Here is a 108,560-nt window from a genome sequence, read left to right on the forward strand (position 1 = left end):
CCGGTCATCCTCCGACGAAAAGATCACGTGGAAATTCGCAGCGCCGTCACTCAGCGCAATGTCATGCCCGGTGATCCGCGACAGCCGCGCCGCATAGGCTTCCACAGCCGGCCCGTCGGCCGCCTTCATCTCGTCGGAAACCGACTTGCCGTATTCCACCGACATCCGCACCGGCGAGACCCACTTGCGCAGCACGTCCGGCCCGTCGCGAGACGCCTGCAAGCCACCCCCGCGCACATACTCGTCGTAAAACGCGATCCGCTCGAAATTGCGCGCGACATCCCGCTCGGTATAGGGCGTATCCACCCCACCGCCGCCGGTCCTGAGCAGCCCCTGCGCCAGCAAGTGCGACTGCAGCCGCGCATAATGCCGGGCCAGCGCCGCGCTCCGGGCCGAGGGCTCATACGGTTTCTCGGTCACCAACCCGTCTGGCCGGGCATGCGGCTTGCTGGTCGGCACCGGCGCCCTGTCACAGGCCGACAGCACCAACAGGCCCGCAAGCGCGCCACTCCACAGCGGCCTGAGCCGCCCTATTCCGCCAGGTCTGCTCACATGTCGCCTCAGCTCTTGGGCACGGCCGTGCCGGCATTGTCGCCCACGCCATCCCGGCGGGCCTTGGCCGAGGCCAACGTGTCGCGAAGATCCTTCTCCATCTTCTTCAGGTCCTCCTCGGCCGCCGCCCGCTTCGCCTTGCCCTCGTCGGCAATCTGCAGGCTCTCCTGGATCGTCCCGATCAGGTCGGCATTGGCCTTCTTGACGGCCTCGATATCGAACACGCCGCGCTCCATCTCCTGCCGGATCATCTTGTTGCTCTCGCGCAGGTTCTCGGCATTCGCGGTCAGCAAGTCATTGGTCAGGTCATTTGCATCCCTGACCGCCGAGGCCGCCTCGGCCGAGCGCTGCATCGTCACCGCCTGCGCCAGCTGCGTCTCCCACAGCGGCACGGTGTTCACCAGCGTCGAGTTGATCTTGGTGACAAGGCTCTTGTCGTTCTCCTGCACCAGCCGGATCGACGGCAGCGACTGCATCGTCACCTGCCGGGTGAGCTTCAGGTCATGCACCCGCCGTTCAAGGTCGTCCCTGGCCGCCCGCAGGTCGCGCAATTCCTGCGCCTTCATCACCTGGTCCTTCTCGGGCGCGGCCTGAACTTCCTTGTCCTTGGCCGGAATGACCTTCTCGTCCAGCTCCTTCAGCTTCTCCTCGCCCGCCGCGATATACAGCGCCAGCTCGTCGTAGAAGCTCAGCGTCTTCTCATAGAGCAGGTCGAGCGACTTGATATCCTTCAACAGAACATGCTCATGCCCCAGCAGATCGTCGGTGATCCGGTCGATCTGCCCCTGCACATCCTCGAACCGCGCGGTGAACTTGGCAAAGGGCGCGGCCCGGCCCAGCAGCTTCTCCCACCACGTCCGCTCGCGCCGCACATCCAGCTCCGAGACGGAAAACCCCCGGATCGTCGTCACGATATTCCGCAGGCTATCCCCCGCCGGGCCCACATCCTTGTTGCGCACCCCCGACAGCATGGATTGCGAAATCTCCTGCAGCTCCGCCTGCGCGCCCGACCCGAAAGACACGATGGAATTCGTGTCGCTCATGTCGATCTCGTCCATCCGCTTGCGGATCTCGGCCCCCTGCGCCGGGTCGGCCTTCTCCAGCGGCACCACGGCATTGGCCTCCACCGGCTCAGGCAGGATCACCCGGCTGACTTCCTCGATCTCGGCCAGCTCGGCCTCGGCTTTCTCACGACTCTTCTCAGACATGGGTCACAGGTCCTTATCCGTTGGGGGTGGCCGGGCGGATGCCCTCGCGTTCTAACCGGTCGCGCAACACCTCGATCTCGATCTCGAGATCGGCGGAATCGTCGCTCAAAAGCGCCCGGGTCTTGGCATTGAAATTCTGTTCGAGGTCGCTCAGCAGGCCGAAATAATCCTCCCGCGCCTTGGCATCGCGTGACCGCGCATAGACATCGGCGAACTTCACCGTCGCGTCCCGCGCGCCCATCAGGTAAACGGTCAGATACTTCCGCGCCCCGGTCAGGTCGCGCGGGTCGTTCTCGATCGTCCGCAGCATCTCCCGCACACTGACCTGAAACCGTTCGACACGGGCCTCCGCCTGCCGGTCGCCGGCGCGCGTCACGGCGTCCCACATCTCCTTCAGGTACGCCTCAGCCTTGTCCACGGCCCGCGCCACCCGGTCGGTCTGGAACTGGTCGACGCCCTCCATGCCCTTGTTCTTCATCGGGTCGATCCCGAAGGAAAACACGTGCAGCGCCGTCGTCACCACGCCAAAGATCACCGGCGCCACCACGCCCGGCTCGGCCTTGTAGGCGGCAATCGCAATCCCCGCCCCCGCCAGAACGGAAGAAAACAGCTTGCGCGGAATACCGGGGCTGCGCGCCACCTTCCGCGCGTTATACGCGGCCTCGGCCCTGAGCCCGTTGCGCAGCATCCACGCCGACAGCGCCAGCACGCCCGCCGACGCCACGCCCAGCGCCAGCCCGGCCGCGCCCGACATCAGCGAGGTGAACAGCACCAGCGCCGCAGGCAGGAACATCAGGTTCGCCCGCGCCCCCGCCGGGTCGACCTGCGCCCCGCGATACAGCACCGCGTCGGTCTGGTCCGGGCCCTGCGCATCGCTGCTGTCCGGGCTGAATTTGCCGCCGTATTTCCGCGCCATGCCCGTCACAGCCCTCCGAGCAGGCCGCTCGTGACACCGAGCATCAGGATGAACAGGGCCGCATAGGCGATTTTCTGCACACTCGTTCCCCTTGTCGTCAGTACCATCTCCCGCCCCATCGACGTGGCGTCGCGGGCGGCCCGGGTCATGGCGGACACGGCGAAACCGGCCAGCGCAACCAGCGCCAGTGCCAGAATAACGAGCATTAACAGGCGCGCCATGCCGGGCCGTCTCCCGCTGTCGGTGGCAATTCACTCAACCGAAACTTAGGTGATGGCGTCAGGCGTTGCTAGGGTAAACATCGCCTTAACACCTGTCCCGGCCCGTTAACCACCTCAGTGGCGCGAGGCCGTCCGCCGCTGCGCGTTCAGCTTCCGCGTATAGCCCGACTGGATCACCTCGACCGCCACCAGCACGATGACCGAGAAGTAGAAGGTCGTCTTCGACATCGGCACCACCTCGTAGCCGAAGAACCGAAGCGCCAGCGCCTCGTCATGCACCGCATGCGCCGCCGCCTGCCCCGCCTCGCCAAGCAATACCACGCCGACGATCAGCAGGATGAACAGGCCCAGCACCTCGTACATCCGGTTCTTCTCCAGGAATTTCGTCACCCCGTCCGCCAGCAGCAGCATCGCCAACCCCGACAGGATGATCGCCGTCGCCAGGATCACGAACACATCCGTGATCGCCAGCGCCGACAGCACCGAGTCGAAGGAAAAGATCAGGTTCATCATCACGATCATGATCACCACCTGCGTGGCCGACTTGCCCGGCTTGTCGCTCATATCCGTGTCGAGATGCTCGATGGTCAACATGTGGCTGATCTCCTTCACCGCCGTGTAGATGATGAAGATCCCGCCGATGATGAACACGCAGGTCGCGAAATTCACGCCCCCCGTCAGAACGCCCTCCCAGTCGAACACGTAGAACGGCTCGGCCATGGCATCGATCAGCCGGATCATCACGAAAAGCAGCACCACCCGCAGCGCCACGGCAATGATGATGCCCCAGTACCGCACCGATTTCTGCTGCGCCACCGGCGCCCGCTGGGATTCGATCGAGATATAGAGAAGGTTGTCAAAGCCCAGCACCGCCTGAAGAAAGCACAGCATCAGCAGGTTGCCGAGGTTTTCGATGGTCAGAAGATCGGCCATTGGAAAAGCCCCTCGCGTTGGAAATACACGAAGGGGCTTAGCCCAGACAGCCCGGTATAGGAATCAAAACCTCGCTCAGGCCGCCTTGTCGAACGGCGCCGGCAGGTCGCCCTTCGCCCGCGCCGCGTCGATCGCCGCCTGCCAGTCCTCCTCCAACGTCGCCGCCAGCTGCGCGAAATCGTCGATGGCAAAATAGACCGGCTGCACGATGTCGATCCGGTAGGGCATCCGCAGCACCCTTGACAGGTCAAACGGCTCGATCACCGCCTCACCCCCCGTCGCATGCGCCGCCTCCGCCGGCGACGACACGATCCCCGCGCCAAACGCCCGGTACCCGTCCCCGTGACGGATCATCCCGAACTCCACGGTAAACCAGAACAGCCGGAACAAGTGCCAGCTATACCCCTTCCCCAGCGCCTTCGCCTTCTTGCCCACGCCCTCGATGAACGCCACGTAATCCGGGTTGGTCAGCAGCGGGCAATGGCCGAACACCTCGTGAAACAGGTCCGGCTCCTCGATATACTCCATCTGCTCCCGCCGCCGCAGGAAGGTCGCCACCGGAAACTTCCGCTGGCTCAGCAGATCGAAAAACCGGCTCGGCGGAATGATCGCCGGCACGCCCTCGACCCCCGCGCCCGTCAACTCCACCAGCCGCGCGTCGATCTCCTTGACCTGCGGCACCTTGCCGGCCTTCAGGCCCAGCAACTCGACCCCCGCGAAATACTCCGGCGTCGCCTTGCCTTGCAGATACGCCATCTGGGCCTCGAACAACTCGCCCCAGACGGCATCCTCCTCCGCCGAATAGCTGTAAAATCCCTCCGCATCCGGCGTCTTCGATGTATAACTGGCATCCTTGCTCATGATCTCTCTCCTTTGACGCCACCCTACTCCACGCGCCTTGAAGAGTTTTCCCGAACACCTCCCGATTTCCGTGGAAATCAAGAAATCCTTTCGCTAATATTTGATTCATGAAATTTTCTGACCAGGAAAAAGCCCTTCTCCGGGAAATCCAGCAAGACAGCGCCGCCTCCCTCGCCGCGCTGGCCGACCGCGTCGGCATGGCCCAAAGCACCCTCTGGCGCAAATTGCAGGAGTTCGACGCCGCCGGCATCGTCACCGCCCGCGTGGCCCTCCTCGACCCCGCCAAAGTCGGCGCCAAGCTCTGCGTCTTCGCCACCGTCTCGCTGCAGGACCACTCCGAAGCCTCCCTCGCCGCCTTCTCCCGCCTCGTCGACCGGCACCCCGAAATCCTCGAATGCCACGCCATCACCGGCACCGCCGACTACATGCTGAAGATCCACACGGCCGACGTCGAAAGCTACGAACATTTCATGACCCACGCCCTTCTGCGCAGCGACGTGGTCCAGGCCGTCCACTCCAGCTTCTCCCTGAAGGCGCTCAAACGGACAACGTCCCTCCCGGTCTGACTGTCGGAATTTGAGTATTTTCAGAACAATGAAAGAGCAGACGCCCTGCTTCTTCTTGGTGGCAAATATCCCGGGGGGAGCGTTGAAATCCCAAAGGATTTCAACGTGGGGGGCAGCGCCCCCAAAAACCTCACTCACCCCGCAACACAGCCCCCGGGTTCATGATCCCCACCGGGTCCAGCGCCGCCTTGATCGCCCGCATCGCCGACAGTTTCACCGGGTCGCCATAGCGCTCCAGGTCATCGACCTTCAGCCGCCCGACCCCATGCTCGGCACTCACCGACCCGCCCAGCGCGTGCACCAGGTCATGCACCGCCCGCTTGATCTCGTCCCTTTGCCCGGCAAACGCCTCCTTCTGCTCCCCCTTGGGAGGGAAGACGTTGTAATGCAGGTTCCCGTCACCCACATGCCCGAAGCAATTCACCCGGAACGCCCCCAGCGCGGCAATCGCCTCGTTGCCCCGCGCAATGAACTCCGGCAACTCCCCCAGCGGCACGGAAATATCGTGAGAACTGACCGACCCGATCCGCCGATTGGCCTCGGGGATCGTCTCCCGCACCTCCCAGAACTCGGCCCGCTGCGCCTCCGACTGCGCCACCATCCCGTCGCTCACCAGCCCGCCCTCGAACGCCTCGGCAAAAAGCGCCTCCAACGCCCCCGCCGGCTCCAGCCCCTTGGCCAGCCCGATATCGATCAGCACCAGCCACTCCGGCGGTTCAGCAAACGGCAGCCTCACATCCGGCATCGTCTCCGCCAGGAACTCGAGCCCCGCCCGGTGCATCAGCTCGAAGGCCGACACCCCTTCGGCCAGATGCTCCCGCGCCAGCGCCAGCAACTTCAACGCCGCGACCGGATCAGGCACGGCCATCAACGCCGTCCCTTCCCCCGACGGCTTCGGATGCAGCACCAGCACCGCCGCCGTGATCACCCCCAGCGTCCCTTCCGAGCCGATCAGCAGGTCGCGCAGGTCGTACCCCATGTTATCCTTCCGAAGCCGCCGCAGCCCGTGCCAGACCTGCCCGTCCGGCAGCACCGCCTCCAGCCCCAGGCACAGGTCGCGCGCATTGCCATAGCGCAGCACGTTCACCCCGCCCGCATTGGTGGCCAGCATCCCCCCGATCCGCGCACTTCCCTTGGCGGCGATCGACAGCGGAAACAGCCGGTCCTCGGCCTCGGCCGCCGCGTGGATATCCGACAGGATCGCCCCCGCCTCGACCTCCATCACGTTCTCCTCGGGCCAGATACCTCGCACCTTCCGCATCCGTTCGAGGCTCAGCAGCACGGGCGCCGGCCCCTCCGCCGCGATCTGCCCGCCGACCAACCCCGTGCCGCCGCCATAGGGCACCACCGGCACCTTCGCCTCCGCCGCCAAGCGCACACAGGCCGCCACATCCTCCACGCAATCCGGCGTCACCAGCACCCCGGCCTGGCCGGCCCAGCGCCCGCGCGGCTCCTCCAGGTAGGCCGGCGTCACCTCGCGAAATGCCGCCGCGGGCAGCACCTCGCGCAGCCGCGCAACAAACGCCTCGTCCACGGAATTCAACGCCATATCAACCCCTTGCGCCCCGATCCTTCAGCTCACTCGAAAAGCTTCAGAAGCCCTTTCGTGGCCTCCTCCTCAAGCTTGCGCTTCAGCGCATCCTCGACCGACTCGTTCTCTTCCAGCTCGACGCCCAGCTCCTTCTCGACGGCGCGCCGCACCTCCTCCTCGGCCTTGTCCTCCAACTCGTCCTTCTCGTCCCGGAAGTTCCGGTCGATCGCCGCTTCCATGTCCGGCAGGATCTCCGGATCGCTCCACGCCCCGCGGATCCGAACCGGAATGGCCAGCCCCTTGGTGCTTTCCCCCTCCAGCAGGATCGGGGTGAACAGGTAATCGATCCGCCGCTTGCCAAGCGAGACGACACCCTCCCCCTCGGCCTTCGCCAGCGGAAGCTGCAACAGCAGGTCGTCGTTCCGGGCAAACCCGTTCTCCATGGTAAATGTCGCGCCCATCGTGTCGAAAATCGTCGTCCCGCCACTCGCCACGCCCGACCGCATCAGCTTGTCCAGGTCGATGCCGGAGATCACCCCGCGCCCCGTCTGGAAAGCGCCCTTGCCGCTCAGCGACTCCATGATCGCCTGCTGCGAGGCCCCCACGCCGAGGAAGCTCAGGCTCGCATCCGCCTCGCCCGAAAACCGCGTGATCCCGGCGGCATCGGTCAGGAAGCTCTCCATGTCGATCCCGGCCGCCTTCAGGTCACCGCCGACCGAAAGGCCCGAGCGATTGTTCACCACGAAATTCCCGGTAATCAAGGCCTTGTAGGCCCGAACTTCACGCAGATCGAACACCAGCCGTGACCGGTCGAGCGTGATCATCGAGCGCACATTGCCCACCTTCAGATCGCCGAGATCGACGCTCTCGGCCGTCAACGCGATCTCGCCATTGGCCAGGGCCAGCGCCGAGGCATCGATCGGCTCGGTCGACCACCCCTGGTCCGCCGCCACCGTCGCCCGGCCGGTGCTCTCGCCCGACCCGCTCTCGCCGCCCATCCGCGTCAGGTCAAGCTGGCCCGCGTTGATCTGCGCCGACACGTCCGGCCGCTCGCCGCCCAGCGCCACGTCGACCGCCCCGGCGATCCGGTTGCCGTCCAGTTGCAACGCCACCTCGCGCAGCGACAGCCGCTGATCGGCGCTGTATGTCACCAGCGTCTCGCCATTCACGCTCCGCCCCAGCCCCGCCGGGATCTCCGCCGCCGGCAGCCCCAGCGCCGCCATGAAGGCGCCCGTATCCGCCACGGCCATCGTCAGCCGCCCCTGCGCCTCGGGCGCCGCACTCGCCCGGCCCAGGAAGGTCACCTCGCCGCCCTCGGTGCTGACCGTCGCCTTCACGTCGCTCACCGCCCCGTCGATGAAATCGCCCACGCGGTCCAGATACCCTTCGATCCGCACCGCCTCGGCTGCGGGGCGCAGCGTCATGTCGAAGGTCGCCCGCCCCTCGTATTCCGGCCAGCGCAGGTCGAACGCCATGCCCGCCATCTCGGTCCGCTCGCCGGTGCCGTGATCGGTGTAAATCAGCGTCGCATCCTCGATCAGCGCCCGGTCAAGCGTCAGCGCCAGCCGGTCCGACCGCGCCGGCGCCGTGCCCTCACCGGCCTGCCCCGACGGCGCCACGCCCTCGACGCCCAGCTCCCAGTTCACCCGGCCATCCGACGCCTTCTCGAGGTTGATCACCGGCCCCTCGGCCTCCAGCCCCGTGATCCGGATATCCCCGCCCCACAGCGCCTGCATCTCCACCCCGATCTTCAGGCTCTCGGCCCGGAACATCGGCGTCCCGTCGGTCCAGTCGGCATTGGCCACCGTGACCTGCCCGGTGCTCACGCCGAGAATGGGATAGAAGCTCAGCGTCGTGTCGCCCGACATCGTCACCTCGCGCCCCGTCCAGCTCGACAACTGGCCCGCCGCCACCTTGGCGATCTTGTCGCCCGGCAGCAAAAGGAACACCCCGGCCACCAGCACCACCGCCAGCAGCAAAAGCCCGAACGCCCGCACGATCCACCGCATACCGCTCACCCTCCACGTCTTTTCCCGAAGGTTAGGCCTGCCGGCGCCGCCCAACAACCGTGTTTTCACTTTCGCGGTCCCGCCCGAGCCACTATATCGCGCCACATGAGCACCAATCCCCCCGACCTGCGCCCCGATCTCGCGCGCTCCACCATTTCCGAAGCCAGCCGCCCCGGCCAGCCGGTCATCGGCATGGTCTCGCTGGGCTGCCCCAAGGCGCTGGTCGACAGCGAACGCATCCTCACGCGGCTCAGGGCCGAGGGCTACGGCATCTCCCCCGATTACAGCGGGGCCGACGCGGTCATCGTCAACACCTGCGGCTTCCTCGACAGCGCCAAGGCCGAAAGCCTCGAAGCCATCGGTGAAGCGCTGCAGGAAAACGGTCGCGTCATCGTCACCGGCTGCCTCGGCGCCGAGCCGGAATACATCACCGGCACCCACCCCAAGGTGCTCGCGGTCACCGGGCCCCACCAGTACGAACAGGTGCTCGACGCGGTCCATTCCGCCGTTCCCCCCAGCCCCGATCCCTTTGTCGACCTGCTCCCCTCCTCGGGCGTGAAACTCACTCCCCGGCATTACAGTTACCTCAAGATTTCAGAGGGTTGTAACCACAAGTGCAAGTTCTGCATCATCCCCGACATGCGCGGCCGCCTCGCGTCGCGCCCGGCCCATGCGGTGCTGCGCGAAGCCGAGAAGCTGGTCGAGAACGGGGTCAAGGAACTGCTCGTCATCAGCCAGGACACCTCCGCCTACGGGGTCGATACCAAGCACGCCGAAACCGGCGGCCACCGCGCCCATATCACCGACCTCGCCCGTGACTTGGGCGACCTCGGGGCGTGGGTCCGCCTGCATTACGTCTACCCCTATCCGCATGTGCGCGACCTCATCCCGCTGATGGCCGAGGGCCGCATACTGCCCTACCTCGACATCCCCTTCCAGCACGCCCATCCCGACACGCTCAAACGCATGGCCCGGCCGGCGGCGGCGGCAAAGACCCTCGACGAAATCAACGCCTGGCGAGCGATCTGCCCCGATATCGCCCTGCGCTCGACCTTCATCGTCGGCTACCCGGGCGAAACCGAGGAAGAATTCCAGACCCTCCTCGACTGGCTCGATGAGGCCCGGCTCGACCGCGTCGGCTGCTTCAAATACGAGAACGTCGAAGGCGCCCGCTCCAACGACCTCCCCGACCACGTGCCCGAACCGGTCAAGCAAGAGCGCTGGGAGCGGTTTATGGAAAAGGCACAGGCCATTTCCGAGGAAAAACTGGCCGCCAAGGTCGGATCTGTGCAAGACGTGATCGTCGACGATATCGACGAAGACGGCATCGCCACCTGCCGCACCAAGGCCGACGCCCCCGAAATCGACGGCTGCCTCTTCATCGACGAGGGCACCGAAACCCTCTCGGTCGGCGACATCGTCTCGGTCGAGGTGGACGAGGCGGGGGAGTACGATCTGTGGGGGCAGTTTCGCCCCTGAAGGCGTTGACATATCATCGGTTTTTCCGCTCCCGCCAAATGGCAGGCCCGGTCACACAGGTGACATCGAAAGCCTCTATCTGATCGGAGAGCAGGCCCGCGCCCGGATGACATCTCGACCAAAAGGACCGCCCCATGCCCCTCGAACAGATAGACGCAAACATCTGGCTGGCCGAGGGCGAGATCGTCAGTTTCCACGGCTTTCCCTACCCGACCCGCGCGATCATCATCCGCCTGCCCGACGGCGCCCTCTGGGTCTGGTCCCCCATCGCCCTGACCGACGAGCTCCAAGCTGAAATCGACGCGCTCGGCCCCGTCGCCCACCTCATCAGCCCCAACGCCATCCACCACCTCTACATGGGCGACTGGAAGGAAGCCTACCCCAAGGCCGCCCTCTGGGGCCCGCCCGCGACCATCGCCAAGCGCACCGACCTCACCTTCACCAGCACGCTCGACGACACCGCGCCGCCCGCCTGGGCCGGCACCATCGACCAGTGGAACCTCCAGATCGGCCGGAAATTCAGCGAGGTGATCTTCCTCCACCGCCCCTCCCGAACGGCCATCCTCACCGACACGATCGAGGCCTTCGACACGGGCTTCCTGCAACGCCACTGGAGCGTCTGGCAACGCTGGGTCGCGCATATCCTCGGCATCACCAACGACCCGGGCTGCGCACCCCTCGACCTGCGCCTGCTGACCCTGCCCCGCCGCGGCCCCATCCGCGCCCGCGTGCAGCAACTGATCGACAGCAAACCGGCCCGCGTCATCATGGCCCACGGTGTCTGGCAGCGCGACAACGGTGCCGCCTGGCTCGCCCGCGCCTTCCGCTGGCTGCGCGTAAACCCGCCCAGCTAGGCCCGGCGCCCAGGGAACCTTTCCCGCCCCCGCCGCTTGACCTTTTGCATGACGTCGCGTCGGGCCCTGTTTCCTTACCGGCAGAAACAAACCACAATTCGGTGCGTTTGCCGACATCAAGATGTCGTGGATCTATGCCCCAATAGGCGCGGAGGAGAAACGCGCACATGTCGTATCCGAACTACACCCGGGCCGAACGCTGGGCCGACGGTATCGTCCACGTCATCGGCGTCACGGCGGCGCTGGCCGGCGTCGCCACCATCTTCTTCATGTGGTACCAGCACATGCCGTGGTCGACCTTCGTCGCCACCTCCGTCTATGCCGCCGGGCTGATCCTCATGCTGTCGGCCTCGGCCGCCTATCACCTCGGCGCCTATACCGCCGCCCGCCCGATCCTGCGCCGCCTCGACCACGCGGCCATCTACCTCAAGATCGCCGGCACCTTCACGCCCCTCAGCGTGCTGCTCGGCACCGCCTTCGGCTACATCATCCTCGGGGTGGTCTGGCTTCTGGCGCTGGTGGGCGCCGGGGCGAAACTCATGGCCGCCCGCGGCGCAATGAGCACCGGCTGGTGGCCACAGGTCGCCCTCGGCTGGATCGGCGTCGCCCTCATCATCCCGCTCTGGACATTGCTGCCCCCGCAAAGTCTCTGGCTCATCCTCACCGGCGGCATCATCTACTCCGTCGCGGTGATCTTCTACTGCTGGGAGACCCTGCGCTTTTCAAACGCCATCTGGCACGCCTTCGTGCTGGTGGCCACCGGCTGCTTCTTCATGGGCATCTCGGCGGCGCTCGCCAAGGCGGTTCAGATCCCGCTCTAGCTTACGCCCGCGCCGGTTTCGGCTGCCGGATCAACGCGTTCAGAACGCCCGCGTTGGCGCAATGGCCCGGCACCTCGGCCGCCCCGGCGCCGTTCTCCGCCAGCCACTGCTCGCAGGCCCCGGCATGGGCGCACATCCGGCACCGCGTCACCATCGCCGCATAGTCGGCAGCACACAAATCCTCGCGATACATCGCCTCCGACAGGTTCACGCCCACCGACCGGGCCACGGACCTTGTCAGCCAGAACGCCCGGTTCGGATCGCCCAGATAGCGCAAAACAGCCGTCATCCCGCCAACTCCTCTTCCAGTCGCACCATCGCCAGCCGGGCCCTGTTGCAGCAGGGCTTCGGCGCCACCGCGGCCCCCTGGCCCCCGTCGAGCCACGCCTCGCAGCCCTTGGTCCACTGGCACCCCCGGCAGGCCCGCACCATCTCGGCCCACTCGTCCTGGTCCAGCCGCCCGGCCGCATAGGCCCCCTCCACATCCGTGTCGGTCGCCTTGGCCATGCCCTTGACCAGCAGGAAATGCCGCCGAAGATCGCCCAGGGGTGTCATGATCAGACGTGCTTGCCCTGTTTGAGAAGTTCGAACAGGTCCACGTTCCGGCACATCCCCGGTGCCTCGGGCGCCACCCCCTCGACCGTCGCCAGCCAGCCCTCGCAGGCCGTCGGGTCGGTGCAGCCCGTACACCGCAGCACCGCGTCCCCCAGCGTGTCGATCTCCAGCTTGCCCTCCATGATCTTCTCTTCCAGATCGAGGCCAAGGGCATTCGCCATCCGGTCGACCAGATCGGCATGGCGCTTGTAAGTGAGGTTTGCAGGCATTGGTTCGTCTCCCTGTCGCGATGTCAGCGCATGGGAAGAACCCTACCGGGAGGGGCGAAACCCGTCCTTGACCTGAGTCAACCGGTGCTTTCCTCCAGCCACGCCCGCACGCAGGTCTGCACATGGCGGAACCGGTCGCCACCCAGGTGCTTGCCGCCATACCAGCGCGTCACCACCACGATCCGGTCGCTCACGCCCTCGCGTTCCAGCATCCGCAAGATCACGTTCCCGGCCCCCGATTCGCCGTCATCGCCCTTCAGGGGCGTGCCGTCCGACAGGATCACGGCCCAGGTGTTGTGGGTGGCCTTGGCGAATTTCTTGTCGCGCTTCAGCTCGGCCAGGAAGGCATCCGCCTCCTCCCGGCTGGTGACCTTGCCGCCGGAAACGGCATATTTCGACCCCCGGTCGCGAACAACGTCAGGCAGTTGAAGCATGGCGCCCCGTCAGAGGCCGGCGGCCACGCGGCGCACCGTCTCGATCCGCTGCGCGTTGCGCGGGTGCGTGCCCAGGAAACTGTCGCCCGGGTCGGCGATCCGCATGAAATACTCGGCCCCCAGCACCGGGTCATAGCCCGACTCGTGGGCGATCACGGTGCCGATCGCATCCGCCTCAAGCTCGAAATCCTTGGAATAGCGCCGCGCGCCCACGCCCGCGCCCATGTTCACGGCCGCTTCGATCCCGGCGGAATTCGCCCCCGAAAGCGAGGCCAGCCCGCCCATCAGGATCGCCCCCGCCATGGCGTTCTGCTGCTGGCGCGGAATGTGCCCGGCAATATGGTGCGCCGCCTCGTGGCTCATGACGAAGGCCAGCTGATCGGCATTCTGCACATCCGCCAGAAGCGACCGCGTGAAGGCCAGGATCGGCCGCCCGTTCTTGTCGAGCGTCTGGTAGGCGTTGGGCTGCAGCCCCTCGCGGTCGTCCAGAACGATGTGGAAATCGCAGTTCGGCGCGCTCGACCTCGTCCGGCAGATCCGCTCGGCCACGGGCTCCACCCGGCTGACCACACCCCGGAACCGGTTAATATCGCTTGCCCCGGGCGCTTGCGGCGCCCTCGCCACGGCATTGGGCCCGGGGGCCGGCGCGGTGGAAACGCACCCCGCCAGACCGATCATCACACTCAGAAGTAGCCAGCGCATCGATATCCTCAATCGTCTTTCCCTAGGTTGTAGCAGGGTTTGGCCCGATCTCCAGCCCCCATCCGACAACGGACAACCCCGCTTGCAATGACCCGCCAAGCGAATAAGGTAACCCCATGTTTTCCATCGAACACGAGTTTGACTCGACCGTCATCACCCTCGTCGACGAAGGCCGCCAGCGGCTCGAAGAAGACGTGATCATCAACGCGTTCGAGGAATGCGTCACGATCGAGCAATACGACCCCCGCACCGACCGGGTCGAGAAAATCACCCTCTCGCCCACCCAGCTGCGCGATCTCGGCGCGGCGCTCAACCTGCCCGAAGGGGTCTATTCTCTGAACGGCAAGACGCTCAACTCACGCTGAAGACCTTGTCGCGCGCCGTCGCGCCCCGGATCAGCTCGAGCCGCGATTTCGGCACGCCCATCGCCTTGGCCAGCAGCTTCTGAACGGCCGAATTGGCCTTGCCGCCCTCGGGAACCACCGTCACGTTCATCCGGATCTGCCCGTCGCGCAGCACGATCCCGTTCGCCGAGGCCTTCGGCGTCACGCGCACCGTCACGGTCGCGCCGGGGATGGCAAGATGGCTCAGATCGGGCAGGCTCATGGAGGCGTCCCATAGCGCGATTGGCCCGCCTGCGGAAGATGCAGGGTTGACCCTCGCGCCCCGGCACCCGACATGTAACCCCGCAACAGGACAGGAAAACGTGCATGCCCGATCCCAACCCGGCCGCGATGGAGTTTCTGCTCAACCGCCGCTCGCGCCCCGCCAAGACGCTGACCACCCCGGTGCCCGACCGCGCGGCGCTCATGCCCATCCTGACCGCCGCGGCCCGCAGCCCCGATCACGGCAAGCTGGAACCCTGGCGCTTCATGGTGCTGGAACGGAACGCGCTCCTGCGGCTGGCCACGCTGATCGACGAATGCGGCGACCGTCTCGGCAAACCGCCCGAAGACATCGCCAAGGCCCGTGCTCAATATGCCGACGCCCATCTCGCCGTCGCCGTGATCGAGGTCCAGATCCCGTCGGGAAAGATCCCTCTCCTCGAACAAACCTATTCGGCCGGTGCCGTCTGCCTTGCGCTCCTGAACGCCGCGCTTGCCTCGGGCTGGGGCGCCAACTGGCTGAGCGGCTGGGCCAGCCATGACCGCGGCTTCGTCGAAGCCGGCTTTGGCCTTGCCGACAACGAACGCATCGCGGGCCTCATACATATCGGCACCGAAACCTCGGCCCCGCCCGAACGCCCCCGCCCTGACCTCGACGCCATCACCACATGGGTGACCGAATGATCTTCTCGAGCTTCTTCAAGGCCCTCGGCCAGTTGGGCGACCCGCGCTTCCGCAAGGTCCTGTTCCTCGGCATCGGCCTGACCTTCGTTCTGCTGATCGCCGCCTATGCCGGGCTGCTCGGCGTCATCGAATGGCTCACGGGCGAGACCACGTCCCTCCCCATCGTGGGCGAGGTGACCTGGGTCGGCGACCTTCTCAGCTTCGGCTCCCTTTTCCTGATGCTGTTCCTGTCGGCCTTCCTGATGGTGCCGGTGGCCTCGGCCATCACCTCCATGTTCCTCGACGAGGTGGCGCAGGCCGTCGAAGACCGCCATTACCCGCGCCTGCCCCCGGCCCGCCGCACGCCCATGGGCGAAGCGATAAAGGACACGCTCAACTTCCTCGGCATCATCATCGGGGCCAACCTCCTGGCCTTCGTGCTCTACGTCTTCTTCACGCCCGCCGCGCCCTTCATCTTCTACGCGCTGAACGGCTACCTGCTGGGCATGGAGTATTTCACCCTCGTCGCCATCCGCCGCGTCGGCCGGCAGGAGGCCAAGAAACAGCGCCGCCGCCACCTGACGACGATCTGGCTGGCCGGCATCCTGATGGCCCTGCCGCTCTCCATCCCGCTCATCAACCTCATCATCCCGATCCTCGGCGCGGCGACCTTCACCCACATCTATCACCGGCTGGCGGGCAACGCCTGAGCCGCACCCTGACCGGAAAATCTGAAAATAGCGTTAAGGCCGGGCCGGTGCGCAACGCGCCTTGTGTTAACGCTCTCGCCGCACAGACAGTGCACCGACGTGATACCGACAGAATACCGACGTTGGACTCCCTGCAAAACAACGGCGTTAACCACCGAGTCGTCAGGCCAGCGACGTCACCCACAAGATCGTGGCATCCTCGTCGCTCACCGACACCACGTTATGGCCCATCGTCGCGTCGTAATAGGCGCTGTCGCCCCGGCGCATCTCGATCGGCTCGTAGAACTCGGTGAACAGCCGCACGACCCCGGTCAGCACATACAGGAACTCCTCCCCGTCATGCCGCACCCAGCCGTCGAACTCCTCGACCGACCGTGCCCTGATCCGCGCCCGATAAGGCAACATCCGCTTCTTCGACAGCGCCTCGCCCAGCAATTCATGCTCATAGGTCGTGGTCGCATGCTGCGTCCCGTCCCCGGCCTTGGTCACCGCCAGCCGCCCGCTGATCTGGTCCCGCTGCGGCGGGGTGAACAGCTGCGGCACGGAAATCTGCAACCCCACGGCCAGCTTCTTCAACGCTTCGTAGGTCGGCGACATCTGCCCGTTCTCGATCTTCGACAGGGTCGACCGCGCCAGCCCGGCCTGCGTCGCCGCCTGCTCCAGCGTCCAGCCGCGCGCCTTCCGAAGCTCCCGCACCCGCTCACCAAGGTTGAGCGGCTCGGCCTGCTCTTCCGCACCATCCTGGCGCGAGATCCTGATAAGGTTTCCGGGCAGCGTTTCCTTCATGTCAAACGCTATACGCCCGGCCTGAACGACTTGCAACTGAGCCCGCCTATGCCTAGAGCAATGCCATGTTGTCAGAGACCAATTCACCGGCCTTCGCGCCCTGCCCCGCGCCCTTCAACCTCGCGGCGCACGTGCTGCGCCACGCAGACGAAACACCCGACAAGGTGGCGCTCGCCGTGCTGGGCCTCTCCGGCGCCGAACGCTGGAGCTACGCCAGGCTGAAAGCGGCCGTGCTCGGCACCGGTGCGGGCCTCCTGCAGGCAGGCCTCACCCCCGGCGACCGCGTGCTCATGCGCCTCGGCAACACGGTCGAATTCCCCATCGCCTATCTCGGCGCCATCGCCGTCGGCCTCGTCCCCGTGCCAACCTCCTCGCAGCTCACCGAGCGCGAGGTCGCGGGCATCATCGACACCGTCAGCCCCGGCGTCATCCTGCGCGACCCCGCCATCGCCTGCCCCGCGACCGAGATCCCCGTCATCGGCCCCGACGCGCTCGACGCCATGCGCAGCCTGCCGCCCGCCGATTTTGACATGGGCGACCCCGAGCGCATGGCCTACATCATCTACACCTCCGGCACCTCCGGCACGCCCCGCGCGGTGATGCACGCCCACCGCGCCATCTGGGCCCGGCAGATGATGGTCGACGGCTGGTACGGCCTGCGCGCCTCCGACCGCGTCTGCCACGCCGGCGCCTTCAACTGGACCTACACGCTCGGCACCGGGCTGATGGACCCGTGGGCCGCCGGCGCCACCGCCCTGATCCCCGAACCCGGCACCGACGCCTCGCGCCTGCCACTTCTCCTGAAACGCCACGACGCGACGATGTTCGCCGCCGCCCCGGGCGTTTACCGCAAGTTCCTCAAGGACGGCACCCCGCTCGACCTGCCGAAACTCCGCCACGGCCTCTCCGCCGGCGAAAAGCTGGCCGACACCATCCGCGACGCCTGGGCCACCGCCACCGGCACCGAGATCCTCGAGGCCTACGGCATGTCGGAATGTTCCACCTTCATCTCCGCCGCCCCCGGCCACCAGGCGCCCCGGGGCACGCTGGGCTACCCCCAGCCCGGCCGCCGCGTCGCCATCATCGGCACCGATGGCCCCGTCCCGCTGGGCGAGGAGGGCACCATCGCCATCCACCGCTCCGACCCCGGCCTGATGCTCGGCTATCTCGGCGCCCCCGAGGCCACGGCGGCCAAGTTCCAGGGCGACTGGTACCTCACCGGCGACCAGGGCGCGATGGACGACACCGGCGCCATTGCCTATCTCGGCCGCGCCGACGACATGATGAACGCCGGCGGCTTCCGCGTCTCGCCGATGGAGGTCGAGGCCGTGCTCAACCAGCACCCCGGCATCCTGCAGGCCGCCGTCACCGATATCGAGGTCAAGGCCGACGCCCGTCTGATCATGGCCTTCTACACCGGTCCCGAGGCCCTGCCCGACGAAGATCTGCACGCATTTGCGAAGGAGCGGCTGGCAGGCTACAAATGTCCCCGCGGTTTCTTCCACCTCGACGCCCTGCCCACCGGGGCGAACGGCAAAATCCTGCGCCGCGAATTGCGGCCGATCTACAAGGCACGTCATGGTCAAGCTTGACATCATCTCCGACCCGATCTGCCCCTGGTGCTATATCGGCAAGACCCAGCTCGACATGGCGCTGGCCGAACGTCCCGACCACCCGTTCGAGATCGAATGGCACCCGTTCCAGCTCAACCCCGACATGCCGCCCGAGGGCATGGACCGCCACACTTACCTCGAAAGGAAATTCGGCGGACAGGAAGGCGCGGCGCGCGCCTATGCCCCCATCGTCGAGGCGGCCGAGGCCGTGGGGCTCGACCTGAACCTCGCGGGCATCCAGCGCACACCCAACACCATCGACGCCCATCGCCTGATCCACTGGGCCGGCATCGAGGGCAAGCAGATGGCCGTCGCCATGGCCCTCTTCCGCGCCTATTTCCACGAGGGCCGCGATATCGCCGATCACGACACGCTGGGCGACATCGCCGACGGGGTCGAAATGGATGCCGCCGTCGTGCAGAAATTGCTCAAATCCGATGCCGACATCGAAGGTATCCACAAGAAAGACGCCGGATTTCGTGAAATGGGGATCACCGGCGTGCCGACCTTCATCGTCGCCGGCAAGCATGCCGTACCCGGCGCCCAGCCGCCCGATCTCTGGATCAAGGTGATCGACGAGATCAACGGCCAGGTCGAACAGGCCGGCGAGGGCTGAAGAAAAGGGCTGGGAACGGAGACCGAAGATGAACATCCGCCGGGTCATCGCCTTCTTTTCCACCCTGCCGGCCATCATCATCGGGGGTACGGTCTTCTTCCACCACATCGAAGGCTGGTCGTGGATCGACAGCTACTTCTTCACCGTCGTCACCCTCTCGACCGTGGGCTATGGCGAGCTTGTGCCCGCCACGGTGGTCGGCAAGATCGGCACCACCGTCTTCATCTTCGTGGGCCTCGGCATTTTCGCCGTTGCCATCCAACAGTTCGGTGCCTTCGCAATGCGGAAACGCGAAGAGCATACCGAGTGGCTCATCGGCAAGGTCCGCCACGCACCGCATGTCCACGAGGACAACCAGGATCACGCCGCCAATATCGACACGCAGCCGGATCACACGAAATAACTCCGGCGTTTACAAAGCGTTAACCCTTCTCCCTCCACTCCCCGCCCAAACCGGCCGTTGCCAGCCCTGTCGGTTTCGAATACGACCGACACGTTACGATATAACGTAACGAATCACTCCGGGCCGCGCGCCGCGATCCCAACCCGGCGCCCGCCCGGTCACGACAACACGAACCCGAAAGGGAAAACAGAACATGCACTCGGTCACCCCCAAACACGCCACCGCCCTCGCCACCGCCGCGCTTCTGGCGCTCGCCGCCCCCGCTTTCGCCGCCGGCTCCGAAGACCACGACCACAGCCATGCGCATGACCACGCGCAACAGGACGAGCAGCAAAAGCAGATCTACAAAGGCTATTTCGAAGACAGCCAGATCGCCCCCCGCCCCCTCTCCGACTGGGAAGGCGACTGGCAGTCCGTCTACCCCTACCTGATGGACGGCAGCCTTGCCCCGGTGATGGAGCACAAGGCCGAGCATGGCGACAAGACCGCCGCCGAATACCGCGCCTATTACGAGATCGGCTATGAAACCGACGTGGACCGCATCGAGATCTCGGGCGACCAGGTCACCTTCCACGAAGGCGACACCTCTGTTCAAGGCACCTATGCCGATGACGGCTACGAGGTCCTGACCTACAAGAAGGGCAACCGCGGCGTCCGCTTCATCTTCCGCAAGACCGAAGGCGACGAGGCGGCGCCCGACTACATCCAGTTCAGCGATCACCGCATCGCGCCGGCCAAGGCCGACCATTACCACCTCTACTGGGGCGACGACCGCGCCGCCCTGCTCGACGAAGTGACCAACTGGCCCACCTACTACCCGGCCTCCCTCACCGTCGACCAGATCGTCACCGAGATGACCGCCCACTGACCCCGCCCCCCGTCGCGCCCCGCCGCTGTTGCGGGGCGCGCGCGCCGCCTGCGTCCGGCGGATTAACCGGCGCGAAAGGTTCCCGCCTGCATATGTGCATGAACGGCCTCAGGAATGTGCGCAGGCTTTCTATGGCGCATATCCGCACAGCATGATAGCGCCCAAGGATGAGCGTATCCGAACATCCCCAGCCCGAAGACGCCCCGATCGGGCGCTTCGAATTCGTCGCCCTGATGGCGATGCTCGTGGCCACCGTCGCGTTTTCCATCGACGCGATGCTGCCCGCCCTGCCCCGCATCGGCGCCGAACTCACGCCCGACGCGGTCAACCGGGCCCAGCTCGTGGTGGCCTCCTTCCTCCTGGGGATGGGCGCCGGAACATTCTTCACCGGCCCGCTCTCCGACAGCTACGGGCGCAAGCCGGTCATCCTCGTGGGGGCGGCCATCTACATCCTCGGCGCGCTCACGGCCATGATCGCACCGTCGCTCGAACTGATGGTCGCGGCTCGAATCCTTCAGGGCGTCGGCGCCGCCGCCGCCCGGATCGTGGCGCTCGCCATCATCCGTGACCTCTATTCCGGCCGCGAAATGGCCCGGCTGATCTCCTTCGTGATGATGGTCTTCACCCTCGTCCCGGCCGTCGCGCCCCTCGCCGGCAGCGGCGTCATCGCGCTGACCGGCTGGCGCGGCATCTTCGGCATCTTCATCCTCTTCACCATCTGCACGACGCTCTGGATGTTCCTGCGCCTGAAAGAGCCCCTACCCGTGCAGCGCCGCCGCCCCTTCCGGCCCGGCGCGCTCTGGGGCGCGGTGAAAGAGGTGCTCTCCTTCCGCACCGTGCGCCTGTCGATCGCGGTGCAGATCCTCTGCTTCACCACGCTTTTCTCGTCGATCAGCTCGATCCAGCAGATCTTCGGCGTCACCTTCGACCGGGCCGAAAGCTTCCCCTACTGGTTCTTCGTCATCGCCCTGATGGCCGGCACCGGCAGCTTCGTCAACGCGGCCCTCGTCATGCGTCTGGGCATGCGCCGCCTGATCAGCTTCGCGCTCGTGGTGCAGATCGGCCTGACAGCGGTGGTGCTGGCGCTCTTCCTGATCGGCCTGCCGCCGGGCATCGACTTCGCGGTCTACGTCGCGTGGCAGACCACCGTCTTCTTCCAGGCGGCGCTGACGCTCGGCAATCTCAACGCGCTGGCGATGGAGCCGCTGGGCCACGTCGCCGGCATGGCGGCCAGCGTCGTCGCCAGCATCGGCACCGTTGGCTCGGTCATCCTGACCGTGCCGGTGGGCCTGTCCTTCGGCGGCACGCCGATCCCGCTTTTCACGGGCGTTCTCGTCTGCGTGGTGGCCGGGACCCTGCTGATGCGGCGGCTTCAGAAGATCGAGCATTACGACAGCTGACCCCTCGCCCCGCTTCGGTGCGCGGCCAGCCGCCGCCCTGCGACAATTTTTTCAGTATACTGTCGCATACCGTCTTTCCAGACGGCCCGCTTTACGCTATGACGCGGCCAACCGCCTGCCTGCGCCCGCCCATGCGCGGCGCCGAACTCTTCACACAGCGATCGAGAGGGATCACCGATGGCCGACAACTCCAATCCCGATATTGTCTACACCAAGGTCGACGAGGCACCCGAACTTGCCAGCGCCTCGCTTCTGCCGATCATCCAGCGCTTCGCCGCCGCCGCGGGCGTGTCGGTGGGCACCAAGGACATCTCGCTGGCGGGCCGCATCCTCGCCACCTTCCCCGACAAGCTGAAAGACGACCAGCGCGTCACCGACGACCTCGCCGAGCTGGGACAGCTGGTCAAGACGCCCGACGCCAACGTGATCAAGCTGCCCAACATCTCGGCCTCGGTGCCCCAGCTCGTCGCCGCCGTGCGCGAGCTTCAAGGCCAGGGGTTCGACATTCCCGACTACCCCGACGACCCCCAGACCGACGAGGAAAAAGAGGTTCGCGCCCGCTACGATTCGATCAAGGGCTCGGCGGTGAACCCGGTCCTGCGCGAAGGCAACTCCGACCGCCGCGCCGCGGCCCCGGTCAAGAAATTCGCCCAGAACAACCCCCACCGGATGGGTGACTGGTCTTCCGACAGCAAGACCCGCGTCGCCGCCATGTCGGGCAACGACTTCTTTTCCAACGAGAAATCCACAACGCTCGACAAGGCCGCGACGGCGAAGATCGTGCTGGAAACCGCGGGAGGCGAGACCGTCCTGAAAGACAGCGTCAGCTACCCCGAAGGCACCGTCGTCGATGCCACCTACATGAGCGCCAAGGCCCTCGACGCCTTCCTCGCCGAGGAAATCGAGAAGACCAAGGAAGAGGGCGTGCTGTTCTCGATCCACATGAAAGCCACGATGATGAAGGTCTCCGACCCGATCATCTTCGGCCACGCGGTCAAGGAATGGCTGAAGCCGGTCTTCGAGAAATACGGCGACGAAATGAAAGCCGCCGGCGTCGACCCGGCCTCCGGCCTCGGCGACCTGCTGGAGCGCGTCAAGGACAAGCCCGAGATCCTCAAGGCCATCGAAGACGTCCGCGACACCCGCCCGCCCATGTACATGGTCGACAGCGACCGTGGCATCACCAACCTTCACGTCCCCTCCGACGTGATCATCGACGCCTCGATGCCGGCCCTCATCCGCTCGGGCGGCAAGGGTTGGGGCCCGGACAACAAGGAGCATGACGCGGTCTGCGTGATCCCCGACAACTCCTACGCGCCGGTCTATGACGAGACGATCAAGTTCTTCAAAGCCAACGGAAAACTGGATCCGGCGACCGCCGGCACGGTGCAGAACCTTGGCCTGATGGCCCAGAAGGCCGAGGAGTACGGCTCGCACCCGACCACCTTCGAGATCCCGGAAGACGGCACCGTGAAGATGGTGCTGGACGACGGTACCGTGCTGCACGAGCACAAGGTCGAGAAGGGCGATATCTGGCGCTCGGCCTCGGCCCGCAAGGCGCCGATCGAGGACTGGGTGAACCTGGCCATCGAACGGCAGAAGGCCACCGGTTATCGCGCGATCTTCTGGCTGGATGAAAAGCGCGCCCATGATGCCGAGCTGATCAGCTTCGTGAAGCCGATCCTCGAGGCGAAAGGCGTGGCCGACAAGTTCGAGATCATGGCCCCGCGCGAAGCGACCCGCGCCAGCCTCGAGACCATCACCAAGGGCGAGAACACCATCGCCATCACCGGCAACGTGCTGCGCGACTACCTGACCGACCTGTTCCCGATCCTCGAGCTGGCGACCTCGGCCAAGATGCTGTCGATCGTCAAGCTGATGAATGGCGGCGGGTTGTTCGAAACCGGCGCCGGTGGCTCGGCGCCGAAGCACGTGCAGCAGCTGCAGTCGGAAAACCACCTGCGCTGGGACAGCCTAGGCGAGTTCTGTGCGCTGGGAGAAAGCTTCAAATTCCTGGGCGATTCCAAGAACAACGCCCGCGCCCGGGTGCTGGGTGAAACCGTCGAGACGGCCACACAGGGCATTCTCGATCACGGCCGGTCGCCCAGCCGCAAGGTGGGCGAGCCCGACAACCGCGACAGCCATTACTGGTTCGCCCGCTACTGGGCCGAGGCGCTGGCTGCGCAGTCGGACGATGCCGCGCTGGCCGAGGAGTTCGGGCCGATTGCCAAGGCATTGGCGGAAAACGAGGAAAAGATCACCGGCGAACTGGCCGCGGTTCAGGGCAAGCCGGCCGATATCGGTGGCTACTACCACCCCGATGACGACAAGCTCGCCTCGGTCATGCGGCCGAGCGCGACGCTGAACGGGATCATGGGCTAACCACACCCATTTCAATTCATGGCGGGCCGTCCCGGGTATTCCCGGGGCGGCCCATTTTCGTTTCTGCCGGGCCCGATGCCACTGGCCGGGCCTTATCGGATATCGCTTACCGCAATGAGATTGCGAGGAAAAACCGATCAAAACCTGACCAAACCGCCGGTCGTCTGGGCACCTGGCAGCGGCGGTGGCAGGAAGTCCTCAGGCCGCGTGTCACCATGCGCGGGGTCGCTTGACCCTGCCGCGGAACCGCTGCGATATGGGCGCGGTTTCCATCGCTTCCGATACAAGGTGCATGTCCCATGCTGAAGATCTACCTCATCCTGCTTCTGGCCGTTCTTTGCGAGGGCGTGGGCTCGACCTGTCTTCAGGCGTCGCAACAGTTCACGCGGTTCTGGCCGTCGGTCGGCGTGGTGGCCGGCTTCGGCTCGGCCTTCTACCTGATGATGATCGTGCTGAAATACATGCCGCTGGGCATCACCTACGCGATCTGGTCGGGTCTGGGAATCTGCCTGACCGCCTTCCTCGGCTGGCTGATCTTCAAACAGGGGGTCGACCTGGCCGCGCTGATCGGCATGACGCTCATCATCGTGGGGATCGTGATCATCAACATCTTCTCCAAGACCGCCACCCACTGAGGCGGTCAGCCCCCGCGGTTATGGGTTTTCGCATACATCTCGGCGATCATCCGGCTGGCGGTTTTCTCGAACAGGCAGGGAATGAGCGCGTGCACAAACGCGCAGAGCCCGGCCGCGAAAAGTTTGACGCCGAACGTTCCGGCGAACCGGGCGTGTTCGAGGTAGGTTTCATCCACACTGCGGGGATGGTCGAGAAAGGCCTTGGTGATCATCGCGGGCTCCTGTCTGCACGTGTTTCCTTTCGATATATTTAACGCGGCGCGCCGTGGCGCATTTCCCAAATGCGCGAAGGTTCCGATTGATTTCGGGAGAATATCCCAACTATCCTGAAAACCATGAGCGAAATTGACGATATCGACCGCCGGATCCTGACCGAACTGCAACGCGCCGCCGACCTGCCGCTCGACCAGCTGGGCGAGCGGGTGGGCCTGTCGCGCAATGCCTGCTGGCGGCGGGTGAAGTCGATGGAGGCGTCGGGCGTGATCCGGCAGCGGGTGGCGTTGCTGGATGCGGAAAAGCTGGGGCTGGGCCTGACGGTCTTCATGCAGATCAAGGCGGCCCGGCACGATGCCGAGTGGCTGGAGCGCTTTGCCCGGGCCACGAGGACGATGCCGGAGGTGCAGGGGGTTTACCGGATGACCGGCGAGCTCGACTACCTGATCCGGGCCAGAGTGGCGGATATGAAGGGCTATGACCGGCTATATCAACGGCTGGTGGCGAAGGTGCCGATGGGGGATGTGTCGGCGTCGTTCGTGATGGAGGAGATCAAGGAAACGACTGCATTGCCGCTGTGAGCGCCGAAACCGGGGCGAATCGGGGTTAACGCCCTGAAATGGCGGGAAAAGCGGGTTTCGGTATCGCGTCGGTATAACGTCGGTATTACGTCGGTATTTTTTGCCGACGCCTGGCGGCCCGCCCCGTGGTTAACGGGCCGGGCGTTGCGCCGGGGCCTGTCAGGACGCCTCTTCCGACGAGGGCCCCATCCGGTCGAACATGTCGATATCCCGAACCGTGATCGTGCCAGTGAGGATGATCGTGGCGATGATCGCCCAGATCACCGCCGAGATGCCCGTGACGATCCAGGCTTTCTTCTTCAGATGATGCTTTTCGGGCGAGCCGGCATGGGTGCCGGGCACGACCTCGCCCGCCTCGCCCTGTGTCTGGATGCGGATCGGCAGCACGACCAGGAAGGTCATGAACCAGATCACCATGAAGAGAACGATGCCCGAGGCGATGCCCATCAGACCTGCTCCAGCTCCACGAGGCAGCCGTTGAAGTCTTTCGGGTGCAGGAACAGCACCGGCTTGCCATGGGCGCCGATCTTGGGCTCGCCCGAGCCAAGAACGCGGGCGCCGGATTCCTTCAGGTGATCGCGGGCGGCGAGGATGTCGTCGACCTCGTAGCAGACATGGTGGATGCCCCCCGAGGGGTTCTTTTCGAGAAAGCCGTTGATCGGGCTGTCCTCGCCCAGCGGGTAGAGCAGCTCGATCTTGGTGTTGGGCAGCTCGATGAAGATGACGGTGACGCCGTGGTCGGGCTCGTCCTGCGGCTCGCCCACATTGGCGCCGAGCGCGGTGCGGTACTGATCCGCCGCGGCCTCGAGGTCGGGCACGGCGATGGCGACATGGTTCAGGCGTCCGATCATGGGGGCATCCTTCGGTCAGTTGGCTGGGCCCGTTATGCCGGGGTGCCGGCCCGCGTGCAAGCGGCAGGAGCGCGCACCCCCGCCGGGGCGGCGCCACCGGGCTTAACGGTTCATTAGGCGTGCCCGCGTAGCGTGAGTCGGGCAATCAACCGGCAAGGGAGCCTTCCGATGGACACCCAAGACACGCTTCAGCCGCAGGTGCGGCCCACCGCCAGCCGCCCGCTTCTGGGCATGACCATCCTGGTGGTCGAGGATAGCCGCTTTACCTGCGAAACGCTCCGCCTGATGTGCCTGAGGAGCGGGGCGCGCATCAGGCGGGCCGACTGCCTGGCCTCGGCCCGGCGGCACCTGCAGGTGTACCGGCCCTCGGCGGCGGTGATCGACATGGGGCTGCCTGATGGCTCGGGGCTCGACCTGATCGCCGAGCTGTCCCGCGCGACGCCCCGGGTGGGTGTCATCATCGGGCTGAGCGGCGACGACCGGGCCGAGACCGAGGCGCTGGCAGCGGGGGCGGACGGGTTCCTGGGAAAACCGCTCGACAGCCTTGCGCAGTTCCAGGAAACGGTCCTGTCGGCCCTGCCCCCTGCGGCGGTGCCCGCCGGGCCACGGTCGCTGACGGAAGAGGCGGTGAGCCCCGACCGCGTGGCGTTCCGCGATGACATGTCCCACGTGGCGGCCCTGCTGGAGCAGCGGCAGGACGGCGCGACGATCGATTACGTGGTGCAGTTTCTTGGCGGCGTGGCCCGCTCGGCGCGGGATTACACGCTGGAACGGGCCGCGAGCGACCTCGCCCGCAGCCGGTGCCAGGGCAAAACCCGGCACGAGAAGGTGGCACGGCTGATGCAGATGGTACATGCGCGGATCGAAAGCCGGGCGGCGATCTGAGCCCGAACGGGCGGCACGGCGCGGCCCGGTGACCTTCGGGCGGCCGGGCTATTTCAGCGACGGATCGGAGCCGCTGCGAACAAGGCGGGTCAGGTCGCTCAACCGTTCCTGCTGCCGGCCCTCGGCATCGAAATTCGAAGGCGACAGCCAGGCGCGGAAGGCCTCTTCAAGTGCGGGCCACTCGCTGTCGATGACGGCGAACCACGCGGTGTCGCGGTTGCGGCCCTTGACCACCGTGGCCTGGCGGAAGACGCCCTCGTAGGTGAAGCCCAGCCGCTGGGCGGCCCGGCGCGAGGGGCGGTTCAGGGCGTCGCATTTCCATTCGTAGCGGCGATAGCCCGCCTCGAAGGCCCATTTCATCATCAGGTACATCGCGTCGGTCGCGGCGCGGGTGCGCTGAAGCTGGGGGGCCATGGCGATGAAGCCTACCTCGATCGAGCCCGCGGCGGGCTGCATCCGCAGGTAGGAGGCGAAGCCGCCATAGGTGCCGGTCACCCTGTCGCGGATGGCGAGGAACAGGATGTCGTCGCGCTGGGTGGCGCCGCGCATCCAGCGATGGAACTGCGCAGCCGAGGCGAAGGGGCCGTCGGGCATGTAATCCCAGACCTCGTCGTGCCCGTCGAACGCCTTGTAGAGAAGCGCCGCGTGACGGTCTGCGTCGAGCTTTTCAAGCTCGGCATAGCGCCCCGCCATGGGCTCGCCCGCCGGCAGGGGCGGCGGCGTCCAGTTCGGAACGACCGGGCCCAGTGGCCGCGCATCTTTCATGGGTTTTACCCCCTTCTTGCCTGCATTTCGGCGCAGGATATGCCCGCCACGCGGAAATTGGAAAGGAAAACGCTACAGGATCAGCTTCGGGTCGGGGCCGAGCTCGACGCCCGGGAAAACCGTCCGTTCGATCAGCCCCGCCTCGAGTCCGAAGAGCTGGCGCATCATCCAGCCGGCGTGGGCGCGCACGTCGCGCGTGGGCATGAGGTCGCGCCTGTCGTAAAGGTCGGCCTCGGCCAGCCCCGGCCAGTCGCGCACCACCTGCCCACCGCGCAGCGCGCCGCCGGCGAAGAGCATCGCACCGCCGGTGCCGTGATCGGTGCCCTTCGTGCCGTTGGCGCGGGCGGTGCGGCCGAACTCGGTCATGGCGACCACGGCGGTCTTGCCCCAGACCGGGCCCAGCGCCTCGCGCAGGGCGAGTATGTTGTCGGAGAGGTCCGCCAGCGTGCGGGGCAGTTGCCGGGCCTGGTTGGAATGGGTGTCGAAGCCGTTGATCGACCACGCCGCGATCCGGGTATCGGCGCGCAGCCGGTCGGCGGCGAAGCGGGCAATCTCGGTCAGGCCGCCCTTGCCGGGGGCCTCGGCCATGCTGTCCTGCATGGCGTCCATCATGCCGCCGGTGTCGAGAACAGTGTCGCCGGTCTGTGCCCCGCGCGCGGCCAGGCCGATCTGTGACAGGCCGATGGCCTCGGTGGTGGCCTCGCGGAAGAGCGGGTCGTCATGCATCACCATGTCGAGCAGCTTTTCCGCCTGCGGGCTGAGCGGCAGGGCGGCGTCGGGCGACCAGTTGGCCACGTCGGCCGCGCCCCGCGCCAGCAGCATGTCAGCCCGGCCGATGGCATAGGCGGTCTCGGCCTCGGCACCCGGCAGGCCCTGCAGCAGACGGTTGAGCCAGCCGTCGCGCCCCTCGGCCCGGTCGGTTGCCCCGGTGCCGGCTTCGAGGATGTCCTGCCCGTCGAAGTGGCTGCGCTTGTCGCGATAGGGTGTCGAGACGGCATGGGCAAAGCCCAGCTCGCCCAGCCGCCAGAGCGGCATCAGCGGCCCGAGCGCCGGGTTCAGGGCGAAGAAGCCGTCGAGGTCATGCTCGCCCGGCACGGCCCCGTCGAGCAGCGCCCCGCGGTAGCTGTCGAATTCGGGGGCGCCATAGGGCCGCACCGCGTCGAGCCCGTCGAGCCCGCCGCGCAGGATGATGACGACGAGCCGGTTCTCGCCCGGCGCGCTGGCCATGGTGACCGGCGTCACCAGCGGGCTTGCCGCCAGCGAACAGCCAAGGGCCATCGACCGGGTCAGGAAAAGGCGGCGGGACAGGTTCGGGCGGGTCATGCTTGGTCCTCGCTACATGCGCTGGAAGGCGGGAGAGGCCAGCACGATGCCGATGCCTTCTGCCCGGGTTTCGGCGGCGCGGGCGGCAAAGCGCACCTCTTCGGGCGCGCGGGCGCCAAGGGCGGTTTCGACGAAGTCGCGCGGGTCGGGCAGCACGCGGCGCAGCTGGAACGGCACGGTCATGCCCCAGATCAGCCGCGCGGCCAGGCGCTGGGGCGTGATCCATGCGTCGTCTGCCTCCTCCCAGCCGTCGGGGCCGAGGGGTTGCCCCCAGGCCTGGCCCATCAGCTCGAGCGGTATGTAGAACATCCGGCGCATCTGACCGTTCTTGTCGGCGGGCATGTGCCGGGGCACGATATCGAGCGCGCGCAGGCTGGAGCCGATGAAATCCATCGGCTGCTTGACGTTGCCCGGGGCGTCGGCCCACGCGGCAGGGTGCGAGAGCATCTCGGCATAGACCTCGGGCAGTTGGCCGTCGGTGGCGGTGTAGCGCGCGGTCATGGCCTCGACGAGCCCCTCGTCGGGCGTGTCGGACACGAAATGCACCGCCAGCTTGCGGGCGATGTGCCGGGCCGTCGCCGGGTGGCGGGCGAGATCGTCGAGCGCGGCGTAGATGTCCTCGAGACGGGCCTGCCCGGTGCCGCCATATTCCACCGACAGCACCGATTCCGGCCCCGGTTCGGCCAGGTCGGGCCGGAAGATGAAGCCCTTGCGCATGCCGTAGCTGAGGCCGGTCAGCAATTCGGCCAGCTGCCGCACATCCGCCTGCGTGTAGGGCCCGTTGACGCCCAGCGTGTGCAGCTCGAGCATTTCGCGGGCGAGGTTCTCGTTCAGGCCGCCAAATCTTTCCTTCTTCGCCGCCGCCGCGCTGTTGGGCCCCGAGGATTCGCCCTGGTCGAGGAAATTCAGCATCAGCGGATGGGTGGCCGCCGCGCGCAGCATGTCCGAAAAGCGCCCCGCCACGTGCGGCCGGATCGCCTCGTCGGCATAGAGCACGTGCCCGTAGCGCATCGGCCCGCCCCGGTGAAGCGCGGTGAAGTGATCGGCCCAGAAGGCGGTCAGCCGCTCTCGAAACGCGTCCTCGCTCAGGGCACGGCGCAGCATGACATTGGCAAACCAATGACCGGCTTCGCGATGGAACCCCTGGCGCACCTGCCGGATGGCCTTGTTGGCCTTGTTCCTCTCTGCGTCGGTCTTGGCCCTGCGCTTGGCCTTGCGGGCATCGCGCAGGTCGAAATGATGCGCGACCGAGGTCTGGTAATCCGGTACGGGAAACGCCTTGGCCGCATGGTCAGGGCCGGACAGTCGCGAAAGCATGTCCTCGACCGAGGTCGGGGGCGCAATGCGGGGCGACAGACCACATCCGAACCGGATGGCTGCGCGTTCGGGATCAAAGCTCATGGGCCGGTCTCACAGGGGGCGCATCTTTCCGTTGAACATAGCATCGAACGGGGCGGATTTCACCTTCCGTCGCGGCAATGTGACGCCCGCGCCGGGCGCGCGCGGAACTCCGCCAAGGCTTCCTGCGTTATGACGTTTTGCCGTCAACCAAGGAACCCGAGACATGACGTCGATCTACGATGCTATCCAGGAAGACCACCAGACCCATCGCACCTTGCTGAACCAGATCGCCGAAACGTCGGGCGACAGCGAGGAGCGGCGCAAGGCGTGGAAGGCGTTTTACGAGGACGTGAAATCGCACGCCGCCGCCGAGGAAGAAACGTTCTATTCCAAGCTGATGAACAAGACGTGGGGGCAGGACGCGGCCCGCCATTCGGTGCATGAGCATCAGCAGATGGACGACATCATGGAAGAGCTGAACGAGATGGACATGTCCTCGCCCGGGTGGCTGCAGCGGTTCGAGACGCTGAAGCACGATTACGAGCATCACATGGACGAGGAAGAGGAAGACGTCTTTTCCCGCGCCAAGGAGGTGTTCGAAGAGGGCGAGAACGAGGCGTTCGGCGACCGCTTCCTCAAGCGCAAGAAAGAGGAGCGCGGGCTGATCGAGGAGAAGCGCGAGGACAGCCTGGAAGACTGACCCCGCGGTCGCGATCTATTCCTGCGGGATCACCCGCAGGCCCAGCTCCATCAGCTGATCGCTGGTCGGCTCTGACGGTGCGTTCATCATCAGGTCCTCGGCGCGCTGGTTCATCGGGAACATGATGACCTCGCGGATGTTCGAGGTGCCGGCCAGCAGCATGACGATGCGGTCGATGCCCGCCGCGCAGCCGCCGTGCGGGGGTGCGCCGTACTGGAAGGCGTTGACGAGGGCGCCGAAGCGTTTGCGCACCTCGGCCTCGTCATAGCCGGCCAGTTCGAAGGCCTTGAACATGATTTCCGGCTTGTGGTTCCGGATGGCGCCCGAGACGATCTCGTAGCCGTTGCAGGCGAGGTCGTACTGGTAGCCCTTGACGGCGAGCGGGTCGCCCTCGAGCGCCTCCATCCCGCCCTGCGGCATCGAAAAGGGGTTGTGCTCGAAGTCGATGGCGCCGTTCTCCTCGTCCTTCTCGTAGATCGGGAAGTCGACGATCCAGGCAAAGGCGAAGCGGTTCTGTTCGGTGAGGTTCAGTTCCTCGCCGATGACGTCACGGGCCTTGCCTGCCACGCGTTCGAAGGCGGAAGGCTTGCCGCCGAGGAAGAAGGCCGCGTCGCCCACGCCGAGGCCTAGCTGTTCGCGGATCGCCTCGGTGCGCTCGGGCCCGATATTCTTGGCCAGCGGGCCGGCCGCTTCCATCCCCTCGCCCTGGTCGCGCCAGAAGATATAGCCCATCCCCGGCAGGCCCTCTTTCTGGGCGAAGCTGTTCATCCGGTCGCAGAACTTGCGGCTGCCGCCCGTGGGCGCCGGGATGGCGCGGATCTCGGTGCCGTCCTGTTCCAAGAGCTTGGCGAAGATCGCGAAGCCCGAGCCGCGGAAATGTTCGGAGACGTCCTGCATCTCGATCGGGTTGCGCAGGTCGGGTTTGTCGGTGCCGTATTTGAGCGCCGCTTCCTTGTAGGGGATCTGCGGCCAGCTTGCCGGGTCGTCGACCTTGGCGCCTTGCCCATGTTCCTCGAATACGCCCGCGATGACGGGCGAGATGGTGTCGAAAATGTCCTGCTGGGTGACGAAGCTCATTTCCATGTCGAGCTGGTAGAAGTCGGTCGGCGAGCGGTCGGCGCGCGGGTCTTCGTCGCGGAAGCAGGGGGCGATCTGGAAGTACTTGTCGAAGCCCGACATCATGATCAGCTGCTTGAATTGCTGCGGGGCCTGCGGCAGGGCGTAGAATTTCCCCGGGTGCAGGCGCGAGGGCACCAGGAAGTCGCGCGCGCCCTCGGGCGAGGACGCGGTGATGATCGGCGTCTGGAACTCGCGGAAATTCTTATCCCACATGCGGCGGCGGAAGGAGGCCACCACGTCGGAGCGGAGCGTCATGTTGCGCTGCATCGCCTCGCGGCGCAGGTCGAGGTAGCGATAGCGCAGGCGGGTTTCCTCGGGGTATTCCTGGTCGCCGAAGACGATGAGCGGCAGTTCGGCCGAGGCGCCCAGCACCTCGATATCGCGGATGTAGACCTCGATCTCGCCGGTGGTGATGCGGGGGTTGATCAGGCTCTCGTCGCGCGCCTTCACCTCGCCGTCGATGCGGATGCACCATTCCGAGCGGACCTTCTCGACCTGCGAGAACACCGCGCTGTCGGGGTCGCACAGCACCTGCGTCATGCCGTAATGGTCGCGCAGGTCGATGAACAGAACGCCGCCATGGTCGCGGATGCGGTTCACCCAGCCCGACAGGCGGACGGTCTCGCCCACGTTCGACTTGGTCAGTTCTGCGCAGGTGTGGCTGCGATATGCGTGCATGATACCCTCTCACCGGGCCCGGGCGGCCCCTCTCTCGGTCCGCGCCGATACACATGGCCGGGACGGCAAAGTCAAGGGGCGGCGCCTTGCCAGCCGCCACGGAAAGGTTGCAAAATCGTTTACAGGTGCATGATTTTCGGCAAAAATACCGGCTAGCGAGCAGAAAGCCGGGGGAACCGGATATAATTTGGCGGGTTTTGCTACATCACTTTAAGGGCGCCGTGGGTGGGCGCAGAGCGTAACGATGGGGTGAAACATGTGGGACAAGATTTTCGATGGGTTTTTGACCCATCTCATGCATGTCGGCGATTTCCGACTTACTTTTCCGGACGGAACAACGCGGCGCTACGGTGACGGCTCAGGCGACCCGATCGGGGTCACGCTGCACGACCCGACCCTGCCCCGCAAGATCATCATGTCCCCCGACATGGCCGTGGGCGAGGCCTATATGGACGAGCGGCTGACCATCGAGAATGACGACCTTTCGGGCTTTCTCGAACTGGCGATCCGCAATGTCGCCCTTCAGGGCGACCCGTGGTTCCGCAAGCCGCTGGCGCTGGGGCGGCATATGATGCGGTATCTGCAACAGTTCAACCCCGTTGGGCGGTCTCGCGCCAACGTCGCGCATCACTATGACCTCTCGGGCGAGCTCTACGATCTCTTCCTCGACGAAGACCGGCAATACTCCTGCGCCTATTTCCGCCGGCCCGACATGACGCTGGAGGAGGCACAGGAGGCGAAGAAACAGCATATCGCTGGCAAGCTGCTGATCGAGCCGGGGATGAAGGTGCTGGATATCGGCTGTGGCTGGGGCGGCATGGGCCTGACGCTGGCCCGCGACTTTGGCGCCGAGGTGACGGGCGTGACGCTCTCGACCGAGCAGTACAACATGGCCAACAGGCGCGCCGAGGAGGCGGGGCTTTCCGACCGCTGCAAGTTCGAGCTGATGGATTACCGGAACGTGCAGGGGCAGTTCGACCGGATCGTCTCGGTCGGCATGTTCGAGCATGTGGGCGTGCCGCATTACGAGGAATATTTCCGCACGGTGAAGAAGCTGCTGAAGGATGACGGTGTCGCGCTCATCCACACGATCGGCCGGTCTGACCCGCCGGGCACGACGAGCCCGTGGATCCTGAAATACATCTTCCCGGGCGGCTATTGCCCGGCGCTGTCCGAAGCGATGAAGCCCATCGAGAACCAGGACCTGTTCGCGACCGATGTCGAGGTGTGGCGCCTGCATTACGCGATGACGCTGCGCCATTGGCATGACCGGTTCATGGCCAATATCGACAAGGCGCGCGCGCTTTACGACGAGCGGTTCTGCCGGATGTGGCGGTATTACCTGATCGCCTGCGAGATGACGTTCCGGCACAATCAGCAGGTGGTGTTCCAGTTCCAGTTGACCAAGCAGCAGGACGCGGTGCCGCTGACGCGGGATTACCTCTATTGCCCGGACGACAAGGACGGCCTCCGGCACGCGGCGGAGTAGCGCCGCTCGTCGCGCCCTTGCAGGCGCGCCTCGCGAGGCCGTCCGTCAGGACGGAAGAGCCGCCCGGATCAGGCCGCGCAGGGCGTTGCCGACGTGGATTTGCTTGGCCGATTGCAGATCGGCACGCGTGAGGATGGCCTCGCGCGCTTGCCCCGCTTCCAGCAATTCGGCGCGCAGGATACCGGGCAGCAAGCCGGAGGACAGCGGCGGGGTCAGCAGGCCGGCTTCGGATTCCACGAAGATATTGGTGATGGTCCCTTCGCAAAGCTCGCCGCGGTCGTTGAGGAAAAGCAGCTCGTCGATACCGTCCGGCATTGCGGCGCGGGCGCGGTCGTAGAGACCGCGCTCTGTGGTCTTTACCTGTCGCCACGGGTCTTGGGCCGGCACGCGCTCCTCGGCAAAGACCACACGCCAAATCGTGCCCTCTGGCAGCAGGGTAAAGGCGTGGGCCGTGACCTCCGCCTGTCCCTCCACATCCACCGTCAGCCGCACCCGCAAGGGCCCCTGCCCGTTCACCGCGTCGAGCGCCGCCTCGACATCCCTCGGTACGATGCCGAGCCGATCCGCCGTGGCGTACAGGCGAGCCAGGTGACGGGCGCGTCGGTGAATACCGCCCTCCGGCGTCCAGAGGCAGGTTTCGATCAGGCGAAAGCCGGGGTCAGCCGGCGGGCGAAGCGGGCTTTCCATAGCGCCTCCTCGTATTCGGATGGGGCGGTGCTGTCGTAGACGACGCCGCCGCCCACGTTGAGCACGGCGCGCGGGCCTTCGAGCATCAGCGTGCGGATGGCCACGTTGAATTCCGACCGCCCGTCGGGCGCGGCCCAGCCTAACGTGCCGCAATAGATCTCGCGCGCCGCCGGTTCGAGCCCTGCGAGGATTTCCATCGCCCGCAGCTTCGGCGCCCCGGTGATCGAGCCGCAGGGGAAGAGGGCGTGGAAAATGTCCGAAAGGCCCGTGCCGCCTTGCATCTGGCCGGTGACGAGGGAGGTCATCTGATGAACCGTCTCGTAGCTTTCCACGGCGAAAAGCTCGGGCACGCGGACGGAACCCGGGGTGCAGACCCGGGAGATATCGTTGCGCAGCAGGTCGACGATCATCAGGTTCTCGGCGCGGTTCTTTTCATCCGTCGCGAGGAAATCGCGGCGGCGTGCGTCCTCGGCCGCATCATCGCTGCGCGGCTGGGTGCCTTTCATGGGGCGGGTCTCGATCCGGCCGTCGGCATCGGTGCGGAAGAACAGCTCGGGCGAGCGCGACAGGATGTCGGGGCCGTCATGGCCGGTGACGAGTGCACCGTGGCAGACGGGCTGGATGGCGCTGAGCGCGGCGTAGAGCGCCCCTGGCGTGCCGTGGGCGGCCATGTTGGCGGGGAAGGTCAGGTTGGCCTGGTAGATGTCACCGGCGCCGATAAGGGCGTGTACGCGGTCGAAGGCGGCGTTGTAGGCCGCCTCGGACCACGCCGGGCGGAAGGCGTCGAGCGACGCCGGGCCGGGGCGCAGGGGCGGGGCCGCCCCGGGCGTGTCGTAAACGCCGAAGCACAGGAGCGGCAGGCGGCGCGTCTCGGGCATCAAAGGCGCAAGCCGCGGCTCCAGCGCATAACCCAGCTCGTAGCTGGCGAACCCCGCGAGCCACGCGCCGGCCGCGCGGGCCTCATCCAGCGCGGCAAGCGCGCCGGGCACCTCCGCCGGCGCATCGGCCGTGATCAGCCGGAGGGGAGCGCCGAAGACAGCGGCCCCGCCGCCGGGGCCATGATCGAAGCGAATCTGCATCGCACCGCATCCTTCTTTCGCCTCCCCTCGCCCTCCTACGCCGTCGGGCCGGGCCATACACCCCCAAAAACGGCATTGGGACACGCCTTTGCGATCCCCCTTGCACAGAGGCGCGTGATGGATATAACCGCCAACAATTTGCGCTCACCCGGGGAACGACCATGCCGAAGAGAACCGATATCTCGTCCATCATGATCATCGGTGCCGGCCCCATCATCATCGGGCAGGCCTGCGAGTTCGACTATTCCGGCGCACAGGCCTGCAAGGCCCTGCGCGAGGAAGGCTACCGGGTGATCCTGGTCAACTCGAACCCCGCCACGATCATGACCGACCCCGGCCTCGCCGACGCCACCTATATCGAACCGATCACGCCCGAGGTGGTGGCCCGCATCATCGAGAAGGAACGCCCCGACGCGCTGTTGCCGACGATGGGCGGGCAGACCGGGCTGAACACGGCCCTGGCCGTTGCCGATATGGGCGTTCTGGACAAGTTCGGGGTGGAACTCATCGGCGCCAACCGCGAGGCCATCGAGATGGCCGAGGACAGGAAACTCTTCCGCGAGGCGATGGATCGCCTCGGTATCGAGAACCCCGCCGCGACGATTGCCAACAATTTCGACGAGGCGATGGCGGCGCTCGATACGGTGGGCCTGCCTGCGATCATCCGCCCCGCCTATACGCTGGGCGGCACCGGCGGGGGCGTGGCCTATAACCGCGACGACTACGAGTATTACTGCAAGTCGGGGCTCGACGCCTCTCCCGTCAGCCAGATCCTGATCGACGAATCGCTTCTGGGCTGGAAGGAGTACGAGATGGAGGTTGTTCGCGACAAGGCGGACAACGCGATCATCGTCTGCTCGATCGAGAACGTCGACCCGATGGGCGTGCACACGGGCGATTCGATCACCGTGGCGCCGGCGCTGACCCTGACCGACAAGGAATACCAGATCATGCGCAACGGCAGTATTGCCGTGCTGCGCGAGATCGGGGTCGAGACCGGCGGGTCGAACGTGCAATGGGCGATCAACCCCGATGACGGCCGGATGGTCGTGATCGAGATGAACCCGCGGGTGTCGCGCTCCTCGGCGCTGGCGTCGAAGGCGACCGGCTTCCCCATCGCCAAGATCGCCGCCAAGCTGGCCGTGGGCTACACGCTGGACGAGCTCGACAACGACATCACCAAGGTCACGCCCGCCAGCTTCGAGCCCACCATCGACTATGTCGTCACCAAGATCCCGAAATTCGCCTTCGAGAAATTCCCCGGCTCGCAACCGCTGCTGACCACCGCGATGAAATCGGTGGGCGAGGCGATGGCGATTGGCCGGACGATCCACGAATCGCTGCAAAAGGCGCTGGCCTCGATGGAATCGGGCCTGTCGGGCTTTGACGAGGTCGAGATCGAGGGCGCGCCGGAAGAGGCCGCCGTGATCAAGGCGCTCAGCCTGCAGACGCCGGACCGGCTGCGCACCATCGCCCAGGCGATGCGGCACGGGCTCTCGGATGACGCGATCTTCCAGGCGACCAAGTACGACCCCTGGTTCCTGGCCCGCATCCGCGAGATCGTCGAGGCCGAGGAGCGCGTCCGCAAGGAGGGCCTGCCGGTCGACGAGGATGGCTTGCGCGCGCTCAAGATGCTGGGCTTCACCGATGCGCGGTTGGCCGCGCTGACCGGCCGGACCGAGGGCCAGGTGCGCCGCGCCCGCCACGAGCTGAACGTCACCGCCGTCTTCAAGCGGATCGACACCTGCGCCGCCGAGTTCGAGGCGCAGACGCCCTACATGTATTCCACCTACGAGGCCCCGATGATGGGCGAGGTGGAATGCGAGGCGCGCCCCTCGGGCCGCAAGAAGGTGGTCATCCTCGGCGGCGGCCCGAACCGGATCGGGCAAGGGATCGAGTTCGATTACTGCTGCTGTCACGCCTGTTTCGCGCTGACCGACGCGGGCTACGAAACCATCATGATCAACTGCAACCCCGAGACCGTGTCGACCGACTACGACACCTCGGACCGGCTGTATTTCGAGCCGCTGACCTTCGAGCACGTGATGGAGATCCTGCGGGTCGAGCAGGACAACGGCACGCTGCACGGGGTGATCGTGCAGTTCGGCGGTCAGACGCCGCTGAAGCTGGCCAATGACCTCGAGGCCGAGGGCATTCCAATCCTCGGCACCTCGCCCGACGCCATCGACCTTGCCGAAGACCGCGAGCGGTTCCAGGCGCTGGTCAACAAGCTGGGGCTGAAACAGCCGAAGAACGGCATTGCCTCGAGCGACACGCAGGCGCTGGAGATTGCCGAGAGCATCGGCTTCCCGCTGGTGATCCGCCCCTCCTACGTGCTGGGCGGCCGGGCGATGGAGATCGTCCGCGACATGGCCCATCTCGAACGCTACATCAAGGAAGCGGTCGTGGTGTCGGGCAAGAGCCCGGTGCTGCTCGATGGCTACCTGTCGGGCGCCATCGAATGCGACGTCGACGCGCTCTGCGACGGCACGCGTGTGCACGTGGCCGGCATCATGCAGCATATCGAGGAGGCCGGCGTGCACTCGGGCGACAGTGCCTGCTCGCTGCCCCCCTATTCGCTGGCGCAGGACACCATCGACGAGATCAAGCGCCAGACCGAGGCGCTGGCGCTGGAGCTGGGCGTGCGCGGGCTGATGAACGTGCAGTTCGCGGTCAAGGATGGCGAGATCTACCTCATCGAGGTGAACCCCCGCGCCAGCCGCACCGTACCGTTCGTCGCCAAGGCCACCGACAGCGCCATTGCCTCCATCGCCGCGCGGCTGATGGCGGGCGAGACGCTCGACGCCTTCCCGTTCCGCGGCCCCTACCCGCGCGACACCAAGCCCGGCAGCCTGCCGATGGCCGACCAGATGACGCTGGCCGACCCGGCGATGCCGTGGTTCTCGGTCAAGGAGGCGGTGATGCCCTTTGCCCGGTTCCCCGGTGTCGACACCATCCTGGGCCCCGAGATGCGCTCGACCGGCGAGGTGATGGGCTGGGACGTGTCCTTCCCCCGCGCCTTCCTGAAGGCGCAGATGGGCGCCGGCACCACCCTGCCCGAGGGCGGCAAGGTGTTCTTCTCGATCAAGGATGCCGACAAGACGCCGCTGCTGGTGGAGACCGCGCAGACGCTCGTCGACATGGGCTTCGAGATCGTCGCCACCCGTGGCACCGCGGCCTTCCTCGAAGGGCACGAGATCGCCTGCGAGGTGGTCAACAAGGTCTATGAAGGGCGGCCCGACGTGGTCGACATGCTGAAGGACGGGCAGATCGCGCTGGTGATGAACACCACCGAAGGCGCGCAGGCCGTCGAGGACAGCCGCGAGATCCGGTCGGTTGCGCTCTACGACAAGATCCCGTATTACACGACCGCAGCCGCCGCCCATGCCGCCGCATTGGCCATGAAAGCGCGCGACGAGGGGGACATTGTGGTCATGGCGCTACAGGGTCCGGGGCAAACCGCCGCCTGAGGGGTTTGCGGTATGACCGCAAACCTATGAAAAATTTAGACGTTTTTTAGTTATCCACAGCCATGTCTGCCGGTCTGTGCAGGTATGCTCAATTTGCATAGATTTTGATCTTTATTTCTATTGCGCGCGGCAGTCTCCTCCTTATATGCGGGCTATGAGGCGCAGCGAAAGCACGACTCACACCGCAACACACGAGACCCAGGAGGCCGATCATGACCCGCGACGAACTGAACCGCGAACTGCGTATGCATAGTGCCACCTGGCAGTCGGTTGTGCTGCTCTATGGTGTGCTTGTCGGTACGCTGGTGCTCTCGGCCATGGCCATCACCGCATAAAAGGCAGGACGGGCGCTTTCCACGCGCCCGGCACCACGCTCTTCACAACCGAAAATGCGCCGGGCGGTATCTACCGCGCGGCGTTTGTAGTTTGACACCCCGGACGGCATCGTGCTGTCCCCCGTTCCGGGAAGGAAGCTGAGAATGACACGTGACGAACTGAACCGCGAACTGCGCATGCACAGCGCAACCTGGCAATCGGTCGTGATCGTCTATGGCCTCATCGTCGCGTCGATGGTGGGCTCGGCCATGTGGATCGTCGGCTGACATTGAAAATCTGGTATTGAATGCAAAACGGCGGAGGAGTGCCCCTCCGCCGTTTTTCTTTTGTCACGAGATGTCAGCCTCAGCTGCTTTTCTCGGTTTTGCTGTCGGTATCCGTTCCCTCGACCTTCTCGTCGCCCGGGTCGATCTTGGCCGAGGCCGCATCGCCCACGTTGTCGACGCCACGCTCTTCGAGAAGCGTGGTGAGCCAGTCGGGATCCATCTCGGGAACCGAGCTGAGCAGCAGGTCGGTATAGGGGTGGTGCGGGGGCGTGAACATTTCGTCCTTGGGCCCCTGCTCGACCACCTTGCCGTGCTGCATCACCACCACCTCGTCGGCGATCGACCGCACGGTGGCAAGGTCGTGGGTGATGAACATATAGGCCAGGTTCAGCTCGTTCTGCAGCCGGTCGAGCAGCTTCAGGATGCCTTCCGCCACCAGCTGATCGAGCGCCGAAGTCACCTCGTCGCAGACGATGAAGGTGGGCTCGGCCGCCAGCGCCCGGGCGATGCCGATCCGCTGTTTCTGCCCGCCCGACAGCTCGGGCGGATACCGGTTGTAGAATTTCGACGGTTCAAGCTCGATCAGGTCGAGCAATTCGTCGATCCGGTTCTTGAGCGCCGCGCCCGAGAGGCCCGAGTAGAACTGCGCCGGGCGGCCAATGATCTCGGCGATGCGCACCTTGGGGTTCAGCGCCGTATCGGCCATCTGGTAGATCATCTGGCACTGCCGAAGCTGGTCGCGGGTGCGGTCCTTGTAGTTGGGCGGGAACGGCTCGCCCTTGAACATCACCTGCCCCTTCGACGGCGGCAAAAGCCCGGTGATCACCCGCGCCGTGGTGGACTTGCCCGAACCGGATTCGCCCACGACAGCCACGGTCATGCCCTCGTAGATATCGAAGGACACGTCGTCGAGCACCTTCGCCCCGCCGGTATAGGAGGCATCCACGTTCTGCACCGAAATCAGCGGCGTACCGTCCTTTGGACGGTGTTTCTGGGGCCGTTTGAAGCTTCGAACGGCCCAGAGCGACTTGGTATAGTCTTCCTTCGGGCTTTCCAGCATCTCCTTGGTGGGCGCTTCCTCGACCTCCTCGCCCTTCAGCAGCACCTTGATCGTGTCGGCCATCTGCGCCACGACCGCCAAGTCGTGGGTGATGTAGATCGCGGCGGTGTTGAACTGGTCGACGATGTCGCGGATGGCCGCGAGCACCTCGATCTGGGTGGTCACGTCAAGCGCGGTGGTCGGCTCGTCGAAGATGATCAGGTCGGGCCGGCAGGACATGGCCATCGCCGTCATCGCCCGCTGAAGCTGACCGCCCGACACCTGGTGCGGATAGCGGAAGCCGATCTCCTCGGGGTTGGGAAGGCGCAGACGGCGGTAGAGCTCCACCGCGTCTTCCTGCGCCTCCATCCGTTTCTTGATGCGGTATTGCACCGGCGCCTCGGTGTGCTGATCGATCAGCTTGTGCGCCGGGTTGAACGAGGCCGCCGCCGATTGCGCCACGTAGGCGATCCGCGAGCCCCGAAGGGCGCGCTTCTCGCTTTCGCTGGCGGTGGTCAGCTCCATCCCGTCGAACTCGATCGAGCCGTCCGAGATGCGCGTGCCGTCACGGGCATAGCCCATGGCGGCCGCCCCGATGGTGGATTTGCCGGCACCGGATTCCCCGATCAGGCCCATCACCTCGCCGCGGTGGAGGGTCAGGTCGACCCCCTTGATGATGTCGACCCATGTTTCGTCGGTGTAGCCCTGGATCTTCAGGTCCCGAACCTTGAGAAGGACATCGCTTTCCTTGAACTTGGTTACCATTGTTATCTCTCCTTCAGGCCGGAGGACCGGAACAGCATCCAGTCGACCACGAAGTTGACCGACACCGTCAGCAGCGCGATGGCGGCCGCCGGTATGAGCGGGGTTATATCTCCGAACGAGATCAGGGTGGCGTTCTCACGCACCATCGACCCCCAGTCCGCCGTGGGCGGCTGGATGCCGAGGCCGAGGAACGACAGGCCCGCCACCAGCAGGAAGACGAAGCAGAATTCCAGCCCGAATTCGGCCACCAGCGGGGCGGTCGAGTTGGGCAGGATTTCCCTGCGGATGAGGTACCATGTGCCCTCGCCCCGCAGCTTTGCCGCCTCGATATAGTCCATCACCACGACGTTGCCCGCCACCGCCCGTGTCAGGCGGAAGACGCGCGGCGCGTAGATGATGGCCACGGCGACGATGATCACGATGATCTGCGGCCCGAAGATCGACAGCATCAGCAGCGCGAAGATCAGCGACGGGATCGACATGATCACGTCGGCCAGCCGGCCCATGAACTGGTCGAACCAGCCGCCCTTGGTCGCCGCCAGAAGCCCGGCCAGCGCGCCGAAGAAGAACGCCGCCAGCGTCGCCGACAGGGCCAGCCCCACCGAGTTGCGCGTGCCATAGACGATCCGGCTGAACATGTCGCGGCCCAGCTGGTCGGCGCCGAGCAGCATGTTCGAATCCGCCGGGGCGAAGGCCGAGGCGATCACCTCTGCCTCGCCATGCGGCGCGATCAGGGGGGCGAAGATGCCCATCACCGCGTAGGTGAAGATGATGAACATCCCGAAGGCGGCCGTCAGCGGTGCGGTGCGCAGCTCTTTCGCCATCTCTTCCGACGCCAGCGCGATCAGGAACTCGCGGAACGCGTAGGAGACCATCGCCGCCAGCGTCAGCACACCCGCGCAGACTGCGATCGCCTTGAGCGCGCCCGTCCCGCCGACGATGCCCAGAACGAAGGACACCAGGGTCAGCGAGAAGAGCAGCAGGAAGGCCGATCTCTTGTTGAAGTAAGCTGCAAGGCAGGAACCGCCCAGAAGCAGCGTGTAATATCCGATTACAAACCAGCTCATGTGACTGCCTCCTTACTTCGGATGCCGCAGACGCGGGTTGGTGAGAATGGCGCCCACATCGGCTGCGAGATTGAGCAGGATGAAGGTTGCCGCGAAGATCAGGCAGCAGGCCTGAACGACCGGGAAGTCACGCTTCGACACCGCGTCGACAAGCGCCTGCCCGATGCCGGGGTAGACATAGACCACCTCGACCAGGACCACGCCGGTGATCAGGTAGGCGAGGTTCAGCGCGACCACGTTGATGATCGGCGCCCAGGCGTTCGGCAGGGCGTGCTTGACGATCACGCGCCACGGCGGCGTGCCCTTGAGCTTGGCCATCTCGATATAGGGCGAGGCCAGCAGGTTGATGATGGCCGCCCGCGTCATCCGCATCATGTGCGCCATGACCACCAAAACCAGCGTCAGCGCCGGCAGGAAGGTGCGTTCCAGAAGCTGCAGGAAGCTCATTCCCTCGCTCAGGCTCGAGATCGCCGGGAACATGCCCCAGGTGACCGCGAAGTAGAGGATCAGGATGTAGCCCAGGAAGAATTCCGGCGACGAGATGAACGACAGCGACACCACGTTGGCGACGCGGTCGAAGATCGAGTTGCGCAGCAGCGCGACGATCACGCCGAGCACGATCGAGACCGGCACGGCGATGACGGCGGCATAGGCCGCAAGGAACAGCGTGTTCATGAACCGGTCGCTGATCGTGTTGGCGACGGATTCGCCGGTGACGATCGAGTTGCCGAAATCGAACACGACGGCCCCGCGAAGCCAGTCGAGATACCGCACGATGGCCGGTTGATCGAGGCCCATCTCTCGGCGCAATGCCCGAAGGTTTTCTTCCGTTGCCCCCTGGCCGAGAACGGCCTGGGCAATGTCGCCCGGCAGCAATTCGACCATGAAGAAAATGATGACCGAGATGACCAGTAGAATGATCAGTCCCAGCCCGAGCCGTCTTCCAACGAGCCCTAGTATGTCTCCCATCTGTCCCTCCTGCTGTTGACCAGTGGTCCCGCGCGCTCAAGGCTGTCCGGGCAACCAGGTATACAGATATTTTTGGCCTCTGCGGGCTGGGTATGACTGTTTGGATTACCCGCTTCGGCGATGGGTCCGGAGTTCGGTTCTTTGCCGCGTCCCGGACGGTGATGCCCCGGCGCCTGGGCGCCGGGGCAGATTTTCAAGGCTTAGCCTTCGAACCACCAGCGGCTACAGGCGCGGGCGCCGTCCATCTGCCAGCTTGGGGCAAGGTTCTCGCCATGCTTGACGTTCTTGCGGCGGGCATAGACGAAATCCGGGAAGAACGGGATGACGGTGCCGCCATCGTCCTTCGCCAGAACCGCCATCTCGTGGTACATCTCGGCGCGCTTGGCGTCGTCGATCTCCGATTTGGCCATCCGCAGCAGCTCGTTGAAGCGCTCGTTCTGCCAGTGGCTTTCGTTCCAGGCCGCGTCGTCCTTGTAGGCCAGCGAGTACATCACGTCCGGTGTCGGACGGGCGCCCCACTGCACACAGCACCACGGTTTCTTGAGCCAGACGTCGGAATAGTACCCGTCATTCGGCTCGCGCTTGACCTTGATGTCGATCCCGGCGGCCTTGGCGTGTTCGGCATAAAGCACGCACATGTCGACCGAGCCCGAGAAGACCGAGTCGGCGACGCTGATCTCGACCGACAGGTCTTCCATGCCGGCCTTTTTCAGCAACGACTTGGCCTGATCCGGGTCATATTCGCGCTGTTCGATGTCTTCGGGCCAGTACGGCATCGCGGGCGAATGGTGGAAATCGTTGCCCATCGTGGCCGTGCCGAAGGCGATCTTGTCGATGATCTCCTGACGGTTGATCGACAGTTTCAGCGCGTTGCGGACGTCGACATTGTCGAACGGCGCGACGTCGCAGAACATCGGCATGGTGATCGCCGCCGCCGACGAGACCTGGTCGATCTCGAGGTTCGGGTCGCGCTGCAACAGGGCGAGCGTTTTCAGCTCGATCTGCGTGACCGCGTCCACGTCGCCGGTGACAAGGGCGGTCTGGCGCGCGTTGGGGTCGTTCAGAACGGTGACGGTCACGCTGTCGAAATAGGCGCCGTCGAGGTGCCAGTCGTCATGGCGCTCGAACTCGTAGCTGACGCCGAACTCGGCATTGGTCAGCTTGTAAGGGCCGCAGCCGTCGCCCGATTTCCAGTCGATCGAGCCGTCCTCGTTCGCCGGGCAGATGGCCAGGTGATAGTCGGTCATCAGCCAGGGCAGGTCGGCGTTGCCGGTGGACAGAACGAAAGTGACCGAGCCGTCGCCGTTGTCGGTGATGTCTTCCACGTCCTTCAGAAGCGCGGTGGCCGCCGAGGTGCTGTCTTCGCCGCGGTGGTGGTTCATCGACGCGATCACGTCGTTCGCCGTCACCTTGCGGCCCGAGTGGAAGGTGGCATTCTCGTTGAGCTTGAAGGTCCATTCCTTCGCGTCCTCGGTCGCCGACCACTCGGTCGCGACGTCCGGCCCGTTCGACCCGTCGGGTTCGATCAGGGTCAGGTAGCTGCGGAAGGTGTGGGCGACCTGGATCATCGAGAACGACAGGTAAGTGCCCGGGTCGTGCGTGTCGGACGTGTTGCCGTCATGGGCGCCGAGGCGGAAATGGCCGCCGCTTTGCGGCTCGGCCTTGGCGGCGGTGGTCCACAGCCCCGTGGCGGCCGAGGCGGTCATGCCCGCGGCCATCGAATAATGCATGAACGAGCGGCGGGAAATCTTGCCTTCGCGTGCCGCGTCGGCGAGCCGGTCGATCATTAGCTGATCGCTGTTCTTAGTCATGTCTTCTCCCTGGTGTATCGTCTTGTTGGATTTTGTCCGGTCGTTGCCGGGTTCTTTGTTCTGCTTGTTATCCGATTCCGTCCCCTGTGCCCGTCCGGCGCTCGCCAGCTGGCATTTGAAGTCCGGATGCGTCGATCGTCTAGGTGGTCGTCAGTCTCCCCTGTTCTTCTTTCGTTTTGGGCCGCCGGCGCGGCCAAGTGACCGGGCCCGGCGCATGCAGCGCCGGGCCCGGAAGTGTCGTCAGCTTTCGAACCACCAGCGGCTCGGGGCGCGGGCGCCGTCAAGCTCCCAGCTGGCCGCTAGGTTGTCGCCGTGCATCACGTTCGCACGACGCGCATAGACGAAGTTGTTGAACATCGGGATGATCGTGCCGCCGTCGTCCTTCGCCAGGATCGCCATGTCGTGGTACATCTCGGCGCGCAGGCTGTCGTCGAGCTCGGACTTGGCTTGCAGCAGAAGCTCGTTGAACTCCTCGTTCTGCCAATGGCTCTCGTTCCAGTCCGCGTCGGCCTTGTAGGCCAGCGTGTACATCACGTCGGGCGTGGGGCGCGCGCCCCAGGACACCGCGCAGAACGGCTTTTTCAGCCAGACGTCGGAATAGTAGCCGTCGTTCGGCTCGCGCACGACCTTGACGTTGATGCCGGCGGCCTTGGCCTGCTCGGCATAGAGCACGCACATGTCGACCGCGCCCGAGAACAGGCTGTCGGCGGTCGAGATGCTGACCGTCAGGTCCTCGGCGCCCGCCTTCTTCAGAAGCGACTTGGCCTGGTCGGGGTCATACTCGCGCTGTTCGACATTCTCGGGCCAATAGGGCTGGGCCGGGGAATGGTGGAAGTCGTTGCCGATGGTGGCCGCGCCGAACGCGATCTTCTCGATGATTTCGTTGCGGTCGATCGACAGTTTCAGCGCGTTGCGCACGTTGACGTCGTCGAACGGCGCCTGGTCGCAGAACATCGGCATGGTGATCGCCGCCGCCGAGGGCACGTTTTCCACCTTGATGTTCGGGTCACGCTGCAGCAGCGCCGAGGTCTTGATGTCGATCAGCGACACCGCGTCGACATCGCCGGTGACCAGAGCGGTCTGGCGGGCGTTCGGGTCGTTCAGCACCAGCATCTCGAGATTGTCGAAATAGGCGCCTTCCAGGTGCCAGCCGTCATGACGGCTCAGCTTCCAGCTGACGCCCCATTCCCCCTGGTCGATCTTGTAGGGGCCCGAGCCGTCACCCGACTGCCAGTCGATGCTGCCGTCTTCGTTGCCGGGGCAGACCGCAAGGTGATAGTCGGTCATCAGCCACGGCAGGTCGGCAATCCCGCTTTCCAGCGAGACGACGACCGTGTGATCGCCATCGGCCTGCACGTCGGTCACCGACGACAGCAGCGATTTCGCCGCCGAGGTACTGTCTTCACCGCGGTGGTGGTTCAGCGAGGCGACCACGTCGGAGGCCATAACCGGCTTGCCGCTGTGGAACGACGCGTCCGGGTTGATCTCGAAAGTCCAGACCGAGGCATCCTCGTTCGCCGACCAGTCGCTCGCAAGGTCCGGACCGAGCGAGCCATCGGGCTCGATCAGGGTCAGGTAGCTGCGGTACTGGTGCGCCAGGTAGATCTGCTGGCGCGAAACGTACTGGCCGGGGTCGTGCGTGTCCGACGAGTTGCCGTCGTGCATCCCCACCTTGAACGTGCCGCCCTTCTTGGGCTGGGCGTTCGCCTTGGTGGTCCAGAGGCCGGTTGCAGCGGTTGCGGACATACCCGCAGCCATGGAATAATGCATGAAAGACCGGCGCGAAATCTTCCCTTCGCGGGCGGCTTCGGCGAGCCGATCAATCATCAATTGATCTGTTCTCTTTGTCATATTTTCTCCCAGGAGTTCTTCATAATGTCGGACGGTCCGCGATCATGCGGCATCACCGTCAAAGCTTCTCTCCCCTGTCATTTTTCGGGCGGCTCAAATGCGACATATTGATAGCAAAACACGAAATCGGCGAGTCTTCCAGCCTCGAGTTTGCCTTTCCACGATTTTTTGAAGTAGTTCGCATGGATAGAGCCCGCTTTGAAAGCGGTCCGGCCGCCGGACGAGTCGCCGCGCGCCGGATGAGTCGCGGAGACCTATTCAAAAAACGACATATCTTGACGTCGCGGCACCTTTGGTCGGCGCCGCGCCTCACTCGTTCCGCTTGATCCGAAGCTTCGAGAAATAGTCGACCCGCTTCTTCAACTCCCGTTCGAATCCGCGCTCGACCGGCTGGTACAGCACCGGGCGTTTCATGTCCTCGGGGAAGTAATCCTGCCCCGAAAACCCGTCTTCGGCATCGTGGTCATAGGCATAGCCCTTGCCATAGCCCTGCTCCTTCATCAGCTTGGTGGGCGCGTTCAGAATATGCTTGGGCGGCGAGAGGCTACCGGTTTTCTGCGCCTGCCGGCGGGCTTCCTTGTAGGCATTGTAGGCGGCGTTCGACTTGGGCGCGAGCGCCAGGTAGGTCAGCGCCTGCGCGATGGCCAGCTCCCCCTCGGGGCTGCCCAGCCGCTCGTACACCTCCCAGGCGTGCAGGCAGTGGGTCTGCGCCTGCGGATCGGCAAGGCCAATGTCCTCGACCGCCATCCGGGTGATCCGCCGGGCCAGGTAACGGGGGTCCTCTCCCCCTTCCAGCATCCGGGCGAACCAGTATAGCGCCGCGTCGGGGTCGGAGCCGCGCACGGATTTGTGAAGCGCCGAGATCAGGTTGTAGTGCTCGTCCCCGCTCTTGTCGTATTTCGCCGCCCGCCGCATCAGCCGCGAGGTCAGGCCCTTCACGTCGAGCTTGCCGCCGGTCTTCCACGCCGCCACCTGCTCGATCAGGTTCAGCAACGCCCGCCCGTCGCCATCGGCCATTTCCAAAAGCGCCTCGCGCGCCGGGCCATCCAGCGGCAGCGGCTTGCCGATCTCGACCTCGGCCCGCTGGGTCAGCAACTCGAGGTCGGCCAGCGACAGCCGTTCCAGCACGAACACCTGTGCCCGGCTCAGAAGCGCGGCGTTCAGCTCGAAGCTGGGATTCTCGGTCGTGGCACCGACGAGAAGGATGGTACCATCCTCCATATGCGGCAGGAAACTGTCCTGCTGGGCCTTGTTGAAGCGGTGGATCTCGTCGACGAACAGAAGCGTGCCCTGCCCGTTCGCGCGGCGGTGCTTGGCCTCGTCGAAGACACGGCGCAGATCCGGCACACCGGTGAAGATCGCGCTGATCTGCACGAAATGCAGGTCGGTCTCATCCGCCAGAAGCCTTGCAATCGTGGTCTTGCCCACCCCGGGCGGGCCCCAGAACACCAGCGACCCAAGGCTGTTCGACGCCAGCATCACGCCCAGCGGCCCTTCCGGCCCCAGAACCTGCTGCTGCCCGATCACGTCGGACAGCTTGCGCGGCCGCAGCCGGTCGGCCAGCGGGCGCGGCGCGGTGTCGGGCAGCGCCTCGGGTTGGGTGTCGAACAGGTCGCTCATGGGGTCACAGCCGGAAACGCATGGTCAGCCGCTGGGTTCCGCGCTGCACATCGAGGAAAAGGTGGCGCTGCGCCTCTTCCAGCGCGGCCTCGGCATCGGCGGAGGTTTCGACCACGATATCATTGATCCCGCGCAGAATATCCCCGGCCCGGAGCCCCGCGCGCAGCCCGATCTGGCCCGGATCGTCGACCACCACGCCGCGCGAGGTAAGCGGCAGGGCATACTCGCTGATCACCGCAGGGTTCACGGTCGACAGCGCCATGCCGGGAATGGCCGCGTTGCGCCCGGTGGTCAGCTGTGCCCGCGGGGGCGTGTCGGGGGCGGCGATCAGGCGCACATCGGTTTCGCTTTCCTCGCCATTCCTGACATGGGCGATGCTGGCCTCGGTGCCGATCCCGGTGACGGACATGCGGAAGATCATCTCGGCCGGGGTATTCACGGCGTGGCCATCGACCGCGGTTATCACGTCGCCGGGCTGAAAGCCCGCGTCGAGGAAGCTGCTTTGGGGGTGCAGTTGCGAGATGACGACGCCACCGGGGGCCGCAAGCCCCAACCCTTCGGCCATGTCCGCCGTCACCGGTTGGCCATCCATGCCGGCCCAGGGGCGCTCGAACGTGCTCTTCCCCTCCCGCGCTTGGGTGACGAATTGCGACACCAGCCGCGAGGGGATGGCGAAGCCGATCCCGTTCGACCCGCCCGAGCGGCTGAGGATAGCAGTGTTGATGCCGATGAGATGGCCGTTCACATCCACCAGCGCCCCGCCCGAGTTGCCCGGGTTGATCGGCGCGTCGGTCTGGATGAAGTAGCCGCGCGCGTTGCCCGTTGCCGTGCCCGACCGCGCCAACCCCGAAACGATGCCGCTCGAAACCGTCTGCCCCACCCCGAACGGGTTGCCCACGGCCAGCACGAGTTCCCCCACCTGCACCGTGTCACTGTCGCGCAGGGTGAGAGAGGGCATGTCATGGGCGTCATCCATCTGCAGGATGGCAAGGTCGCTCTCCTCGTCGGCCAGCAACACCCGCGCCGAAAACTCCCGCCGGTCATTGAGCACGACGCGAATATCCGTCGCCTCGCCCACCACGTGGTAGTTCGAGACAACGATCCCGTCTTCGCCGAGGATCACGCCCGAGCCCAGCGAGTTCTGCACCCGCTGCCGCTGCGTGCCGAAATCACGGAACAGGTCCTGGAAGAAGGGATCGTTGGAAAACGGGCTCTGCACGTTCACCACGCGGCGGGCGTAGATGTTCACCACCGCCGGGGCGACCTGTTTCACCACCGGGACAAAGCCCATCTGGATGTCCACCTGGCTCGACGGCACCTGCATCTCGGCCCGGGCGGGCAGGCCGGCGAGGGCGAGACAGATCACCAGTACCCAACGCATCATCGCCCCTCCGCTTTGTCGGCTGCTTCCCTGATATGCTGGGCTCGCGGGCGGAATGCAAGCTGTCAGAGGGTCGCCGGGCCCCTGTGCAGGGCCCGGCCCGAGGCGGCGTCAGCCCGCCTTGCGGGCCAGCCGGCCCCGCCGCATCCGCACGGCGTCGGCCAGGCCGTGCAGCGCGGTTTCCGTCTCGGCCCAGCCGAGGCAGCCATCGGTGATCGACTGGCCATAGACCAGCGACCCCTGCCCCGTCTTCTGTGCCCCGCCGACAAGGTGGCTTTCCACCATGACGCCGGTGATCCGGTGATCGCCCGCCGCCACCTGCGCGCCGATCTCCTGCAGCACCTTCGGTTGCTTCTCGGGATCCTTGCCGCTGTTGGCATGGCTCGCGTCGATCATCACCTGCGGCCGCAGCCCGTCTTTCGCGATCTTCGAACACGCCACCTCGACAGACCCGGCATCGTAATTCGTGCCGCCCCCACCGCGCAGGATGACGTGACAGTCAGAATTCCCACCGGTGCCGACGATGGCCGCCTGCCCCTCTTCGGTCAGCCCCATGAAATGGTGCGGCTGCGCGGCCGAGCGCACGGCGTCGATGGCGATCTGCACATTGCCGCGGGTGCCGTTCTTGAACCCCACCGGGCAGGAAAGGCCCGAGGCCATCTCGCGGTGGATCTGGCTTTCGGTCGTCCGCGCCCCGATGGCGCCCCAGGCCACGAGATCGGCAATGTATTGCGGCACGGTGGTGTCGAGGAACTCGGTCCCCACCGGCAGCCCCATCTCGGCCAGCTGCAACAAGAGCGTGCGCGCCGTCTCGATTCCCTCGTTGATGCGGAACGAGCCGTCGATGCCCGGATCGTTGATCAGGCCCTTCCAGCCGCCGATCGTACGGGGCTTCTCGAAATAGGCGCGCATGACGATTTCCAGCTCACCCGACAGCTCGTCGCGCAAGCTGCGCAGCCGCCCGGCATATTCCACCGCCGCGACGGGGTCGTGAATCGAGCAGGGCCCGACCACCGCGATAATCCTGTCGTCGCGGTGGTCGAGAATGGCGCGGATGGCCTCGCGGCCGTCCTGCACGGTCTGGGCCGCCAGGTCGCTGACGGGGTGCCGCTTGCGCACTGTCGCCGGGGAGAGAAGTTCGTGCATCCTGGTGATGCGGGTGTTCTGGGTCGTGATCGCCATGGGGTTTGTCCTTCGGGCTGGCCCCCGGCGGAGACATAAAAAAAACCGCCGGTGAGGGCGGTTCGGTTTGGTGTTTCACTGTCAACGTTGTGTCAGAACGCGCAGACCCTTTCCGCCGCCATATGGCTCGGAGCATAAAAATACCAGAATGCGGCAAAGGTGCGTGTCATGGAGGGCACGCTAGCGGGGCCTTGCTGCCATGTCACGCGGAAAATCCGGCACCCCGCCAAAAAACCACCTGACACAAACAGCCTGCGAAACGGGCATTGGCTGGCAAGCCTGCCGGTTCCGCAGCACCTCGCGATTTCGTGTAGACGGCCGGGCCGGGCCGGCGCTCGGCCCGTCTTGCCGCACGGCAAAGGCCGCGCATTACAGTTTTGCAACGGATTTATGACAGTCCGGCCACGGGCGCCCTGCGCCCTCCCCCAAAGCACTGGTTTTACGTATGAATAAGAGCCTCGTCTGGTTGGCCTCATTCCCGAAATCCGGGAACACGTGGCTACGCATTTTCCTCTCGAACTACCTTGTCAACGACGCCGCCCCGGTCTCGCTGAACGACATCACCCGCATCGCCCATGGCGATTCCAACGCCGCGCTCTACCGGCGCATCCTGCCCGATCTCGAACGCCGCTCCGAGATCGAGATCCTGCGGGCGCGCGGGGCGCTGCTGGCAACGATCGCGGGCAACGGCGCCGGCATCAACCTGATCAAGACGCATAACGTGAATGGCAGGCACCTGGGCATGCCGCTGATCCCGCAGCACCTGACGAAATCCGCGATCTACATCGTGCGCAACCCGCTGGATGTCACCCTGTCCTATGCCCGCCATTTCGGCATCGACCCCGAACAGGCCGCCCGGTCGATGGCGTCGGCCGGCAACCGGACGAAAGCCGACAGCGACTCGGTGCCGCAATATCTCGGCTCCTGGGCCGAGAATGTCAGAAGCTGGGCGTGCCATCCGCCCTTTCCCGTCTGCGTGCTGAAATACGAGGACATGCTTCTCGACCCCGAAGCCAGCTTTGCCACCGCGCTGACGCATCTCGGCGTGCCGGTCGACAATGAACGGCTGGTGCGGGCGATCGAGCATTCGCGGTTCGAGCGGGTGGCGCAGCAGGAGGCGGAACAGGGCTTCCTCGAGCGCCCGCGCCGGGCCGAACGGTTCTTCGCCGTCGGCAAATCCCGACAGTGGGACGGGGTCCTGCCCGGCAAGCTGGTGGATACCATCCGCCGCCACCATGCCGAGGTGATGGGCGCGCTGGGATACTGAGACAGGCCTGTCGCGGGACAAAAGAAAACCCCCGCCGGCGGCACCGGCGGGGGCTGAAACGGCCCGGACAGGGCGGCGTTTCTTATTCTTCTTCGGCATCCTCGAGCGCGACGCGCTCCTTGTCGGCCTTGCCCTTGGCGTCGAGGTCGCGGTCGACCAGCTCGATGATCGCCATCGGCGCCATGTCACCATAGCGGAAGCCGGCTTTCAGAACGCGGGCATAGCCGCCCGAGCGTTCCTTGTAGCGCGGGCCCAGCACGTCGAAAAGCTTGGCGACGTGGATGTCCTGCTTGAGCTGTGCGGCGGCCTGGCGGCGCGCATGCACGTCACCGCGCTTGCCCAGCGTGATGAGCTTGTCGATCACCCGCTTCAGCTCTTTCGCCTTGGGCAGGGTGGTCTTGATCTGTTCGTGTTCGATGAGCGAGCCGGCCATGTTCGCCCACAGCGCCTTGCGGTGCTCGTGGGTGCGGTTCAGGCGGCGATAGCCTCGTGCGTGACGCATGTTTCTTACTCCTATGTGCCCTCTACGGGCGGTTTTGCTTTGTCTGGCCGGCGATGCGTGTCACCGGCTCTCCTTGGGGCTCGAGGCCCGGGGTGCGGTGGGTTGGCACCCACCCTACGATCTCCCGTAGGGTGGGTGAAACCCACCATGGTCTTAAAACTGATCTTCGAATTTCTTCGCCAGATCCTCGATGTTGTCCGGCGGCCAGTCCTCGACATCCATGCCGAGGTGCAGACCCATGCCGGAAAGCACTTCCTTGATCTCGTTCAGCGACTTGCGGCCGAAGTTCGGGGTGCGCAGCATCTCGGCTTCGGTTTTCTGGATCAGGTCGCCGATATAGACGATGTTGTCGTTCTTCAGGCAGTTCGCCGAGCGCACCGAAAGCTCCAACTCGTCGACCTTCTTGAGAAGCAGCGGGTTGAACTCCAGCCCGTCGTCCTCGTCCTGGCGGCCGGCGGATTCGGGCTCTTCGAAGTTGACGAAGATCGACAGCTGGTCCTGCAGGATGCGGGCGGCATAGGCCACCGCGTCGTCCGGCGTGACGGAGCCGTCGGTGTCGACCTTCATGGTCAGCTTGTCATAGTCCAGCACCTGGCCTTCGCGGGTCGGCTGCACGTCGTAGCTGACCTTGACGACCGGCGAATAGATCGCGTCGACCGGGATCAGGCCGATCGGCGCATCTTCCGGCTTGTTCTTGTCGGCGGCGACATAGCCCTTGCCCTGGTTCACGGTCAGTTCCATGAACAGGTCGGCGCCCTCGTCGAGGTGGCAGATCACGTGATCCTTGTTCAGGATCTCGATGCCCGCGCTGTCGGTGATGTCACCGGCAGTGACGACGCCCGGCCCCTTGGCCGAGATCGACAGGCGCTTGGGCCCTTCCACTTCCATCCGCAGGGCAACGCCCTTGAGGTTCAGGACGATGTCTGTCACGTCTTCGCGCACACCGGCAACCGACGAGAACTCGTGCAGCACGTTGTCGATCTGCACCGAGGTGATCGCGGCGCCCTGAAGCGACGACAGCAGCACGCGGCGCAGCGCGTTGCCGAGGGTCAGACCGAAGCCGCGTTCCAGCGGTTCGGCCACGACGGTGGCCTGACGCAGCGGGTCGTTGCCCGGCTTCACATCCAGCTGCGTCGGCTTGATCAGTTCTGCCCAGTTCTTGTGGATCATGCGTTCCCTCCATTCCTGTTCTCGGCCCCATGTCCGAAGGCCAAGAACGCCCGAGGTTTAAAATGACGGAATGGGGCCGTGAACAAACACGCGGCCCCACCGATAGACGGTAAGATCAGACCCGGCGGCGTTTCGGCGGGCGGCAGCCGTTGTGGGCGATCGGGGTGACATCACGGATCGAGGTGATGTTGAAGCCGATCGCGGCCAGCGCACGCAGGGCACTTTCACGGCCCGAACCGGGGCCCTGAACCTCGACGTCGAGGGTTTTCATGCCATGTTCCTGCGCCTTGCGGCCCGCATCTTCGGCAGCCATCTGGGCGGCGTAGGGGGTCGATTTGCGCGAACCTTTGAAGCCCATGGTGCCGGCCGACGACCAGGCAATCGCGTTGCCCTGCACGTCGGAGATCAGGATCTTGGTGTTGTTGAAGGAGCTGTTCACATGCGCCACGCCGGTGGCGATGTTCTTCGAGACCTTTTTCTTGCCGCGTTGAGCGCGGCGGGTATCACGTGCCATATCTGCTGCCCTCCCTTACTTCTTTTTGCCGGCGATGGGTTTCGCCGGGCCCTTGCGGGTGCGGGCGTTGGTGTGGGTACGCTGACCGCGAACCGGCAGGTTCCGGCGGTGGCGCAGACCACGGTAGCAGCCGAGGTCCATGAGCCGCTTGATGTTCATCTGAACATCCCGGCGAAGGTCGCCTTCGACGGTGTAGTTGGCGTCGATATGCTCGCGCACGGCAAGCACTTCGGAGTCGCTCAACTCGTTCACCCGGCGGGTGAGGTCGATGTTGACGGCTTCGCAGATGGCCTTGGCCGAGGAATGGCCGATACCAGTGATATAAGTCAGGGCGATCGGGACCCGTTTGTGGGTCGGGATGTTAACGCCGGCGATACGTGCCAAGTGTCGTGTCCTCTTGTGTTGCGGTTCCGTAGTGCCAGAACCTTTTTTCACAACGTAGGCCCGAGACGGTTCCGTCCGGGCCGCAGCTGATACAGGTGGTCGATTCGATCTCGGGTGCGACCCGAAAGGGAATCATTTTCTCTCATGAGATGGTGGTGCTTAGGAGCAAATGCCAAGAGCGTCAAGCCCCCGGCAGAACTTGTCAGGCACCGCAGAGAAAATAGGTCTGCGGGGCGCCTGTTTCGTCCTCGTATACATATAGAACACCCGGCTCCGATTGAAAAGTGCGCAGCACGAATACCTTCGGGAAAAGCGCGCCGGGCTCCTCGCAATAACCGGGGCGGATATGGGTTTCGTCGCTGGTCCAGTCGGGGCGCGGAATGGGCTCGGACAGCTCGCAGTAATATTCGATCTCCGAGAACCATTTGCCGTCGAAACTCATGCCCTTCTCATGCCGCTCGATCATCTCCAGTCCGCACAGCGCCCGGTCGGTCACGAAATCCATTTCCGCCCGAAGCGGCGTGGCCACCACGCACAGCGCAAGCGCAACCGCCCCCCTCATGGCCGGTCACACGCGACGAAGGGCACCGTCTGGTCGAACCCGCTGATATTCAGCGTCGCGTTATCGGCATCCGAATAGGTCAGCGTGAAATCCCCCTCCCGCGTCTCGCCATTGGCATTGGTGCAACTCCCCGACTGCGCCTCGGTCTTGCCCGGTGCGCCGATCAGGCTGAACTCTCCGTCGAACTGACAGGAAATCACCGTGCCCTCCAACGCCCCGTGATCGAGGATCAGGTGCGCGTCGTCCAGCGCATGAAAGGCCGCGCCATCCCCGCCCAGACCGTCGAAGAACGCACAGCCCTTGGGCCCGAAGATGTGAAGACGCGGCTGGTCTGCGGCACTCGCGGCGGTGGCGATCAAGGCGGCAAGGGCCGCCGGGGCAATGACACGCATGAAAAAACCTCCGGCCAATCAGGCCGGAGGTTACAATCAATTCGCGACTGCGCCAAGCGTCAGGAAAGCGCGCCCTCGATGGCGGCCGAGACGTCGTCGATCTCGCCCAGCCCGTCGACCGTCTTCAGCTGGCCCTTGGCATAGTAATAGCCAATCAGCGGCGAGGTCTTCTTGTAGTATTCCATCAGCCGCTGCTTGAGGCTGTCGGCATTGTCGTCGGCCCGGCGCTTGACCTCGGTCGAGCCGCAATTGGCGCATTTGCCATCCTCGGGCCAGGGCTTGGTGATGTCGTTGTAGACAGCACCACAACCGCCACAGGTCGAGCGGGCGGTGATGCGCTCGACCAGCGCGTCGTCATCCACCTGCATCTCGACGACGGCATCGAGGCCCTGCCCCTGCTCCTGCAGCAGCTCGGCCAGCGCGTCGGCCTGGGCCAGCGTGCGCGGGAAGCCGTCGAAGATGAACCCGCCGCCATTGTCCCCTTGGATCTTCTCGCGGATCAGGCCGATGACGATCTCGTCGGTGACCAGGTCACCGCGTGCCATCACTTCGGCCACGACCTTGCCCATCTCGGTGCCGCTGTCCTTTGCTTCCCGCAGCATGTCGCCCGTGGAAAGCTGGATCATGCCCCGTTTCTCGACAAGGATGTGCGCCTGTGTGCCTTTGCCCGCGCCGGGCGGTCCAAGAAGAATAATGTTCATCGGCGAGCCGTTCCTTTCCGGCGGGCGCGCTTGCGGCCCTTGCCACTCAATTGCGATTTTTCAATGAGGCCCTCGTACTGGTGCGCCAGGAGATGCGACTGCACCTGCTGGATCGTGTCCATGACAACCGACACCACGATGAGAACCGACGTCCCGCCAAAATAGAAGGGGATGGCGAATTGGCTACGCAGAATTTCCGGAAGGAGACAAACTGCCGCAAGGTAAGCCGAACCAAGCACAAGGATGCGCGAGACCACGTATTCGAGATACTCCGCCGTCCGCTTGCCGGGGCGGATGCCCGGGACGAAGCCGTTCTGGTTCTTCAGGTTGTCGGCCACCTCATCGGGCTTGAACGCCACGTTGTAGGTGTAGAAATACGCGAAGAACACGATCATGCCGGCGAAGAACACCAGGTACAGCGGCTGCCCGGGCCCGAAATAGGCCAGGATGGTCGACATGACCGGGCCGGAATTCTGCCCCGAGAAGGTCGACAGCGTCACCGGCAGAAGCAGCAGCGACGAGGCGAAGATCGCCGGGATCACGCCCGCCGGGTTCACCTTCACGGGCAGGTGGCTCGACCCGCCGTCATAGACCTTCATCCCCACCTGGCGGCGCGGATACTGGATATGGATCTTGCGCAGCGAGCGTTCCATGAACACCACGAAGGCGATCACGGCCACCACCATCAGCAGCACGCCCACGATCACCGCCGGGCTGATCGCGCCGCTGCGGCCGCTTGCGAAGAACTGTGCCAGCGCCGCCGGGATCTCGGCGATGATGCCCACGAAGATGATCAGCGAGATACCGTTGCCCACGCCCCGCGCGGTGATCTGCTCGCCCAGCCACATCAGGAACATCGTGCCGCCGACCAGCGTGATCATGCAGGCCGCCACGAAGAACGGCGTCGGCAGGTCGGGCTGCACCAGCCCGCCCGAGACAAGGCTCATGGCCAGGCCGTAGGATTGCAGCGTCGCAAGGCCAACCGTCCCGTACCGGGTATACTGGTTGATCTTCTTGCGCCCCTGCTCGCCCTCTTTCTTCAGCTGCTCCAGCGCCGGCACCATGGCCGTCATCAGCTGGACGATGATCGAGGCCGAGATGTAGGGCATGATGCCCAGGGCAAAGATCCCCATCCGCCCCAGCGCCCCGCCGGTGAACATCGACAGCATCCCGCCGATCCCCTGGCTGGCATCCTCCATGAACTGGCGAAGCTCGGCCCCGTCGATCCCGGGCACCGGGATATAGGTGCCGAGGCGATAGACGATAAGCAGGGCGATGGTGAAAAGGATGCGCTTGCGAAGATCGGTGGCCTTGCCGAGGGCGGACCAACTGGTGTTGGCGGCCATTTGTTCTGCTGCAGATACCATGCGCGGTCTCTTCTTTTCAAAAACGAACGCCGCCAGAGCCGTTTTCCGGCTTAGGCGGCGTCCTAAGGAAAACTAGGGGGTATGTAAGCGGCTCGCACGCCGCTCACAACCTCTTATTCGGCCGCCTGCGCGGTTGTGACATTCAGAGAGCCACCCGCTTTTTCGACGGCTTCGACCGCCGATTTCGACGCGCCGGTCACCTCGAGCGTCAGCTTGCCGCTGATTTCACCCTTGGCGAGAACCCGGATACCGTCGAGCTTGCGGCGCACGAGGCCGCTTTCGACAAGCACGTCCTCGGTGATCGGCTGGCCGGCGTCGATCTTCTTGGCGTCGACGAATTTCTGGATCAGGCCAAGGTTCACGACCGCGTATTTCTTGCGGTTCGGCTTGTTGAAGCCACGCTTGGGCAGACGTTGATAGAGCGGCATCTGGCCGCCTTCATAACCCTTGATGGCCACACCCGAACGGGATTTCTGACCCTTGATACCGCGGCCGGCGGTTTTGCCCATGCCCGAGCCCGGGCCACGGCCAACACGTTTGCGGGGTTTGGTCGCGCCCGCGTTATCGCGCAGTTCGTTCAGTTTCATATCGCTTCTCCTGAGCCGGATGTGCCCCCCGAAGCGGGTGAGGACAACCTCGGCATGTCTTGGTTTACGAGTCGGGCCCATCCCGGGCCACCGGGCGCGTATAGACGGGTTGCGCAGGCGGATCAAGGGGCGTGTGCGGGGCCGCTGACGTCACGGGGCAGACCCGCGGCGCAGACCCTTTGTCAATGCAATACAAGCCGGTCTTGCTCTCCCGCCGTTGAGGAGCCGCGCATCGACGGGCCGTGGCGCGGCGAACCGACGGTGATAGCTGCCAGTTTATGCCTGCCAAGTACATCCAACTTTCGAGCGTGGCACTCCAATTGCCAAATCGCCGTGCCGTCGGGACGGCCCGTCGATGCGCGGCGGGCTTCGCCCTTTGTTCCGCGCAGGGCCATCCAGAACCGAAATCTCGCGGCGCGCGGTCCCAGCCGAATCCGCCCCCCACCAAACCCGATTGATTTCTCGCCCTCCGCGTTATCTCCTTCCCCCATGACCCTCCGCGCCGCCCTCCTCGCCTCGGCCCTCGCCCTATCGGCCAGCCCCGCCGCCCCAAGCTGCGCCGCCGATGCCATGCTGGTCTTCGACGGCTCCGCCTCCATGGCCGAGATCGGCGCCGACGCCACCGCCCCCACCCGCATCGCCGAGGCCCGCACCGCGCTCCACCGCGCCATGCCCCAGATCGCCCCCTTTCGCCGCGTGGGCCTCCTCGTCTACGGCCCCGGCGGCACCGAAAGCTGCACCGGCATCGACCTGCGCTTCCCACCCATCCCCGACGCCGCCGACGCGGTGACAGGCGCCATCGACACCCTGGCGCCGCAGGGCCTCACGCCGCTCGCCGCCTCCGTTCTCGCCGCCGCCGAAACGCTGGACTACCGCGGCACCCCTGGCATCGTGGTGCTGGTCACCGACGGCAACGAAACCTGCGGCGGCCGCCCCTGCGCCCTCGGCGCGACACTGGCGGCGGAAGGCTATGACCTCACCGTCCACGTCATCGGCTTCCGCGTGGTCTACGACCCGTTCAGCTGGAACAGCCCCGAGGCCGAGGGCTATGACGGCATGACCGTCGCCAAATGCCTCGCCGACCGGACGGGCGGCATGTACGTCTCCACCGAAACCGTCGACGAACTGGCGGCCGCCCTGCGCGAGACGCTGGGCTGTGCGCTGATCGGTCGGGCCCGCCCCGGCCCCCGCGCCGGCTGACCGTGGGGTGGGTAAAACCCACTGCTGCCCTACCCCGCGCCTGACCGTGGGGTGGGTAAAACCCACCGCTGCGCTACCCCGCCCCGGCGAGGTTCAGCACACCGACAACCTCCAGCCCGTTCAGCACCGAATCCACCGCCACCGTCGCCAGGATCATCCCCATCACCCGGCTGATCACGTTGGCGCCGACGCTGCCGATCACCCGCTTCAGCGGGCCTGCCATCAGCAGAAGCAGCAGGGTGATCAGCAGGACCAGCATCAACAAGCCGGCCGTAACCGCCTGATCCGGAATGGAATTCCGGTTGTTATCGGTCAGGATGACAATCGCCAGCATCGCCCCCGGCGAGGCGATCGACGGCATCGCCAGCGGGAACACCGCGCCGCTCATGTGGTCTTTCTCGGCCGCCTCGATCTCGCGCTCGGCCTTGGGGTCGCCAAAGATCATCTGCAACGCGAAGATGAACAGGATCAGCCCGCCCGCGATCTGGAACGACCCGAGCCTGAGCCCGATCGCCTCGAGCACGATCTGCCCCAGCACGAGGAACGCCATCAGCACGATCGCGGCCACAACCACGCCCCGCACGGCCAGCTTCCAATGCAGCTTCTCCGGCACACCCGCAGCGGCGAAATAGAACACCGGCAGCGTGCCGATCGGGTCGATCACGACGAAGAGCGTGATGAACTCACGGATCAGGGTTTCAAGGTCAATGGCGGGCAATTCGGCGGGTCTCCGGGGGGCTTTTCCCCTTGTGGCAGAAGGTCCGCGCCGGAGCAACGGGAGGAATGCCGCAGCCCCCCGGGCCGGCCCCCGAGCCGGGACCTCGCGCGGCGCCTTCGGCGCTATTCGGGCGGGCACCGTCACACAACCCCAAAAGAAAAACGCCCCGGCCATCACTGACCGGGGCGTCTATCCGTAGGGTGGGTGTCAACCCACCTCACCCAAACTCAACCGCGCTCTTCGACGATTTCCACCAGGTGCGGGATCTTGTTGATCATGCCGCGCACCGAGGGGGTGTCTTCCAGCTCACGGGTCTTGTGCATCTTGTTCAGCCCCAGGCCAACGAGCGTGGCGCGCTGTTCCTTGGGGCGGCGGATGGGAGAGCCCACCTGCTTGACGACGATGGTTTTGGCCATGTCCCTGTCTCCTTACGCTTCCGCGGCCGTGTCGGCCGGGTGTTCGCCCTTCGGACCTTCATCCCGTTTCAGGATGTCGGCGACCTTCTTGCCGCGGCGCTGTGCCACGTGACGCGGGCTTGCCTGGAACTGCAGCGCGTCCAGCGTGGCACGGATCATGTTGTAGGGGTTCTGCGTGCCGACCGACTTGGCCACCACGTCCTGAACACCCAGCATCTCGAACACGGCACGCATCGGACCACCGGCGATGATACCGGTACCTTGCGGGGCGGTGCGCATGATCACCTTGCCGGCGCCGTGACGGCCGTAACCGTCATGGTGCAGCGTGCGGCCTTCGCGCAGCGGCACGCGGATCATGCCGCGCTTGGCTTGCTCGGTGGCCTTGCGGATCGCCTCGGGCACCTCTTTGGCCTTGCCCTTGCCGAAACCCACGCGGCCCTTCTGGTCGCCCACGACGACGAGAGCTGCAAACCCGAAGCGCTTGCCGCCCTTCACGGTTTTCGAAACACGGTTGATCGCGACAAGGCGATCGGCGAATTCCGGCGCTTCGTCGCGATCGCGACCTCCGCGGCGGTTGTCATCTCTTGCCATCTGGCATCCTTTCCTGGCGCCCTCACGGGCCTAGAATTTGTCCAATCCAGGTGTCGAAAGGCCTCGTGCCCCCGACCCGGATCATCGAGGCGCCCCGGTAGACCGGAGCGCCTGCGCCTTAGATTTTCAGGCCGCCTTCGCGCGCGGCATCCGCCAGCGCCTTGATCCGGCCGTGAAACAGGAACCCGCCGCGGTCGAACTGGGCTTCGGTGATGCCCGCCGCCTTGGCACGTTCTGCGATGGTGGCGCCGATCTTCTTCGCCGCATCCATCGTGTTCTTGCCGACGAAGCCGAGATCCTTCTCGAGCGTCGAGGCCGAAGCCAGGGTGACGCCGTTCACATCGTCGATGATCTGCACGCTCATGTTTTTCGACGAGCGGTGCACGCTCAGGCGCGGACGCCCGGCATTGACCTTGCGAAGTTTGCTCCGAACGCGCAGGCGGCGTTTCTGGAACAGTTGTCTTTTGCTGTTTGCCATCTGTCGCGTCCTTACTTCTTCTTGCCTTCCTTCTGGAAGATATACTCGCCCTTGTAGCGGATGCCCTTGCCCTTGTAGGGCTCCGGGCGCCGCCAGTCGCGGATATTGGCCGCGACTTCACCGACGAGCTGCTTGTCATGGCCCTCGACCACCAGTTCGGTGGGCTTCGCGGCCGTAACAGTGATACCTTCCGGGATCGGGAAATCGACGTCGTGCGACAGGCCGAGGTTCAGTTTCAGGATGTTGCCCTGAACCTGTGCCCGGTAACCGACGCCCTGGATTTCGAGCTCTTTCTTGAAGGGCTCTTTCGATCCGTGAACCAGGTTGGCGATGATCGTGCGGCTCATGCCCCACTGCTGACGCGCGCGCTTGGATTTGCCGCGCGGCGCAACGGTGATCTGGCCGTCCTCGATCGCGATGGTGACGTCATCGGTGAAGGTGAAGCTTTTCGTCTGCTTCGGGCCTTTCACCTCGATCGTCTGGCCGCTGAGCGAGGCAGTGACGCCATCGGGCAGGGCCACGGGTTGTTTACCGATACGAGACATAATCAGGCCTCCTTAGAATACGGTGCAAAGCACTTCGCCGCCAACGTTGGCCGCCCGTGCGTTTGCATCCGACATCACACCCTGCGGGGTCGAGACAATCGACACGCCGAGGCCCTGACGGACCGACGGAATGTCCTTGACGCCCATGTAAACCCGGCGGCCGGGCTTCGAGACCCGCTTCATCTCGCGGATGGCGGGGGCGCCTTCGAAATACTTCAGGCTGACCTCGATCGCGGGGTGGCCGCGGCTGTCGGTGGCATCTTCGAAGCCACGGATATAGCCCTCGTCCGCCAGCACGTTCAGCACGCGCACGCGCATCTTCGAGGCCGGCACCATGACGGTGGACTTGCCGCGCATGCCCGCGTTGCGGATACGGGTCAGCATATCGCCGATAGGATCGTTCATCTCATGTCCCTCCTTACCAGCTCGACTTGACCACGCCCGGCATCTGACCGGCCGAGCCCAGGTCGCGCAGGGCGATCCGGCTGACTTTCAGCTTCCGGTAGTAGGCATGCGGCCGGCCGGTGAGCTGGCAGCGGTTATGCAGGCGGGTGGCCGAGCTGTTGCGCGGCAGTTCCGCCAGCTTGAGCGAGGCACGGAAGCGTTCTTCCATCGGCTTCGACTCGTCGCTGATGATTTCCTTCAGAGCGGCACGCTTGGCGGCGTATTGCTTCACCAGGCGCTGACGCTTCTTCTCGCGTTCGATCATTGCTTTTTTAGCCATGTCAAATTCCTCCCGGCTCAGCTGGTGAAGGGCATGTTGAAATGCTTCAACAGCGCCTTGGCTTCAGCGTCGGTCTTCGCCGTGGTTCCGATGATGATGTCCAGGCCCCAAACCTCGTCGACCTTGTCGAAGTTGATCTCGGGGAAGACGATGTGCTCCTTCAGGCCCAGGGCATAGTTGCCGCGGCCGTCGAAGGATTTGCCCGACACGCCGCGGAAGTCGCGGATCCGGGGCATCGCGATGGTGATCAGGCGATCGAGGAATTCGTACATCCGGTCGCCGCGCAGGGTCACTTTCGCACCCAGCGGCATGTCTTCACGAACGCGGAAGCCGGCGATCGACTTCTTCGCCTTGGTGACGACGGCCTTCTGACCGGCGATCAGCGTCAGGTCTTCCTGGGCCGACTTGGCCTTCTTGGAATCCTTCACCGCCTCGGCGCCGCAGCCGATGTTCAGAACGATCTTGTCCAGCCGCGGGATCATCATGTCGTTCGTGTAACCGAACTCTTCCTTCATCGCGGGGCGGATCGTCTCGCGGAACTGCTGGCGCAGGCGCGGGGTGTAATTCTCGGTATCAAGCATCGATCACGTCCCCCGTGGTCTTGGCGAAACGCACCTTCTTGTCGCCGTCCATCTTGAAACCGACGCGGGTGGGTTTGCCGTTCTTGTCGAGCATCGCCAGGTTGCTCAGGTCAATCGGCATCGCCTTGGGAAGGCGGCCGCCCTGGCTCTGCTGGCTCTGGCGGGTGTGGCGGATGGCCATGTTCACGCCGTCGACGACGGCCTTGCCGGCTTTCGGGTCGACGGAAGTGATCGTGCCTTCCTTGCCCTTGTCCTTGCCGGAGATCACGACGACCTTGTCGCCCTTCTTGAGTTTAGCAGCCATCTTACAGCACCTCCGGGGCGAGCGAGATGATTTTCATGTAGTTCTTCGCGCGCAGCTCGCGGACGACCGGCCCGAAGATACGGGTGCCGATCGGGTCACCTGCGTTGTTCAGGATGACGGCGGCATTGCGGTCGAAGCGGATTGCGGTGCCGTCTTCACGACGGATTTCCTTGGCGGTGCGCACGACGACGGCCTTGCGGACATCGCCTTTCTTCACGCGGCCGCGCGGGATGGCTTCCTTCACCGAGACGACGATCACGTCGCCGACGGAGGCATACTTGCGTTTGGAACCACCCAGGACCTTGATGCACTGAACTTTCCGGGCACCGGAATTGTCAGCCACATCCAGATTGGTCTGCATCTGGATCATTTGGTTTCTCCCGACCTTTAGGGTAACGACCCCAGGGTTTCGCTCAAACCGGGTGTGCGAGAGCCTTTAGGCTTCCAGCACCTCCCAGCGTTTCGTTTTCGACTTGGGCGCGCATTCGATGATGCGCACGCTGTCGCCCACCTTGTAGGTGTTCTTCTCGTCGTGAGCCCGGTACTTCTTGGACTTACGAATGGTTTTTTGCAGCACGGGGTGCTTGAAGCGGCGCTCGACCGAAACGGTGACGGTTTGCGCGTTCGCGTCGGAGGTCACGACGCCTTGCAGGATACGCTTGGGCATGGGTGGCCTCCTTATTCCGCAGCCGCGGAAGCGGCTTTTTCGTTGAGCACGGTCAGCACGCGCGCGACGTTGCGGCGCACCGATTTCATGCGGGCGGGGTTCTCAAGCTGACCGGTCGCGGCCTGAAAGCGCAGGTTGAACTGCTCTTTCTTGAGGTTGACCAGCTCTTCACGCAGCTGGTCGGGCGTTTTGTCACGCAGCTCTGCAGCGTTCATGTCGCCATCGTCCTTCTCTCAAAACACCGGTCGGCCCCTGACGATTGGCTCAGGGTCACCTGCAAACCCGGTGGATGAATTGCAAACAAGCGAATCCCGGGGTCACCCCGGGCTCGCGGATTTGGGCTCTATAAGGGAGGTGCGGGCTCGGGGCAAGGGGGAAGTTCCGATTTCCGTAGGGTGGGTGCGAACCCACCTTGCGGCCGGACGAGAAGCCGCGCATCGGCGGGCCGCGGTGCGGCGAACCAACGGCGGTGGACGCCACTTTATCCTGGCCAAACACATCCACCCTCACGACGTCGCGCCGACCTCACCAAATCGCCGTGCCGTCGGGGCGGCCCGTCGATGCGCGGCGGGCTTCGCCCTCGATTCCGCGCGGGGAAAAAACCGAACCGTGTACTTGCCTACCCCCACCCGTAATTGAAGCTCACCGAGATCCGGTCATCCTCGGCCATGTTCGCCGGCACCTCGTGCCTGAGCCAGCTTTCCCACAGCAGAACGTCCCCCACCTTCGGCGCCTCGTAGATGAACGTCCGCAGCTCCCGCCTTGCCCCCTTCACCCGTGCCGGCGCCGCCATCATCCGGGCCGAGCGTGGGTCTTCCAGCTTCAGCGCGCTCGCCCCGTCGGGCATCGCCACGTAGGTCGTGCCGGAAATCACCGAATGGGGGTGGATATGGCTGCCATGGCTGCCCCCCTCCGGCAGGATGTTGATCCAGATATCCTCGAGCTTCAGCTCCCGCCCGTCGAGGTCGAACTCCAGGTCCTCGGCGAACGCCGCCACATGCGCATCGAGCGCCTTGACCACATCCGCAAAGATCGGAAACCGCCACGGCAGGTCGGTCAGCGACGCATAGGAGGTATAGCCCGGATACCCGTTCTCCTCGCACCAGTCCTGCCCCGCCTCGTCATCCTCGGCGATGGAATAACACGACGCTTCCAGCTCATCGGCATTGATGGAAGGCCCGTGCTCGCTGAGCGCAGCACGGTAGAGGCGGGTGACGAAAAGCGAGTCGATCTGTGGCATGCCCCTCTCCTAGCCCACCCCGCGCCCCGGTGCGAGAGGCCAATCGCCGCCGTTGAGATTTGCGCCCCCATGCGGGATAGTCCGCTCAGCCACACGAGGGAGACACCACATGGCCGGATGGATCAGCCGCCTCCGCGCCCGCCGCAAGGCGCGGGCCCTGACGCTCTACCGCTCGGCCATCTCCGACATCGACCTCGCATTGCAGCAAGAGGCCACCCGCACCACTGCCGCCTATGTCCGGCAAAACATGTACACCGTGCAATCCGTCAACCGCTGGCGCGCGGTGCATGACGTGGCCATCTCCCATGTCACGCTCGACGGGCTCGTCCTCGAATTCGGCGTCTACAAGGCCCGCACCACCCGCTACATCGCCGGAAAACGCGACTGGCACCTGCACGGCTTCGACAGTTTCGACGGCCTCCCCGAACCCTGGCGCGACGGCTTCCCCGAGGCCAAGTTCTCCCGCCCCTCCCTGCCCGACGTGCCGGAAAACGTCACCCTCCATGTCGGCCTCTTCGACCAGACCCTGCCGGCCTTCCTCGCCGCCCTGCCCTCTGCCGACCCCCCCGTGGCCTTTCTCCACATCGACAGCGACCTCTACAGCTCCGCCAGGACCATCTTCGACGCGCTCGGCCCCCGCATCGTCACCGGCACGGTCATCGTCTTCGACGAGTATTTCAACTACAGCGGCTGGGAAGATGGCGAATACAAAGCCTTCCAGGAGTTCGTGGCGGCCCGCGGCCTCACCTACAACTACCTCACCTACAACCACGAACACCAACAGGTGGCGGTGAGGATTACGTAGGGTGGGTGCCAACCCACCGTGGTCCCCCACGAACACCGGTCCCGGCCCCGAGCCGGGACCTTTTGCCAGGCAGAGGCCCCCGGGTCAAAACCGTGGCGGGCAGACCACGCAACATTCCAAAGGGTGGGTACCAACCGACTACCCTACCAAATCGATAGCACCGACCCTGTGAATATCAAACTGAACGCGGTAAGAAGTCGCTCTTGCCGGATTTGCAGATGGTTATCGGCTACTGCCACCGATGCGCATAGCCGTCGATTTCGTGCAAAAAAGGATTCAAGTTCTTCCCCATACACGCCTAAGCGGGCAGCTTTCGTCAGTTGGGGTTGAGGGAACCTTGTTGTGGCTCTTGGAACTTCGTTTTCAAAATGACACTATTCACAAGCACGCACGCTGCAGGCCAATGTGCAATAAGATCATACTTTTTATCCCGACGATTTAAGGAGGAAGAATGTCTGAAACCGAGCGATTGAATGATGAAATCAAAGAGCTGAAAAGAATAGTAACCCGCCATGATCGAGTCATCTTTCTGGCGTACGCAATTTTTGCATTGGCAATCGGTGGGGGGTTGTTCGGCGCCCACGTCTTCAACTCGTATAAACAGGCCCTGGAAGACCGCAAGACAGAATACGAGACAGCCGCTTCCGAAAGCCTTGCGCGCATTCAAGAAGTGCAAAACAAAGCGATGGCCGGTTTGGAGACTACTCCCTTGCTTTCCAAAGAGTATGTCATGGAGCAAATCAACGCCATGGGCATTGCCGACGAAATTACAAACAAGACACAAGAGAAACTCACGGCAATCGAGAAGCGCGTCGACGCACTTTCTTCGACCTTGGCGGATTTGCCTCTATCGGAACGCCCCCAGGTGGCCGGGAAGAATCCATCTTACGACAGAATAAGAACCCGCAACCTGATTATCGAAGATCCGGAAGGCAACGCTCTCATTGAGATGACAAGCTGGGATGGGATTCCGAAATTAGTATTTCAGAACTCTCAACGCCAAAAACTAATTGAATTTATTGGCAAAGATGGCCAGCCCAGAGTTTTTCTCTTCAAACCATCGGGCGCCGTAGAGGGTTCGGAAGAGGACGATGTTCGAATGGAACTCGGATACTCCACCAGCATGGGCACAACCGATATCGCAGGTCCATACATCTACATGTTTGATGATAATAACGACAAAATTCTAGGCCTATGGGCCACCGCGGATTCCAGTGCTCTTGCACATTACGAAGACGGTCAGATCGTACTTCAGCACAGAGCGGAATACGTTGACGGCAAGTTCGTGGGAAACAACCATTGGGAAAAAGAACTGGAAGAAAACGAGTAATCTAAACAAAGCCTCCAACAAACCAAAACCCCCGCCGATCTCTCGACGGGGGTTCCGAATTCTCTCGGGCGAGGCGGCCCGCAGATTTCTTCGAAATCCGCACCACCGCCTGCGCCATTCGCAAGCGAAAGACCTTACCAGTCTTCCTTGACCACGATGCGGGTCTTGATCGGCAGCTTCATCGCGGCAAGGCGCAGGGCCTCTTTCGCGATGGCGTCGGAAACGCCGTCGATCTCGAACATCACCCGGCCGGGCTTGACCTTGCAGGCCCAGAAATCGACCGAGCCCTTACCCTTACCCATCCGCACTTCGGTGGGCTTCGAGGTCACCGGGGTATCCGGGAAGATCCGGATCCAGACCCGGCCCTGACGCTTCATGTGACGCGTCATGGCCCGGCGGGCGGCCTCGATCTGGCGCGCGGTGACGCGCTCGGGCTGGGTTGCCTTGAGCCCATAGGTGCCGAAGTTCAGGTCGGAGCCGCCTTTGGCTTCGCCCTTGATCCGGCCCTTGAACTGCTTGCGGAATTTAGTGCGCTTCGGTTGCAGCATCTCTTATCCCTCCTCAGCGGCGGCCACCGGCGCCACGGGGCGCGGGACCATCCTGAAGTTCCTGGGCCTTGCGATCACGGGCCGACGGGTCGTGCTCCATGATCTCGCCTTTGAAGATCCAGACCTTGATGCCGATGATGCCGTAAGGCGTGGACGCCTCGGAATGGGCATAATCGATATCGGCACGCAGGGTGTGGAGCGGCACGCGGCCCTCGCGGTACCACTCGGTGCGGGCGATCTCGGCGCCGCCAAGGCGGCCTGCCACGTTCACCCGGATACCCAGCGCACCCATGCGCATGGCGTTCTGCACGGCCCGTTTCATCGCACGGCGGAAGCTGACCCGGCGCTCGAGCTGCTGGGCGATGCTTTCGCCAACCAGCGCGGCGTCAAGCTCGGGCTTGCGCACTTCGACGATGTTGAGGTGCAGTTCGCTGTCGGTCATCTTCGCCAGCTTCTTGCGCAGGCTCTCGATATCGGCGCCTTTCTTGCCGATGATCACGCCCGGGCGCGCGGTGTGCACCGTGACGCGGCACTTCTTGTGCGGACGCTCGATGATCACGCGGCTGACGCCGGCCTGCTTGCACTCTTCCTTGATGAACTCACGGATCTTGACGTCTTCCAGAAGAAGATTGCCGTAATCCTTCGTATCGGCATACCAGCGACTGTCCCAGGTGCGGTTCACCTGCAGGCGCATGCCAATCGGATTGACTTTGTTACCCATTAGGCTTGCTCCTCGACTTCACGCACCTTGATTGTCAGCTCCGAGAACGGCTTCATGATCCGCCCGAACCGGCCGCGTGCCCGCGGACGACCGCGTTTCATGACCAGGTTCTTGCCCACATAGGCCTCGGCGACGATCAGCTCGTCGACGTCCAGGTTGTGGTTGTTCTCGGCATTCGCGATGGCGGACTGAAGGCATTTCTTCACGTCCAGCGCGATCCGCTTCTTCGAGAAGGTCAGGTCGCTCAGCGCCTTGTCGACCTTCTTGCCCCGGATCATCGCGGCAACCAGGTTGAGTTTCTGCGGGCTGGTGCGCAGCATGCGCAGCTTCGCCATCGCTTCGTTGTCCGCCACGCGGCGGGGATTTTTCTCCTTGCCCATGGCTTACTTCCTCTTGGCTTTCTTGTCAGCCGCGTGCCCGTAATAGGTCCGCGTCGGTGCGTATTCCCCGAATTTCTGGCCGATCATGTCTTCGTTGACCAGAACCGGAACGTGTTTCTGACCGTTATAGACGCCAAACGTCAGGCCCACGAACTGGGGCAGGATCGTCGAGCGGCGCGACCAGATCTTGATGACTTCCTTGCGCCCGCTTTCGCGCGTTGCCTCGGCCTTTTTCAGGACGTAGGCATCGACAAAGGGGCCTTTCCATACAGAACGTGCCATGTCTTAGCGGCCCTTCTTCCGTGCGTGACGCGAGCGCAGGATAAGCTTCTGCGACGCCTTGTTGGTGTTGCGGGTGCGCTTGCCCTTGGTGGGCTTGCCCCACGGCGTGACCGGGTGGCGGCCACCCGAGGTGCGGCCCTCACCACCACCGTGCGGGTGGTCGATCGGGTTCATCACGACACCGCGGACAGAGGGGCGGATGCCCTTGTGGCGCATGCGGCCGGCCTTGCCGTAATCCTGGTTGCTGTTGTCGGGGTTCGACACGGCACCCACGGTGGCCTTGCACTCCTGGCGCACCATCCGCAGCTCGCCCGAGCTCAGGCGGATCTGCGCATAGCCGCCGTCACGACCGACGAACTGGGCATAGGTGCCCGCGGCGCGTGCGATCTGGCCGCCCTTGCCGGGCTTCAGCTCGATGTTGTGAACGATCGTCCCGATCGGCATGCCGGAAAACGGCATCGCGTTGCCCGGCTTGATGTCGGCGCGTTCCGACGAGACGACGCTGTCGCCGATCGCCAGCCGCTGCGGGGCCAGGATATAGGACTGTTCGCCATCCTCGTAGCGGATGAGCGCGATGAAGGCCGTCCGGTTCGGGTCGTATTCGATCCGTTCGACGGTGGCGGCCACATCGAATTTGTTGCGTTTGAAATCGACGATCCGGTAGAGCCGTTTGGCCCCGCCACCGCGGCGGCGTGCAGTGATACGTCCGGTGTTGTTCCGGCCGCCCGACTTGGTCAGACCCTCGGTGAGGGCCTTGACGGGGCGTCCTTTGTACAGCTCCGAACGGTCGATCAGCACCAGCCCGCGCTGGCCCGGCGTCGTCGGTTTATACGACTTGAGTGCCATGCTTTCTGTCTTCCGTTAGCTAACGGCGGATCGGGATCCGCCTATGTGATAAGCCCCCCGAAGGTGGCCAGGTATGTAGGGCCCCGAAGGTCCCCGGTTCGTGATGTTCTTGCGAACAATAAAAACACAGCCCCAGACGAATCCGGGGCGGCGCAGATGGGTCCGTTTAAGCGAGAGACCCGAGCGGGTCAAGCGATTAAGGGCAGAAATGCGCCGCCGGCCGCCGTGCGCCGTAGGGTGGGTGCAAACCCACCTTTGCCCCGGCCGCAAAGCCGCGCGATCGCCAGGCCGCGGGATGGCGAACCGACGCTCGTGTTGGGCACTTTATCCCTCCAAACCGAAAAACCTCCGACCGTCGCGCTGCCCTCTCCCAATCGCCAGCCCGTCGGGGCGGCCTGGCGATCGCGCGGCGGGCTGAAGCCCTTGATTCCGCGCGTGTTGCGCCCGTTGGGCAGGTGCCAACTCACCAAACCCACCCAAATGAAAAAACCCCGGCCACGTCACGCGGCCGGGGTTCTATCTCTCACAAGGCCGGGCCAACCCCCGACCAACGTCACCCGATCAAAGACCGGTGGTCACGTCGATCGTGTTGCCTTCCTCAAGCGTCACATACGCCTTCTTGACGTCCTTCCGCGTGCCCTTGATGCCGCGGAAGCGCTTGTTCTTGCCCTTGGTGATCGTGGTGTTCACAGCCTTCACCTTCACACCGAAGAGCGCCTCGATGGCCTCCTTGATCTGCGGCTTGGAGCTGTCGATATCCACCTCGAAGACCACCGCGCCGGCTTCCGACGCCATGGTGGATTTCTCGGTGATCACCGGCTTGCGGATCACGTCGTAATGTTCCGGTTTCGCGCTCATTTCAGTCGAGCCTCCAGTGCTTCGACACCCGCCTTCGTGATCACCAGCGTGTCACGCTTGAGGATGTCATAGACATTCGCGCCCATGCTCGGCAGCACATCGAGACCCTCGATGTTGGCCGCCGCGCGGGCGAATTCCTGGTTCACCTCGGCCCCGTCGATGATCAGCGCGCGCTTCCAGCCCAGATCCTTGACCTGCTTGGCCAGTTCCTTGGTCTTGGAAATGCCGTCCGCCGACTCGATCACCACCAGCTCGCCGGCTTTCGCCTTGGCGCTCAGGGCATGCTTGAGCCCCAGCTTGCGCACCTTCTTGGGCAGTTCATGCGCATGGCTGCGCGGAACCGGGCCCTTGTAGATGCCGCCCTTGCGGAAGATCGGCGCGTTGCGGTCGCCGTGGCGGGCGCCACCGGTGCCCTTCTGGCGATAGATCTTCTTGGTCGAGTAGCTGGTCTCGGACCGGGTCTTGGCCTTGTGCGTCCCCTGCTGCGCCTTGTTGCGCTGCCAGCGGACGACGCGGTGAAGAATGTCGGCGCGGGGGTCCAGGCCGAAGATCTCTTCGCCCAGATCGACCGAGCCGGCTTTCCCGCCGTCCAGTTTGATCACGTCGAGTTTCATTCCTCGCCTTCCTTCTTCTCACCGTCATCGTCGCCCTTGTCGGCTTCGATGTCGGCCTCGGCTTCCTTCAGCGCCTCGGCTTCGGCCGCGGCCTGCTCTTCGGCAAGGCGCTTGGCTTCGGCTTCGGCCTCGGCAGCGGCGGCGGCAGCGGCTTCCTCGGCGGCCTTGGCGGCAGCTTCGGCTTCCGATTTCAGGGCCGCGGGCAGGATCGCGCTTTCCGGGAACGGTTTCTTGACCGCGTCCTTGATCGTGACCCAGCCACCTTTCGAGCCCGGAACCGCGCCCTTGACCATGATCAGGCCACGGTCGGCGTCGGTCTTGACGACCTGAAGGTTCTGCGTGGTCACGCGGGCAGCGCCCATGTGGCCGGCCATCTTCTTGCCCTTGAACACCTTGCCCGGGTCCTGACACTGACCGGTCGAGCCGTGGGCCCGGTGGCTGATCGACACACCGTGGCTGGCGCGCAGGCCGCCGAAGTTGTGCCGCTTCATGCCGCCCTGGAAGCCCTTACCGATCGAGGTGCCCGACACGTCGACGAACTGACCTTCGAAGTAATGGTTCGCGGTGATTTCCTCACCCACGTCGATCATGTTCTCGGGCGCCACGCGGAATTCCGCGATCTTGCGCTTGGGCTCGACCTTGGCGGCGGCGAAATGGCCACGCATGGCCTTCGTGGTCCGCTTGACCTTGGCGGTGCCGGCACCCAGCTGAACAGCCGAATAGCCATGGCTCTCGGCGGTGCGCTGAGCGACCACCTGAAGCTTGTCCAGTTGAAGAACGGTCACGGGGATCTGCTTCCCGTCCTCCATGAAAAGCCGGGTCATGCCGACTTTCTTTGCGATTACGCCAGAGCGCAACATATCGTTACCCTCCCTTAAACCGAAATCTGAACGTCCACGCCCGCGGCGAGGTCGAGCTTCATCAGCGCGTCCACGGTCTGCGGGGTGGGGTCGACGATGTCGAGAAGACGCTTGTGCGTGCGGATCTCGAACTGGTCGCGGGATTTCTTGTTCACGTGCGGGCCACGCAGAACGGTGAATTTCTCGATCTTGTTCGGCAGCGGGATCGGCCCACGTACCTCGGCACCGGTCCGTTTGGCGGTGTTGACGATCTCCTGCGTGCTGGCATCCAGTACGCGGTAGTCAAATGCCTTCAGCCGAATGCGAATGTTTTGGCTTTGCATTGGGGTAGCCTTTCGCGGCGTTGGAGTTGATAGGAGGAAGGCCGGACCACCCGGCCTCCCTCGTCGAACCCTTTGGGTATTCTTACTCGATGATCTTCGAGACGACGCCCGAGCCGACGGTGCGGCCGCCTTCGCGGATGGCGAAGCGGAGACCGTCTTCCATGGCGATCGGCGCGATCAGCTCGACCGAGAACTTCAGGTTGTCGCCGGGCATGACCATCTCGGTGCCCTCGGGCAGGGTCACGGTGCCGGTCACGTCCGTCGTCCGGAAGTAGAACTGCGGGCGGTAGTTGGCGAAGAACGGCGTGTGACGGCCGCCTTCATCCTTCGTCAGGATGTAGACCTCGCACTCGAACTTGGTGTGCGGCGTGACCGATTTCGGCTTGCACAGCACCTGGCCGCGCTGGATATCGTCACGGTCGACACCGCGCAGCAGCGCGCCGATGTTGTCGCCGGCCTCACCGCGGTCGAGCAGCTTGCGGAACATCTCGACGCCCGTGCAGGTCGTCTTCTTGGTGTCCTTGATGCCGACGATCTCGATCTCGTCACCGACGTTGATCACGCCACGCTCGACACGGCCGGTCACAACCGTCCCGCGGCCGGAAATCGAGAACACGTCCTCGATCGGCATCAGGAACGGCTGGTCGACGGCACGCTCGGGGGTGGGGATGTACTCGTCGACGGCGGCCATCAGCTCGGCGATCTTGTCCTTGCCGATGTTGTCGTCGCGGTCTTCCAGCGCGGCCAGGGCCGAGCCTGCCACGATCGGAATGTCGTCGCCCGGGAAGTCGTACTCGCTGAGCAGTTCGCGCACTTCCATTTCCACCAGCTCGAGCAGCTCCTCGTCGTCGACCTGGTCGACCTTGTTGAGGAACACCACCAGCGCGGGCACGCCGACCTGGCGGGCCAGCAGGATGTGCTCGCGGGTCTGCGGCATCGGGCCGTCAGCGGCGTTCACCACCAGGATCGCGCCGTCCATCTGGGCGGCACCGGTGATCATGTTCTTCACGTAGTCGGCGTGGCCGGGGCAGTCGACGTGGGCGTAGTGGCGCGCCTCGGTCTCGTACTCCACGTGCGCCGTCGAGATGGTGATCCCGCGGGCTTTCTCTTCCGGCGCCGCGTCGATCTGGTCGTACGCGCGGAACTCGCCGTATTGCTTCGTGATCGCCGCGGTCAGCGTCGTCTTGCCGTGGTCAACGTGCCCAATCGTGCCGATGTTCACGTGCGGTTTCGAACGGTCAAACTTTTCCTTTGCCATGATGGCCTCCTTGTCTTTTCGGGTGCCGGGCTGAAGCCCGGCCTACGGTGGGTGGGTAGGCCGGGCTTCAGCCCGGCATCCCGTTAAGCGTATTTCGCCTGGATCTCGTCCGAGATGTTCTGCGGGACGGGATCGTAATGCGAGAACTGCATCGTGAACTGCGCGCGGCCCGAAGACATCGAACGCAGCGTGTTGATATAGCCGAACATGTTGGCCAGCGGCACGTTCGCGTTGATCGCGATGGCGTTGCCGCGGGGCTCCTGCCCCGACACCTGGCCGCGCCGCGACGTAAGGTCACCGATGACGTTGCCGGTATATTCCTCCGGCGAGATCACCTCGACCTTCATGACGGGCTCGAGCAGCTTGGCGCCGGCCTTGCGAAGGCCTTCCCGCATGCACATCCGGGCGGCGATCTCGAAGGCCATGACCGACGAGTCGACGTCGTGGTACTTGCCGTCGATCAGCGCGACCTTGAAGTCGATCACCGGGAAGCCGGCCAGCGGGCCGCTGTCCATGACGCTCTCGATGCCCTTCTCGACGCCGGGGATGTATTCCTTCGGCACCGAGCCACCGACGATGCGGCTCTCGAAGCTGTAGCCTTCGCCCGCCTCGGTGGGGCTGATGATCATCTTCACCTCGGCGAACTGACCCGAACCACCCGACTGTTTCTTGTGGGTGTAGGTGTGTTCGATCTCGTGACCGATGGTCTCGCGATAGGCCACCTGCGGCGCGCCGATATTGGCGTCCACCTTGAACTCGCGCTTCAGACGGTCGACGAGGATGTCGAGGTGAAGTTCGCCCATGCCCTTCATGATGGTCTGGCCCGACTCGAGGTCGGTCTCGACGCGGAAGGACGGGTCTTCGGCGGCAAGCCGCGCCAGGCCCTGGCTCATCTTCTCCTGGTCGCCTTTCGTCTTCGGCTCCACGGCGATCTCGATCACCGGGTCCGGGAAGGTCATGGTTTCCAGAACGACCTGCGCTTTCGGATCGCACAGCGTGTCACCGGTGGTGGTGTCCTTCAGACCCGCCAGCGCGATGATGTCGCCCGCGAACGCTTCCTCGATCTCCTCGCGGTTGTTCGAGTGCATCATCATCATCCGGCCAATGCGCTCTTTCTTGCCCTTGGTCGAGTTCTGGATGTTGTCGCCTTTCTTCAGAACGCCCGAATAGATCCGGGTGAAGGTCAGCGAGCCCACGAACGGGTCGTTCATGATCTTGAACGCGAGGCCCGAGAACGGCATCGTGTCATCGGCGCGGCGCGCGATGTTGCGGGTCTCGGTTTCGTCATCCGGCGCGAAGCCCATGTAATCGACCACGTCCATCGGGCTGGGCAGATAGTCGACCACGGCGTTCAGCAGCGGCTGGACACCCTTGTTCTTGAAGGCCGAGCCGCCAAGAACCGGAACGAAGCTCAGCGACAGGCAGCCCTGGCGGATCAGTTTCCGCAGGGTCGGCACGTCGGGTTCGTTGCCTTCCAGGTATTCCATCATCGCGTCGTCGTCCATTTCGACGGCGTTCTCGACCAGCTTGGCGCGCCATTCGTCGGCCTGATCCTTGAGCTCGTCACGGATCGGCTGACGGTACCAGGTCGCACCCAGGTCTTCCCCGCGCCACACCCATTCTTCCATGGTGACGAGGTCGATGATGCCTTCCAGCTCGTTCTCGGCACCGATCGGCATGGCGATCGGCACGGCGCGTGCGCCGGTGCGGCTTTCGATCATCTCGACGCAGTTGAAGAAGTCGGCGCCGATCTTGTCCATCTTGTTGACGAAGACGATGCGCGGAACCTTGTAGCGGTCGGCCTGGCGCCACACCGTCTCGGTCTGGGGTTCGACACCGGCGTTGGCGTCAAGCACGCAGATCGCGCCGTCGAGAACGGCCAGCGAGCGCTCGACCTCGATGGTGAAGTCGACGTGGCCGGGCGTGTCGATGATGTTCATGCGGTACTTGGTGTCCGACATGCCTTCGTTGGTGGGGTCTTCCTGCCACTGCCAGAAGGTCGTCGTCGCGGCCGACGTGATGGTGATGCCGCGTTCCTGTTCCTGCTCCATCCAGTCCATGGTCGCGGCGCCGTCATGCACCTCGCCCAGGGCGTGGGATTTGCCGGTGTAGAACAGGATGCGTTCAGAACACGTGGTCTTGCCGGCATCGATGTGGGCCATGATGCCGAAGTTGCGGTAGCGTTCCAGCGGATAATCGCGTGCCATGTCTCAAATGCCTCTAGGTGTTACCAGCGGTAGTGGCTGAAGGCCTTGTTGGCTTCGGCCATCTTGTGGGTGTCTTCGCGCTTCTTCACGGCCGAACCGCGGCTGTTCACAGCATCCAGCAGCTCGCCGGCGAGGCGTTCTTCCATGGTGTTCTCGTTGCGGGCGCGCGATGCGTTGATCAGCCAGCGGATGGCCAGGGCCTCGCGGCGTTCCGGGCGAACCTCGACCGGCACCTGGTAGGTGGCGCCACCAACCCGGCGCGAGCGAACCTCGACCGACGGCTTGATGTTGTCGAGCGCCTCGTGGAAGATCTCGACGGGCGCGCGCTTGACCTTGTCCTCGACGCGGTCGAGCGCATTGTAGACAATCTGTTCAGCGACGGATTTCTTGCCGTCGATCATCAGGTTGTTCATGAATTTCGTCAGAACCCGGTCGCCGAACTTGGCGTCGGGAAGGATTTCGCGTTTTTCAGCAGCGTGACGGCGGGACATCTTCTCTTCCTCTTACTTCGGACGCTTGGCGCCGTATTTCGAGCGGCGCTGCTTACGATCCTTGACGCCTTGCGTGTCGAGCACGCCGCGCAGGATGTGGTAACGGACACCCGGAAGGTCTTTCACCCGGCCGCCGCGGATCAGGACGACAGAGTGCTCCTGAAGGTTGTGGCTTTCACCGGGGATGTAGCTGATGACCTCGTAGCCGTTGGTCAGGCGCACCTTGGCAACCTTCCGCATGGCCGAGTTCGGCTTCTTCGGCGTCGTGGTGTAGACGCGCGTGCAAACGCCACGCTTCTGCGGGCAGCCCTGCAGATGCATGGATTTGGTGGCTCTTGTTTTCGGCTGCCGCGGCTTGCGGATCAGCTGTTGGATCGTTGGCATTGGGTCTCTTTCCCCGTCTCTCAACACATGTGTCTGCACGGGCATCCCCGTGCGGGTTTCATCAAAATGCGCGCCTTGCGCGTCCGCAAAACACGACGACCGCACTCGTACCCTGCAACCTGCTGGTACGACGCGGTGGGATTCCAGAGGATCGGGGCGCTCACCGCCCGGATCATGACCACTACAGTTCTGATATCGGCCCACGGGGAAGACCCCTTTGGCCGGGATGGAGCGGCGTATAGGCGGAGTCGGATTCGTTGTCAACAGCCTCGCGCGCAGTCTTGCGCGCGGGGGCGGGCCGCTGCCACATCGCCCCGGCCGCGCATTCCCGGTTGCCCGGCCAGCCCGCTCGTGCGATGTCTCGAACGATTTTGCAACTCAGTGATTTCGAGGCCGCGTGCGTATCATAGGCGTCTGTCGATTCTCCTACCCCGGCGTCGGGGGTGGCTTCAAGCGCGACCACGAAACCGCGGCCGATCGCGCCGCGCTGCTCTACGCGCCGGACCGGATGGAAGACCGGTTCCGGCATTTCGAGGCGCTCACCCTGCCCTCTCTCGCGGCCCAGCACGACGACGACTTCACCTTCCTGATCGTCATCGGCACCAGCCTGCCCGCGCGCTGGCGCGACCGGTTGCACGACCTCACCGCCCCGGTGCCCCAGGTCAAGGTCGTCGCGAAGGAGGATGACGCCTATCACCAGATCAGGGCGCTGCGCTCGGCGGTCCATCAGGAGGTTGCCCCGAACCCTGTCGAGACCGTCCAGTTCCGGCTCGACGACGACGACGCCGTCGCGCTTGGCTTCACCGCCCGGCTGAGACAGATCTGGACCGACACGGCGCCCTTGCGCGCGGCGCACCCCTCGCTCGCGGTCGATTTCAACATGGGCCGCATCGCGCGGCTGTCGGCGCAGGGCATCGCCACGCGGCAGGTCGTGCCGCCCTTCTGGTCCTGCGGGATGGCGGGGATGTTCCGGGCGGGCGCGACGGATGCGCTGATCCAGTATCCGCATCACCGCATCCACACCTTCATGCCCACGCTCGTCTACCCGGGCGAGGAGATGTTCCTGCGCGGCGTCCACGACGACAACGATTCCACCTCCGACAAGGCGCCCGACAACCGCCCGCTCTTCCAGAACCTCCAGCCGCTCGACGACGACGGGCGCCGCCACTTCCGCGACACGTTCAATGTCGACGAAGCGCTTGTACGGCGTATTTTCTCCGCGCCTGCCGGGACTCCCGGTACAGCGTGAAAAGCCCGCTGCCCGACACGATCGCGGCCCCGACAAGCGTGATCGTCTCGGGCCAGTCTCCGAAGGCCAGCCAGCCAAGCACCAGCGCCCAGATCAGCCCGGTATAGCGGAACGGCGCGGTGAAGCCGATCTCGCCAACCCGCATCACCATGATCGAGAACAGGTAGCCCCCAATGATCATGACTGACGCCCCGACCGTCAGGCCCAGCGCCCGGCCATCCATCTGCGCCCACTCGCCGGCCAGGCTGCCCAGGCCGAAAAACACCATGATCGCGGCCGAGGTGATCAGCGTCACCAGCATCGACGGCGTCTCCTTCGACAGCCTGCGCGTCGACAGGTCCCTCAGCGTCACGAAACCCACCGCGGTCAGGGCGTAGAGCGAGAAGACGTTGAAATCCGACGCACCGGGCCGCACGATCAGCAGCACGCCCCCGAACCCCACCACGATCGCCGCCAGCCGTTTCCACCCCACCGGCTCGCGCAGGAAGACGGCGGCCGCCAGCGTGATCGTCAGCGGCAGCGCCGCCAGGATCGAGGTCACGTTGGCCAATGGCATGTTGAAGAGCGCGGTCAGGAAGAAATAGGCCGCCCCCGTCTCGCCCACGGTGCGCCACAGGATGATCCACCAATCGCGCCGCGGCACCCGCGCCCCGAAGGCGCCCATCCGCCACGCGATCACCGCCACCGCGGCGGTGGTGAACACGCCGCGCAGGAACAGCAACTGGAACAGGGGAACATCCCCGGCCATCAGCTTCATCATGGTGTCGTTCAGCGTGAAACACGCCATCGACGCCATCATCAGAAGCGCACCGGTCAGGTTGTCGGATCGGGCCATGTTTCGGGGGTTCCCGGTGGTCTTGAAAGGCATCGGATCGCCCTGCGGGCGATCCGACCGAAGCGGGGGCCAGCCCCCGCACCCCCGGGATATTTCCACCAAGAAGAAAAGGCAATCGCGTTCGCGCCGCAAACCGGGCGCACGCTCAGATGTAGGGCGTCAGGTCGGCCTGCGGCGTGTTCCGCCCGTCGAAGAAATTGGGAGCCTTCGAAAAGGCGGTGGTCGCATTCGCGTTGACAAGCTGCTGGAACAGCTGGAAATCCGGGCCGCCCTTGCGGATGCGCGACAGCTGCACGGGCGAGGTGATCTCGGTGAACTGCAATTCCACCTGCACGCCCGGGCTGGCCTGGCAGGCGCCCTTGTAGGTCATGAAATCCTGCGTGATATCGACCTCGCGCAGCACGATCGCGCCGTAGTCGTAAAACCCGCCCGCGCCATTGTCGACCAGGTAGCACAGGTAGCTGCAGGTGATCGCCTTGTAGGTCTGGCCCGCCCCGTGCGCGGCAAAGACAAGCTGGCCCATCGCCTCGAGCCAAGTGCCGAAATCCGTGCCGATCTTCGCCCCCGGCGCCACCTTGGCCTTGGCCAGCATCTGCAGGAAGGTGCCGGCCAGGTCGGTGCCCGCCACCGTGTTCGAATACTGCTTCCTCACCGTCGGGCCGACGGCGAGGTCAGGCAGGTGGCCGACCACGGTGTTCCAGAGGTTGATATCCAGAAGCTGGCTGTCCACCGTCGGATAGTTCGCCGTCATGTACCCGTGGATCAGCCCGCCCATCCCCATCAGGTTGTCGGCATTCTCCTGCATCATCGCGGCATACTGGCTGCCGGTCGGGGTCTCGGCGATGACATGATACTGCACCATCCCCTTGTCCGTGGCGATGGCGCTGTCGGGCGTGGCGGTAGGCGCGGCCGCCACGGCCAGCGCCTGTGTCGCGGCGGCATAGCGCGCGGCGCTGTGCTCCGCCTCGAAACCCGCGATATCGAAGTCCGGTCGGTCTGTCATGGGTGTCATCCTCGCTGAAAAAGCCCCCGCGAGGCAGCCCGTAAGGGCTGACGAGCCCCGCCCCCTGCAATCCGATCAATCAAAGATTGCAGACAGGATGAACCAATAACCCCAGATTGTATAGCCCCTTCAGATCACCAGCGCCCCGGTGATCGCCCCGTGCAGCGCCGGGTTGGCCGCCACCACGCCGTTGACCTGCGGGTGGGGGTTGTTGAAGACCAGCCGCTCCCCCGCCCGGTCCGAGGTCGCCGCCCCCGCCTCGCGCAGGATCACGTCGCCGGCGGCCACGTCCCATTCCCATGTCGGGCGCAGGGTAAACATCGCATCGGCCCGGCCCTCGGCCACCACGCTCAGCCGATAGGCCAGCGACGGGCGGTAGATCCGCTTCACCTCCGGCACCGCCCCGCGCCAGTGCTGCGGCGCATAGACGGGCTTGGCGGCCAGCACCGACGCCCCGGTCAGCTCGCGCCGGTCCGACACATGCATCGCCACGCCGTTCAGCGTCGCCCCCTGCCCCGCGGCCGCGGCATACAGCTTGTCGCGCATCGGCAGGAACACCACCCCCGCCGTCACCACGCCATCCTCGACCACCGCCAACGAATGCGCCCAGGTGCCCGAGCCCTCGATGAAGCTCCGCGTCCCGTCGATCGGGTCGATGATGAAGGTGCGCCGGCAGCCCAGCCGCTCGGCCCCGTCCTCGCTCTCCTCCGACAGCCAGCCATACTCCGGCCGGGCCCCCCGCAGCACGGCCTCCAGCAGGTCGTTCACCGCAAGGTCGGCCTCCGTCACCGGGCCCAGGCCCCCGGGCTTGTCCCAGCGCTTGGCGGTCTCGGCGGCGAACCCCGCCGCAACCTCGCCCGCCTTGCGCGCCGCCTCGATCAGAAGGGACAGGTCACTCGCCGGCAAGCGTCAGCCCCTCGACCAGAACCGACGGCACCACGCGGCTCAGCCACGGCCGCGCATCATTGGCGGGCACCATGTTCAAGAGCATCTCCGGCAGATGCCCCGCGATGGTGCATTCGTTCACCGGATAGGCGATCTCGCCATTCTCCACCCAGAACCCCGAGGCCCCACGCGAATAGTCTCCCGTATTGGGGTTGATCGTCGCCCCGATCATCGAGGTCACCAGAAGCCCGGTGCCCATCTCCCGCATCAGTTCCTCTCGGCTCTGCGTGCCCTGGGTCATCTCGATATTCCACGCCCCCGGGCTCGGCGGCGCCGAGGTGCCGCGCTTGGCGTTGGCGGTGCTTTCCATCCCCAGCTTGCGGGCGGTCGAGAGGTCCAGGATCCACCCCGTCAGAACCCCCTTGTCGACCAACGCCCGCTTCCGCGTCGGCAGCCCCTCGGCATCGAACGGGCGCGAGCCCGGCACGCGCGGGCGGTGCGGATCCTCGATCAGGCTCAGCCCCCCGGGCAGCACCTGCTCGCCCAGCTTCCCGCGCAGCCACGACTGGCCGCGGGCCACGGCACTGCCATTCACGGCCCCCAGCAGGTGACCGATCAGCGACGACGCGATCCGCTCGTCGAACAGCACCGGGTAGGCGCCCGTCTTCGGCCGCTTCGCGCCCAGCAGCATGGCAGCGCGTTCACCCGCCACCCGGCCGATATCCTCGGCCCCGCGCAGGTCGGCGCGGAAGATGCGGCTGTCGCCGTCGCCGTCGCGCTGCATCCCCGTGCCGGTGCCGGCGATGGCCGAGCAATAGATCCCGCTATCGGTGCGCTCATAGCCTCCCGCGAAGCCGTTCGAGGCGGCCATATGCACCTCGCGCCGCGACCACGCGGCGGTCGACGACTGCACCTGGCTCACCCCCTCAACGCCCAGCGCCGCGGCCTCGGCCGCCAGCGCCTCCTGCTGCAGAACCTCCGGCGACGGCTCCTCCGCCGGATCGGCCAGCTGCAACCCCTCGGCGTCGCAGCCGAACCCCAGCTGATCCGCCTCCGCGAGGCCCGCATAGGGGTCTTCCGGCGCTTCCTTCGCCATCGCCACGGCCCGCTCGGCCAGCGTCGAAATCGTCTCCGCCCGCGTGTCCGAGGCCGAAACGCAAGCCTGCCGCCGCCCCACCAGCACCCGCAGGCCCATATCGGTGCCCTCCGACCGCTCGGCCTGCTCCAGCGCGCCCACGCGCACGTCGATCGTCACGGCACTGCCCTTCAGAGCGATGGCGTCGGCGGCATCCGCCCCCGCCTTGCGCGCCGCGTCGATCAAAGCCCCGGTGATGGTCTCCAGCGTGTCGGTCATGCCCTGCCTTTCCTGATTGCGCTGAACAGGTAGACCGCCGGGCCCGCCCGTGCAAGCCCGCGCCGGATGCAAGAAAGGCCGCGAGGCACCCCCCGCGGCCCTGTCCGGCCTGCCGGAATGGCAACCCCTAGCGCACGCGCTGCCCGTTGGCCTCGATCACGCCGCCCGGCTTCATTTCGATGGTCGAGGTCAGGGTATCCTCCCCCTCCCCCTTGACGGCGAAGAGGCCCATCATCATCCGCACCCCGCCGGCCTGGTCCTCGGGCAGCAACCGTGCGTCGACCAGCCGGTCGAGCAGCGCGTTGCCCCCCTCCAGCACCAGGTTGACCACACCCTCGGGCGCGGGGAACCCGTCAAAGGTCACCCAGTCGTCGTTGTCGAACGCGACATCCGCATCGCCCGTAAGCCGCGCCCCGGCGGCTTTCACAAGCAGGTTGCGCAGGTCGAGCCCCTGCAGCCGAACCGGAACGTCGCCGCTCTGCTCCAACGCCACCAGCGCCTCGATGTCCAGCAGGTCGACCAGCACGTCCAGCGCGACCGTCGCGTCAAACGCCAGCGCGGCGGGCTCCCGCGGCAACGCGCCGCCCGGGTCCAGCGTCGCCCAGATCCCTTCGCCAAGCTCCAGCCCGTCCAGCGTCAGCGCCAGCTCAGCCACGGAGGTTTCATCCGTGCGATTGACCGGGGCGGCAAGCCGGCCCTCCATCCCCGCAAGCCCGAACATCATGGGCACCGGCAGCATCTTCCCCGTCATCGCGAAATCCAGCCCGTCGAACGCCCCGTCCAGAACCAGCCCCGCTTCGTCGAACCGCAGATCGAACGCCTGCGCGCCAAGCTCATACGACTGCGTGCCGATCGCCTCGCCGTTGACGGTGATGTTGGTCTCCGCACGGGTGCTCTCGCTGCTCGAGGTCAGCGCCAGGCGCAGCCCGTCGCGCAGCCCCTCCGACAGGTTCGCAATCGACAGCCCGCGTGCGGGCAGCGCCGCCTCGATGGTCGTCCGCACCCCGGTTATCCGCTGCACCGAGTCCTGCGTCGTGGTTACAAGGCTCTCCCCATCGACAACCGGCGACTGGCCCTCCGATACCTGGCTGATCGTCATCTCCGGGTAATCGAACTCGGCCGTGAGCCCGAGCAGCTCGCCCTCGGTCAGGCGATAGGTGCCGGTCCCGCCGGCCATCGCGATATCCGCGTCGATGGTGGCCCCGCCAAGCTCCTCCGGAAAGGTGATCCGGACATCCTGCACAAGCTCGTCGAAAACCAGGTCGTAGCTCACGTCCCCCGGCGCGCCGCTGGCGGTCAGGGTCAGCCCCGTCCCCTCCTGGCTCAGCGTCCCGTCAAGCGCCTCGACCGATCCGTCCTCCTGCAGGAACTCCATCCGGGCGATGGCCTCCGACACGTCCGGATAAAGAACCGAAACCGTCCCGTCGCCGTTCTCCTCAAGCGTCACCCCGTTCGTCGTCAGCAACAGCCGGCCCCGCCCCTCGGCAAAGCTGAACCGGATCCCGAGCTCTTCGACGATCAGCCGGTCGCCCTCGCGCACGGGCTCCGCCGCGACCTCGGCGTTCAGCGCCTCGTAGGGCGCCATCATGTTCGCCCAGACATCCTCGGCACTGACATCCGCCGCCGCCGGCAACCCCGCCAGCCCGGCCGCCGCCACGGCCACGAAAAAACGCGTCATATTGATCTCTCCCTGCTCACCTTGCCCCTCCCGACGCCAGCCGCAAAAGACAGGGTCTGCCGCTATATCCTGTATGTTCTCCAGCCTCTAGCACGCGCTCGACCCCAAGTCTGCACGCTGGAAACAAATTGGCGCGGTTCCTGACTAGTCGCAATGCCTGCCGGGTATCGAATCCTCAGCTCCCGGCTCGATCACCCGGCTCCCGTCATACCAGACCAGGTTGCCCACCCGGTCCGCCCACGCCCCCTCCGTCGGCACGAGAACGGCCATCCCCGCCACCGGGTCATCACCGAGATACCGCAACCCCCTAGCCTCGATCTCGGGCACCCGCGTCATCCCGGCCCCGCGGATCTGGTAGAACCGGTAGGATCGCCAGCCCGTCAGCCAGTGCTCGGCCGTCCACCCCCCGTAGAACTGAAGCCCCAGCGCCTCGCTCCTCCGGACATGCCTCACTGAATCACCCTTGCCGTCTTGCGAGCTATCATACAGACGCGGGCGAAGCGTTCCGCCCTCGCCGAACACCCATGTTCCGGAACTCTGATAGACCTCGATCCAGCCGACCTTGAAATACGCCCAGAGGTAGAGCCGCCGGGAAACCGGGTCATACGGGCCCACCGCGAAGGTGAAATCACCGGTCGGAGACAGGGCCCGCTCGCCGTCTTCCCGGCCCGGCGCCGGCACGAGTTCCAGAAACCCTTCCACGGGGATCCGAACCCGGGGCAAAAGGCCCGGAACCGCCACGGGGTCGCCGTGGTTATGAAGCCACGCCAAGGCGCTCGGGCGCTCGAAGCAATCTGCCCCCGTGTCCGAGGTCTCGGCCCGTAACGGAGATACCGGATTGAGGATCAGCGCGAGCAAGGCGAGGTAAAACGCAGAAAGTCTCATCATGTCACGACCCTTCCAAGGAGTGGCCCGCGTGCCGATCCCGCACCGTTTCCGCGACCGACCCAAAGGAAAAGGCTGCAACCGTCCGATCGCAGCCTTCCCCCAAAACGTCGCGACAGGCGCGTTACTTGATGCGCTGCCCGTTGGCCAGCACCTGGCCGTCGCCCGTCACCTCGATGGTCGAGGTCAGCGTGTCCTCGCCCTCGCCGCGCACGGCGAAGAGGCCCATCATCATCCGGGCGCCCTGGGCCTGCTCCTCGGGCACGAAACCCATCGCCACCAGCTTGTCGAGCAGCGCGTTGCCGCCCACCAGCATCAGGTTCAGCGACCCGGTCGGCGCCGGCATCCCGTCGAACGTCTCCATGTCGGTGTTGTCGAAGGTAAAGCTGCCGTCGCCGGTCAGCTCGGCGCCCGCGGCACTCACCGTCACGCTGTTGATGTCGAGCGAGTTGACCTCGCCCGGCACGGTCTCGCCATCCTCGACCTTCACCATGGCCTCTGCGTCGAGCAGGTCGACGAACAGCTTGCCGGTCCCGGTCAGGTCGAAGGCCACCGTCGCCGGATCACGCGGCAGCTGCCCGCCCGGGTCGAAGATCCCCCAGATCATGTCGGACATGGTGAAATCGGTCAGGTTCATGCCGAACGCGAAATCCTGTTCCGCGTCCCCCGACATGACCGGCATCGACAGGTTGAAGCCGGTCTTGGCCATCGCCAGCTCGATCGGGAAGGGAATTTCGCCGCCCGCCATAGAGATGGCGATATCGGTGCCCTCGCCGGCATAGGTCAGCCCCTCTTCGCCCATGGCGAATTGCAGGCTGCCGGTGGCCGAGCTGCTCGAGCCCTGGACGACCTCGCCCTCTTCCTGGAAGTTGAAATCGGTCTTGCCGTTGGTGAACGAGAACGTGCCGTCAAAGGCGAACCCGTTGGCCACCATCTGCGCCATCATGTTCGGGTCCATGTCCTGCGGCAGCGCGGCCTCGCCCTCGAAGGTCAGCCCCTCGGCCTGCCCGCGCATCACGAAACGGCCCTCGCCGCCCTCGGGCTCGCTGATATCCACCACGTAGCTGACGGCGCCGCTGGTGATCTTCTGCACCGATTCGCGCAGATCGCCCACCGACATCTGGGTCGAGCCCTCGACATCGGACATCTCGAACGAGGCCTGCCCCAGCTCGCTCATCGGAAGCTCTTCGCCCTCGACGACAAGGCTCTCCAGCGTCAGCGCCACGCGCGAGGCCGTGTAGTCGTAGCTCATGTTGTCCGGGTCGCCCGAGACGTCGATCGACAGGCCCTCGGTCGCGTAGTTCAGGCCGATCTCGACATCCTCGTCATCCTCGGCCTCCACCATGATATCCAGCGGCAGGTTCGGCGGAACGGTGATCGAGACGGTGCCGTCGCCATTGTCGACAAAGCCCATGTCGCCCATCGACATGGTGATCGACATGTCCTCTTCGGGAACGTCGAAGGTCATGGTCACGCCGGTCACGTTCAGGGTGTCGCCCGAACGGGTCTCGGTCGCCTCCAGCGTATAGCCGGCATCGGTCATGTAATCGCGCCAGTCCGCCCAGACCTGCTCCGCCGTGACATCGGCAAAGGCCGCGTTGGCGCCCGTGAAAATGCAAAGCGCGGCCGCTGAAACGGCAGTTCTCCTCCAGGATGTCATCATCAACCCTTCCGTTTTTAAAATTCGAGTATAGCTTCTGCCCAAGCACCGGCCGGGTCAAGGGATAGTTGGCCGCCGGGTCGGCCATGAGATTAGCGGTAATGAATGCAGGGAGGTACGAAAATGAGTGTGACAGAGGCGGTCGTCGGCAAGACGGTGCTCATCACCGGGGCCAGCCGGGGCATCGGCGCGGCGGCGGCGCGGATATTCGCGGACGCCGGCGCCAACGTGGCGCTGGCCGCGCGCAACGGCGACGCCATCGCCGAGATCGCCGGCGAGATCGGCAACCAGGCCGTCGCCATCCCCTGCGACGTCTCCCGCTACTGGGAGGTCGAGGCGGCCGTGTCGGCCTGCCAGAAGGCCTTCGGCGGGCTCGACATCCTGATCGGCAACGCCGGCGTCATCGAACCCATCAGCCATCTCGACGCCATCGACCCCGAGGAATGGGGCAAGGTCATCGACATCAACCTCAAGGGCGTCTTCAACGGCATGCGCGCCGCCATCCCGGTGATGAAGGAGGCGGGCTCCGGCACCATCATCACCGTCTCCTCCGGCGCGGCCCATGCGCCGCTGGAAGGCTGGAGCCACTACTGCACCTCCAAGGCGGGCGCGGCCATGCTGACAAGCTGCGCCGATCTCGAGAACCGCGACGCGGGCCTGCGCATCATGGGGCTCTCGCCCGGCACCGTCGCCACCCAGATGCAGCGCGAGATCAAGTCGAGCGGCATCAACCCGGTCTCCGAGCTCGACTGGGAAGATCACATTCCCCCCGAATGGCCGGCGAAAACCCTGCTCTGGATGTGCACCCCCGACGCCGACCCCTATATCGGCCAGGAGGTCAGCCTCCGCCAGGACGACATCCGCCGCAAGGCAGGCCTCGCATGATCCGGCTCGACAAGACAGACGGGCTCTGGACCGTCACCATCGACCGTCCCGACAAGGCCAATTCCCTCACCGAGGAGATGCTGACCGAGCTCGCCGACATCGCCGAAAGCGCCACCGACGCCCGCGCGCTCATCCTGACCGGCGAAGGCAAGGTCTTCTCCGCCGGCGCCGATCTCGAGGCGGCGAAGGCGGGGCTGGCCACCAGCTCCGCCTGGGAACGGCTCTCCTCGGCCATCACCGGCATGCGCGGCATCACCATCGCGGCGCTCAACGGCACGGTGGCGGGCGGCGCGATGGGCATGGTGCTCGCCTGCGACCTGCGCGTCGCGGTGCCCAAGGCCAAGGCCTTCTACCCGGTGATGAAGCTGGGCTTATTGCCCCAGCCCTCCGACCCGGGCCGCCTGATCCGGCTGGTGGGGCCGTCGCGCGCCAAGATGATCCTGATGGCCGGCCAGAAGATCGACGCCGAAACCGCCCTCGCCTGGGGCCTCTTCGACCGCATCGCCGAGCCGGACGCGCTCATGTCCACCGTCCACGAGCTCGCCGCCGACACCGTCGGCGCCGACCCGGTGCATGCCGCCACGATCAAGGGAATGTGCCGGGTGTGAGGGCTCGCCCCCTCCCGGCCGGCGTAGGGTGGGTGCCAACCCACCGCCCCCTGCCGCCGCTTCGCCCCCTCGAGCTGCCCCCGACCATGCCCTCCTGCCCCCCGCCTCCCCCGGAAAGGACCCAGCCCATGCGCCCGCTTGACTGCAAGACCGCCATCGTCACCGGCGCCTCGGCCCCGCACGGCATCGGCCGGGAAACCGCCCTCCGGCTGGCGCAGGACGGCGCCCGCCTCGTCGTCGCCGATCTCGACGATACCGTCACCCTGAACGGCCAGACCCACCGCCGCACCGACCTTCTGGGCGACCTCGTCTCCGAGATCGCCGCCACCGGCGGGGAGGCCATCGCCGTCACGCTCGACGTCACCTCCGAGGAGAGCGTCGCCGCCTGCATCGCGAAAACCCTCGACGCCTTCGGCCGCATCGACATCCTCGTCAACAACGCCGCCACCCTTGCGGGCTCCGACAACTTCCTCTCCACCACCCCGGCCCAATGGGACATAAGCTTCCGCGTCAATCTCCTCGGCCCGATGATGATGGCGCAGGCGGTCATCCCCGAAATGCGAAAGGCCGGCGGCGGCCGGATCATCAACATGGGCTCCACCGGCAGCCTCGGGGCCGAGCCCGGCTTCGGCGCCTACACGGCGATGAAACACGGGCTCACCGGCCTGTCGAAAACCATCGCCGCCGAGTTCGGCGTCGACGGCATCCTGTGCAACACCGTCTGCCCCGGCTATATCGCGACCGACATGCACATGGCGGCCAACACCCGCCTCGCGGCCGAGAACGACATCCCCCTCGAAGACATGAAAGCCCGCCGCTACGCCGCCGTCGCCCTGCGCGACGCGGGCCGGCCGGCCGACGTGGCCAACGCCGTGGCCTACCTCGCCGGCCCGCAGGCCGCCTACGTCACCGGCATCAACCTGCCCGTGACCGGCGGCGTCCCGGCCGGCATCTGAGACATGAGGCCCGAAGCGCCCCGCTCCCTTGGAACGCGCGTCAGCGCACCGCCGATCGCCTCACATCTTCCGCAGATACGTTTCCGACACGTAGCCCCGCGTGCCCGGATCCCGGTCCAGCGCGGCCTCGCACCACACCGTGCCGCCCAGCCGCTGGCATTCGCCGGTGCGCATCAGCGTCCCGTTCGGCAGGCCCACGATGATCTCGTAGCCCAGCCCGGGCCCGGCCCGAAGCTTGAGCATGTCGCCCTCTTCCACGCCCGACACCTCGGCGCGCCCCGTCAGCCCGATGGCCGGCGCCCGCGGCGAGGCATAGCACCCCGCCAGCAGCCCCATCACCAATACGCTCGCAATCATCCTGCCCATTTTGCCCTCCTTCTGTTTTCTCCTTATTGGCGCAAACGCCCCGCCGAAGAAAGGCCTCAGATCCTGCGCCCCCGCGACAGGATGTAACGGGCTCGCGGTCTCAGCCCTCCTCGAAGAGCGGAAACCGCAGCACGCATTCGAACGCCCCCTCCGTCACGCGCCGCGTGATCGTGCCGTCAAGCTGGTCCTCGACCGCCAGCGTCAGAAGCTGCGTCCCGAACCCCGAGGTCGCGGGCGCCGCCGCCTCGGCCACGCTGGCGCTGCGCTCCCGCCAGACAAGGGTCAGCACCCCGCCCGGCCCGGTATCCCAGCCGACATCGAGCGCACCGCCCTCCCCGGCCAGCGCCCCGTATTTCACCGCGTTCGTCGTCAGCTCGTGCAGCGCCATCGCCACCGGCTGCACCATCGCCGAGGCCAGCACCACCTTCGGGCCCCGCAGCGTCACCCGCCGGTCCTCGCCGCCCTCGGCCATGAACGGCGCCAGCTCGCTTTCCAGCACGTTCTGCAGGTTCGCCCCGCTCCACTTGGCGTCCGACAGGATCCCCAGCGTCTTGCCCAGCGCGCTCAGCCTGTCCAGCAGCGATTCCTTGTAGCTCGCCACATCCGTCGCCCGGGTCAGCCGCACCAGCGCCTGCGAGATCCCCAGCAGGTTCCGCGCCCGGTGGTCGATCTCGTGCATCATCGCCTTTTCCCGCGCCAGCATCCGCTCGCGCTCGATGGTCTGCGTGGCCAGCCCGAAGACCTGCGTCGCGGTCGCCACCTCCTCGTCGGTCCAGGCATGCGGCTCGGCCTTGTGCACGAACAGCACCGCGCTGAGGCTGGCCGACTTGAACGACGGCAACGCCAGGCCCGACGCCGCGCCCAGCCGGGCGGCGATCTCCCGCGCCTTGCGGTTCTCCAGCGCCTCCGTCCGGTCGACCCGCACGGCCCGCCCGGCTTCCAGCACCTCGCGCATCGTGCCCAGCGCAGACCAGCGCACCGCCTGCCCCGCCGGGCCCCAGCCCTCGGCGGCCCATTCCACCGACACCGGAAACTGCTCGGCCGAGGTGTCGCGCTCGCGAATGCCCACCCGGACCGCGCCAAGGTACTCGCCCAGCATCCGGCAGACCGCCGTCATGATCTCCTCCGACCCGGCCAGCTCGCGCACCGCCTCGCCCGCCTCCAGCAGGAAGGCGGTCTGCCGCTGCCGCAGCACCTTGTCGGTGGTCTCCTGGCCCGAGTTGAAGATGCCGGTGATCGAACCGTCCTCGCCCCGGATCGGCGTGAAACTATACGACCAGTAGGTCTCCTCCTCGATCCCGTAGCGCCGCATCGGCAGCATCTGGTCATCGACGAAGAGGCCCGCACCCCGCTCGATCACCTCCGCGAATTGCGGCTCGATCACATGCCAGATATCCGACCACACCTCCGCCGCCGGCTCCCCCAGGCAGGCCGGGTGCCGCGGCCCCGGAATGGTCGACCAGGCGTCGTTGTACAGCAGCCGAAGCTCCGGCCCCCAGTAGATCGCCGTTGGAAAGGCCGAGTTCAGACAGATCCCCAGCGCCGAGCGCAGCGATTGCGGCCACGTCTCCGGCGGCCCGAACGGGTGCGTTGCCCAATCGAACTCACGTATTCGCCGCGCCATCTCTCCCTCGCCGGAAAGAAAGCTCATCGGCGTCGTGTCAGACCTCTGCCGCTTCAGCACCTGACCATGATTCCCCTGACCGCTACACCATGGTGATATACCTAGGAAGATCGGCCGCAAAGACAAAGCCTTATCCGTCGCGGGTGGCCTTGGGGCGACGATCCCGCCACCGCGCGGCAGGCCCCCGTGGGGTGGCGGCCAACCCACCATCCTCACCGGGAAAACCGTCACAGGACCGGCCCCCGTCCGCCGTCCCCCGTCACGCGGGCCGCCCGCCTCGCCACCGTGTTGCGCGCGTCACCGACCCATCCCACCCGGCCGAAGCCCGCACGCACCACCGGCACCGTCCCGTCCGCTCACGGATTTCCGGCATCACCACGCCCGAAGACCGCCCCGTTGCGCCACGCCCCACATCTCGTGGCGCCACGCAGCGTACGCCACATTAACCCGCCCCGGCACCGCCGCGCGCACCGACAAAATACCGACGTTATACCGACGCGATACCGACAAGGGGTTTTCCCGCATTTTCAGGCCGTTAACCCCGATTCGCGGGCTCAGCTGCCCCGATAGGTGGAATACCCGTAAGGCGACACCAGCAGCGGCACGTGGTAATGCACCGCCTCCGCCATCCCGAACCGGATCGGCACCTCGTCCAGGAACCGCGGGCTCTCGGGCGGCGAAAACCGCGCATCGATATAGTCCCCGGCATGGAAAACCAGCTCATACGTGCCGGTCTCGAACTCCGCTTCCGGCAAGATCGGCTGGTCCGTCCGCCCGTCGGCATTGGTCTGTAACGCCCTGACAAGGCTGCGGGTTTCGCCCTCGATCCGGTACAGCTCCACCGTCATCCCGGCCGCCGGGCGGCCCTTCGCGGTGTCAAGCACATGGGTTGTCAGATATCCGGCCATGAATCTCGCCTCCTGTCGCCACCCTGCCGCGCCCCGGCGCCCGGGTCACGCAGGAAATGACTGTAAGTCCTTCAGGATTTATCGGAAAGTACCCCCGGCGCCCCTCCCCTAGAGTGCCCACGAACCGACCCGACCGGAGACAGCCATGCCCCCCCGCTACATCCGCGACATGCGCGGCCACGGCCCCACCCCGCCCCATCCCCACTGGCCCGACGACGCCAGGATCGCCGTGCAATTCGTGCTGAACTACGAGGAAGGCGGGGAAAATTGCCTTCTCCACGGCGACGCCGCCTCCGAGGCGTTCCTGTCGGAAATCCCCGGCGCCCAGCCCTGGCCCGGCCAGCGCCACTGGAACATGGAATCGGTCTACGAATACGGCGCCCGCGCCGGTTTCTGGCGCCTCCACCGGCTCTTCACCTCGCGTGACATGCCCCTCACCGTCTACGGCGTCGCCACGGCGCTCGCGCGCTCCCCCGAACAGGTGAAGGCCATGCAAGAGGCCAACTGGGAAATCGCCAGCCACGGCCTCAAATGGATCGACTACAAGGACCACACGCCAGACGCCGAGCGCGCCGACATGCTCGAAGCCATCCGCCTGCACACGGAAGTCACCGGCGAAAGACCCCAAGGCTGGTACACCGGCCGCTGCTCGGTCAACACCGTCCCCCTCGCCGCCGAGACGGGCGAATTCGACTACATCTCCGACACTTACGCCGACGACCTCCCCTACTGGGTCACCCTCGCCGGCCGCGATCAGCTCATCATCCCCTACACGCTCGACTGCAACGACATGCGCTTCGCCACGCCGCAGGGCTTCAACTCCGGCGACCAGTTCTTCGCCTATCTCCGCGACAGCTTCGACGCGCTCTACGCGGAAGGAGAAGCCGGCGCGCCCAAGATGCTCTCCATCGGCCTCCACTGCCGGCTGATCGGCCGCCCGGGCCGCGTCATGGCCCTGCAACGCTTCCTCGACCACGTCGAAGCCCATGAGGACGTCTGGGTCGCCCGCCGCATCGACATCGCCCGCCACTGGGCCGCAACCCACCCGCCCGAGCGCTTCGACCGCCCCTCCGAGATGGACCGCGCCACCTTCACCGCCCGCTTCGGCGGCATCTACGAACACTCCCCCTGGGTCGCCGACCAGGCCTTCGAACTCGAACTCGGCCCCGCCCATGACAGCGCCGCGGGCCTCGCCTCGGCCATGGCCCGCGCCTTCCGCAATGCGCCCCACGACGCTCGCCTGCAGGTGCTCAAGGCCCACCCCGACCTCGCCGGCAAACTCGCCGCCGCCGGCCGCCTGACCTCCGAGTCCACCGCCGAACAGGCCTCCGCCGGGCTCGACCTGCTCACCGACGAGGAACGCGAAACCTTCACCCGCCTCAACGACGCCTATGTCGCCAAGCACGGCCACCCCTTCATCATCGCCGTCCGCGACCACGACAAACAAGGCATCCTCGCCGCCTTCGAAACCCGCCTCGCCAATGACAGCGCCACCGAATTCGCCACCGCCTGCGCCCAGGTCGAGCGCATCGCCGAGCTGCGCCTGCAGGACCTCCTGCCATGACCACCATCACCGCCAAACCCCTGACGCCGCAGGCCTTCGCCCCCTTCGGCACTGTCATCGCCCGCCGCCCCGAGCCGGACGTGATGATCAACCAGGGGCTCTGCGGCCGCCATCACGCGCTCGCGCTCGCCGACATCTCCGACGGGGCCACCGGCATCAGCCTCTTCGACGCCGAACCGCGCAGCCTGCCCTACCGCCTCGACATGGTCGAACGCCACCCGCTGGGCTCGCAGGCCTTCATCCCGATGTCCGAAACCGGCTTCCTCGTCATCGTCGCCCCTGACGACGAGGGCCGCCCCGGCGCCCCGCTCGCCTTCCTCACCCGGCCCGGCGAAGGCATCCAGATCGCCCGCAACACCTGGCACGGCGTCCTCACGCCCCTGGCGCCCCCCGGCCTCTTCGCCGTGATCGACCGCATCGGCGACGGCCCCAACCTCGAGGAACACTGGTTCGACAGGCCCTACACGGTCACTGCCAAATAGGGGCGCTGCCCCTCGGCCTTCGGCCTCACCCCGGGATATTTCAGGCCAGAAGAAACAAGGGGCCCGTGCTTCTTCTTGGTGACAAATATCCCGGGGGGAGCGTTGAAATCTCCTGATTTCAACGTGGGGGGCTGGCCCCCTACCGCCGTGCGATCAAGCGCGCCATGTCCAGCATGCGGCAGGAAAACCCCCACTCGTTGTCGTACCAGCCAAAGACCCGCAGCAACCCGCCCTGCGAGACCGACGTCTCCGGCCCCACCAGCACGATCGATTCCGGCCGCCCGCGCAGGTCGGCACTGACCAGCGGCTTCTCCGTCCAGCCGAAGACGGGCGAGCCCTCCGCCGCCTCTTTCAACACCGCGTTCACCGCCGCTTCCGTCACCGCCTCGCGCACCTGCACCGTCAGGTCGATGCACGACACGCTCGCCGTCGGCACCCGGATCGCCCTTGCCTCGATCCGCCCCGCCATATGCGGCAGGACAAGCCCGGTCTGATGCTGCGCGCTGGTGGTCGTCGGCACCATCGACAGCGCCGCCGCCCGGCTGCGCTCGGGCGCGCTGCGGGGCTTGTCGACCGTGGGCTGGCTGCCGGTATAGCAATGCACCGTGGTCATCTGGCCGCTTTCCACCCCGAAGGCGGCATCGAGCACCCGCACCAGCGGCGCCAGCGCATTCGTGGTGCAGGAGGCGTTCGAGATGATCCGCTCGTCACCCAGCTCGCCCTCGTTCGCCCCCAGAACCACCGTGATATCCGCCTCCGCCGAGGGTCCCGAGACCAGCACCGCCTTCGCCCCGGCGGCCAGCCCGCGCTCGGCCACCGCCCGCTTGCCGCCCATGCCGGTGCATTCCAGCACCAGATCGACGCCCGAAAGATCCAGCGCGCTCAGATCCGGCGCCGCGTGAAAGGGAATCGCCTTCCCATCGACAATCAACTCATTCTCGCCAGTCGATACCTCCCCATGCCAGGGCCCGAACACGCTGTCATATTCGAAAAGATACGCGCAGGTCTCAAGCGGCTCGATCTCGTTGATCAGCACCAGCTCGACATCCGGCGCCTCCCGCAGCAGGATGCGCAACAGCGTCCGGCCGATCCGGCCGAACCCGTTCAGGGCGATGCGGATGGGGATCTCGGTCATGGGCTCTCTCCGACAAAGCGACTCGTCGCGCCGGACTGTCCGCCCGCGCCGCCGGATTTGCCAGCCCCTGACACGAAACTTGATCAAACCCGCGCAACGTCACGCGGCTTTACGAATTCTTGGCAAAGGCGGGGGAACCTTGGCCCGCGTCGCCGTAGTTTCGTGGCACGCGCCGCAACCGGTCCCCATGTCGCGTTAACCCTGAGACACCACCAGGCTTTACTAAATCTTAAGAAACCGACAGAATACTGTGACTGTTCTAAAGTGGATTTCAGTGTTCTCACCGAAATCGGCCCCGCGAAGCGGCTACTTCGCGGGGCCTTCTTCAAACAAGACCTTAAGATCCTGCCCAAAGCTGCATGATGGCCACGATCAACGTCGCGATCGCCACTGCCAGCATGACTGTTCTGAAGTGTCTTTCGTTCAGCGTCCTCACCTCCTTCCGCCGTGAAGTGTCACGGCGAAAGGCAGCATCGGGCGATCCGATAAAGTTTGAGTTAACTCCGCTTCACAGCGCCATATGCCGGTTCACATCCTTGTAGAGCAGGTAGCGAAACTTCCCCGGCCCGCCCGCATAGCAGGCCTGCGGACAAAACGCGCGCAGCCACATGTAATCACCCGCCTCCACCTCGACCCAGTCGGTGTTGAGCTTGTAGGCCGCCTTCCCCTCCAGAACGTAGAGCCCATGCTCCATCACATGCGTCTCCATGAACGGGATCACCGCGCCCGGCTCCAGCGTCACGATCGTCACGTGCATGTCGTGCCGCATGTCCTCGGGGTCGACGAACCGCGTCGTGGCCCAGCGCCCCTCGGTATCGGGCATCGGATCGGGCGCCAGCCCGCTCTCATTGGCAAACACCGGCTCGGGCCAGCCCAGCCCCTCGACCGGCTCATAGGCCTTGCGGATCCAGTGGAACACCGCCACCGCCTCGCCCTCATTGCGAAGCCGCCAGTCGCTCGCCGCCGGCATGTAGGCATAGCCCCCCTCGCCCAGCCGGTGCTCTTCCCCGGCAACCGTCACCATCACCTCGCCCGAGGTCACGAACAGCACCCCCTCGGCCTCCTCGTTGCTCTCGGGCCGCTCCGACCCGCCACCGGGCGCGACCTCCATGATGTAATGCGAAAACGTCTCGGCGAACCCCGACAGCGGCCTTGCCAGAACCCACAGCCGTGTCCCCTCCCAATGCGGCAAACGAGAGGTCACGATATCCCGCATCGTGCCTCTCGGCAGCACGGCATAGGCTTCGGTAAAGACGGCGCGGTCGGTCAGCAGGCCTGTTTGCGGCGGCAGCCCGCCCTCGGGAGAGTAATACGTACGGTCGGTCATCAGGCTTTCCATCAGGCTCGGGATTACCCCCCAAGCAAAGCCCCGCACCGCGCCCATGGCAACGCATAAACCGCCCCCGCCCGGCTGAAGGACAATCAGGTTTTGCCTGAAGATCGTCTCAGCCCCGCGTCGCCGCCTCGACCACCGGGTAACGCAGCCCCAGCGTCACCCCCCGAGCCACGAAACTGACCAGCAGCGCCAGCCACAGCCCGTGATTGCCTATCGCCGGCACCAGAAGCGCCGCCGTCACGGCATAGGCCCCCAGGCTGATCACCATCATGTTGCGCATCTCGTCGGCCCGCGTCGCGCCGATGAAGATCCCGTCCAGCATCCACGCCGCCACCCCCAGAAGGGGTGCCAGAACCATGTAGCCAAGATAGACCCTTGCCGCCTCCTGCACCTCGGGCGCCTTGGCCAGCAAATCGATGATCATGCCGCCCCCGGCCCAGAATACCACCGCCAGCCCGGCCGCGATGATCACGCCCCAAAGGCTCGTCAGCGCCGCCCCGCGGCGCAAAAGCCCGGCATCGCGGCGCCCCACGGCCTGCCCCACCAGCGCCTCGGCGGCAAAGGCGAACCCATCCAGCGCATTGGCTGTGATGTGCAGGAACTGCAACAGAACCTGGTTCGCGGCCAGCGTCACGTCGCCGAAATCGCTGCCGAGAAACAGGAACGACACGAACACCGCCTCAAGCATCAGCGACCGCAGCAGGATATCGCGGTTCACGCTCGCCATCCGGCGAAGCCGCACCGGGTCGAACACCCGCGGCCAGTCGCGCCAGGCCGGCACGCGAAACGCCCCGCGGCACAGCCAGAGGCCAAGCGCCAGCCCCGACCACTCGGCGATGAACGTGGCCCAGGCCACCCCCGTGACGCCCCAGTCGAGCCCCAGCACGAACCACAGGTCGAGCACGATGTTGAGCCCGTTCATCGCCACCTGTACCGCCAGCACCGAGCCCGTCCGCTCCAGCGCGATCATCCAGCCGGTCACCCCGAAGAGCGCGATCATCGCGGGCCCGCTCCAGACCCGGATGGCCATGTAGTCCCGCGCCAGCGTCTCGACCTCGGCACTTGCGGGCGACAGCAGGAACGCCAGGTCGAAGAGCGGTCGCTGCAAAAGGATCAGGATCATCCCCGCCGACAGCCCGATGATCAGCGCGCGCGTCAGAAGTGCGGCCACCTCCCCCGTCTGCCCCGCGCCATGGGCCTGGCTCGCAAGGCCCGTGGTGCCCATCCTGAGGAACCCGAAAATCCAGTAGATCGCCGTCAGGATGATCGCCCCGATCCCCACGGCGCCGATCGGTGCGGCCAACCCCATTTGCCCAACCACGCCGGTATCGACCAGGCCCAGAACGGGCACGGTGGCATTGGAAATCAGGATCGGAAGGGCGATCCGCAACACGCGGCCATGCGTGATCGCCCGTGCCGCCTCAGCCATCCCCGCGCGGCATCAGGAAATGCCCGGTCGCCTGGGCAAAGGGCCGGGCGCGGTTGTCCTGCCACGCCTCGACATGCACGCTGGCATAGCGGCGGCCCGACCGGTTCACCTTGGCGCGCGCATAGGCGTCGCGCGGCAGGCCCGATCGCAGGTAATCCACGGTAAAGCTGATCGTCTTGGGCAGGTCGGGCAAATCGCCCCCCACCAGCTTCTCGGGGTCGATCCGCCCGCTTTCGATCTCGTCCCACAGCATCGACCAGCTCAGCCCGATGATCGACGCCATCTCCATGAAGGCCGCCGTCGCGCCGCCATGGATCGCCGGAAGCGACGGATTCCCGATCAGCGTCTCCTTGAACGGCATGATCGCGGTCAGCTCGTCGCCCCGCCGGTCGAACTCGATGCCGAGGAACCGGATATACGGCACCCCGTCCACCAGCGCATGCAGCGCGGCGTCGCGGCGCTGCTTGATCACCTGAACCGGTTCGGGCTTCTCGCGCGCCATCAGGTCTTCCCCGTCGTGAAGGTGCCGGTCGCGGTGGCGACGGGCCGGTCGGCATCGTCGTCCATCGCCTTCGCCCGCACGAAGGCCACCGTGCGGGTCACGTGGAAACACTCGGCCTCGGCGCGGATGCGCTGGCCGGGCGTCGCGGGGCGCATGTAGTCGATGCGCAGGTCGATCGTCGCGGTCGAGCCGCCGCAATCGGGATGGCTCAGCGCCGCCGCCCCGCAGCAGGTATCCATCAGCGCCGACACCGCGCCGCCGTGAATCACCCCCGTCCTCGGGTCGCCCACGAAGCGCGCGTCATAGGCCATCTCGATCTCGGCATGGCCGCCCTCGATCCGGGTCAGCTTCATGCCCAGCGCATCCGAATGCGGGATGGCCTGGATGAACTGCTCGGCGATTTTCGACTTGTCGACGCCCATGCGTCTCCCTTTCCTGCCCCGTGGTCCGCCCCCGGGCGCGCCCTTTATGAGCCCGAACCGCCCCGACCTGCAAGACCGGCAGTTGCCCTGCGGCGCGCATGGTTCTAATTTCCCGGATAAGGGGAGCCTGTGCGATGCCGGAAAGCCAACTGACATTCAAGGAAATGTGCGCGAAGTTCGACGTGACGCCGCGCACCCTGCGCTATTACGAATACATCGAACTGCTCAGTCCCGAACGCGATGGGCGCTCCCGCTATTACGGGCCCCGCGAAGTGGCCCGGCTGACCCTCATCCTGCGCGGCCGCCGCTGGGGCTTCGCGCTCGAGGAAATCCGCCAGTGGCTCGAGATCTACGAGGAAGAAGGCACCGAGGCCCAGATGCGCAACTGGGTCGAGATGGCCGACCAGAAGCTCGAGGAACTCGAACGCCAGCGCGCCCAGCTCGAAAAGGCCATGAAGGAACTCCGCGACACCCGCGACGAGGTGGCGCGCAACTTCACCTCCTGACGGCCTCCGTCCCGGCCCTTCTCACCGACGGAGCCCCCGGATCACGACCGGAGCGCGTCGTGCGTAGGGTGGGTGCCAACCCACCGCCACCGCCCCGGCATCACTCCGGCTTCCGGCCTCGAATGTGGTGCGGGCAATGCTCGCCCTTCTGAAGAACACGCAGCATCTTGGTCCAGGTCTCCACCTGGTGACCGATGAATTCCTTGCCGTGCCGCTCTTCCAGCCCCGGCCGCTCGTCCCCGGTGAGCCACGCCAGCTCCTCGGCCGCCACTTCCGCATACCACGGGTTGCGGTTCACCAGCTCGACATCCTCGAACCCGGCCTCGCGCATCGCCTTCTCATAGGTCGCGGGCGAGGCCATGGCGAAATCCAGGTCCTCCGACTTGATATACTCCACCATTTCCGGCGAGGGATCGTCGTCATGCCCGATCAGCCAGTCCGACGCCGCGAACATGCCGCCGGGCTTCAAAATCCGGAACGCGTCCTTCGCCATCGCGGCCTTGTCGGGGATGTGGATGATCGAATCCTTCGAAAAGACCACGTCGAAGCTTTCGTCGGGAAACGGGAACGGCCCCGGCTCGACCTTCTCGATGGTCACCCGGCTCGACACGCCGCCCAGCTCGGCCCGGCGCCGCGCGGCGGCACAGACCGGCTCTTCCACGTCGATGCCGGTGACGTGCTCGGCGCCCAGGTCATGCGCCATCAGCACCACGCACGCCCCCGAGCCACAGCCGATATCCAGCGCCCGCTTGCCCGACACGTCGACCCCGTGCAGCACGCGCCGCACCTCGTCCGGCCCGCCGGGCGAAAGGAACCCCTCGCCCCACAATTCCTCGAGGAAAGAAATGGTCTGATTGTCGTAAAGGTCGTCGTCGGTCATGGGCGGCCTCGGCTCTCTGAAACGGGTGCGAAGATGAACATAAGACTTATGCACCCCGGCCCCGTGCACAAGCCCGAATACGCTCTGCCAGAAAGCGTACAGAACGGCAAAATCCTGCCAAATCAGCAAGTTTTCGCCGCCGCGCCTCCTAACGAAATTTCGCCAAACCCCTGTTTCCCTTGCTTGATCTTACGTCAGTTTAAAGTGACGCAACGTAGTAGTTACGTCAACATGGATCCCTGTTGTAACCGTGGCCCGGGATGCGCAGGTATTGCCAAGTTGACGTAATGATAACGAGCGAACCGATGACCGACGAAACGATGAGCATTCGCGAAATGTGCGACGCCTTCGACGTGACGCCGCGCACCCTGCGATTCTACGAATCCAAAGAGCTTCTTTTCCCCCGCCGCGTGGGGCAGAAGCGCCTGTTCACCAAGCGCGACCGTGCGCGCCTCAAGCTGATCCTGCGCGGCAAGCGCTTCGGCTTCAGCCTCGAGGAAATCCGCCAGCTGCTCGACCTCTACGACAAGGGCGACCAGCAGCTGACACAGCTGACCGAAACCTACGGCCTTGCCGAGAAGCGCCTCTCCGACCTCGTCCAGCAACGCGACGAGCTCAACGAGGCGATCGAGGAGCTGCGCGACCAGATCAACTGGGGCGAGAAGATGATCGCCTCGATCCGGCAGCAGAAGAAGGCCGCCGAGTAGACAACCGGGCCGGCGCCCGAGGGACCTAAGGGAGAGAGACACATGCCGACCTACACGCCCCCCACCAAGGATATGCAGTTCATCCTGCATGACATGCTGAAAGTGTCCCAGTCCGGCACGCCCGGCTATGCCGAGCTCGATGCCGAGTTCACCGGCGCCGTGCTGGAAGAGGCGGGCAAGCTCGCCCGCGATCTCCTGACGCCCCTGAACGTCGTCGGCGACACCGAGGGCTGCAGGCTCGAAAACGGCGTCGTCCGCACCCCCACGGGCTTCAAGGCCGCCTTCGACGAGGTGCGCGCCGGCGGCTGGACGGCCCTCGACCTCCCCGAGGAATACGGCGGGCAGAACATGCCCTACATCCTCGGCACCGCGGTGGGCGAGATGTTCTCGGCGGCCAACCAGGCCTTCACCATGTACCAGGGCCTCACCCACGGCGCCGCCTCGGCGATCCTCGCCCACGGCTCCGACCAGCAGAAAGAGACCTACCTGCCCAAGATGGCCTCCTGCGACTGGACGGGCACCATGAACCTGACCGAGCCGCATTGCGGCACCGATCTCGGGCTCATGCGCACCAAGGCCGAACCGCAGGACGATGGCAGCTACAAGATCACCGGGCAGAAGATCTTCATCTCGTCCGGCGAACACGACATGGCCGACAACATCATCCATCTCGTGCTGGCCAAGATCCCCGGCGGCCCCGAGGGCATCAAGGGCGTCTCGCTCTTCATCGTGCCCAAGTTCATGGTCAAGGAAGATGGCAGCCTCGGCGAGCGCAACGGCGTTTCCTGCGGCAAGATCGAAGAGAAGATGGGCATCCACGGCAACTCGACCTGCGTCATGAACTACGACGGGGCGACGGGCTTTCTGCTGGGTGAAGAGCACAAGGGCATGCGCGCCATGTTCACCATGATGAACGAGGCCCGCCTCGGCGTCGGCATGCAGGGTCTCGCCCAGGCCGAAGCCGCCTACCAGAACGCGCTGGAATACGCCAAGGACCGGCTTCAGGGCCGCGCCGTGACCGGCACCGAGAACCCCGACGGCCCGGCCGATCCGCTGATCGTGCACCCCGATATCCGCCGCGCCCTGCTCGACCAGAAAAGCTTCGTCGAGGGCGCCCGCGCCTTCCTGCTCTGGGGCGCCGAGATGATCGACCGCTCGCACCGCGCCGATGACGCCGATGCCGAAGGGCTGATCTCGCTCCTGACCCCGGTCATCAAGGGCTTCATGACCGATGAAGGCTTCGACATGACCATCCTCGCCCAGCAGGTCTATGGCGGCCACGGCTATATCGAGGAATGGGGCATGTCCCAGTTCGCCCGCGACGCCCGGATCGCCATGATCTACGAAGGCGCCAACGGCGTGCAGGCGCTCGACCTCGTCGGCCGCAAGCTCGCCGCCGACAGCGGCAAGCACGTCATGGCCTTCTTCGAGATGGTGAAAACCTTCATCAAGGAGAACGAGGACAACGAGGCGCTCAAGAAAGATTTCCTCGACCCGCTCAAGGAATCCTCCAAGCACCTCCAATCCGCGGGTATGTTCTTCATGCAGAACGGCATGAAAAACCCCAACGCGGCACTGGCGGGCTCGTATGACTTCATGCATCTTTTCGGCCATGTCTGCATCGGCCTGATGTGGGCGAAGATGGCCAAGGTCGCACACGAGGCGCTGGAAAACGGCACCTCCGACGAGGCCTTCTACAAGGCCAAGCTCAAGACGGGGCGCTATTACATGTCCCGCCGCCTGCCGGCGACCGCGATGCACCTCAAGCGCATCGAAAGCGGCGCCGACCCGGTGATGGAGCTGGAGGCCGAACTGTTCTGATCCGGGGGGTGGGTTGACACCCACCCTACGGGACCATCTCGAGGGGAGGAAAGATGCCGAAACGATTCCGTCTGACGCGCCGTTTCAACGCCGCGATGACCGAGGACGCCTACAGGCGTCTGAAGAAATTCGCATCCGAAGCGGGGCTCGACGAAGGCGAGGCGCTTTCCTTCCTCTTCGAGAATTTCGACAGCGTGATCGACGAAGACACGTTCGGCCACCGGCTGCGGCTCTTCAACTCCGACCTCGAGGCGCGCAAGCGATGATCCTCCGCCCCGCCCTGCGGCTGCTCGCCGCCTGTCTTCTGCTGCTGGCCGCGCCCGCCCTGGCCCGCGACCTGACGCCGGCCGAACAGGCCGGCCTGCAGGCGCGCATCGACAGCTTCGAGGCGGCCTTCGAGCAGGGCGATATCGACGCGGTGTTCACCGTGATCCCGCCCGGGATCCTCGCAACCACGGCCGAGACCTACGAGATCACCGAGGCGCAGGTTCTGTCGGCCATGAAAGAGGCGCTGACCGAGGCGATGAAATCCGCCGCGATCGAGGAGTACCGGATCGACCTGGCCTCGGCCACGGTCGGGGAAACCGCCGCGGGCCGCGTCTACGTGCTGATCCCGACCACCGCATATATCCGCCTCGACGGGCAGGACGAGACCCGGCGCTCCGACACCGTGACGCTGGCCTTCCAGGACGACGACGCCTGGTACCTCGTCCGCATCGACGACGTGCAACAGGTCGGCATCCTCGAAACCACCTATCCGGATTTCGAGGGCGTGGACTTTTCCGAAGGCGGCACAACCCAAGGGACCGAGTGATCCGATGAAAGACATGCACCAGACCCGATCCGCATGGATGACCGACGAGCACCAGATGCTCTCCGAGATGACGGCGAAATTCATCACCGATGAATGGCAGCCCCATTTCGACCGCTGGCGCAAGGCCGGCATCATGGATCGCGACACCTGGAACCAGGCGGGCGAGCTGGGCCTGCTGTGCCCCTCCATCCCCGAGGAATACGGCGGGGCGGGCGGCGATTTCGGCCACGAGGCGGTGATCTGCATCGAACAGTCCCGCGCCAACCTCGCCAGCTGGGGCAACCCGATCCATTCCGGCATCGTCGCCCATTACATCCTCGCCTACGGCTCGGAGGAGCAGAAGAAACGCTGGCTCCCGAAGATGGTCTCGGGCGAGATGGTGGGCGCTCTGGCGATGACCGAACCCGCCGCGGGCTCCGACCTTCAGGGCATGAAGACCAAGGCGCTGCGCGACGGCAACGTCTACCGGCTCTCCGGCCAGAAGACCTTCATCACCAACGGCCAGCACGCCGACCTGATCCTCGTCGCCGCCAAGACCGACCCGTCGCAGGGCGCCAAGGGCATCTCGCTGGTCGCCGTCGAAACCGAGGGCGCCGAGGGCTTCTCCCGCGGCCGCAACCTCGAGAAATCCGGCCTCCACTCCGCCGACACCTCCGAGCTCTTCTTCGACGATGTGGCCGTCCCGCCCGAGAACATCCTCGGCGGCGAAGAGGGCCGCGGCTTTATCCAGATGATGCAGCAACTCCCCCAGGAACGCCTCATCATCGCCTGCGGCGCCCAGGGCGCCCTCGAAGGCGGCGTCGAACGCACCATCGCCTATGCCAACGAACGCCAGGCCTTCGGCGGCCCGATCATGCAGTTCCAGAACACCCGCTTCAAACTGGCCGAATGCCTGACCAAGACCAAGGTCGCCCGCGCCTTCCTCGACGAATGCATCTCCGAACACCTGAAGGGCGAGCTTTCCGTCGAAAAGGCCGCCATGGCGAAATACTGGATCTCCGACACCCAGTTCGAGGTGCTCGACGAATGCGTCCAGCTTCACGGCGGCTATGGTTACATGGCCGAATACGACATCGCCGAAATGTGGGCCGACGCCCGCGTGCAACGCATCTACGGCGGCACCAACGAAATCATGAAGGAGCTGATTTCCCGCTCATTCACCGCCAAACCCTGACCCGCCGCGCCCGGCCGCACGGGCAGGAGCCTCCGGCGGGGATATTTTCGCCAAGAAGAAATCGAAGTGCCACGCCCCGGCTTCTTCTTGGCCAAAATATCCAACTCCGACACCCACCACACGCGCAACGCACGGGAGGACCGCGCCATGACCATGAAACTCTACTGCTTCGGCGAAAGCGGCAACGCCTACAAGGCGGCGCTCGCCCTCGAACTCTCCGGCCTCGACTGGGAGCCGGTCAAGGTCGACTTCTTCGGCGGCGAGACCCGCTCCGACATCTACCGCAGCGAGATCAACGAGATGGGCGAGGCGCCCGTGCTGGTCGATGGTGACTTCCGCACCTCGCAGTCTGGCGTGATCCAGCAATACGTCACCGACAAGACCGGCAAGTTCGGCGGCCGCGACGAGGCCGAGCGCTACGAGGTGCTGCGCTGGGTCTTCTGGGACAATCACAAGATGTCGAGCCAGGCCGGCATGACCCGGTTCCTGATGAACTTCCTGCCCGAGGACAAGCGCCCGGCCGACGTGATCGGCTTCATGCAGGGCCGCCTCAAGGCCGCCTATGCCGTCCTGAACGCCCATTTGCAGGGCCGCGACTGGATCGTCGGCGACGGCATCACCAATGCCGACATGTCCTGCTGCGCCTACCTCTTCTACCCCGAGCCCTTCGGCTTCGACCGCAAGGACTGGCCCGAAATCGACCGGTGGCTCTCGAACATCGAGAACACGCCGGGTTGGAAACACCCCTACGACCTGATGCCCGGCAGCCCTGCCGACCGGGCCTGAGAAAGGAGACCTCATGGCTGACGCATATATCTACGACGCGGTGCGCACCCCCCGCGGCAAGGGCCGCAAGGACGGCGCCCTGCACGAGGTGACCGCCGTGCGCCTCAGCGCCCAGGTGCTGAACGCGCTGAAAGACCGCAACGGGCTCGACGGGCATGCCGTCGAAGACGTGATCTGGGGCAATGTCACCCAGGTGATGGAACAGGGCGGCTGCCTTGCCCGCACCGCCGTGCTCGCCTCCGAGCTCGACGAGGCGATCCCGGGCCTCGCCATCAACCGCTTCTGCGCCTCCGGGCTGGAGGCCGTGAACCTGGCCGCCAACCAGATCAAGGGCGGCGGCGGCGACGGCTACATCGCCGGCGGCGTCGAGATGATGGGCCGCGTGGCCATGGGCTCCGATGGGGCCGCCGTGGCCGTCGACCCGACCGTCGCGATGGAGAACTACTTCGTCCCGCAAGGCATCTCGGCCGACATCATCGCCACCGAATACGGCTTCTCCCGCGATGACGCCGACGCCTTCGCCGTGGAATCCCAGAACCGCGCCGCCAAGGCGTGGGAGGACAAGCGCTTCGCCAAGTCCATCGTCGAGGTGAAGGACCAGAACGGCCTGACCATTCTCGACCGCGACGAATACATGCGCCCCGGCACCGACATGCAGTCGCTCGGCGCGCTGAAGGCGTCCTTCAAGGACATGGGCGAGAACATGCCCGGCTTCGACGCGGTGGCGAAACTGAAATACCCCCACCTCGAGAAGATCGAGCACATTCACCACGCCGGCAACTCGTCGGGTATCGTCGACGGCTCGGCCGGCCTGCTCATCGGCTCCAAGGCGTTCGGCGAGAAATACGGGCTCAAACCCCGCGCCCGCATCCGCCAGTCCACCAAGATCGGCACCGATCCGACCATCATGCTGACCGGCCCCGTGCCCGCCACCCAAAAGGCGCTGAAAGACAGCGGCATGGAGCTTTCCGACATCGACCTCTTCGAGGTGAACGAGGCATTCTCCTCGGTCGTGCTCCGCTTCATGCAGGCCTTCGACGTCGACCATGCGAAGGTCAACGTCAACGGCGGCGCCATCGCCATGGGCCACCCGCTGGGCGCCACCGGCGCGATGATCCTCGGCACGCTGCTCGACGAGCTGGAACGCTCCGACAAGGAAACCGGCCTCGCCACGCTCTGCGTCGCCTCCGGCATGGGCGCCGCCACCATCATCGAGCGGGTATAGGCGA

The 108,560-nt window shown here is 65.3% G+C and carries 122 protein-coding genes (1 of these 122 running past the window's edge); 39 read left to right on the plus strand and 83 right to left on the minus strand.

Going from position 1 to position 108,560, the window contains the following annotated elements:
* The 6 genes from RIdsm_RS18875 to RIdsm_RS18900 form a co-directional block, all read right to left on the minus strand.
* Window positions 1-552, minus strand: the 5' portion of a protein-coding gene (locus RIdsm_RS18875; protein ID WP_236553370.1) for a DUF2927 domain-containing protein. Its footprint begins 411 nt before the window's first position; only the first 552 of its 963 coding nucleotides appear in the window; its start codon is at window positions 550-552; the stop codon falls past the left edge of the window.
* A gap of 8 nt (window positions 553-560) precedes the next feature.
* A complete protein-coding gene (locus RIdsm_RS18880) occupies window positions 561-1,760 on the minus strand; it encodes a toxic anion resistance protein (protein WP_057819117.1) in 1,200 nt (399 codons plus the stop codon).
* 13 nt (window positions 1,761-1,773) lie between these two features.
* Window positions 1,774-2,676, minus strand: a complete 903-nt coding sequence (locus RIdsm_RS18885) for a 5-bromo-4-chloroindolyl phosphate hydrolysis family protein (RefSeq protein ID WP_057819119.1) — start codon at window positions 2,674-2,676, stop codon at window positions 1,774-1,776.
* Window positions 2,677-2,681: 5 nt separating this feature from the next.
* Entirely contained in the window at window positions 2,682-2,897 is a 216-nt protein-coding gene (locus RIdsm_RS18890) for a hypothetical protein (RefSeq protein WP_057819121.1), read from the minus strand.
* Between the two features lie 114 nt (window positions 2,898-3,011).
* On the minus strand, window positions 3,012-3,830 hold the full coding sequence (locus RIdsm_RS18895) for a TerC family protein (protein ID WP_057819123.1): 819 nt from the start codon (window positions 3,828-3,830) through the stop codon (window positions 3,012-3,014).
* Between the two features lie 75 nt (window positions 3,831-3,905).
* On the minus strand, window positions 3,906-4,691 hold the full coding sequence (locus RIdsm_RS18900; RefSeq protein WP_057819125.1) for a phenylalanine 4-monooxygenase: 786 nt from the start codon (window positions 4,689-4,691) through the stop codon (window positions 3,906-3,908).
* A gap of 107 nt (window positions 4,692-4,798) precedes the next feature.
* On the opposite strand from RIdsm_RS18900, the gene RIdsm_RS18905 reads away from it, so the two are divergent.
* The gene (locus tag RIdsm_RS18905) at window positions 4,799-5,257 is read left to right on the plus strand and encodes an Lrp/AsnC family transcriptional regulator (protein WP_057819127.1); all 459 of its coding nucleotides are present in this window, start codon (window positions 4,799-4,801) and stop codon (window positions 5,255-5,257) included.
* A gap of 130 nt (window positions 5,258-5,387) precedes the next feature.
* On the opposite strand, the gene RIdsm_RS18910 is transcribed toward RIdsm_RS18905, so the two are convergent.
* On the minus strand, window positions 5,388-6,806 hold the full coding sequence (locus tag RIdsm_RS18910; protein WP_057819129.1) for an FAD-binding oxidoreductase: 1,419 nt from the start codon (window positions 6,804-6,806) through the stop codon (window positions 5,388-5,390).
* A 29-nt stretch (window positions 6,807-6,835) separates the two neighbouring features.
* Window positions 6,836-8,797 carry an AsmA family protein gene (locus tag RIdsm_RS18915; protein WP_057819131.1) on the minus strand — a complete coding sequence of 654 codons (1,962 nt, stop codon included), beginning with the start codon at window positions 8,795-8,797 and terminating at the stop codon, window positions 6,836-6,838.
* A gap of 105 nt (window positions 8,798-8,902) precedes the next feature.
* Between RIdsm_RS18915 and rimO the strand changes: the two genes are divergently transcribed.
* The 3 genes from rimO (at window position 8,903) to trhA (ending at window position 11,951) form a co-directional block, all read left to right on the plus strand.
* Entirely contained in the window at window positions 8,903-10,276 is a 1,374-nt protein-coding gene (gene rimO / locus RIdsm_RS18920) for a 30S ribosomal protein S12 methylthiotransferase RimO (RefSeq protein WP_057819133.1), read from the plus strand.
* A 134-nt stretch (window positions 10,277-10,410) separates the two neighbouring features.
* Window positions 10,411-11,130 carry a DUF4336 domain-containing protein gene (locus tag RIdsm_RS18925; RefSeq protein WP_057819135.1) on the plus strand — a complete coding sequence of 240 codons (720 nt, stop codon included), beginning with the start codon at window positions 10,411-10,413 and terminating at the stop codon, window positions 11,128-11,130.
* Window positions 11,131-11,297: 167 nt separating this feature from the next.
* Complete coding sequence (trhA, locus tag RIdsm_RS18930) at window positions 11,298-11,951, plus strand: PAQR family membrane homeostasis protein TrhA (protein ID WP_057819137.1); 654 nt, start codon at window positions 11,298-11,300, stop codon at window positions 11,949-11,951.
* 1 nt (window position 11,952) lies between these two features.
* Here trhA and RIdsm_RS18935 read toward each other — a convergent pair whose 3' ends face one another.
* The 5 genes from RIdsm_RS18935 to RIdsm_RS18955 form a co-directional block, all read right to left on the minus strand.
* On the minus strand, window positions 11,953-12,240 hold the full coding sequence (locus RIdsm_RS18935; RefSeq protein WP_057819139.1) for a DUF6455 family protein: 288 nt from the start codon (window positions 12,238-12,240) through the stop codon (window positions 11,953-11,955).
* Window positions 12,237-12,506, minus strand: a complete 270-nt coding sequence (locus RIdsm_RS18940; RefSeq protein ID WP_057819141.1) for a DUF6455 family protein — start codon at window positions 12,504-12,506, stop codon at window positions 12,237-12,239. The genes RIdsm_RS18935 and RIdsm_RS18940 overlap by 4 nt, the downstream gene beginning before the upstream one ends.
* A 2-nt stretch (window positions 12,507-12,508) precedes the next feature.
* Window positions 12,509-12,775 (minus strand): DUF6455 family protein, encoded by a 267-nt coding sequence (locus RIdsm_RS18945; protein ID WP_057819143.1) that lies wholly within the window; start codon window positions 12,773-12,775, stop codon window positions 12,509-12,511.
* A 77-nt stretch (window positions 12,776-12,852) separates the two neighbouring features.
* Window positions 12,853-13,209, minus strand: coding sequence for a YigZ family protein (locus tag RIdsm_RS18950; protein WP_057819145.1), 357 nt, complete (start codon window positions 13,207-13,209; stop codon window positions 12,853-12,855).
* Window positions 13,210-13,218: 9 nt separating this feature from the next.
* A complete protein-coding gene (locus tag RIdsm_RS18955; protein WP_057819147.1) occupies window positions 13,219-13,911 on the minus strand; it encodes a M48 family metallopeptidase in 693 nt (230 codons plus the stop codon).
* 116 nt (window positions 13,912-14,027) lie between these two features.
* On the opposite strand from RIdsm_RS18955, the gene RIdsm_RS18960 reads away from it, so the two are divergent.
* Window positions 14,028-14,276 carry a hypothetical protein gene (locus tag RIdsm_RS18960; protein ID WP_057819148.1) on the plus strand — a complete coding sequence of 83 codons (249 nt, stop codon included), beginning with the start codon at window positions 14,028-14,030 and terminating at the stop codon, window positions 14,274-14,276.
* On the opposite strand, the gene RIdsm_RS18965 is transcribed toward RIdsm_RS18960, so the two are convergent.
* Window positions 14,263-14,517, minus strand: a complete 255-nt coding sequence (locus tag RIdsm_RS18965; RefSeq protein ID WP_057819151.1) for a DUF167 domain-containing protein — start codon at window positions 14,515-14,517, stop codon at window positions 14,263-14,265. The two genes, RIdsm_RS18960 and RIdsm_RS18965, sit on opposite strands and share 14 nt — an antisense overlap.
* Window positions 14,518-14,621: 104 nt before the next feature.
* On the opposite strand from RIdsm_RS18965, the gene RIdsm_RS18970 reads away from it, so the two are divergent.
* On the plus strand, window positions 14,622-15,200 hold the full coding sequence (locus RIdsm_RS18970) for a nitroreductase family protein (protein ID WP_057819153.1): 579 nt from the start codon (window positions 14,622-14,624) through the stop codon (window positions 15,198-15,200).
* Window positions 15,197-15,889, plus strand: a complete 693-nt coding sequence (locus RIdsm_RS18975; RefSeq protein ID WP_057819154.1) for an EI24 domain-containing protein — start codon at window positions 15,197-15,199, stop codon at window positions 15,887-15,889. The genes RIdsm_RS18970 and RIdsm_RS18975 overlap by 4 nt, the downstream gene beginning before the upstream one ends.
* A 162-nt stretch (window positions 15,890-16,051) precedes the next feature.
* Here the strand turns inward: RIdsm_RS18975 and RIdsm_RS18980 are convergent, their stop codons facing one another.
* Window positions 16,052-16,675, minus strand: coding sequence for a helix-turn-helix domain-containing protein (locus RIdsm_RS18980; RefSeq protein ID WP_057819157.1), 624 nt, complete (start codon window positions 16,673-16,675; stop codon window positions 16,052-16,054).
* Between the two features lie 65 nt (window positions 16,676-16,740).
* Between RIdsm_RS18980 and RIdsm_RS18985 the strand changes: the two genes are divergently transcribed.
* From RIdsm_RS18985 to RIdsm_RS19015, 7 genes are all read left to right on the plus strand, one after another.
* On the plus strand, window positions 16,741-18,267 hold the full coding sequence (locus RIdsm_RS18985) for a class I adenylate-forming enzyme family protein (protein ID WP_057819158.1): 1,527 nt from the start codon (window positions 16,741-16,743) through the stop codon (window positions 18,265-18,267).
* Window positions 18,254-18,904, plus strand: a complete 651-nt coding sequence (locus RIdsm_RS18990; RefSeq protein ID WP_057819160.1) for a DsbA family oxidoreductase — start codon at window positions 18,254-18,256, stop codon at window positions 18,902-18,904. The genes RIdsm_RS18985 and RIdsm_RS18990 overlap by 14 nt, the downstream gene beginning before the upstream one ends.
* 28 nt (window positions 18,905-18,932) lie before the next feature.
* A complete protein-coding gene (locus RIdsm_RS18995; protein WP_057819161.1) occupies window positions 18,933-19,307 on the plus strand; it encodes a potassium channel family protein in 375 nt (124 codons plus the stop codon).
* Between the two features lie 193 nt (window positions 19,308-19,500).
* The gene (locus tag RIdsm_RS19000) at window positions 19,501-20,175 is read left to right on the plus strand and encodes a ZinT family metal-binding protein (protein WP_057819163.1); all 675 of its coding nucleotides are present in this window, start codon (window positions 19,501-19,503) and stop codon (window positions 20,173-20,175) included.
* Between the two features lie 167 nt (window positions 20,176-20,342).
* On the plus strand, window positions 20,343-21,575 hold the full coding sequence (locus RIdsm_RS19005) for a multidrug effflux MFS transporter (protein ID WP_057819165.1): 1,233 nt from the start codon (window positions 20,343-20,345) through the stop codon (window positions 21,573-21,575).
* Window positions 21,576-21,752: 177 nt separating this feature from the next.
* The gene (locus tag RIdsm_RS19010) at window positions 21,753-23,957 is read left to right on the plus strand and encodes an NADP-dependent isocitrate dehydrogenase (protein WP_057819167.1); all 2,205 of its coding nucleotides are present in this window, start codon (window positions 21,753-21,755) and stop codon (window positions 23,955-23,957) included.
* Window positions 23,958-24,256: 299 nt separating this feature from the next.
* On the plus strand, window positions 24,257-24,592 hold the full coding sequence (locus RIdsm_RS19015) for a DMT family transporter (protein WP_057819169.1): 336 nt from the start codon (window positions 24,257-24,259) through the stop codon (window positions 24,590-24,592).
* Window positions 24,593-24,597: 5 nt separating this feature from the next.
* Here the strand turns inward: RIdsm_RS19015 and RIdsm_RS19020 are convergent, their stop codons facing one another.
* A complete protein-coding gene (locus RIdsm_RS19020) occupies window positions 24,598-24,804 on the minus strand; it encodes a DUF6356 family protein (protein WP_057819171.1) in 207 nt (68 codons plus the stop codon).
* A gap of 123 nt (window positions 24,805-24,927) precedes the next feature.
* Here RIdsm_RS19020 and RIdsm_RS19025 point away from each other — a divergent pair, with 123 nt between their 5' ends.
* On the plus strand, window positions 24,928-25,386 hold the full coding sequence (locus RIdsm_RS19025) for an Lrp/AsnC family transcriptional regulator (RefSeq protein WP_057819173.1): 459 nt from the start codon (window positions 24,928-24,930) through the stop codon (window positions 25,384-25,386).
* 159 nt (window positions 25,387-25,545) lie between these two features.
* Here the strand turns inward: RIdsm_RS19025 and RIdsm_RS19030 are convergent, their stop codons facing one another.
* Entirely contained in the window at window positions 25,546-25,833 is a 288-nt protein-coding gene (locus RIdsm_RS19030; RefSeq protein WP_057819175.1) for a DUF1467 family protein, read from the minus strand.
* Complete coding sequence (mce, locus tag RIdsm_RS19035) at window positions 25,833-26,237, minus strand: methylmalonyl-CoA epimerase (RefSeq protein WP_057819177.1); 405 nt, start codon at window positions 26,235-26,237, stop codon at window positions 25,833-25,835. Before mce ends, RIdsm_RS19030 begins: the two co-directional genes overlap by 1 nt.
* Before the next feature lie 168 nt (window positions 26,238-26,405).
* Between mce and RIdsm_RS19040 the strand changes: the two genes are divergently transcribed.
* Window positions 26,406-27,122: a response regulator gene (locus RIdsm_RS19040; protein WP_057819179.1), complete on the plus strand. Its 717-nt coding sequence runs from the start codon at window positions 26,406-26,408 to the stop codon at window positions 27,120-27,122.
* A 48-nt stretch (window positions 27,123-27,170) separates the two neighbouring features.
* Here the strand turns inward: RIdsm_RS19040 and RIdsm_RS19045 are convergent, their stop codons facing one another.
* The 3 genes from RIdsm_RS19045 to RIdsm_RS19055 all read right to left on the minus strand — a co-directional run bounded on the left by RIdsm_RS19045 (window position 27,171) and on the right by RIdsm_RS19055 (window position 30,611).
* On the minus strand, window positions 27,171-27,887 hold the full coding sequence (locus tag RIdsm_RS19045; protein ID WP_057819181.1) for a GNAT family N-acetyltransferase: 717 nt from the start codon (window positions 27,885-27,887) through the stop codon (window positions 27,171-27,173).
* Window positions 27,888-27,959: 72 nt separating this feature from the next.
* Entirely contained in the window at window positions 27,960-29,210 is a 1,251-nt protein-coding gene (locus RIdsm_RS19050; protein ID WP_057819183.1) for a DUF1501 domain-containing protein, read from the minus strand.
* 12 nt (window positions 29,211-29,222) lie between these two features.
* On the minus strand, window positions 29,223-30,611 hold the full coding sequence (locus RIdsm_RS19055; RefSeq protein WP_057819185.1) for a DUF1800 domain-containing protein: 1,389 nt from the start codon (window positions 30,609-30,611) through the stop codon (window positions 29,223-29,225).
* 163 nt (window positions 30,612-30,774) lie between these two features.
* Here RIdsm_RS19055 and RIdsm_RS19060 point away from each other — a divergent pair, with 163 nt between their 5' ends.
* Window positions 30,775-31,251 (plus strand): hemerythrin domain-containing protein, encoded by a 477-nt coding sequence (locus RIdsm_RS19060; protein WP_057819187.1) that lies wholly within the window; start codon window positions 30,775-30,777, stop codon window positions 31,249-31,251.
* Between the two features lie 15 nt (window positions 31,252-31,266).
* Here the strand turns inward: RIdsm_RS19060 and aspS are convergent, their stop codons facing one another.
* Window positions 31,267-33,048: an aspartate--tRNA ligase gene (gene aspS / locus RIdsm_RS19065; RefSeq protein WP_057819189.1), complete on the minus strand. Its 1,782-nt coding sequence runs from the start codon at window positions 33,046-33,048 to the stop codon at window positions 31,267-31,269.
* A gap of 256 nt (window positions 33,049-33,304) precedes the next feature.
* On the opposite strand from aspS, the gene RIdsm_RS19070 reads away from it, so the two are divergent.
* Entirely contained in the window at window positions 33,305-34,537 is a 1,233-nt protein-coding gene (locus tag RIdsm_RS19070; protein WP_057819191.1) for an SAM-dependent methyltransferase, read from the plus strand.
* Between the two features lie 45 nt (window positions 34,538-34,582).
* Here the strand turns inward: RIdsm_RS19070 and RIdsm_RS19075 are convergent, their stop codons facing one another.
* Together RIdsm_RS19075 and RIdsm_RS19080 are read right to left on the minus strand one after the other, a co-directional pair.
* Entirely contained in the window at window positions 34,583-35,224 is a 642-nt protein-coding gene (locus RIdsm_RS19075; RefSeq protein ID WP_057819192.1) for an aminotransferase class IV family protein, read from the minus strand.
* On the minus strand, window positions 35,179-36,303 hold the full coding sequence (locus tag RIdsm_RS19080; protein WP_057819194.1) for an aminodeoxychorismate synthase component I: 1,125 nt from the start codon (window positions 36,301-36,303) through the stop codon (window positions 35,179-35,181). Before RIdsm_RS19080 ends, RIdsm_RS19075 begins: the two co-directional genes overlap by 46 nt.
* 161 nt (window positions 36,304-36,464) lie before the next feature.
* Between RIdsm_RS19080 and carB the strand changes: the two genes are divergently transcribed.
* The 3 genes from carB (at window position 36,465) to RIdsm_RS30780 (ending at window position 40,375) form a co-directional block, all read left to right on the plus strand.
* A complete protein-coding gene (gene carB / locus RIdsm_RS19085) occupies window positions 36,465-39,773 on the plus strand; it encodes a carbamoyl-phosphate synthase large subunit (protein WP_057819196.1) in 3,309 nt (1,102 codons plus the stop codon).
* Window positions 39,774-39,985: 212 nt separating this feature from the next.
* Window positions 39,986-40,108, plus strand: a complete 123-nt coding sequence (locus tag RIdsm_RS30775) for a hypothetical protein (RefSeq protein ID WP_268793844.1) — start codon at window positions 39,986-39,988, stop codon at window positions 40,106-40,108.
* Between the two features lie 144 nt (window positions 40,109-40,252).
* Window positions 40,253-40,375: a hypothetical protein gene (locus RIdsm_RS30780; RefSeq protein ID WP_268793843.1), complete on the plus strand. Its 123-nt coding sequence runs from the start codon at window positions 40,253-40,255 to the stop codon at window positions 40,373-40,375.
* Between the two features lie 79 nt (window positions 40,376-40,454).
* On the opposite strand, the gene RIdsm_RS19090 is transcribed toward RIdsm_RS30780, so the two are convergent.
* The 8 genes from RIdsm_RS19090 to RIdsm_RS19125 form a co-directional block, all read right to left on the minus strand.
* Complete coding sequence (locus RIdsm_RS19090; protein ID WP_057819198.1) at window positions 40,455-42,179, minus strand: ABC transporter ATP-binding protein; 1,725 nt, start codon at window positions 42,177-42,179, stop codon at window positions 40,455-40,457.
* A gap of 2 nt (window positions 42,180-42,181) precedes the next feature.
* A complete protein-coding gene (locus RIdsm_RS19095; protein ID WP_057819200.1) occupies window positions 42,182-43,246 on the minus strand; it encodes an ABC transporter permease in 1,065 nt (354 codons plus the stop codon).
* A gap of 12 nt (window positions 43,247-43,258) precedes the next feature.
* Window positions 43,259-44,215: an ABC transporter permease gene (locus RIdsm_RS19100; RefSeq protein ID WP_057819202.1), complete on the minus strand. Its 957-nt coding sequence runs from the start codon at window positions 44,213-44,215 to the stop codon at window positions 43,259-43,261.
* Between the two features lie 200 nt (window positions 44,216-44,415).
* Window positions 44,416-46,026: an ABC transporter substrate-binding protein gene (locus tag RIdsm_RS19105; protein ID WP_057819204.1), complete on the minus strand. Its 1,611-nt coding sequence runs from the start codon at window positions 46,024-46,026 to the stop codon at window positions 44,416-44,418.
* A gap of 240 nt (window positions 46,027-46,266) precedes the next feature.
* Entirely contained in the window at window positions 46,267-47,853 is a 1,587-nt protein-coding gene (locus RIdsm_RS19110; RefSeq protein ID WP_235607890.1) for an ABC transporter substrate-binding protein, read from the minus strand.
* 333 nt (window positions 47,854-48,186) lie between these two features.
* Window positions 48,187-49,497: a replication-associated recombination protein A gene (locus RIdsm_RS19115; protein WP_057819208.1), complete on the minus strand. Its 1,311-nt coding sequence runs from the start codon at window positions 49,495-49,497 to the stop codon at window positions 48,187-48,189.
* Window positions 49,498-49,501: 4 nt separating this feature from the next.
* Window positions 49,502-50,881 carry a trypsin-like peptidase domain-containing protein gene (locus RIdsm_RS19120; RefSeq protein ID WP_057819210.1) on the minus strand — a complete coding sequence of 460 codons (1,380 nt, stop codon included), beginning with the start codon at window positions 50,879-50,881 and terminating at the stop codon, window positions 49,502-49,504.
* 108 nt (window positions 50,882-50,989) lie between these two features.
* Window positions 50,990-52,060, minus strand: coding sequence for a 3-deoxy-7-phosphoheptulonate synthase (locus tag RIdsm_RS19125; RefSeq protein ID WP_057819212.1), 1,071 nt, complete (start codon window positions 52,058-52,060; stop codon window positions 50,990-50,992).
* Window positions 52,061-52,505: 445 nt separating this feature from the next.
* Between RIdsm_RS19125 and RIdsm_RS19130 the strand changes: the two genes are divergently transcribed.
* Window positions 52,506-53,327 carry a sulfotransferase domain-containing protein gene (locus tag RIdsm_RS19130; protein WP_074940606.1) on the plus strand — a complete coding sequence of 274 codons (822 nt, stop codon included), beginning with the start codon at window positions 52,506-52,508 and terminating at the stop codon, window positions 53,325-53,327.
* An 82-nt stretch (window positions 53,328-53,409) separates the two neighbouring features.
* Here the strand turns inward: RIdsm_RS19130 and rplQ are convergent, their stop codons facing one another.
* From rplQ to rplO, 9 genes are all read right to left on the minus strand, one after another.
* Window positions 53,410-53,829: a 50S ribosomal protein L17 gene (rplQ, locus tag RIdsm_RS19135; protein ID WP_057819214.1), complete on the minus strand. Its 420-nt coding sequence runs from the start codon at window positions 53,827-53,829 to the stop codon at window positions 53,410-53,412.
* 153 nt (window positions 53,830-53,982) lie between these two features.
* The gene (locus RIdsm_RS19140; protein ID WP_057819216.1) at window positions 53,983-54,999 is read right to left on the minus strand and encodes a DNA-directed RNA polymerase subunit alpha; all 1,017 of its coding nucleotides are present in this window, start codon (window positions 54,997-54,999) and stop codon (window positions 53,983-53,985) included.
* 115 nt (window positions 55,000-55,114) lie between these two features.
* A complete protein-coding gene (gene rpsK, locus RIdsm_RS19145) occupies window positions 55,115-55,513 on the minus strand; it encodes a 30S ribosomal protein S11 (RefSeq protein WP_057819218.1) in 399 nt (132 codons plus the stop codon).
* 15 nt (window positions 55,514-55,528) lie between these two features.
* Window positions 55,529-55,897 (minus strand): 30S ribosomal protein S13, encoded by a 369-nt coding sequence (gene rpsM, locus RIdsm_RS19150; protein ID WP_057819220.1) that lies wholly within the window; start codon window positions 55,895-55,897, stop codon window positions 55,529-55,531.
* Window positions 55,898-56,099: 202 nt separating this feature from the next.
* Window positions 56,100-56,459, minus strand: a complete 360-nt coding sequence (locus RIdsm_RS19155; protein ID WP_057819222.1) for a hypothetical protein — start codon at window positions 56,457-56,459, stop codon at window positions 56,100-56,102.
* Window positions 56,456-56,851 (minus strand): hypothetical protein, encoded by a 396-nt coding sequence (locus RIdsm_RS19160; protein ID WP_057819224.1) that lies wholly within the window; start codon window positions 56,849-56,851, stop codon window positions 56,456-56,458. Before RIdsm_RS19160 ends, RIdsm_RS19155 begins: the two co-directional genes overlap by 4 nt.
* A 59-nt stretch (window positions 56,852-56,910) precedes the next feature.
* On the minus strand, window positions 56,911-57,552 hold the full coding sequence (locus tag RIdsm_RS19165; RefSeq protein ID WP_057819226.1) for an adenylate kinase: 642 nt from the start codon (window positions 57,550-57,552) through the stop codon (window positions 56,911-56,913).
* Window positions 57,549-58,919: a preprotein translocase subunit SecY gene (gene secY / locus RIdsm_RS19170; RefSeq protein WP_057819229.1), complete on the minus strand. Its 1,371-nt coding sequence runs from the start codon at window positions 58,917-58,919 to the stop codon at window positions 57,549-57,551. The genes RIdsm_RS19165 and secY overlap by 4 nt, the downstream gene beginning before the upstream one ends.
* Before the next feature lie 113 nt (window positions 58,920-59,032).
* The gene (gene rplO / locus RIdsm_RS19175) at window positions 59,033-59,506 is read right to left on the minus strand and encodes a 50S ribosomal protein L15 (RefSeq protein ID WP_057819231.1); all 474 of its coding nucleotides are present in this window, start codon (window positions 59,504-59,506) and stop codon (window positions 59,033-59,035) included.
* 489 nt (window positions 59,507-59,995) lie between these two features.
* Between rplO and RIdsm_RS19180 the strand changes: the two genes are divergently transcribed.
* On the plus strand, window positions 59,996-60,706 hold the full coding sequence (locus RIdsm_RS19180; RefSeq protein ID WP_057819233.1) for a vWA domain-containing protein: 711 nt from the start codon (window positions 59,996-59,998) through the stop codon (window positions 60,704-60,706).
* Window positions 60,707-60,779: 73 nt separating this feature from the next.
* Here RIdsm_RS19180 and RIdsm_RS19185 read toward each other — a convergent pair whose 3' ends face one another.
* The 13 genes from RIdsm_RS19185 to RIdsm_RS19245 form a co-directional block, all read right to left on the minus strand.
* Entirely contained in the window at window positions 60,780-61,424 is a 645-nt protein-coding gene (locus tag RIdsm_RS19185) for a MarC family protein (protein ID WP_057819235.1), read from the minus strand.
* A gap of 227 nt (window positions 61,425-61,651) precedes the next feature.
* Window positions 61,652-61,840, minus strand: a complete 189-nt coding sequence (rpmD, locus tag RIdsm_RS19190) for a 50S ribosomal protein L30 (protein WP_057819237.1) — start codon at window positions 61,838-61,840, stop codon at window positions 61,652-61,654.
* A gap of 12 nt (window positions 61,841-61,852) precedes the next feature.
* A complete protein-coding gene (rpsE, locus tag RIdsm_RS19195) occupies window positions 61,853-62,431 on the minus strand; it encodes a 30S ribosomal protein S5 (RefSeq protein ID WP_057819239.1) in 579 nt (192 codons plus the stop codon).
* 118 nt (window positions 62,432-62,549) lie between these two features.
* Window positions 62,550-62,909 (minus strand): 50S ribosomal protein L18, encoded by a 360-nt coding sequence (gene rplR / locus RIdsm_RS19200; RefSeq protein ID WP_057819241.1) that lies wholly within the window; start codon window positions 62,907-62,909, stop codon window positions 62,550-62,552.
* An 11-nt stretch (window positions 62,910-62,920) separates the two neighbouring features.
* A complete protein-coding gene (rplF, locus tag RIdsm_RS19205) occupies window positions 62,921-63,454 on the minus strand; it encodes a 50S ribosomal protein L6 (protein ID WP_057819243.1) in 534 nt (177 codons plus the stop codon).
* Between the two features lie 12 nt (window positions 63,455-63,466).
* The gene (gene rpsH, locus RIdsm_RS19210) at window positions 63,467-63,859 is read right to left on the minus strand and encodes a 30S ribosomal protein S8 (protein WP_057819245.1); all 393 of its coding nucleotides are present in this window, start codon (window positions 63,857-63,859) and stop codon (window positions 63,467-63,469) included.
* A 13-nt stretch (window positions 63,860-63,872) separates the two neighbouring features.
* On the minus strand, window positions 63,873-64,178 hold the full coding sequence (rpsN, locus tag RIdsm_RS19215) for a 30S ribosomal protein S14 (protein WP_057819247.1): 306 nt from the start codon (window positions 64,176-64,178) through the stop codon (window positions 63,873-63,875).
* 17 nt (window positions 64,179-64,195) lie between these two features.
* Window positions 64,196-64,759 (minus strand): 50S ribosomal protein L5, encoded by a 564-nt coding sequence (rplE, locus tag RIdsm_RS19220; protein WP_057819249.1) that lies wholly within the window; start codon window positions 64,757-64,759, stop codon window positions 64,196-64,198.
* Entirely contained in the window at window positions 64,752-65,063 is a 312-nt protein-coding gene (gene rplX, locus RIdsm_RS19225; RefSeq protein ID WP_057819252.1) for a 50S ribosomal protein L24, read from the minus strand. The genes rplE and rplX overlap by 8 nt, the downstream gene beginning before the upstream one ends.
* A gap of 1 nt (window position 65,064) precedes the next feature.
* Complete coding sequence (rplN, locus tag RIdsm_RS19230) at window positions 65,065-65,433, minus strand: 50S ribosomal protein L14 (RefSeq protein ID WP_057819253.1); 369 nt, start codon at window positions 65,431-65,433, stop codon at window positions 65,065-65,067.
* A gap of 66 nt (window positions 65,434-65,499) precedes the next feature.
* Window positions 65,500-65,730: a 30S ribosomal protein S17 gene (gene rpsQ / locus RIdsm_RS19235; RefSeq protein ID WP_057819255.1), complete on the minus strand. Its 231-nt coding sequence runs from the start codon at window positions 65,728-65,730 to the stop codon at window positions 65,500-65,502.
* Window positions 65,731-65,741: 11 nt separating this feature from the next.
* Window positions 65,742-65,945 (minus strand): 50S ribosomal protein L29, encoded by a 204-nt coding sequence (gene rpmC / locus RIdsm_RS19240; protein WP_057819256.1) that lies wholly within the window; start codon window positions 65,943-65,945, stop codon window positions 65,742-65,744.
* Window positions 65,946-66,349: 404 nt separating this feature from the next.
* A complete protein-coding gene (locus RIdsm_RS19245; RefSeq protein ID WP_057819259.1) occupies window positions 66,350-66,970 on the minus strand; it encodes a 2OG-Fe(II) oxygenase family protein in 621 nt (206 codons plus the stop codon).
* Between the two features lie 109 nt (window positions 66,971-67,079).
* On the opposite strand from RIdsm_RS19245, the gene RIdsm_RS19250 reads away from it, so the two are divergent.
* Both RIdsm_RS19250 and RIdsm_RS19255 read left to right on the plus strand, forming a co-directional pair.
* Window positions 67,080-67,775, plus strand: coding sequence for a class I SAM-dependent methyltransferase (locus tag RIdsm_RS19250; RefSeq protein ID WP_057819260.1), 696 nt, complete (start codon window positions 67,080-67,082; stop codon window positions 67,773-67,775).
* A 451-nt stretch (window positions 67,776-68,226) separates the two neighbouring features.
* Window positions 68,227-69,105 (plus strand): hypothetical protein, encoded by an 879-nt coding sequence (locus RIdsm_RS19255; RefSeq protein ID WP_057819263.1) that lies wholly within the window; start codon window positions 68,227-68,229, stop codon window positions 69,103-69,105.
* A gap of 134 nt (window positions 69,106-69,239) precedes the next feature.
* Here the strand turns inward: RIdsm_RS19255 and rplP are convergent, their stop codons facing one another.
* From rplP to rpsL, 13 genes are all read right to left on the minus strand, one after another.
* Complete coding sequence (rplP, locus tag RIdsm_RS19260) at window positions 69,240-69,653, minus strand: 50S ribosomal protein L16 (RefSeq protein ID WP_057819264.1); 414 nt, start codon at window positions 69,651-69,653, stop codon at window positions 69,240-69,242.
* 13 nt (window positions 69,654-69,666) lie between these two features.
* Window positions 69,667-70,374: a 30S ribosomal protein S3 gene (rpsC, locus tag RIdsm_RS19265; RefSeq protein ID WP_057819266.1), complete on the minus strand. Its 708-nt coding sequence runs from the start codon at window positions 70,372-70,374 to the stop codon at window positions 69,667-69,669.
* A complete protein-coding gene (gene rplV, locus RIdsm_RS19270; protein ID WP_057819268.1) occupies window positions 70,374-70,754 on the minus strand; it encodes a 50S ribosomal protein L22 in 381 nt (126 codons plus the stop codon). Before rplV ends, rpsC begins: the two co-directional genes overlap by 1 nt.
* A gap of 3 nt (window positions 70,755-70,757) precedes the next feature.
* Window positions 70,758-71,036: a 30S ribosomal protein S19 gene (rpsS, locus tag RIdsm_RS19275; protein WP_057819270.1), complete on the minus strand. Its 279-nt coding sequence runs from the start codon at window positions 71,034-71,036 to the stop codon at window positions 70,758-70,760.
* 3 nt (window positions 71,037-71,039) lie between these two features.
* On the minus strand, window positions 71,040-71,882 hold the full coding sequence (gene rplB, locus RIdsm_RS19280) for a 50S ribosomal protein L2 (protein ID WP_057819271.1): 843 nt from the start codon (window positions 71,880-71,882) through the stop codon (window positions 71,040-71,042).
* Between the two features lie 561 nt (window positions 71,883-72,443).
* Entirely contained in the window at window positions 72,444-72,740 is a 297-nt protein-coding gene (locus tag RIdsm_RS19285; protein ID WP_057819273.1) for a 50S ribosomal protein L23, read from the minus strand.
* Entirely contained in the window at window positions 72,737-73,354 is a 618-nt protein-coding gene (rplD, locus tag RIdsm_RS19290; RefSeq protein WP_057819275.1) for a 50S ribosomal protein L4, read from the minus strand. Before rplD ends, RIdsm_RS19285 begins: the two co-directional genes overlap by 4 nt.
* Window positions 73,351-74,214, minus strand: a complete 864-nt coding sequence (gene rplC, locus RIdsm_RS19295) for a 50S ribosomal protein L3 (RefSeq protein WP_057819277.1) — start codon at window positions 74,212-74,214, stop codon at window positions 73,351-73,353. Before rplC ends, rplD begins: the two co-directional genes overlap by 4 nt.
* Before the next feature lie 14 nt (window positions 74,215-74,228).
* Entirely contained in the window at window positions 74,229-74,537 is a 309-nt protein-coding gene (gene rpsJ, locus RIdsm_RS19300; RefSeq protein ID WP_007817142.1) for a 30S ribosomal protein S10, read from the minus strand.
* Window positions 74,538-74,619: 82 nt separating this feature from the next.
* Window positions 74,620-75,795 carry an elongation factor Tu gene (gene tuf / locus RIdsm_RS19305; RefSeq protein WP_151175212.1) on the minus strand — a complete coding sequence of 392 codons (1,176 nt, stop codon included), beginning with the start codon at window positions 75,793-75,795 and terminating at the stop codon, window positions 74,620-74,622.
* Between the two features lie 83 nt (window positions 75,796-75,878).
* A complete protein-coding gene (gene fusA, locus RIdsm_RS19310) occupies window positions 75,879-78,002 on the minus strand; it encodes an elongation factor G (protein ID WP_057817980.1) in 2,124 nt (707 codons plus the stop codon).
* 20 nt (window positions 78,003-78,022) lie between these two features.
* Window positions 78,023-78,493, minus strand: a complete 471-nt coding sequence (gene rpsG, locus RIdsm_RS19315) for a 30S ribosomal protein S7 (RefSeq protein WP_057817982.1) — start codon at window positions 78,491-78,493, stop codon at window positions 78,023-78,025.
* Between the two features lie 12 nt (window positions 78,494-78,505).
* A complete protein-coding gene (gene rpsL, locus RIdsm_RS19320) occupies window positions 78,506-78,877 on the minus strand; it encodes a 30S ribosomal protein S12 (protein ID WP_057817984.1) in 372 nt (123 codons plus the stop codon).
* Window positions 78,878-79,274: 397 nt separating this feature from the next.
* Here rpsL and RIdsm_RS19325 point away from each other — a divergent pair, with 397 nt between their 5' ends.
* Window positions 79,275-80,126, plus strand: coding sequence for a glycosyltransferase (locus RIdsm_RS19325; protein ID WP_057817986.1), 852 nt, complete (start codon window positions 79,275-79,277; stop codon window positions 80,124-80,126).
* Here RIdsm_RS19325 and RIdsm_RS19330 read toward each other — a convergent pair.
* The 7 genes from RIdsm_RS19330 to RIdsm_RS19360 form a co-directional block, all read right to left on the minus strand.
* Complete coding sequence (locus RIdsm_RS19330) at window positions 80,059-80,961, minus strand: DMT family transporter (protein ID WP_057818245.1); 903 nt, start codon at window positions 80,959-80,961, stop codon at window positions 80,059-80,061. The genes RIdsm_RS19325 and RIdsm_RS19330 overlap by 68 nt on opposite strands.
* A 145-nt stretch (window positions 80,962-81,106) precedes the next feature.
* Window positions 81,107-81,964 (minus strand): hypothetical protein, encoded by an 858-nt coding sequence (locus tag RIdsm_RS19335; protein ID WP_057817988.1) that lies wholly within the window; start codon window positions 81,962-81,964, stop codon window positions 81,107-81,109.
* Window positions 81,965-82,093: 129 nt separating this feature from the next.
* A complete protein-coding gene (locus RIdsm_RS19340) occupies window positions 82,094-82,870 on the minus strand; it encodes a 3'(2'),5'-bisphosphate nucleotidase CysQ (protein WP_057817990.1) in 777 nt (258 codons plus the stop codon).
* The gene (locus tag RIdsm_RS19345) at window positions 82,857-84,203 is read right to left on the minus strand and encodes a TldD/PmbA family protein (protein WP_057817992.1); all 1,347 of its coding nucleotides are present in this window, start codon (window positions 84,201-84,203) and stop codon (window positions 82,857-82,859) included. Before RIdsm_RS19345 ends, RIdsm_RS19340 begins: the two co-directional genes overlap by 14 nt.
* Before the next feature lie 127 nt (window positions 84,204-84,330).
* Window positions 84,331-85,881 carry a DUF2125 domain-containing protein gene (locus RIdsm_RS19350; RefSeq protein WP_057817994.1) on the minus strand — a complete coding sequence of 517 codons (1,551 nt, stop codon included), beginning with the start codon at window positions 85,879-85,881 and terminating at the stop codon, window positions 84,331-84,333.
* Window positions 85,882-86,025: 144 nt separating this feature from the next.
* On the minus strand, window positions 86,026-86,769 hold the full coding sequence (locus RIdsm_RS19355; RefSeq protein WP_057817996.1) for a hypothetical protein: 744 nt from the start codon (window positions 86,767-86,769) through the stop codon (window positions 86,026-86,028).
* 121 nt (window positions 86,770-86,890) lie between these two features.
* Window positions 86,891-88,426, minus strand: coding sequence for a DUF2125 domain-containing protein (locus RIdsm_RS19360; protein ID WP_160325866.1), 1,536 nt, complete (start codon window positions 88,424-88,426; stop codon window positions 86,891-86,893).
* A 123-nt stretch (window positions 88,427-88,549) separates the two neighbouring features.
* Between RIdsm_RS19360 and RIdsm_RS19365 the strand changes: the two genes are divergently transcribed.
* From RIdsm_RS19365 to RIdsm_RS19375, 3 genes are all read left to right on the plus strand, one after another.
* Window positions 88,550-89,311 (plus strand): SDR family oxidoreductase, encoded by a 762-nt coding sequence (locus RIdsm_RS19365; RefSeq protein WP_057818000.1) that lies wholly within the window; start codon window positions 88,550-88,552, stop codon window positions 89,309-89,311.
* Window positions 89,308-89,919 carry an enoyl-CoA hydratase/isomerase family protein gene (locus RIdsm_RS19370; protein ID WP_057818002.1) on the plus strand — a complete coding sequence of 204 codons (612 nt, stop codon included), beginning with the start codon at window positions 89,308-89,310 and terminating at the stop codon, window positions 89,917-89,919. Before RIdsm_RS19365 ends, RIdsm_RS19370 begins: the two co-directional genes overlap by 4 nt.
* Before the next feature lie 128 nt (window positions 89,920-90,047).
* On the plus strand, window positions 90,048-90,875 hold the full coding sequence (locus tag RIdsm_RS19375) for an SDR family NAD(P)-dependent oxidoreductase (protein ID WP_057818004.1): 828 nt from the start codon (window positions 90,048-90,050) through the stop codon (window positions 90,873-90,875).
* Window positions 90,876-90,935: 60 nt separating this feature from the next.
* On the opposite strand, the gene RIdsm_RS19380 is transcribed toward RIdsm_RS19375, so the two are convergent.
* From RIdsm_RS19380 to uraH, 3 genes are all read right to left on the minus strand, one after another.
* Window positions 90,936-91,241 carry an SH3 domain-containing protein gene (locus tag RIdsm_RS19380; RefSeq protein WP_057818006.1) on the minus strand — a complete coding sequence of 102 codons (306 nt, stop codon included), beginning with the start codon at window positions 91,239-91,241 and terminating at the stop codon, window positions 90,936-90,938.
* Window positions 91,242-91,341: 100 nt separating this feature from the next.
* Complete coding sequence (locus RIdsm_RS19385) at window positions 91,342-92,892, minus strand: sensor histidine kinase (protein ID WP_057818008.1); 1,551 nt, start codon at window positions 92,890-92,892, stop codon at window positions 91,342-91,344.
* A gap of 527 nt (window positions 92,893-93,419) precedes the next feature.
* On the minus strand, window positions 93,420-93,773 hold the full coding sequence (uraH, locus tag RIdsm_RS19390) for a hydroxyisourate hydrolase (protein ID WP_057818010.1): 354 nt from the start codon (window positions 93,771-93,773) through the stop codon (window positions 93,420-93,422).
* Between the two features lie 145 nt (window positions 93,774-93,918).
* Between uraH and puuE the strand changes: the two genes are divergently transcribed.
* A complete protein-coding gene (gene puuE, locus RIdsm_RS19395; RefSeq protein WP_057818012.1) occupies window positions 93,919-95,337 on the plus strand; it encodes an allantoinase PuuE in 1,419 nt (472 codons plus the stop codon).
* Window positions 95,334-95,819 carry an ureidoglycolate lyase gene (locus RIdsm_RS19400; protein WP_057818015.1) on the plus strand — a complete coding sequence of 162 codons (486 nt, stop codon included), beginning with the start codon at window positions 95,334-95,336 and terminating at the stop codon, window positions 95,817-95,819. The genes puuE and RIdsm_RS19400 overlap by 4 nt, the downstream gene beginning before the upstream one ends.
* Before the next feature lie 139 nt (window positions 95,820-95,958).
* On the opposite strand, the gene RIdsm_RS19405 is transcribed toward RIdsm_RS19400, so the two are convergent.
* From RIdsm_RS19405 to RIdsm_RS19425, 5 genes are all read right to left on the minus strand, one after another.
* Entirely contained in the window at window positions 95,959-96,954 is a 996-nt protein-coding gene (locus tag RIdsm_RS19405) for a type I glyceraldehyde-3-phosphate dehydrogenase (RefSeq protein ID WP_057818017.1), read from the minus strand.
* 508 nt (window positions 96,955-97,462) lie between these two features.
* Complete coding sequence (locus RIdsm_RS19410; RefSeq protein WP_143100533.1) at window positions 97,463-98,281, minus strand: bifunctional allantoicase/(S)-ureidoglycine aminohydrolase; 819 nt, start codon at window positions 98,279-98,281, stop codon at window positions 97,463-97,465.
* Between the two features lie 118 nt (window positions 98,282-98,399).
* Entirely contained in the window at window positions 98,400-99,719 is a 1,320-nt protein-coding gene (locus tag RIdsm_RS19415) for an MATE family efflux transporter (protein WP_057818021.1), read from the minus strand.
* Window positions 99,712-100,221 (minus strand): PaaI family thioesterase, encoded by a 510-nt coding sequence (locus tag RIdsm_RS19420; RefSeq protein WP_057818023.1) that lies wholly within the window; start codon window positions 100,219-100,221, stop codon window positions 99,712-99,714. The genes RIdsm_RS19415 and RIdsm_RS19420 overlap by 8 nt, the downstream gene beginning before the upstream one ends.
* The gene (locus RIdsm_RS19425) at window positions 100,221-100,643 is read right to left on the minus strand and encodes a PaaI family thioesterase (RefSeq protein ID WP_057818025.1); all 423 of its coding nucleotides are present in this window, start codon (window positions 100,641-100,643) and stop codon (window positions 100,221-100,223) included. The genes RIdsm_RS19420 and RIdsm_RS19425 overlap by 1 nt, the downstream gene beginning before the upstream one ends.
* A 134-nt stretch (window positions 100,644-100,777) precedes the next feature.
* Here RIdsm_RS19425 and RIdsm_RS19430 point away from each other — a divergent pair, with 134 nt between their 5' ends.
* On the plus strand, window positions 100,778-101,149 hold the full coding sequence (locus RIdsm_RS19430; RefSeq protein WP_057818027.1) for a MerR family transcriptional regulator: 372 nt from the start codon (window positions 100,778-100,780) through the stop codon (window positions 101,147-101,149).
* Between the two features lie 100 nt (window positions 101,150-101,249).
* Here the strand turns inward: RIdsm_RS19430 and RIdsm_RS19435 are convergent, their stop codons facing one another.
* The gene (locus RIdsm_RS19435; RefSeq protein ID WP_057818029.1) at window positions 101,250-102,029 is read right to left on the minus strand and encodes a methyltransferase domain-containing protein; all 780 of its coding nucleotides are present in this window, start codon (window positions 102,027-102,029) and stop codon (window positions 101,250-101,252) included.
* 305 nt (window positions 102,030-102,334) lie between these two features.
* Here RIdsm_RS19435 and RIdsm_RS19440 point away from each other — a divergent pair, with 305 nt between their 5' ends.
* The 7 genes from RIdsm_RS19440 to RIdsm_RS19470 all read left to right on the plus strand — a co-directional run bounded on the left by RIdsm_RS19440 (window position 102,335) and on the right by RIdsm_RS19470 (window position 108,556).
* Window positions 102,335-102,736 carry a MerR family transcriptional regulator gene (locus tag RIdsm_RS19440; protein WP_057818031.1) on the plus strand — a complete coding sequence of 134 codons (402 nt, stop codon included), beginning with the start codon at window positions 102,335-102,337 and terminating at the stop codon, window positions 102,734-102,736.
* 42 nt (window positions 102,737-102,778) lie between these two features.
* On the plus strand, window positions 102,779-104,557 hold the full coding sequence (locus RIdsm_RS19445) for an acyl-CoA dehydrogenase C-terminal domain-containing protein (protein WP_057818034.1): 1,779 nt from the start codon (window positions 102,779-102,781) through the stop codon (window positions 104,555-104,557).
* Between the two features lie 53 nt (window positions 104,558-104,610).
* On the plus strand, window positions 104,611-104,823 hold the full coding sequence (locus RIdsm_RS19450) for a hypothetical protein (protein WP_057818036.1): 213 nt from the start codon (window positions 104,611-104,613) through the stop codon (window positions 104,821-104,823).
* Window positions 104,820-105,371, plus strand: a complete 552-nt coding sequence (locus tag RIdsm_RS19455; RefSeq protein ID WP_057818038.1) for a hypothetical protein — start codon at window positions 104,820-104,822, stop codon at window positions 105,369-105,371. The genes RIdsm_RS19450 and RIdsm_RS19455 overlap by 4 nt, the downstream gene beginning before the upstream one ends.
* Window positions 105,372-105,384: 13 nt before the next feature.
* Window positions 105,385-106,545: an acyl-CoA dehydrogenase family protein gene (locus RIdsm_RS19460; protein ID WP_057818040.1), complete on the plus strand. Its 1,161-nt coding sequence runs from the start codon at window positions 105,385-105,387 to the stop codon at window positions 106,543-106,545.
* Between the two features lie 147 nt (window positions 106,546-106,692).
* Window positions 106,693-107,331, plus strand: a complete 639-nt coding sequence (locus RIdsm_RS19465; protein ID WP_057818042.1) for a glutathione S-transferase family protein — start codon at window positions 106,693-106,695, stop codon at window positions 107,329-107,331.
* 13 nt (window positions 107,332-107,344) lie between these two features.
* A complete protein-coding gene (locus RIdsm_RS19470) occupies window positions 107,345-108,556 on the plus strand; it encodes an acetyl-CoA C-acetyltransferase (protein WP_057818044.1) in 1,212 nt (403 codons plus the stop codon).
* The last annotated feature ends 4 nt before the right edge of the window (window positions 108,557-108,560 follow it).

It is taken from the genome of Roseovarius indicus (genome assembly GCF_008728195.1).
Taxonomy (GTDB): Bacteria; Pseudomonadota; Alphaproteobacteria; order Rhodobacterales; family Rhodobacteraceae; genus Roseovarius; species Roseovarius indicus.

Excerpts from the sequence above, each read along its gene's own strand:
- RIdsm_RS18880 (WP_057819117.1), bottom strand. The coding sequence starts at position 1,760 with ATGTCTGAGAAGAGTCGTGAGAAAGCCGAGGCCGAGCTGGCCGAGATC.
- RIdsm_RS18885 (WP_057819119.1), bottom strand. The coding sequence starts at position 2,676 with ATGGCGCGGAAATACGGCGGCAAATTCAGCCCGGACAGCAGCGATGCG.
- RIdsm_RS18890 (WP_057819121.1), bottom strand. The coding sequence starts at position 2,897 with ATGGCGCGCCTGTTAATGCTCGTTATTCTGGCACTGGCGCTGGTTGCG.
- RIdsm_RS18895 (WP_057819123.1), bottom strand. The coding sequence starts at position 3,830 with ATGGCCGATCTTCTGACCATCGAAAACCTCGGCAACCTGCTGATGCTG.
- RIdsm_RS18900 (WP_057819125.1), bottom strand. The coding sequence starts at position 4,691 with ATGAGCAAGGATGCCAGTTATACATCGAAGACGCCGGATGCGGAGGGA.
- RIdsm_RS18905 (WP_057819127.1), top strand. The coding sequence starts at position 4,799 with ATGAAATTTTCTGACCAGGAAAAAGCCCTTCTCCGGGAAATCCAGCAA.
- RIdsm_RS18910 (WP_057819129.1), bottom strand. The coding sequence starts at position 6,806 with ATGGCGTTGAATTCCGTGGACGAGGCGTTTGTTGCGCGGCTGCGCGAG.
- RIdsm_RS18915 (WP_057819131.1), bottom strand. The coding sequence starts at position 8,797 with ATGCGGTGGATCGTGCGGGCGTTCGGGCTTTTGCTGCTGGCGGTGGTG.
- rimO (WP_057819133.1), top strand. The coding sequence starts at position 8,903 with ATGAGCACCAATCCCCCCGACCTGCGCCCCGATCTCGCGCGCTCCACC.
- RIdsm_RS18925 (WP_057819135.1), top strand. The coding sequence starts at position 10,411 with ATGCCCCTCGAACAGATAGACGCAAACATCTGGCTGGCCGAGGGCGAG.
- trhA (WP_057819137.1), top strand. The coding sequence starts at position 11,298 with ATGTCGTATCCGAACTACACCCGGGCCGAACGCTGGGCCGACGGTATC.
- RIdsm_RS18935 (WP_057819139.1), bottom strand. The coding sequence starts at position 12,240 with ATGACGGCTGTTTTGCGCTATCTGGGCGATCCGAACCGGGCGTTCTGG.
- RIdsm_RS18940 (WP_057819141.1), bottom strand. The coding sequence starts at position 12,506 with ATGACACCCCTGGGCGATCTTCGGCGGCATTTCCTGCTGGTCAAGGGC.
- RIdsm_RS18945 (WP_057819143.1), bottom strand. The coding sequence starts at position 12,775 with ATGCCTGCAAACCTCACTTACAAGCGCCATGCCGATCTGGTCGACCGG.
- RIdsm_RS18950 (WP_057819145.1), bottom strand. The coding sequence starts at position 13,209 with ATGCTTCAACTGCCTGACGTTGTTCGCGACCGGGGGTCGAAATATGCC.
- RIdsm_RS18955 (WP_057819147.1), bottom strand. The coding sequence starts at position 13,911 with ATGCGCTGGCTACTTCTGAGTGTGATGATCGGTCTGGCGGGGTGCGTT.
- RIdsm_RS18960 (WP_057819148.1), top strand. The coding sequence starts at position 14,028 with ATGTTTTCCATCGAACACGAGTTTGACTCGACCGTCATCACCCTCGTC.
- RIdsm_RS18965 (WP_057819151.1), bottom strand. The coding sequence starts at position 14,517 with ATGAGCCTGCCCGATCTGAGCCATCTTGCCATCCCCGGCGCGACCGTG.
- RIdsm_RS18970 (WP_057819153.1), top strand. The coding sequence starts at position 14,622 with ATGCCCGATCCCAACCCGGCCGCGATGGAGTTTCTGCTCAACCGCCGC.
- RIdsm_RS18975 (WP_057819154.1), top strand. The coding sequence starts at position 15,197 with ATGATCTTCTCGAGCTTCTTCAAGGCCCTCGGCCAGTTGGGCGACCCG.
- RIdsm_RS18980 (WP_057819157.1), bottom strand. The coding sequence starts at position 16,675 with ATGAAGGAAACGCTGCCCGGAAACCTTATCAGGATCTCGCGCCAGGAT.
- RIdsm_RS18985 (WP_057819158.1), top strand. The coding sequence starts at position 16,741 with ATGTTGTCAGAGACCAATTCACCGGCCTTCGCGCCCTGCCCCGCGCCC.
- RIdsm_RS18990 (WP_057819160.1), top strand. The coding sequence starts at position 18,254 with ATGGTCAAGCTTGACATCATCTCCGACCCGATCTGCCCCTGGTGCTAT.
- RIdsm_RS18995 (WP_057819161.1), top strand. The coding sequence starts at position 18,933 with ATGAACATCCGCCGGGTCATCGCCTTCTTTTCCACCCTGCCGGCCATC.
- RIdsm_RS19000 (WP_057819163.1), top strand. The coding sequence starts at position 19,501 with ATGCACTCGGTCACCCCCAAACACGCCACCGCCCTCGCCACCGCCGCG.
- RIdsm_RS19005 (WP_057819165.1), top strand. The coding sequence starts at position 20,343 with ATGAGCGTATCCGAACATCCCCAGCCCGAAGACGCCCCGATCGGGCGC.
- RIdsm_RS19010 (WP_057819167.1), top strand. The coding sequence starts at position 21,753 with ATGGCCGACAACTCCAATCCCGATATTGTCTACACCAAGGTCGACGAG.
- RIdsm_RS19015 (WP_057819169.1), top strand. The coding sequence starts at position 24,257 with ATGCTGAAGATCTACCTCATCCTGCTTCTGGCCGTTCTTTGCGAGGGC.
- RIdsm_RS19020 (WP_057819171.1), bottom strand. The coding sequence starts at position 24,804 with ATGATCACCAAGGCCTTTCTCGACCATCCCCGCAGTGTGGATGAAACC.
- RIdsm_RS19025 (WP_057819173.1), top strand. The coding sequence starts at position 24,928 with ATGAGCGAAATTGACGATATCGACCGCCGGATCCTGACCGAACTGCAA.
- RIdsm_RS19030 (WP_057819175.1), bottom strand. The coding sequence starts at position 25,833 with ATGGGCATCGCCTCGGGCATCGTTCTCTTCATGGTGATCTGGTTCATG.
- mce (WP_057819177.1), bottom strand. The coding sequence starts at position 26,237 with ATGATCGGACGCCTGAACCATGTCGCCATCGCCGTGCCCGACCTCGAG.
- RIdsm_RS19040 (WP_057819179.1), top strand. The coding sequence starts at position 26,406 with ATGGACACCCAAGACACGCTTCAGCCGCAGGTGCGGCCCACCGCCAGC.
- RIdsm_RS19045 (WP_057819181.1), bottom strand. The coding sequence starts at position 27,887 with ATGAAAGATGCGCGGCCACTGGGCCCGGTCGTTCCGAACTGGACGCCG.
- RIdsm_RS19050 (WP_057819183.1), bottom strand. The coding sequence starts at position 29,210 with ATGACCCGCCCGAACCTGTCCCGCCGCCTTTTCCTGACCCGGTCGATG.
- RIdsm_RS19055 (WP_057819185.1), bottom strand. The coding sequence starts at position 30,611 with ATGAGCTTTGATCCCGAACGCGCAGCCATCCGGTTCGGATGTGGTCTG.
- RIdsm_RS19060 (WP_057819187.1), top strand. The coding sequence starts at position 30,775 with ATGACGTCGATCTACGATGCTATCCAGGAAGACCACCAGACCCATCGC.
- aspS (WP_057819189.1), bottom strand. The coding sequence starts at position 33,048 with ATGCACGCATATCGCAGCCACACCTGCGCAGAACTGACCAAGTCGAAC.
- RIdsm_RS19070 (WP_057819191.1), top strand. The coding sequence starts at position 33,305 with ATGTGGGACAAGATTTTCGATGGGTTTTTGACCCATCTCATGCATGTC.
- RIdsm_RS19075 (WP_057819192.1), bottom strand. The coding sequence starts at position 35,224 with ATGGAAAGCCCGCTTCGCCCGCCGGCTGACCCCGGCTTTCGCCTGATC.
- RIdsm_RS19080 (WP_057819194.1), bottom strand. The coding sequence starts at position 36,303 with ATGCAGATTCGCTTCGATCATGGCCCCGGCGGCGGGGCCGCTGTCTTC.
- carB (WP_057819196.1), top strand. The coding sequence starts at position 36,465 with ATGCCGAAGAGAACCGATATCTCGTCCATCATGATCATCGGTGCCGGC.
- RIdsm_RS30775 (WP_268793844.1), top strand. The coding sequence starts at position 39,986 with ATGACCCGCGACGAACTGAACCGCGAACTGCGTATGCATAGTGCCACC.
- RIdsm_RS30780 (WP_268793843.1), top strand. The coding sequence starts at position 40,253 with ATGACACGTGACGAACTGAACCGCGAACTGCGCATGCACAGCGCAACC.
- RIdsm_RS19090 (WP_057819198.1), bottom strand. The coding sequence starts at position 42,179 with ATGGTAACCAAGTTCAAGGAAAGCGATGTCCTTCTCAAGGTTCGGGAC.
- RIdsm_RS19095 (WP_057819200.1), bottom strand. The coding sequence starts at position 43,246 with ATGAGCTGGTTTGTAATCGGATATTACACGCTGCTTCTGGGCGGTTCC.
- RIdsm_RS19100 (WP_057819202.1), bottom strand. The coding sequence starts at position 44,215 with ATGGGAGACATACTAGGGCTCGTTGGAAGACGGCTCGGGCTGGGACTG.
- RIdsm_RS19105 (WP_057819204.1), bottom strand. The coding sequence starts at position 46,026 with ATGACTAAGAACAGCGATCAGCTAATGATCGACCGGCTCGCCGACGCG.
- RIdsm_RS19110 (WP_235607890.1), bottom strand. The coding sequence starts at position 47,853 with ATGATTGATCGGCTCGCCGAAGCCGCCCGCGAAGGGAAGATTTCGCGC.
- RIdsm_RS19115 (WP_057819208.1), bottom strand. The coding sequence starts at position 49,497 with ATGAGCGACCTGTTCGACACCCAACCCGAGGCGCTGCCCGACACCGCG.
- RIdsm_RS19120 (WP_057819210.1), bottom strand. The coding sequence starts at position 50,881 with ATGATGCGTTGGGTACTGGTGATCTGTCTCGCCCTCGCCGGCCTGCCC.
- RIdsm_RS19125 (WP_057819212.1), bottom strand. The coding sequence starts at position 52,060 with ATGGCGATCACGACCCAGAACACCCGCATCACCAGGATGCACGAACTT.
- RIdsm_RS19130 (WP_074940606.1), top strand. The coding sequence starts at position 52,506 with ATGAATAAGAGCCTCGTCTGGTTGGCCTCATTCCCGAAATCCGGGAAC.
- rplQ (WP_057819214.1), bottom strand. The coding sequence starts at position 53,829 with ATGCGTCACGCACGAGGCTATCGCCGCCTGAACCGCACCCACGAGCAC.
- RIdsm_RS19140 (WP_057819216.1), bottom strand. The coding sequence starts at position 54,999 with ATGATCCACAAGAACTGGGCAGAACTGATCAAGCCGACGCAGCTGGAT.
- rpsK (WP_057819218.1), bottom strand. The coding sequence starts at position 55,513 with ATGGCACGTGATACCCGCCGCGCTCAACGCGGCAAGAAAAAGGTCTCG.
- RIdsm_RS19155 (WP_057819222.1), bottom strand. The coding sequence starts at position 56,459 with ATGAGGGGGGCGGTTGCGCTTGCGCTGTGCGTGGTGGCCACGCCGCTT.
- RIdsm_RS19160 (WP_057819224.1), bottom strand. The coding sequence starts at position 56,851 with ATGCGTGTCATTGCCCCGGCGGCCCTTGCCGCCTTGATCGCCACCGCC.
- RIdsm_RS19165 (WP_057819226.1), bottom strand. The coding sequence starts at position 57,552 with ATGAACATTATTCTTCTTGGACCGCCCGGCGCGGGCAAAGGCACACAG.
- secY (WP_057819229.1), bottom strand. The coding sequence starts at position 58,919 with ATGGTATCTGCAGCAGAACAAATGGCCGCCAACACCAGTTGGTCCGCC.
- rplO (WP_057819231.1), bottom strand. The coding sequence starts at position 59,506 with ATGAAACTGAACGAACTGCGCGATAACGCGGGCGCGACCAAACCCCGC.
- RIdsm_RS19180 (WP_057819233.1), top strand. The coding sequence starts at position 59,996 with ATGACCCTCCGCGCCGCCCTCCTCGCCTCGGCCCTCGCCCTATCGGCC.
- rpmD (WP_057819237.1), bottom strand. The coding sequence starts at position 61,840 with ATGGCCAAAACCATCGTCGTCAAGCAGGTGGGCTCTCCCATCCGCCGC.
- rpsE (WP_057819239.1), bottom strand. The coding sequence starts at position 62,431 with ATGGCAAGAGATGACAACCGCCGCGGAGGTCGCGATCGCGACGAAGCG.
- rplR (WP_057819241.1), bottom strand. The coding sequence starts at position 62,909 with ATGGCAAACAGCAAAAGACAACTGTTCCAGAAACGCCGCCTGCGCGTT.
- rplF (WP_057819243.1), bottom strand. The coding sequence starts at position 63,454 with ATGTCTCGTATCGGTAAACAACCCGTGGCCCTGCCCGATGGCGTCACT.
- rpsH (WP_057819245.1), bottom strand. The coding sequence starts at position 63,859 with ATGAACGATCCTATCGGCGATATGCTGACCCGTATCCGCAACGCGGGC.
- rpsN (WP_057819247.1), bottom strand. The coding sequence starts at position 64,178 with ATGGCTAAAAAAGCAATGATCGAACGCGAGAAGAAGCGTCAGCGCCTG.
- rplE (WP_057819249.1), bottom strand. The coding sequence starts at position 64,759 with ATGCTTGATACCGAGAATTACACCCCGCGCCTGCGCCAGCAGTTCCGC.
- rplX (WP_057819252.1), bottom strand. The coding sequence starts at position 65,063 with ATGGCTGCTAAACTCAAGAAGGGCGACAAGGTCGTCGTGATCTCCGGC.
- rplN (WP_057819253.1), bottom strand. The coding sequence starts at position 65,433 with ATGATCCAGATGCAGACCAATCTGGATGTGGCTGACAATTCCGGTGCC.
- rpsQ (WP_057819255.1), bottom strand. The coding sequence starts at position 65,730 with ATGCCCAAGCGTATCCTGCAAGGCGTCGTGACCTCCGACGCGAACGCG.
- rpmC (WP_057819256.1), bottom strand. The coding sequence starts at position 65,945 with ATGAACGCTGCAGAGCTGCGTGACAAAACGCCCGACCAGCTGCGTGAA.
- RIdsm_RS19245 (WP_057819259.1), bottom strand. The coding sequence starts at position 66,970 with ATGCCACAGATCGACTCGCTTTTCGTCACCCGCCTCTACCGTGCTGCG.
- RIdsm_RS19250 (WP_057819260.1), top strand. The coding sequence starts at position 67,080 with ATGGCCGGATGGATCAGCCGCCTCCGCGCCCGCCGCAAGGCGCGGGCC.
- RIdsm_RS19255 (WP_057819263.1), top strand. The coding sequence starts at position 68,227 with ATGTCTGAAACCGAGCGATTGAATGATGAAATCAAAGAGCTGAAAAGA.
- rplP (WP_057819264.1), bottom strand. The coding sequence starts at position 69,653 with ATGCTGCAACCGAAGCGCACTAAATTCCGCAAGCAGTTCAAGGGCCGG.
- rpsC (WP_057819266.1), bottom strand. The coding sequence starts at position 70,374 with ATGGGTAACAAAGTCAATCCGATTGGCATGCGCCTGCAGGTGAACCGC.
- rplV (WP_057819268.1), bottom strand. The coding sequence starts at position 70,754 with ATGGGCAAGGAGAAAAATCCCCGCCGCGTGGCGGACAACGAAGCGATG.
- rpsS (WP_057819270.1), bottom strand. The coding sequence starts at position 71,036 with ATGGCACGTTCTGTATGGAAAGGCCCCTTTGTCGATGCCTACGTCCTG.
- rplB (WP_057819271.1), bottom strand. The coding sequence starts at position 71,882 with ATGGCACTCAAGTCGTATAAACCGACGACGCCGGGCCAGCGCGGGCTG.
- RIdsm_RS19285 (WP_057819273.1), bottom strand. The coding sequence starts at position 72,740 with ATGAGCGCGAAACCGGAACATTACGACGTGATCCGCAAGCCGGTGATC.
- rplD (WP_057819275.1), bottom strand. The coding sequence starts at position 73,354 with ATGAAACTCGACGTGATCAAACTGGACGGCGGGAAAGCCGGCTCGGTC.
- rplC (WP_057819277.1), bottom strand. The coding sequence starts at position 74,214 with ATGTTGCGCTCTGGCGTAATCGCAAAGAAAGTCGGCATGACCCGGCTT.
- rpsJ (WP_007817142.1), bottom strand. The coding sequence starts at position 74,537 with ATGCAAAGCCAAAACATTCGCATTCGGCTGAAGGCATTTGACTACCGC.
- tuf (WP_151175212.1), bottom strand. The coding sequence starts at position 75,795 with ATGGCAAAGGAAAAGTTTGACCGTTCGAAACCGCACGTGAACATCGGC.
- fusA (WP_057817980.1), bottom strand. The coding sequence starts at position 78,002 with ATGGCACGCGATTATCCGCTGGAACGCTACCGCAACTTCGGCATCATG.
- rpsG (WP_057817982.1), bottom strand. The coding sequence starts at position 78,493 with ATGTCCCGCCGTCACGCTGCTGAAAAACGCGAAATCCTTCCCGACGCC.
- rpsL (WP_057817984.1), bottom strand. The coding sequence starts at position 78,877 with ATGCCAACGATCCAACAGCTGATCCGCAAGCCGCGGCAGCCGAAAACA.
- RIdsm_RS19330 (WP_057818245.1), bottom strand. The coding sequence starts at position 80,961 with ATGGCCCGATCCGACAACCTGACCGGTGCGCTTCTGATGATGGCGTCG.
- RIdsm_RS19335 (WP_057817988.1), bottom strand. The coding sequence starts at position 81,964 with ATGACAGACCGACCGGACTTCGATATCGCGGGTTTCGAGGCGGAGCAC.
- RIdsm_RS19345 (WP_057817992.1), bottom strand. The coding sequence starts at position 84,203 with ATGACCGACACGCTGGAGACCATCACCGGGGCTTTGATCGACGCGGCG.
- RIdsm_RS19350 (WP_057817994.1), bottom strand. The coding sequence starts at position 85,881 with ATGACGCGTTTTTTCGTGGCCGTGGCGGCGGCCGGGCTGGCGGGGTTG.
- RIdsm_RS19355 (WP_057817996.1), bottom strand. The coding sequence starts at position 86,769 with ATGATGAGACTTTCTGCGTTTTACCTCGCCTTGCTCGCGCTGATCCTC.
- RIdsm_RS19360 (WP_160325866.1), bottom strand. The coding sequence starts at position 88,426 with ATGACATCCTGGAGGAGAACTGCCGTTTCAGCGGCCGCGCTTTGCATT.
- RIdsm_RS19365 (WP_057818000.1), top strand. The coding sequence starts at position 88,550 with ATGAGTGTGACAGAGGCGGTCGTCGGCAAGACGGTGCTCATCACCGGG.
- RIdsm_RS19370 (WP_057818002.1), top strand. The coding sequence starts at position 89,308 with ATGATCCGGCTCGACAAGACAGACGGGCTCTGGACCGTCACCATCGAC.
- RIdsm_RS19375 (WP_057818004.1), top strand. The coding sequence starts at position 90,048 with ATGCGCCCGCTTGACTGCAAGACCGCCATCGTCACCGGCGCCTCGGCC.
- RIdsm_RS19380 (WP_057818006.1), bottom strand. The coding sequence starts at position 91,241 with ATGGGCAGGATGATTGCGAGCGTATTGGTGATGGGGCTGCTGGCGGGG.
- RIdsm_RS19385 (WP_057818008.1), bottom strand. The coding sequence starts at position 92,892 with ATGAGCTTTCTTTCCGGCGAGGGAGAGATGGCGCGGCGAATACGTGAG.
- uraH (WP_057818010.1), bottom strand. The coding sequence starts at position 93,773 with ATGGCCGGATATCTGACAACCCATGTGCTTGACACCGCGAAGGGCCGC.
- puuE (WP_057818012.1), top strand. The coding sequence starts at position 93,919 with ATGCCCCCCCGCTACATCCGCGACATGCGCGGCCACGGCCCCACCCCG.
- RIdsm_RS19400 (WP_057818015.1), top strand. The coding sequence starts at position 95,334 with ATGACCACCATCACCGCCAAACCCCTGACGCCGCAGGCCTTCGCCCCC.
- RIdsm_RS19405 (WP_057818017.1), bottom strand. The coding sequence starts at position 96,954 with ATGACCGAGATCCCCATCCGCATCGCCCTGAACGGGTTCGGCCGGATC.
- RIdsm_RS19410 (WP_143100533.1), bottom strand. The coding sequence starts at position 98,281 with ATGACCGACCGTACGTATTACTCTCCCGAGGGCGGGCTGCCGCCGCAA.
- RIdsm_RS19415 (WP_057818021.1), bottom strand. The coding sequence starts at position 99,719 with ATGGCTGAGGCGGCACGGGCGATCACGCATGGCCGCGTGTTGCGGATC.
- RIdsm_RS19420 (WP_057818023.1), bottom strand. The coding sequence starts at position 100,221 with ATGGCGCGCGAGAAGCCCGAACCGGTTCAGGTGATCAAGCAGCGCCGC.
- RIdsm_RS19425 (WP_057818025.1), bottom strand. The coding sequence starts at position 100,643 with ATGGGCGTCGACAAGTCGAAAATCGCCGAGCAGTTCATCCAGGCCATC.
- RIdsm_RS19430 (WP_057818027.1), top strand. The coding sequence starts at position 100,778 with ATGCCGGAAAGCCAACTGACATTCAAGGAAATGTGCGCGAAGTTCGAC.
- RIdsm_RS19435 (WP_057818029.1), bottom strand. The coding sequence starts at position 102,029 with ATGACCGACGACGACCTTTACGACAATCAGACCATTTCTTTCCTCGAG.
- RIdsm_RS19440 (WP_057818031.1), top strand. The coding sequence starts at position 102,335 with ATGACCGACGAAACGATGAGCATTCGCGAAATGTGCGACGCCTTCGAC.
- RIdsm_RS19445 (WP_057818034.1), top strand. The coding sequence starts at position 102,779 with ATGCCGACCTACACGCCCCCCACCAAGGATATGCAGTTCATCCTGCAT.
- RIdsm_RS19450 (WP_057818036.1), top strand. The coding sequence starts at position 104,611 with ATGCCGAAACGATTCCGTCTGACGCGCCGTTTCAACGCCGCGATGACC.
- RIdsm_RS19455 (WP_057818038.1), top strand. The coding sequence starts at position 104,820 with ATGATCCTCCGCCCCGCCCTGCGGCTGCTCGCCGCCTGTCTTCTGCTG.
- RIdsm_RS19460 (WP_057818040.1), top strand. The coding sequence starts at position 105,385 with ATGCACCAGACCCGATCCGCATGGATGACCGACGAGCACCAGATGCTC.
- RIdsm_RS19465 (WP_057818042.1), top strand. The coding sequence starts at position 106,693 with ATGACCATGAAACTCTACTGCTTCGGCGAAAGCGGCAACGCCTACAAG.
- RIdsm_RS19470 (WP_057818044.1), top strand. The coding sequence starts at position 107,345 with ATGGCTGACGCATATATCTACGACGCGGTGCGCACCCCCCGCGGCAAG.